113 protein-coding genes, 1 tRNA gene, 3 riboswitches and 2 other annotated features (1 of these 119 running past the window's edge) are annotated in these 115,343 nt (G+C 43.3%); of the genes, 28 read left to right on the top strand and 86 right to left on the bottom strand.

The window, feature by feature from the left end; translation table 11 throughout:
* A protein-coding gene (locus H8S37_RS00565; RefSeq protein ID WP_186874122.1) for a DNA-3-methyladenine glycosylase family protein crosses the window boundary here: on the bottom strand, positions 1–108 show its start. 720 nt of this gene lie to the left of the window's left edge; the window shows 108 of its 828 coding nt (coding positions 1–108); the start codon lies at positions 106–108; the stop codon falls past the left edge of the window.
* 89 nt (positions 109–197) lie between these two features.
* On the opposite strand from H8S37_RS00565, the gene H8S37_RS00560 reads away from it, so the two are divergent.
* The 6 genes from H8S37_RS00560 (at position 198) to H8S37_RS00535 (ending at position 5,677) form a co-directional block, all read left to right on the top strand.
* Positions 198–908 (top strand): LytR/AlgR family response regulator transcription factor, encoded by a 711-nt coding sequence (locus tag H8S37_RS00560; RefSeq protein ID WP_186874121.1) that lies wholly within the window; start codon positions 198–200, stop codon positions 906–908.
* Positions 905–2,191, top strand: a complete 1,287-nt coding sequence (locus H8S37_RS00555; protein WP_186874120.1) for a sensor histidine kinase — start codon at positions 905–907, stop codon at positions 2,189–2,191. The genes H8S37_RS00560 and H8S37_RS00555 overlap by 4 nt, the downstream gene beginning before the upstream one ends.
* Before the next feature lie 22 nt (positions 2,192–2,213).
* Entirely contained in the window at positions 2,214–2,885 is a 672-nt protein-coding gene (locus tag H8S37_RS00550; protein WP_186874119.1) for a response regulator transcription factor, read from the top strand.
* A 70-nt stretch (positions 2,886–2,955) separates the two neighbouring features.
* Positions 2,956–3,867, top strand: a complete 912-nt coding sequence (locus H8S37_RS00545; protein ID WP_186874118.1) for an ABC transporter ATP-binding protein — start codon at positions 2,956–2,958, stop codon at positions 3,865–3,867.
* The gene (locus tag H8S37_RS00540) at positions 3,860–4,684 is read left to right on the top strand and encodes an ABC-2 transporter permease (RefSeq protein WP_186874117.1); all 825 of its coding nucleotides are present in this window, start codon (positions 3,860–3,862) and stop codon (positions 4,682–4,684) included. Before H8S37_RS00545 ends, H8S37_RS00540 begins: the two co-directional genes overlap by 8 nt.
* 12 nt (positions 4,685–4,696) lie before the next feature.
* Positions 4,697–5,677, top strand: a complete 981-nt coding sequence (locus H8S37_RS00535; RefSeq protein WP_186874116.1) for a sensor histidine kinase — start codon at positions 4,697–4,699, stop codon at positions 5,675–5,677.
* On the opposite strand, the gene H8S37_RS00530 is transcribed toward H8S37_RS00535, so the two are convergent.
* The 4 genes from H8S37_RS00530 to H8S37_RS00515 are packed head-to-tail and all read right to left on the bottom strand — an operon-like array spanning position 5,610 to position 8,629.
* Positions 5,610–6,377: an ABC transporter permease gene (locus H8S37_RS00530; protein ID WP_186874115.1), complete on the bottom strand. Its 768-nt coding sequence runs from the start codon at positions 6,375–6,377 to the stop codon at positions 5,610–5,612. The two genes, H8S37_RS00535 and H8S37_RS00530, sit on opposite strands and share 68 nt — an antisense overlap.
* A gap of 25 nt (positions 6,378–6,402) precedes the next feature.
* Complete coding sequence (locus H8S37_RS00525; RefSeq protein WP_186874114.1) at positions 6,403–7,314, bottom strand: ABC transporter ATP-binding protein; 912 nt, start codon at positions 7,312–7,314, stop codon at positions 6,403–6,405.
* Complete coding sequence (locus H8S37_RS00520) at positions 7,311–7,520, bottom strand: PLD nuclease N-terminal domain-containing protein (protein WP_186874113.1); 210 nt, start codon at positions 7,518–7,520, stop codon at positions 7,311–7,313. The genes H8S37_RS00525 and H8S37_RS00520 overlap by 4 nt, the downstream gene beginning before the upstream one ends.
* A gap of 20 nt (positions 7,521–7,540) precedes the next feature.
* Positions 7,541–8,629: a helix-turn-helix domain-containing protein gene (locus H8S37_RS00515; RefSeq protein ID WP_186874112.1), complete on the bottom strand. Its 1,089-nt coding sequence runs from the start codon at positions 8,627–8,629 to the stop codon at positions 7,541–7,543.
* A gap of 497 nt (positions 8,630–9,126) precedes the next feature.
* Here H8S37_RS00515 and H8S37_RS00510 point away from each other — a divergent pair, with 497 nt between their 5' ends.
* Positions 9,127–10,353 carry an argininosuccinate synthase gene (locus H8S37_RS00510; protein WP_186874111.1) on the top strand — a complete coding sequence of 409 codons (1,227 nt, stop codon included), beginning with the start codon at positions 9,127–9,129 and terminating at the stop codon, positions 10,351–10,353.
* 64 nt (positions 10,354–10,417) lie between these two features.
* On the opposite strand, the gene H8S37_RS00505 is transcribed toward H8S37_RS00510, so the two are convergent.
* From H8S37_RS00505 to H8S37_RS00495, 3 genes are all read right to left on the bottom strand, one after another.
* A complete protein-coding gene (locus tag H8S37_RS00505; RefSeq protein ID WP_243207024.1) occupies positions 10,418–11,293 on the bottom strand; it encodes a C39 family peptidase in 876 nt (291 codons plus the stop codon).
* 378 nt (positions 11,294–11,671) lie between these two features.
* Positions 11,672–12,934 (bottom strand): uracil permease, encoded by a 1,263-nt coding sequence (gene uraA, locus H8S37_RS00500; RefSeq protein ID WP_186874110.1) that lies wholly within the window; start codon positions 12,932–12,934, stop codon positions 11,672–11,674.
* Between the two features lie 66 nt (positions 12,935–13,000).
* The gene (locus tag H8S37_RS00495; RefSeq protein ID WP_186874109.1) at positions 13,001–13,972 is read right to left on the bottom strand and encodes a dipeptidase; all 972 of its coding nucleotides are present in this window, start codon (positions 13,970–13,972) and stop codon (positions 13,001–13,003) included.
* Positions 13,973–14,168: 196 nt separating this feature from the next.
* On the opposite strand from H8S37_RS00495, the gene H8S37_RS00490 reads away from it, so the two are divergent.
* From H8S37_RS00490 to H8S37_RS00480, 3 genes are all read left to right on the top strand, one after another.
* Positions 14,169–14,870, top strand: coding sequence for a gamma-glutamyl-gamma-aminobutyrate hydrolase family protein (locus H8S37_RS00490; protein WP_186874108.1), 702 nt, complete (start codon positions 14,169–14,171; stop codon positions 14,868–14,870).
* Positions 14,871–14,975: 105 nt separating this feature from the next.
* Positions 14,976–15,158 carry a hypothetical protein gene (locus H8S37_RS00485; RefSeq protein ID WP_186874107.1) on the top strand — a complete coding sequence of 61 codons (183 nt, stop codon included), beginning with the start codon at positions 14,976–14,978 and terminating at the stop codon, positions 15,156–15,158.
* A 16-nt stretch (positions 15,159–15,174) separates the two neighbouring features.
* Complete coding sequence (locus tag H8S37_RS00480; protein ID WP_186874106.1) at positions 15,175–15,432, top strand: spore coat protein; 258 nt, start codon at positions 15,175–15,177, stop codon at positions 15,430–15,432.
* 82 nt (positions 15,433–15,514) lie between these two features.
* Here the strand turns inward: H8S37_RS00480 and H8S37_RS00475 are convergent, their stop codons facing one another.
* The 14 genes from H8S37_RS00475 to H8S37_RS00410 form a co-directional block, all read right to left on the bottom strand.
* Positions 15,515–16,180, bottom strand: coding sequence for a YoaK family protein (locus H8S37_RS00475; RefSeq protein ID WP_186874105.1), 666 nt, complete (start codon positions 16,178–16,180; stop codon positions 15,515–15,517).
* A gap of 59 nt (positions 16,181–16,239) precedes the next feature.
* On the bottom strand, positions 16,240–17,019 hold the full coding sequence (locus H8S37_RS00470; protein ID WP_186874104.1) for an HAD family hydrolase: 780 nt from the start codon (positions 17,017–17,019) through the stop codon (positions 16,240–16,242).
* 80 nt (positions 17,020–17,099) lie between these two features.
* Positions 17,100–17,459, bottom strand: a complete 360-nt coding sequence (locus H8S37_RS00465) for a YccF domain-containing protein (RefSeq protein ID WP_186874103.1) — start codon at positions 17,457–17,459, stop codon at positions 17,100–17,102.
* Positions 17,460–17,486: 27 nt separating this feature from the next.
* Positions 17,487–17,669 carry a hypothetical protein gene (locus tag H8S37_RS00460; RefSeq protein ID WP_186874102.1) on the bottom strand — a complete coding sequence of 61 codons (183 nt, stop codon included), beginning with the start codon at positions 17,667–17,669 and terminating at the stop codon, positions 17,487–17,489.
* Between the two features lie 150 nt (positions 17,670–17,819).
* Positions 17,820–18,341: a methyltransferase family protein gene (locus H8S37_RS00455; protein WP_186874101.1), complete on the bottom strand. Its 522-nt coding sequence runs from the start codon at positions 18,339–18,341 to the stop codon at positions 17,820–17,822.
* Positions 18,342–18,370: 29 nt separating this feature from the next.
* Positions 18,371–18,970 carry an alpha/beta hydrolase gene (locus H8S37_RS00450; RefSeq protein WP_186874100.1) on the bottom strand — a complete coding sequence of 200 codons (600 nt, stop codon included), beginning with the start codon at positions 18,968–18,970 and terminating at the stop codon, positions 18,371–18,373.
* A gap of 54 nt (positions 18,971–19,024) precedes the next feature.
* Positions 19,025–19,273 (bottom strand): DUF3781 domain-containing protein, encoded by a 249-nt coding sequence (locus H8S37_RS00445; RefSeq protein ID WP_186874099.1) that lies wholly within the window; start codon positions 19,271–19,273, stop codon positions 19,025–19,027.
* Between the two features lie 50 nt (positions 19,274–19,323).
* Positions 19,324–19,863 (bottom strand): DUF1697 domain-containing protein, encoded by a 540-nt coding sequence (locus H8S37_RS00440; protein WP_186874098.1) that lies wholly within the window; start codon positions 19,861–19,863, stop codon positions 19,324–19,326.
* Between the two features lie 57 nt (positions 19,864–19,920).
* Positions 19,921–20,685, bottom strand: coding sequence for an alpha/beta hydrolase (locus tag H8S37_RS00435; RefSeq protein WP_186874097.1), 765 nt, complete (start codon positions 20,683–20,685; stop codon positions 19,921–19,923).
* Positions 20,686–20,857: 172 nt separating this feature from the next.
* Positions 20,858–23,290 (bottom strand): leucine--tRNA ligase, encoded by a 2,433-nt coding sequence (gene leuS / locus H8S37_RS00430; RefSeq protein WP_207723856.1) that lies wholly within the window; start codon positions 23,288–23,290, stop codon positions 20,858–20,860.
* Positions 23,291–23,365: 75 nt separating this feature from the next.
* Positions 23,366–23,625: a binding site (T-box leader), on the bottom strand.
* A gap of 70 nt (positions 23,626–23,695) precedes the next feature.
* Positions 23,696–25,105, bottom strand: a complete 1,410-nt coding sequence (locus tag H8S37_RS00425; RefSeq protein WP_186874096.1) for an alanine/glycine:cation symporter family protein — start codon at positions 25,103–25,105, stop codon at positions 23,696–23,698.
* Between the two features lie 2 nt (positions 25,106–25,107).
* Positions 25,108–25,204, bottom strand: a riboswitch (glycine riboswitch).
* Between the two features lie 179 nt (positions 25,205–25,383).
* Positions 25,384–26,166: a ZIP family metal transporter gene (locus H8S37_RS00420; protein ID WP_186874095.1), complete on the bottom strand. Its 783-nt coding sequence runs from the start codon at positions 26,164–26,166 to the stop codon at positions 25,384–25,386.
* Between the two features lie 106 nt (positions 26,167–26,272).
* Positions 26,273–26,698: a flavodoxin gene (locus tag H8S37_RS00415; protein WP_186874094.1), complete on the bottom strand. Its 426-nt coding sequence runs from the start codon at positions 26,696–26,698 to the stop codon at positions 26,273–26,275.
* Positions 26,699–26,718: 20 nt separating this feature from the next.
* Positions 26,719–27,309, bottom strand: a complete 591-nt coding sequence (locus H8S37_RS00410; protein ID WP_186874093.1) for a DUF3793 family protein — start codon at positions 27,307–27,309, stop codon at positions 26,719–26,721.
* Between the two features lie 405 nt (positions 27,310–27,714).
* Here H8S37_RS00410 and H8S37_RS00405 point away from each other — a divergent pair, with 405 nt between their 5' ends.
* Entirely contained in the window at positions 27,715–28,137 is a 423-nt protein-coding gene (locus H8S37_RS00405) for a hypothetical protein (RefSeq protein WP_186874092.1), read from the top strand.
* A gap of 100 nt (positions 28,138–28,237) precedes the next feature.
* On the opposite strand, the gene H8S37_RS00400 is transcribed toward H8S37_RS00405, so the two are convergent.
* The 4 genes from H8S37_RS00400 to H8S37_RS00385 all read right to left on the bottom strand — a co-directional run bounded on the left by H8S37_RS00400 (position 28,238) and on the right by H8S37_RS00385 (position 35,032).
* On the bottom strand, positions 28,238–29,911 hold the full coding sequence (locus H8S37_RS00400) for a CvpA family protein (RefSeq protein ID WP_186874091.1): 1,674 nt from the start codon (positions 29,909–29,911) through the stop codon (positions 28,238–28,240).
* 61 nt (positions 29,912–29,972) lie between these two features.
* A complete protein-coding gene (locus H8S37_RS00395; RefSeq protein WP_186874090.1) occupies positions 29,973–31,418 on the bottom strand; it encodes a TrkH family potassium uptake protein in 1,446 nt (481 codons plus the stop codon).
* 10 nt (positions 31,419–31,428) lie between these two features.
* A complete protein-coding gene (trkA, locus tag H8S37_RS00390) occupies positions 31,429–32,787 on the bottom strand; it encodes a Trk system potassium transporter TrkA (RefSeq protein ID WP_186874089.1) in 1,359 nt (452 codons plus the stop codon).
* Between the two features lie 169 nt (positions 32,788–32,956).
* Complete coding sequence (locus H8S37_RS00385) at positions 32,957–35,032, bottom strand: elongation factor G (protein ID WP_186874088.1); 2,076 nt, start codon at positions 35,030–35,032, stop codon at positions 32,957–32,959.
* A 452-nt stretch (positions 35,033–35,484) separates the two neighbouring features.
* Here H8S37_RS00385 and H8S37_RS00380 point away from each other — a divergent pair, with 452 nt between their 5' ends.
* Positions 35,485–36,594: a prephenate dehydrogenase gene (locus H8S37_RS00380; protein ID WP_186874087.1), complete on the top strand. Its 1,110-nt coding sequence runs from the start codon at positions 35,485–35,487 to the stop codon at positions 36,592–36,594.
* An 86-nt stretch (positions 36,595–36,680) separates the two neighbouring features.
* Positions 36,681–37,973: a 3-phosphoshikimate 1-carboxyvinyltransferase gene (aroA, locus tag H8S37_RS00375; protein ID WP_186874086.1), complete on the top strand. Its 1,293-nt coding sequence runs from the start codon at positions 36,681–36,683 to the stop codon at positions 37,971–37,973.
* 101 nt (positions 37,974–38,074) lie between these two features.
* Here the strand turns inward: aroA and folK are convergent, their stop codons facing one another.
* From folK to H8S37_RS00350, 5 genes are read right to left on the bottom strand one after another with little or no spacing between them, the layout of a single operon-like run.
* Complete coding sequence (gene folK / locus H8S37_RS00370; protein WP_186874085.1) at positions 38,075–38,896, bottom strand: 2-amino-4-hydroxy-6-hydroxymethyldihydropteridine diphosphokinase; 822 nt, start codon at positions 38,894–38,896, stop codon at positions 38,075–38,077.
* Entirely contained in the window at positions 38,889–39,704 is an 816-nt protein-coding gene (gene folP, locus H8S37_RS00365) for a dihydropteroate synthase (protein ID WP_186874084.1), read from the bottom strand. The genes folK and folP overlap by 8 nt, the downstream gene beginning before the upstream one ends.
* Positions 39,701–40,192, bottom strand: coding sequence for an HD domain-containing protein (locus H8S37_RS00360; protein WP_186874083.1), 492 nt, complete (start codon positions 40,190–40,192; stop codon positions 39,701–39,703). Before H8S37_RS00360 ends, folP begins: the two co-directional genes overlap by 4 nt.
* A 2-nt stretch (positions 40,193–40,194) precedes the next feature.
* Positions 40,195–40,752 carry a GTP cyclohydrolase I FolE gene (gene folE, locus H8S37_RS00355; protein ID WP_186874082.1) on the bottom strand — a complete coding sequence of 186 codons (558 nt, stop codon included), beginning with the start codon at positions 40,750–40,752 and terminating at the stop codon, positions 40,195–40,197.
* Positions 40,753–42,045 carry a bifunctional folylpolyglutamate synthase/dihydrofolate synthase gene (locus tag H8S37_RS00350; protein ID WP_186874081.1) on the bottom strand — a complete coding sequence of 431 codons (1,293 nt, stop codon included), beginning with the start codon at positions 42,043–42,045 and terminating at the stop codon, positions 40,753–40,755.
* A gap of 378 nt (positions 42,046–42,423) precedes the next feature.
* Between H8S37_RS00350 and H8S37_RS00345 the strand changes: the two genes are divergently transcribed.
* Positions 42,424–43,020, top strand: coding sequence for a VanZ family protein (locus H8S37_RS00345; protein ID WP_186874080.1), 597 nt, complete (start codon positions 42,424–42,426; stop codon positions 43,018–43,020).
* Between the two features lie 6 nt (positions 43,021–43,026).
* Here H8S37_RS00345 and H8S37_RS00340 read toward each other — a convergent pair whose 3' ends face one another.
* From H8S37_RS00340 to H8S37_RS00300, 9 genes are all read right to left on the bottom strand, one after another.
* Positions 43,027–44,469 carry an MATE family efflux transporter gene (locus H8S37_RS00340; protein WP_186874079.1) on the bottom strand — a complete coding sequence of 481 codons (1,443 nt, stop codon included), beginning with the start codon at positions 44,467–44,469 and terminating at the stop codon, positions 43,027–43,029.
* Complete coding sequence (locus H8S37_RS00335; RefSeq protein ID WP_186874078.1) at positions 44,459–44,971, bottom strand: MarR family winged helix-turn-helix transcriptional regulator; 513 nt, start codon at positions 44,969–44,971, stop codon at positions 44,459–44,461. Before H8S37_RS00335 ends, H8S37_RS00340 begins: the two co-directional genes overlap by 11 nt.
* Positions 44,972–45,116: 145 nt before the next feature.
* Positions 45,117–46,292, bottom strand: a complete 1,176-nt coding sequence (locus H8S37_RS00330; RefSeq protein WP_186874077.1) for a SpoIIE family protein phosphatase — start codon at positions 46,290–46,292, stop codon at positions 45,117–45,119.
* A 3-nt stretch (positions 46,293–46,295) separates the two neighbouring features.
* A complete protein-coding gene (locus tag H8S37_RS00325) occupies positions 46,296–48,005 on the bottom strand; it encodes a [Fe-Fe] hydrogenase large subunit C-terminal domain-containing protein (RefSeq protein ID WP_186874076.1) in 1,710 nt (569 codons plus the stop codon).
* 110 nt (positions 48,006–48,115) lie between these two features.
* Positions 48,116–49,858: an NADH-dependent [FeFe] hydrogenase, group A6 gene (locus H8S37_RS00320; protein ID WP_186874075.1), complete on the bottom strand. Its 1,743-nt coding sequence runs from the start codon at positions 49,856–49,858 to the stop codon at positions 48,116–48,118.
* A gap of 15 nt (positions 49,859–49,873) precedes the next feature.
* Complete coding sequence (gene nuoF, locus H8S37_RS00315; RefSeq protein ID WP_186874074.1) at positions 49,874–51,661, bottom strand: NADH-quinone oxidoreductase subunit NuoF; 1,788 nt, start codon at positions 51,659–51,661, stop codon at positions 49,874–49,876.
* A 103-nt stretch (positions 51,662–51,764) separates the two neighbouring features.
* Positions 51,765–52,148, bottom strand: coding sequence for a (2Fe-2S) ferredoxin domain-containing protein (locus tag H8S37_RS00310; RefSeq protein ID WP_186874073.1), 384 nt, complete (start codon positions 52,146–52,148; stop codon positions 51,765–51,767).
* Positions 52,149–52,185: 37 nt separating this feature from the next.
* On the bottom strand, positions 52,186–52,746 hold the full coding sequence (locus H8S37_RS00305) for an ATP-binding protein (RefSeq protein ID WP_186874072.1): 561 nt from the start codon (positions 52,744–52,746) through the stop codon (positions 52,186–52,188).
* 3 nt (positions 52,747–52,749) lie between these two features.
* Positions 52,750–53,244: an NADH-quinone oxidoreductase subunit NuoE family protein gene (locus tag H8S37_RS00300; protein ID WP_186874071.1), complete on the bottom strand. Its 495-nt coding sequence runs from the start codon at positions 53,242–53,244 to the stop codon at positions 52,750–52,752.
* Positions 53,245–53,508: 264 nt separating this feature from the next.
* Between H8S37_RS00300 and H8S37_RS00295 the strand changes: the two genes are divergently transcribed.
* Genes H8S37_RS00295 through H8S37_RS00275 form a run of 5 tightly spaced genes read left to right on the top strand, consistent with a single transcriptional unit; the run spans position 53,509 to position 56,749 of the window.
* The gene (locus H8S37_RS00295; RefSeq protein ID WP_186874070.1) at positions 53,509–53,853 is read left to right on the top strand and encodes a DRTGG domain-containing protein; all 345 of its coding nucleotides are present in this window, start codon (positions 53,509–53,511) and stop codon (positions 53,851–53,853) included.
* A gap of 1 nt (position 53,854) precedes the next feature.
* On the top strand, positions 53,855–54,277 hold the full coding sequence (locus H8S37_RS00290; RefSeq protein WP_186874069.1) for an ATP-binding protein: 423 nt from the start codon (positions 53,855–53,857) through the stop codon (positions 54,275–54,277).
* Positions 54,278–54,295: 18 nt separating this feature from the next.
* The gene (locus tag H8S37_RS00285; RefSeq protein WP_186874068.1) at positions 54,296–55,687 is read left to right on the top strand and encodes a [Fe-Fe] hydrogenase large subunit C-terminal domain-containing protein; all 1,392 of its coding nucleotides are present in this window, start codon (positions 54,296–54,298) and stop codon (positions 55,685–55,687) included.
* Position 55,688: 1 nt separating this feature from the next.
* Positions 55,689–56,021: a hypothetical protein gene (locus H8S37_RS00280; RefSeq protein WP_186874067.1), complete on the top strand. Its 333-nt coding sequence runs from the start codon at positions 55,689–55,691 to the stop codon at positions 56,019–56,021.
* Positions 56,018–56,749 (top strand): PHP domain-containing protein, encoded by a 732-nt coding sequence (locus H8S37_RS00275; RefSeq protein WP_186874066.1) that lies wholly within the window; start codon positions 56,018–56,020, stop codon positions 56,747–56,749. Before H8S37_RS00280 ends, H8S37_RS00275 begins: the two co-directional genes overlap by 4 nt.
* A gap of 23 nt (positions 56,750–56,772) precedes the next feature.
* Here H8S37_RS00275 and H8S37_RS00270 read toward each other — a convergent pair whose 3' ends face one another.
* The 14 genes from H8S37_RS00270 to H8S37_RS00205 form a co-directional block, all read right to left on the bottom strand.
* Positions 56,773–57,462, bottom strand: a complete 690-nt coding sequence (locus tag H8S37_RS00270; protein ID WP_186874065.1) for a response regulator — start codon at positions 57,460–57,462, stop codon at positions 56,773–56,775.
* Between the two features lies 1 nt (position 57,463).
* A complete protein-coding gene (locus H8S37_RS00265) occupies positions 57,464–58,930 on the bottom strand; it encodes a sensor histidine kinase (RefSeq protein ID WP_186874064.1) in 1,467 nt (488 codons plus the stop codon).
* Between the two features lie 45 nt (positions 58,931–58,975).
* On the bottom strand, positions 58,976–59,626 hold the full coding sequence (locus tag H8S37_RS00260) for a potassium channel family protein (RefSeq protein ID WP_186874063.1): 651 nt from the start codon (positions 59,624–59,626) through the stop codon (positions 58,976–58,978).
* A 57-nt stretch (positions 59,627–59,683) separates the two neighbouring features.
* On the bottom strand, positions 59,684–61,024 hold the full coding sequence (locus H8S37_RS00255; RefSeq protein ID WP_186874062.1) for a TrkH family potassium uptake protein: 1,341 nt from the start codon (positions 61,022–61,024) through the stop codon (positions 59,684–59,686).
* Positions 61,024–61,542 (bottom strand): hypothetical protein, encoded by a 519-nt coding sequence (locus H8S37_RS00250; protein ID WP_186874061.1) that lies wholly within the window; start codon positions 61,540–61,542, stop codon positions 61,024–61,026. Before H8S37_RS00250 ends, H8S37_RS00255 begins: the two co-directional genes overlap by 1 nt.
* An 861-nt stretch (positions 61,543–62,403) precedes the next feature.
* Positions 62,404–62,904 carry a xanthine dehydrogenase subunit XdhC gene (gene xdhC, locus H8S37_RS00245; RefSeq protein ID WP_186874060.1) on the bottom strand — a complete coding sequence of 167 codons (501 nt, stop codon included), beginning with the start codon at positions 62,902–62,904 and terminating at the stop codon, positions 62,404–62,406.
* A complete protein-coding gene (xdhB, locus tag H8S37_RS00240) occupies positions 62,901–63,845 on the bottom strand; it encodes a xanthine dehydrogenase subunit XdhB (RefSeq protein WP_186874059.1) in 945 nt (314 codons plus the stop codon). Before xdhB ends, xdhC begins: the two co-directional genes overlap by 4 nt.
* A 14-nt stretch (positions 63,846–63,859) precedes the next feature.
* Positions 63,860–66,157 carry a xanthine dehydrogenase subunit XdhA gene (xdhA, locus tag H8S37_RS00235; RefSeq protein ID WP_186875712.1) on the bottom strand — a complete coding sequence of 766 codons (2,298 nt, stop codon included), beginning with the start codon at positions 66,155–66,157 and terminating at the stop codon, positions 63,860–63,862.
* A 65-nt stretch (positions 66,158–66,222) separates the two neighbouring features.
* Positions 66,223–67,503, bottom strand: a complete 1,281-nt coding sequence (locus tag H8S37_RS00230; RefSeq protein ID WP_186874058.1) for an amidohydrolase family protein — start codon at positions 67,501–67,503, stop codon at positions 66,223–66,225.
* Between the two features lie 44 nt (positions 67,504–67,547).
* Positions 67,548–67,643: riboswitch (purine riboswitch) on the bottom strand.
* Positions 67,644–67,657: 14 nt separating this feature from the next.
* Positions 67,658–68,641: an XdhC family protein gene (locus H8S37_RS00225; protein ID WP_186874057.1), complete on the bottom strand. Its 984-nt coding sequence runs from the start codon at positions 68,639–68,641 to the stop codon at positions 67,658–67,660.
* 19 nt (positions 68,642–68,660) lie between these two features.
* Complete coding sequence (locus H8S37_RS00220; RefSeq protein ID WP_186874056.1) at positions 68,661–69,677, bottom strand: molybdopterin-binding protein; 1,017 nt, start codon at positions 69,675–69,677, stop codon at positions 68,661–68,663.
* Between the two features lie 17 nt (positions 69,678–69,694).
* Positions 69,695–71,635: an NAD(+) synthase gene (locus H8S37_RS00215; RefSeq protein WP_186874055.1), complete on the bottom strand. Its 1,941-nt coding sequence runs from the start codon at positions 71,633–71,635 to the stop codon at positions 69,695–69,697.
* A gap of 12 nt (positions 71,636–71,647) precedes the next feature.
* Entirely contained in the window at positions 71,648–72,523 is an 876-nt protein-coding gene (gene hslO / locus H8S37_RS00210; protein ID WP_186874054.1) for an Hsp33 family molecular chaperone HslO, read from the bottom strand.
* Between the two features lie 46 nt (positions 72,524–72,569).
* The gene (locus H8S37_RS00205) at positions 72,570–73,331 is read right to left on the bottom strand and encodes a class I SAM-dependent DNA methyltransferase (protein WP_186874053.1); all 762 of its coding nucleotides are present in this window, start codon (positions 73,329–73,331) and stop codon (positions 72,570–72,572) included.
* Positions 73,332–73,499: 168 nt separating this feature from the next.
* Positions 73,500–73,669: riboswitch (M-box (ykoK) riboswitch) on the top strand.
* A 145-nt stretch (positions 73,670–73,814) separates the two neighbouring features.
* On the opposite strand from H8S37_RS00205, the gene mgtE reads away from it, so the two are divergent.
* Entirely contained in the window at positions 73,815–75,146 is a 1,332-nt protein-coding gene (mgtE, locus tag H8S37_RS00200; protein WP_186874052.1) for a magnesium transporter, read from the top strand.
* A 146-nt stretch (positions 75,147–75,292) separates the two neighbouring features.
* Positions 75,293–75,919 carry a nitroreductase family protein gene (locus H8S37_RS00195; protein ID WP_186874051.1) on the top strand — a complete coding sequence of 209 codons (627 nt, stop codon included), beginning with the start codon at positions 75,293–75,295 and terminating at the stop codon, positions 75,917–75,919.
* Between the two features lie 67 nt (positions 75,920–75,986).
* On the opposite strand, the gene H8S37_RS00190 is transcribed toward H8S37_RS00195, so the two are convergent.
* From H8S37_RS00190 to H8S37_RS00145, 10 genes are all read right to left on the bottom strand, one after another.
* Positions 75,987–77,012: a branched-chain amino acid aminotransferase gene (locus H8S37_RS00190; protein ID WP_186874050.1), complete on the bottom strand. Its 1,026-nt coding sequence runs from the start codon at positions 77,010–77,012 to the stop codon at positions 75,987–75,989.
* Positions 77,013–77,137: 125 nt separating this feature from the next.
* Positions 77,138–77,644 carry an acetolactate synthase small subunit gene (ilvN, locus tag H8S37_RS00185; protein WP_186874049.1) on the bottom strand — a complete coding sequence of 169 codons (507 nt, stop codon included), beginning with the start codon at positions 77,642–77,644 and terminating at the stop codon, positions 77,138–77,140.
* 11 nt (positions 77,645–77,655) lie between these two features.
* Positions 77,656–79,374, bottom strand: a complete 1,719-nt coding sequence (gene ilvB, locus H8S37_RS00180; protein WP_186874048.1) for a biosynthetic-type acetolactate synthase large subunit — start codon at positions 79,372–79,374, stop codon at positions 77,656–77,658.
* A 38-nt stretch (positions 79,375–79,412) separates the two neighbouring features.
* Positions 79,413–79,661: a binding site (T-box leader), on the bottom strand.
* A 100-nt stretch (positions 79,662–79,761) separates the two neighbouring features.
* Positions 79,762–80,589: a metal ABC transporter permease gene (locus H8S37_RS00175; protein WP_186874047.1), complete on the bottom strand. Its 828-nt coding sequence runs from the start codon at positions 80,587–80,589 to the stop codon at positions 79,762–79,764.
* The gene (locus H8S37_RS00170) at positions 80,582–81,292 is read right to left on the bottom strand and encodes a metal ABC transporter ATP-binding protein (RefSeq protein WP_186874046.1); all 711 of its coding nucleotides are present in this window, start codon (positions 81,290–81,292) and stop codon (positions 80,582–80,584) included. The genes H8S37_RS00175 and H8S37_RS00170 overlap by 8 nt, the downstream gene beginning before the upstream one ends.
* 17 nt (positions 81,293–81,309) lie before the next feature.
* Positions 81,310–82,353 (bottom strand): metal ABC transporter substrate-binding protein, encoded by a 1,044-nt coding sequence (locus H8S37_RS00165; RefSeq protein WP_186874045.1) that lies wholly within the window; start codon positions 82,351–82,353, stop codon positions 81,310–81,312.
* Positions 82,337–82,828: a dihydrofolate reductase gene (locus H8S37_RS00160; RefSeq protein ID WP_186874044.1), complete on the bottom strand. Its 492-nt coding sequence runs from the start codon at positions 82,826–82,828 to the stop codon at positions 82,337–82,339. Before H8S37_RS00160 ends, H8S37_RS00165 begins: the two co-directional genes overlap by 17 nt.
* Before the next feature lie 63 nt (positions 82,829–82,891).
* Positions 82,892–83,740 (bottom strand): thymidylate synthase, encoded by an 849-nt coding sequence (thyA, locus tag H8S37_RS00155; protein WP_186874043.1) that lies wholly within the window; start codon positions 83,738–83,740, stop codon positions 82,892–82,894.
* A 42-nt stretch (positions 83,741–83,782) separates the two neighbouring features.
* Entirely contained in the window at positions 83,783–84,217 is a 435-nt protein-coding gene (locus tag H8S37_RS00150; RefSeq protein WP_186874042.1) for a MarR family winged helix-turn-helix transcriptional regulator, read from the bottom strand.
* A gap of 58 nt (positions 84,218–84,275) precedes the next feature.
* The gene (locus H8S37_RS00145) at positions 84,276–85,562 is read right to left on the bottom strand and encodes a homoserine dehydrogenase (protein WP_186874041.1); all 1,287 of its coding nucleotides are present in this window, start codon (positions 85,560–85,562) and stop codon (positions 84,276–84,278) included.
* A gap of 164 nt (positions 85,563–85,726) precedes the next feature.
* Here H8S37_RS00145 and H8S37_RS00140 point away from each other — a divergent pair.
* Positions 85,727–85,799, top strand: a tRNA-Gly gene (locus H8S37_RS00140).
* A gap of 197 nt (positions 85,800–85,996) precedes the next feature.
* Here the strand turns inward: H8S37_RS00140 and aspS are convergent.
* The 12 genes from aspS to H8S37_RS00080 form a co-directional block, all read right to left on the bottom strand.
* Positions 85,997–87,787, bottom strand: a complete 1,791-nt coding sequence (gene aspS, locus H8S37_RS00135) for an aspartate--tRNA ligase (RefSeq protein ID WP_186874040.1) — start codon at positions 87,785–87,787, stop codon at positions 85,997–85,999.
* 59 nt (positions 87,788–87,846) lie between these two features.
* Entirely contained in the window at positions 87,847–89,109 is a 1,263-nt protein-coding gene (gene hisS, locus H8S37_RS00130; RefSeq protein WP_186874039.1) for a histidine--tRNA ligase, read from the bottom strand.
* Entirely contained in the window at positions 89,100–90,524 is a 1,425-nt protein-coding gene (hemZ, locus tag H8S37_RS00125; RefSeq protein WP_186874038.1) for a coproporphyrinogen dehydrogenase HemZ, read from the bottom strand. Before hemZ ends, hisS begins: the two co-directional genes overlap by 10 nt.
* 22 nt (positions 90,525–90,546) lie before the next feature.
* A complete protein-coding gene (locus H8S37_RS00120; protein WP_186875711.1) occupies positions 90,547–91,170 on the bottom strand; it encodes an MBL fold metallo-hydrolase in 624 nt (207 codons plus the stop codon).
* Between the two features lie 13 nt (positions 91,171–91,183).
* Complete coding sequence (locus H8S37_RS00115) at positions 91,184–93,490, bottom strand: RelA/SpoT family protein (protein WP_186874037.1); 2,307 nt, start codon at positions 93,488–93,490, stop codon at positions 91,184–91,186.
* A gap of 103 nt (positions 93,491–93,593) precedes the next feature.
* A complete protein-coding gene (recJ, locus tag H8S37_RS00110; RefSeq protein ID WP_186874036.1) occupies positions 93,594–95,306 on the bottom strand; it encodes a single-stranded-DNA-specific exonuclease RecJ in 1,713 nt (570 codons plus the stop codon).
* Positions 95,307–95,410: 104 nt separating this feature from the next.
* Entirely contained in the window at positions 95,411–97,678 is a 2,268-nt protein-coding gene (secD, locus tag H8S37_RS00105) for a protein translocase subunit SecD (protein ID WP_186874035.1), read from the bottom strand.
* Positions 97,665–99,092: a thioether cross-link-forming SCIFF peptide maturase gene (gene scfB, locus H8S37_RS00100; protein WP_186874034.1), complete on the bottom strand. Its 1,428-nt coding sequence runs from the start codon at positions 99,090–99,092 to the stop codon at positions 97,665–97,667. Before scfB ends, secD begins: the two co-directional genes overlap by 14 nt.
* Positions 99,093–99,196: 104 nt before the next feature.
* Positions 99,197–99,340 (bottom strand): six-cysteine ranthipeptide SCIFF, encoded by a 144-nt coding sequence (scfA, locus tag H8S37_RS00095; protein ID WP_059070209.1) that lies wholly within the window; start codon positions 99,338–99,340, stop codon positions 99,197–99,199.
* Positions 99,341–99,477: 137 nt separating this feature from the next.
* On the bottom strand, positions 99,478–99,864 hold the full coding sequence (locus tag H8S37_RS00090; RefSeq protein ID WP_186874033.1) for a TIGR04086 family membrane protein: 387 nt from the start codon (positions 99,862–99,864) through the stop codon (positions 99,478–99,480).
* An 83-nt stretch (positions 99,865–99,947) separates the two neighbouring features.
* A complete protein-coding gene (spoVT, locus tag H8S37_RS00085; RefSeq protein ID WP_186874032.1) occupies positions 99,948–100,493 on the bottom strand; it encodes a stage V sporulation protein T in 546 nt (181 codons plus the stop codon).
* A 178-nt stretch (positions 100,494–100,671) separates the two neighbouring features.
* Positions 100,672–102,303 (bottom strand): Na/Pi cotransporter family protein, encoded by a 1,632-nt coding sequence (locus H8S37_RS00080; RefSeq protein ID WP_186874031.1) that lies wholly within the window; start codon positions 102,301–102,303, stop codon positions 100,672–100,674.
* Between the two features lie 239 nt (positions 102,304–102,542).
* On the opposite strand from H8S37_RS00080, the gene H8S37_RS00075 reads away from it, so the two are divergent.
* The 6 genes from H8S37_RS00075 to H8S37_RS00050 all read left to right on the top strand — a co-directional run bounded on the left by H8S37_RS00075 (position 102,543) and on the right by H8S37_RS00050 (position 107,404).
* On the top strand, positions 102,543–103,184 hold the full coding sequence (locus H8S37_RS00075; protein WP_186874030.1) for a PduL/EutD family phosphate acyltransferase: 642 nt from the start codon (positions 102,543–102,545) through the stop codon (positions 103,182–103,184).
* 36 nt (positions 103,185–103,220) lie between these two features.
* Positions 103,221–103,667 carry a GatB/YqeY domain-containing protein gene (locus tag H8S37_RS00070; protein WP_186874029.1) on the top strand — a complete coding sequence of 149 codons (447 nt, stop codon included), beginning with the start codon at positions 103,221–103,223 and terminating at the stop codon, positions 103,665–103,667.
* 29 nt (positions 103,668–103,696) lie between these two features.
* The gene (locus H8S37_RS00065) at positions 103,697–104,614 is read left to right on the top strand and encodes an AEC family transporter (protein ID WP_186874028.1); all 918 of its coding nucleotides are present in this window, start codon (positions 103,697–103,699) and stop codon (positions 104,612–104,614) included.
* A gap of 73 nt (positions 104,615–104,687) precedes the next feature.
* Positions 104,688–105,812 (top strand): MGDG synthase family glycosyltransferase, encoded by a 1,125-nt coding sequence (locus H8S37_RS00060; RefSeq protein WP_186874027.1) that lies wholly within the window; start codon positions 104,688–104,690, stop codon positions 105,810–105,812.
* 5 nt (positions 105,813–105,817) lie between these two features.
* Positions 105,818–106,426, top strand: a complete 609-nt coding sequence (locus H8S37_RS00055; RefSeq protein WP_186874026.1) for a glycerol-3-phosphate acyltransferase — start codon at positions 105,818–105,820, stop codon at positions 106,424–106,426.
* 87 nt (positions 106,427–106,513) lie between these two features.
* On the top strand, positions 106,514–107,404 hold the full coding sequence (locus tag H8S37_RS00050) for a YitT family protein (protein WP_243207022.1): 891 nt from the start codon (positions 106,514–106,516) through the stop codon (positions 107,402–107,404).
* A 92-nt stretch (positions 107,405–107,496) separates the two neighbouring features.
* Here the strand turns inward: H8S37_RS00050 and H8S37_RS17455 are convergent, their stop codons facing one another.
* From H8S37_RS17455 to H8S37_RS00005, 10 genes are all read right to left on the bottom strand, one after another.
* Positions 107,497–108,732 (bottom strand): LPXTG cell wall anchor domain-containing protein, encoded by a 1,236-nt coding sequence (locus tag H8S37_RS17455; RefSeq protein WP_207723853.1) that lies wholly within the window; start codon positions 108,730–108,732, stop codon positions 107,497–107,499.
* A gap of 23 nt (positions 108,733–108,755) precedes the next feature.
* Complete coding sequence (locus H8S37_RS00040; protein ID WP_186874024.1) at positions 108,756–108,953, bottom strand: hypothetical protein; 198 nt, start codon at positions 108,951–108,953, stop codon at positions 108,756–108,758.
* Positions 108,954–109,104: 151 nt separating this feature from the next.
* On the bottom strand, positions 109,105–109,728 hold the full coding sequence (locus H8S37_RS17450; protein ID WP_330604779.1) for an ABC transporter permease: 624 nt from the start codon (positions 109,726–109,728) through the stop codon (positions 109,105–109,107).
* Positions 109,729–109,770: 42 nt separating this feature from the next.
* Positions 109,771–111,156 (bottom strand): ABC transporter permease, encoded by a 1,386-nt coding sequence (locus H8S37_RS00035; RefSeq protein WP_330604778.1) that lies wholly within the window; start codon positions 111,154–111,156, stop codon positions 109,771–109,773.
* The gene (locus tag H8S37_RS00030; protein WP_186874023.1) at positions 111,153–111,917 is read right to left on the bottom strand and encodes an ABC transporter ATP-binding protein; all 765 of its coding nucleotides are present in this window, start codon (positions 111,915–111,917) and stop codon (positions 111,153–111,155) included. The genes H8S37_RS00035 and H8S37_RS00030 overlap by 4 nt, the downstream gene beginning before the upstream one ends.
* Positions 111,918–112,173: 256 nt before the next feature.
* Positions 112,174–113,157, bottom strand: coding sequence for a sensor histidine kinase (locus H8S37_RS00025; RefSeq protein ID WP_186874022.1), 984 nt, complete (start codon positions 113,155–113,157; stop codon positions 112,174–112,176).
* 3 nt (positions 113,158–113,160) lie between these two features.
* A complete protein-coding gene (locus H8S37_RS00020; RefSeq protein ID WP_186874021.1) occupies positions 113,161–113,844 on the bottom strand; it encodes a response regulator transcription factor in 684 nt (227 codons plus the stop codon).
* A 13-nt stretch (positions 113,845–113,857) separates the two neighbouring features.
* Positions 113,858–114,277 carry a GNAT family protein gene (locus H8S37_RS00015; RefSeq protein ID WP_186874020.1) on the bottom strand — a complete coding sequence of 140 codons (420 nt, stop codon included), beginning with the start codon at positions 114,275–114,277 and terminating at the stop codon, positions 113,858–113,860.
* 435 nt (positions 114,278–114,712) lie between these two features.
* The gene (locus H8S37_RS00010) at positions 114,713–114,940 is read right to left on the bottom strand and encodes a hypothetical protein (RefSeq protein WP_186874019.1); all 228 of its coding nucleotides are present in this window, start codon (positions 114,938–114,940) and stop codon (positions 114,713–114,715) included.
* Between the two features lie 15 nt (positions 114,941–114,955).
* A partial coding sequence (locus tag H8S37_RS00005) for an LCP family protein (RefSeq protein ID WP_186874018.1) occupies positions 114,956–115,343 on the bottom strand: 388 nt, incomplete at its 5' end.

Below are 115,343 nucleotides of genomic sequence, written 5' to 3'. Positions count from 1 at the left end.
TATGACCTCATAGATGTCCTCCTCTGTTTTATCCAGACGAAAGCACTGTCCTGACTCGCATATTTGTTCAATCCGAAAACAATCATTTGGTAGCTCTATCTTCTGCATATGTATCTGACACTCCTCCTCTGACAGTATACCACAAACGAATCCGATTGTGATATAATAAAACGAATGGATTAAGAAGGAGGAAAATAATGTTTCAAATTGCAGTATGTGAAGACAATCCGGCTGTGCAAAAACAATTCGAAGAATATTTAGAGGAAGCTGCCGCACATCCGCAGTATGATATTTTTTCTTCCGGCGAGGAGCTGTTGAAATACCAGGATAAAAACGTTTCTTCTTACCAGATCTATTTTCTGGATATATCACTTCCTGGTATCAATGGAATTGAGACAGCCTCCCAGATACGCACAAGAAACCCTTATGCACTGCTGATTTTCGTTACAGACTACAAAGAGTATGTATGGCAGGTATTTGAAGTACTTCCTTTTCGTTTTCTTACGAAACCTGTGGAAAAGGCTTCCTTTTTTCAAGTACTTTATGCGGCATACCGCCATTTAGACAGCCAGAATCAACTGTTTACCTTCCATATCAAGCGCGATGTCTGGCAGATACCATTTTCAGATATTTATTACTTTGAGTCTGCACTCAGGCAAATTGTCCTTGTAACCAGTAAGGAAACCTACCGTTTCTATGGAAAAATCAGCGCCCTTGCCGACACACTGGATGAAACCCTCTTTGTTATGCCGCACCATTCTTATCTGGTAAATATGGAATACATCCAGACTGTCACAGATACCTCTATTCTTCTACAGTCCGGACACATGATTCCCATCAGCAGGCGGCTAAAAGCAATGGTGCGTCAAAAACATCTTCACTATCTCAAATGGAGAATTGGAAAATGAATCGTATTCTTATTACATATCCTCTCTACGATTTTTTCACAGATATATTTCTTTGTACAGTGGAGGGGTGTATATTGATCGAACTGATGAATCGTCTCTATGGAAAAATACAAAAATATAGAAAAACAGCCTATACACTGTTTGCCCTGGCTGTCTTGTCCATGCTGGTGTTTACCCACTGGATTTTTCCTTCCTACGGATGTACCTATCTGGTAGTTCCTGCCAGTTTTCTTCTGCTGCCCTTTTATCCCGGCTCCCGACGTAAAAAAGCTTTATTTTCCTTCTGCCTGGCAACAGTGAATCTACTCTACCTTCTTGCTTTAAACGACATCACAAATGTGCTGCCCAAACTATCCCTGGCACTTTTCTACCTCCTGCTCTATCACATAGGATTATGGGCGCTGCTCTTTCTATGTTTAAAGCTTTGCCGGCAAATTTCCACAGACATTCCTCTGCGGCTTCTTTTGCTTCTGTTTGCCATCCCTCTTTGCACTCTTGTTGCCTCCCCTATACTGCTTATCTTCTTAAGCAGCGCCATTGATACTGACAGGACACTCTCAAGCCTGCTGCATTTTGTACTACAACTGCTCTTTCTTTCTATCAATCTACTCACCTTTGAGCTGTACCGCAGATTCAGCCTTTTCACTGTAAAAGAAACAGAGTATGCACTTCTTTCTTCACAGACGCGACTGCAAGAGCAACATTACAGGGAACTAGAGGAAAATTTCAAAGAAATCAGCAGTATACGCCATGATATGAAAAACCATTTCCGCACTGCTGCCCTTCTCTATGAGAACAATCAAAAAGAAGAACTGCTTCAGTATGTATCTGACATTACTGGAAAATTAGAGGAAACAGAAGTCTTGATTCACACTGGAAATTCGCACTTAGATTCCATTCTGAATCTGAAACTAAAAGAATTAAAAAGAGCCGGCATCACCTGTGTATCTGAACTGGCTGTACCTTCCGGACTTATTTTGCCCTTTTCTGACATGGTAGTTATCTTCGGGAACCTTCTGGATAATGCGAAGGCCGCGCTCTTATCTGAGTCCGGTGCAGACAAGCGGCTGACGTTTTCTATTTTGTACCAGAGTACCTCCCTTTTTATCCACATAGAAAATCCTGCCCCTTCCCTGACAGAAGTTCCGCCTCTGGGAACCGGTCTTAAAAATGTAAGCCGAACGGTACAAAAATATAACGGTACAATAGAAATTTCCCTGCATAATGGAAATTATATTGCCAATCTTCTTTTATATGGAGTAGAATCTAACAAAAACCCCTAAGCAGGAAAAGGAGTAAATAAATATGCCAAAAATACTGATTATCGAAGATGACACAGACATCAACAATATGATCTATGAATTTTTAATAGAAAACCAGTTTCAGGCCGTACAAGCCTTTTCTGGCACAGAAGGCCGTCTGGTCTGGAATCTGCAATCTAATTTCAGTCTGATTATTATGGATTTAATGCTCCCTGGTATTTCAGGGGAGGCACTTCTTCAGGAAATTCGAAACACCAGCAAGATTCCCGTCATTGTCTTATCTGCCAGAAGCGCGCTTGGAGATAAAGTAGAGCTGCTCGCAGGAGGGGCAGATGATTATCTGACCAAGCCCTTTGAACTAGAAGAGCTGCTCGCCCGTATCCATGTACAGCTCCGGCACAAGGCAGATACCTTTTCTCCCCGTCTTCTGGAATATAAGCAATGGACAATCGACTTAGATTCCCGCCGACTGCTCGCAGGCGGGCAGCCGGTGGAGCTGACTGCACATGAATTTGATATTCTGGCTCTGCTCATGCAAAGACCTACAAAGGTATTTACCAAACAGGAAATTTACGAATCTGTCTGGGGAGAGATGTATGCGATTGAAGACAAAACCATCAATGTCCATATCAGCAATATACGTTCTAAGCTAAAAGCATGCTGCGCGGAAGACTATATACAGACCGTATGGGGAATCGGCTTTAAACTTTCTTAAACCTTTCTTTGCGATTTCTGTAAACTTATGCCGCATAATAGCCTTAACATGCAAAGGAGGATTACAGAATATGAATGTAGTAGAATTATCGTCTATATCTAAAGTCTATGGCAGAAAAAGAGCCGTAGATCATCTGGATATGACTGTACAAAAAGGAGATATTTACGGTTTTATCGGAAGAAATGGAGCCGGAAAATCCACTACCTTGAAAATGATATGCGGACTTGCCGCGCCTACGGCAGGGGATATCCGTCTGTTCGGCAAGACTGTCAAAAATGACACCGTCCGCAAACGTACCGGAATGCTGATAGAAAATGCCGGACTGTATCCAAGTCTCTCCGCAAGAGAAAATATGCTGCTGAAAGCCAAATGCTTAGGACTTGTCGATGCAGCGCAAAAGACAGAGGAGCTATTGTCCTTTACCGGACTTGCAGACGTTGGAAAGAAAAAGACAAAGCATTTTTCGATGGGAATGAAGCAGCGTCTCGGCATAGCCCTCGCGCTGCTCGGCAATCCAGATCTTCTCATCCTGGATGAACCTATAAACGGACTGGATCCAGAAGGAATACGGGAAATTCGTTCCATGCTGGTAAGCTTAAATGAAGAGCGCGGAATCACCATCATCATCAGTTCCCATATCTTAGGAGAATTAAGCAAGATCGCGTCCCGCTACGGAATCATTAAAGACGGCCAAATGATACAGCAGCTTCCTGCGGAGGATCTCGCAAAAAACTGTCGGGATTATCTTCTTGTAAAAGTCAGCGACACGAAGTCTGCTTCCGTTCTCTTAGAGGAACAGCTTTCACTTACTGACTATAAAATATATCCGGACGGAGAAATCCATATTTATGCTCCCTGCGATCCGCAGCTTGTCAGCCAGACTTTCTTAGAAGGTGGTATTTCTATACAGGAATTATACCGTCATCAGCAGGATTTAGAGTCCTATTTCTTGAATCTGATGGGAGGTGAGGAGCATGTTTGATATGATGCGCATGGATTTCAGAAGAATATTAAAAAGTAAATCTATTTATATCTGCCTTCTGATTTTACTTGTCACTATCGCCGGTTTCCTTTTTATATTCAAGCTTTCCATCGACGAACAAATGCGTTCTTCTATAGAAGCAGGCGGAGCCGTTTTTATGATGAACGGAGAAGAAATGACCGGGGAGCAGCTTGCCGCTGCATACGCTAAAATCCCCGCCATTGACATTCTCTCTACTACAATATTCCGAGGAGGATTCTTTTTCATCATCATTGCAGTCCTGACCTCTCTGTTTATCTGCTCCGATTTTGACAGTGGATTCGCGAAAAATATTTTTTCTCTCAGGAACAGACGATTTACCTATGTACTCAGCAAATGGATTGCTATGCAGAGCGTTTCTCTCGTTTTTATTTTATTTTTAATCGGAGAATTTATACTATTCTGCCATATGTTCGGTCTGCCATTTAGGGAGACTCCTTTAGAAGAATACGCCAAATTCACCTTGATTTTCTGGCTGACAGGAGGCGGCTTTTCTGCCATGCTGACCTTTGTGTCTGTCCTGTTCCGGAATAAGGCTGTCTCTGTCGGCGCTGCGCTGCTCCTTGCCAGCGGTACTGTCCTGACGATTATCGACAGCATCACAACGGCTCTGAAGCTTGATTTTATCCCATATGATTTTACACTCTATGGATGCATACAGGACATTTCCTTCCCTGTCACAGCAGAGAAGTTTTCCCTTTGCGTTGGCACCGGCTTAGTCTGGACTTTTGTATGGCTGGTTTTGTCCATCTTCATCCTACAGAAAAAAGATATTTAGGAGGTTTTATTTATGCTGCCGGTTCTCATTTTATCGTTACTTTTATTATTGCTCTTTTCTTATCTGGTACGGATCCATCTGCAAATCCGAAAATGGACAGAAGAATTAGAAGAAACCGAAACCGGCAGCAACTTACGCCTCACGCTGAGCGTGCGCACACCAGGCTTCAAACGGCTGTGTCGTGCCTTCAATACACGCCTTACAAAAGAACAGAAGGCATATGTAAAGCAACAGGCAGCGGGGAAGGAGTTAAAATATACAATTTCCTGTATTTCCCATGATATCCGCACCCCCTTAACCGGCGCTTGCGGATATGTAGAATTGCTAAAGCGTTCCCTGGGATACACTACAACGCATGCCCTTCAGGATAGTGAGTCTCAACTAATAAGGCATGCAAACGATCCGCAGAAAGCAGAATATTATCTGAACATTATACAGAACCGTTTAAAAGATCTGGAAACACTTTTAGATGAACTATTTCTATATACGAAAGTGACACAGGAGGAATATGAACTTAATTTAACCCCCATTGCTCCCTATCCTGTCTTATGCGATCTTCTCGCCTCCTTCTATGACCGTATTGCATGCGCGGGACTTCTTCTGGATCTGCAATATCCGCAGGAGTCTCTGCTTGTATATGGAAATGAGGAGGGGATACGCAGAGTCTTTTCTAACTTATTGAAAAATGCACTCACCTATGGTGAGCAGACCCTCTCTATTATCCAGGAGGGGGCTTCCCTTACTTTTGCCAATTTCGTCCCCACAGGTATACAAATCGATACAGAACGCCTTTTTGAACGTTTCTATAAGGCGGATACTGCCCGGCACAGCACAGGTTCCGGGCTTGGATTGTCGATTGTAGAGCATCTGATGCAAAAAATGGGCGGAAATGTGTCCGCCCACCTTTCAGAAAATATATTAAAAATCACAGTTTCTTTCTGTCAAACACCAGCACAGATGCTACCAGAAGAAGAAGCGCCGCCAAAACGGTAATGCCCATCTGCCATGCAATCGTCCCCGTCTGTATATGTCCGTTTAGGATTTCCGTACTGTCTGTTATCAGTCCCACCGGCAAAAATTTTGTCGCTTTTGGAATCATGCCTGCAATCATCTGTATCACAACGGCTCCTCCTGTAAAAAGCAGGCAGCCATAAGAGGAATGGAATAAAACACTTCCTAACATAACCATGGATAAAAGCAGCACAGAAAACAGCCACATTCCCAAAAGGGCGGCAAACACCCCTTCGATATACACTGCCTCTCCCCAGAAAAACCATGTATATGCGGCGCAGATTCCGGCACAGATTAGATAGAGAGCTGTGACAGACAAGCATGCACAGGTAAATTTTGCCAATATCACATATTTTCTCGGCAGCCCTTTTGCCAAAACAGGAATCAGTGTTCCCCTGGTATATTCATTTGACATCACTGTGCTGTACAGTATAACCGTCACAAAGAACCCGATCTGGGAAAAATTCTTAAAAAACTGAAGCCAGGCATCCGCCGCCACTGGATCGGCAAGTTTCATCTCCATTCCAGATGGCATAAATGCATGGATGATTTCGGGCATATATCTGGCGCTGATTGGGCTAAGACAGGCCAGCAGGAGAAAGACCATTCCTAAAATTAGAAAACGGTATGTCCGGATTGATTCTATCCACTCTTTTTTAACAAATGCAGTATATCCTTTCATCGTTCTGCCTCCTTGCTGTTTTTCTTCATTGTATTGCCTCCATAAATACCTTCTCCAGAGACGGCTGTATCATTTCCAACCGGATCGGACAGATTTCTTCCTCCTGCATCACTTCCATCCACCGCATGATTTCTCTCTCTGGATGCTCCTCGTATATTGTAATCTGCCTCTCTGTGATCTCTGCTTTGTTCTTTTCAAGCCCTGCTTTCTTAAGAAATCTTACCAGATTTTCTTCCTCCAAAAATTCTGCCAGAAGCCCTCTTGTCCCATGTGTTTCTCTTACCTGCTCCAACTCCCCTTCTATAATAATCCTCCCTTCATTTAATATTGCAACCCTGTCGCATATCCTCTCTACATCCGAGAGAACATGGGTAGAAAAAATCACCGTCGTCCTTTCTCTGACAGCCGCCATGATGTCTAAAATTTCCTTTCTTCCCACCGGATCCAACGCCGAAGTTGGTTCGTCGCAGATCAATAGCTTTGGATCGTTTAACAGTGCCTGTGCAATTCCCAATCTTTGCTTCATTCCGCGTGAAAACTGTCCTGTTCTCTTTTTTACCCCTGCAAGTCCTGTCATCTCCAGCAGTTCTTTTATTTTCTTTTTTAACTGTCCGCCGGACATACCGCTGATTCTCCCGCAGAACTGCAAATATTCCTCTGCATTCATATAACTGTAAAACTCCGGCACATCCGGCAGATATCCGATATAGCGGTTCGTTTTCGTCTCGCCGTATTCTACTGTTTCCTGCATCACACGGATACTGCCCTCATCTGGTTTAAGAAGCCCTAGTATCATCTTCATAGTGGTTGTCTTGCCTGCCCCGTTTTTTCCAAGGAATCCGTATATACAGTGTTCTGGGACATACATAGATACATCCTCCAGCACCTTATGGCTGCCAAACTGTTTTTTCAGTCCTTCTGCCTCAAGAATATTCATTCTTCCTCTCCCCTTCCAAATGCAAAATACACAACTGGCCCGATAATCTGTATAAACAGTACAATCAATATCCAGACAACTTTATTTCCAAAACGGTAATGGGGGTGTCTGACCACATGTACCAATGCTGTAATCGCCAGTATCCATTCTATTATAATAATCGGAAGAAGCACCGGAAGGTACTCTAAAATCATTTCTAAATTCATTGTATCTGCCTCCTTGTCTCTCATAAATGTGTTTTCAGTTTTTCTTTTAGGTTTTCAAATTTTTTCTCCCCCTTTAGGCAGTCAAACGCAGGGTTGGAAAGCTCATGGTTCAGGGATTCTTTTATCATCTGTTCACTTCTGGGAGCATCTTCGCCAAGTGTCAGTTCTTCTATCCATCTGTCGATACAGTCAAAATACGTATCTCCATGCAGTCTAAGCGGATATTCCTGGCGTACCGCACAGGCAACATACTTATCCAGCATATGCAGCGCCTCTTCTTTTTTTCCGCAGACACAGTAATATACTGCTGCCGTCAGATAAAACTTCTCTGTCTCATTAAACTGCAGCTTTTGCATAGAAAATAATTCAATCAGCTTATCGTTTCGCTCTATCATTTCTTCCGCCTGCCTGGAATATGCCTTTTCCAGCCTAATCAGTCCGGTTGTATACGCCAGTAAAAGAATCAAGTGCTGATAGGCGCACACCTGCATGATCTCTTTTGCTTTTCCTGTATTGCCCTTCATCTCCCATGCCGCTGCGATACAAAAATATTCCTGGCTCAACGGACGAATGGTTTCGTCTGTCATCTCCAGCACCTCCTGCGCATCTCCCATCTGCAGATAGCAAATCAGCTTCATCTCTCTGGCATCCCTTGCAAGATACACGTCCCCGGACTCTTTCTCCACCTTATCTGCCAGGCTGATAATATATGCCATTGTCTCCTGCGGATTTTTTGACAAAGTATAATAATTTAAAAGCAGAGCTGCCATCTGGTATAGAAACGGAAAGCAGGCAGCATATTTTTTCATATAGTCCTGTAAATCCTCCATTACCGCCTCAAATGGTTCCTTTGAAAATCTTGCAGACATTTTCCTGTATACAGCGCGTATTTCCTCTTTGGTAAGCTGTGGTTCATAGCCAAGTAAATCATCTACACTCATATTAAAAAGAGCTGCCAGACAGGGAAGAAATGTAATGTCCGGGAAACTAAGTCCCTTCTCCCATTTATTGACTGCCGGCGTGGATATACCCAGATAGGATGCCAGCTCCTCCTGCGTCATGCCTTTTTCCTTTCGCTTTTTCCTGATATTTTCATGTATCTTCATCATTGACCCGCCTCCTTTGTATATAAAAAGAATAGCAGAGGAAAACAGATTTTTATATAGATTCTTTGTTAATTTGCATAATTTTATTTAACCAATAGTTAATTTTTATTTTTGTTGTATTCATAACATTTCCTGAATAAATGTTATTTTTATGCATTTTAATATGCATATTATACATTTTTGTAACAGTTCAGCCACACAGTGTGCGGGAAGCATAAAACATGCCTGCATGTTTTTGCGAGCGTACATCTGTATAAGCTTAAGCGCTTATCAATGAGTAAAACGGTGGCGGCAGCCACGATAAGCACGCAGTGCGGTTTTACGAATGGCGCGGGCTGAACTGTTACACATTTTTTCGTAATTTTATATTTTCTATTGCATAATTATAAAATTTAGTGTATAGTATGTGTTAGTTCATTAAGACAAAACAGCAATCCGGTCATTACCGGAATTTTGAAAAACTGTTTCGTTTAATAAAGATAGATTAGGAGGCAAATGAAATGAGTAAAGAAAAAGTTGTTTTAGCGTATTCCGGTGGTCTTGACACTACTGCCATCATCCCTTGGTTAAAGGAGAATTTTGATTATGAAGTAATCTGCTGCTGTATCGACTGCGGACAGGGAGAAGAATTAGACGGGCTGGAGGAAAGAGCAAAATTATCAGGTGCTTCTAAATTATATATTGAAAATATTGTCGATGAATTCTGTGATGACTATATTATGCCCTGTGTAAAAGCCGGAGCTGTCTATGAAAACAAATATCTGCTCGGCACCTCTATGGCGCGACCGGTCATTGCAAAAAAATTAGTTGAAATTGCAAGAAAAGAAGGCGCTGTTGCTATCTGCCACGGCGCGACCGGAAAAGGAAATGACCAGATTCGTTTCGAACTTGGAATCAAAGCGCTGGCACCTGACATCAAAATCATTGCCCCTTGGCGTATGACAGATGTATGGACTATGCAGTCACGTGAGGAAGAGATCGCATACTGCAAACAGCATGGAATTGACCTTCCCTTCGACGCAAAACACAGCTACAGTCGTGACCGCAACCTATGGCATATCAGCCATGAAGGGCTGGAACTGGAAGATCCGGCAAATGAGCCCAATTATGACGATCTGCTCGTTCTTGGCGTAACACCGGAAAAAGCGCCGGAAGAAGGCGAATATGTAACTATGACCTTTGAGGCAGGTGTTCCAAAGACTTTGAATGGCAAAGAAATGAAAGTTTCTGAAATTATTACAGAACTCAATGCCCTCGGCGGCAAGCATGGAATCGGAATCATTGACATTGTAGAGAACCGTGTCGTAGGAATGAAATCCCGTGGAGTGTACGAGACACCAGGAGGTACAATCCTCATGGCAGCCCATGAACAGTTGGAAGAACTGGTACTCGACCGCGCTACATACGAAGTAAAGAAAGATCTGGGAAATAAATTTGCACAGATTGTATATGAAGGAAAGTGGTTCACTCCGCTGCGCGAAGCAATTCAGGCATTTGTGGACGTGACACAGCAGTATGTGACCGGGGAAGTAAAATTCAAGCTGTATAAAGGCAATATTATCAAAGCAGGAGAGACTTCTCCTTACTCTTTGTACAGTGAATCTCTGGCAAGCTTCACAACCGGAGAACTTTACGACCACCATGACGCGGAAGGCTTTATCAATCTGTTCGGACTTCCATTGAAGGTGCGCGCCATGAAAATGCAGGAAAGTAAAAATCAGCAATAAACACAGGCGGGGAAATACCCCGCCTGCTTTTTTAACATTTTTAGCATAGCTGTTACGAAACTTTTCAAACCGCAGTAAACGCCCACAGATTCTGAATCTGATATTTTATTTCATCATACTCCCACAGTTTGCTGCTGCGCTTTTCACTGTTAGAATCATTCACTTTGATTTTTCCGTCTTCTATGCCTGTGAGCACAATAAAATGTCCTGTTGTCGTAAAGTCTCCTGGCCGCATACTGCATATAATCGGATGTCCGTTCTCAAGCTCTGTAAAAATCGTTTCTTCATCGGCTCCAATCTCTTCTCCTGCAACGCCGAATGCATATCCACCTTCTGTCATAAGCTGCCAGCTCGTACCACTCTCTCCTGCATAATACCCGTTATTCTGTGCATACTGTGCCACCTCGCAGGGTGTAATGCTGCTATTTCCTGTCAACCCAGCGGCGACCATAGCAAGCGCCGTAGGGCCGCAGCCACTGACCGCCAGGACAGTGTCTCCATATCCAGTATATCCCCAACGCTCATCCCACTGTAAAAGCAGAGGGATTTCTCCTTTTGTAATCTCCCCGACATCCTCCGCCGGCTCTGTATCTTTTTTCTCTGGATAGTGCAGTACAAAATCGGCTGTCTCTTCATTGCCTGCCAACATATCAAGAAGTTCTTCTGGATATTGTTCAGTATGCTTTAATATTTCCTGTATTCTCTCGTCAGACTTAGCCATTTCTTTTAATTCTTCCAGAGTATCACGATTACTGATTTTGCTTCCTGCTCCTATATTGGACGCAGTCTCTATCGAATTTCCCTGCAGCCATTTGTCATAGACGACGAGCTTTCCCCATCCGGCAAAAGCAAGCAGAAGTATACATACAAGCAGTATTCTGCCTGTACGCTTTAATCTTCGCTTCCTTCTCTTTTTTCTGTAATATGTTCTTTTGTCCATTTTTTGCCTCCTTTGGTTTGATTATATTCCCCCTTTTTTATATTTTTTATAACCTATTCTTAAGAAATTATGAGGATTTTACAAGTCTGCTCGCAGAACAAAGTGGGCAAGCCCACTTCAACTCCCCTGCCCCTCACTCTTGAAGGGCTTGTCCACTTTGCGTGCCGCCGCAATACCGCAAAGCGGTAAAATTTCCTTATTGCGGCGTGCGCAGTCTCCGCTGCCGCTTCGGTCGGTGCTAAACGCGTGCCACTGGCATGCAGCACCCCGCCCGGAGGGCTTTTTGTATAATAGGAAATTTATCGAAATTTCTATTATACAAAAAAATAAGGATGTTTCAAAAGCCATCTGACAGCTTCTAAAACATCCTTATACTGTTTATACCTCTTCTCTGTCGTTCGTCAACTTTGCCTTATCCAGGAGGAAGAACAGAAGTCCCATAAGCATACCTACTACACAGGCAAGCACCATACCAGTAAGCTGAATACTTCCAAACTGTACTTTAATACCTGACAGTCCAGTTACGAATATCACAGAAGTCATCGCCATATTTCTAGATTTTCCGTAGTCTACCTTTGATTCTACCAGAATCCGGATACCAGAAGTTCCAATCATTCCATACAGCAGAAAAGAAATCCCTCCGATAACAGGTCCCGGGATGGTATTAATCAGCGTCGTCATCTTTCCAATAAAAGAACAGATAATCGACAACACCGCTGCTCCGGCTATCACATAGACGCTGTACACTCTCGTCATTGCCATCACTCCGATATTCTCTCCATAAGTCGTCGTTGGAACTGATCCGATAAAACCAGAGATCATCGTCGAAAAATTATCCGCAAACAAAGAACGATGAAGTCCTGGATTTTTCAGAAGGTCTCTGCCTACAATCTTGCTGGTCACAATCTGGTGTCCTATGTGTTCAGACGCGATAACCAGCAGAACCGGAAGAATAATTACAATTGCTTCCCACTTAAATTTCGGAAGAGAAAAATTAGGAACAGCGAATACAGAAGCCGTAGCTACTTCACTAAAATCTACGATTCCGCAGAAAATTGCCGCTGCATATCCTACAATAATTGCGATCAAAATAGGGATAACTGCAAAGAATTTTCTAAACAGAACAGAACCAAGCACAGCTGTCAAAAGCGTCGCAAGAAAAACCACCACATTTTTCATATCTATACTGCTATCTGTCAGCCCTGCATTGGAAGCAGCCGTCCCTGCCAATTCCAGTCCTATTAAAGCGACTACCGGCCCCATCGCGGCTGGCGGCAGCACAACATCAATCCACTTGGAACCGAATTTATAAATAATCAGAGCCAGAATACATCCACAGAATCCGACGGCAACAAAGCCTCCCAGTGCATAGTCATATCCCCATTTTTCGATTACAATACCTGCAGGCGCCAAGAATGCAAAGCTGGAGCCTAAATATGCGGGTGCTTTTCCCTTCGTGATAAAAATAAAGAGCAGTGTTCCGATTCCATTCATAAACAATACCACTGCCGGATTGATTCCAAATACGAATGGAACGAGAACAGATGCCCCGAACATTGCAAACATATGCTGAATACTTAAAGGTACGAGCATTTTAAATGGTACCTTTTCTTCCACCTGGATGATTCTTTTGTTTTCCACTATTTAAGTCCTCCTCTTATCTCATTGTGCCTTAAAACACTTTATCTTTTCTATTTTATCATAATGTCACTTTGATTTCCATACATCATGCAAGATTCTCCTCACATTTTTATACCATATTTTATCCAACTGCCTTTCTGAAACCCCCTTGTTTTTCATAACCTCCCATACATATCCCATATCCTGGATTCCCGCGATCCCTTCCGGCAGTTCTGTTCTTTCAAATCCGTCAAAGTCCGTTCCAAAAGCGACTGCTTCCTCCCCTGCATGTTGCAGCATATACAGAACATGCTGTGCAATATGTTCAACACTGGCATTTCCTCTTTCTGTCAAAAAAGGAGAATAAAAATTCACTCCTGCCACACCACCACTATCTCCCAGCCTCTTTAACATTTCATCTGACAGATTTCTTGGATGCGGACACAGTGCTCGTGCATTGGAATGAGATGCCACTATAGGAGCGCGGCTGTATTTAATGCAGTCCCAAAAACCACCGTCAGATAAATGAGACACATCCACTATGATTCCCTTCTGATTCAGTCTCTCTACCACGCTTTTTCCAAATGGTTTTAGTCCTCTTTCCATCGCGTTTTTCTTCTTACTGTTCGGATACCCTATACAGTTTTCATAATTCCAGGTCAGTGTGATAAGGCGCACACCTTTTTCATACAGGCAATCCACCCTTTCTATTTTTCCGTTTAAAATCCCTCCCTCTTCCACAGTGATAATTCCAGAAATACATTCATTCTTTCTGTTTTTCTCCAGTTCCTTTTCATAACGGATACAACGTAAATTTTCTCTCTCTTCTTCATGTATCCGTTCTATCATAGACAGTACCTCTTTGAATCCTTTCTCCCATCTGCCCTTCTTGCCGTCTGGTTTTCCAACATTTACAAAACACGCTAAAAACTGCGCCTGGCTTTCTGCCTTCTGTAACTTTTCTATATCCACACACAAATGGTTGCACATAAAGGATTCACATCTGCCTTTTTTATACAATTCACTGATAGTATCACAATGCATATCGATCAATTTCATTTTCATATACTCCTTTCAGAACGGCGGGCTTCGCCCGATAAGGTATACCCTAAAGGGCATACCGTATTTTATTCCCTTCGGGACGGCAGGCTTCGCCTGACAAGGTATACCCTTTAAGGTATAAATTTCCTTTTTCTTACATACTCTATCATACAACTATGTTTTGAATTTTAAAAATATGTTTTAAGGAGGATTTATGGAACCTAAAATCGGCATTGTTATCTGTGGATTTCAAAATAACCGACAGTTTGTAACCAACTCTTATATTCAGTCTATCCGGTATTCAAAAGGTCTGCCGCTTCTTCTTCCCCTTGTCCGTTCCGATCGCCTTCTTGCAGAATACATTCAGCTCTGCGATGGATTTCTCTTTTGCGGAGGCGGAGATATTACACCGCTTCTTTTCGGACAAGAGCCAAGAAATGGCATTGGACAGACAGATATTACTCTGGATTTATTTCAAATCCGCTTAATGAAAAAAATATTAAAAACAAAGAAGCCCCTTTTTGCTATCTGCCGCGGTATGCAAGTGTTCAATGTTGCCTGCGGAGGAACCATCTGCCAGGATACAGCATTGAAGTCTGGTACCGTCTTCAATCACATGCAGCATTCCGATTTAAGAAGCGACGTCAGCCATCGCATTACTACCAGATCGGGAAGCCGTTTAAAGCATTGTATCGGTTCCAGCCTCTATGTAAACAGTTTTCATCATCAAATCATAGAAACAGTAGGACAAGGACTTACCGCATGCGCTCATGCTCCCGATAAAACTATAGAAGCAGTAGAACTTTCAGAGCATCCTTTTGCAATCGGTGTACAATGGCATCCGGAGTGTATGTACCGCACTTCACCTCAGATGCGGGAACTCTTTGGGGAATTTATCTTCCGCGCCGCTTCCTGAAAATTTTCCTTATATGACAAATAGATTCTTTTTTATTCCTCTTATAATATGACAGTATCTGGACATACTAGTTTACGAAAATAAAGATTTAAAAGGAGGGTGCTTATGTCTGATATTTCTATCCTTGATTTGCAGAATCTCCGTCATCTCATAGGCGGATACTCTACAACCCATTGCAAAATGACAGAATATGCGAAAGATGCGCAGGATCCAGAGGCAAAAAAACTATTTCAGGATGCCGCTGATTCCGCTATGAAAAACAAACAAGAGCTGATGAAATTTTTATAAGTGAGGTGAACGTAAAATGGATGATAAAACAATGGTATCCGATGCACTGGTCGGAGTAAATGGAGAACTGAAAATGTTTGGAGACATGATTCCTCAAACAGAAAATAAAGAATTAAAGCAATGCTTAAAGCAGATTCGAAACCAGTGCGAAATGTCGCAGGAGAAGCTTTATCAATATGCCCGGGAGAAAAGCTACTATGTTCCTGCTGAAAAAGCTACACAGCAGGAAATAGAACATGTAAAATCTATCCTGACACAGCCTAAAATGCAGTAAATATATCTACACAGTATAAGGACAAAAGACGGATTCCATTCTCTTATCAATGGAGTCCGTCTTTTAAAGTCCCATTTCTACTCTACCGCCTGTCTTCAAACAGCATAAGCAGCGAAGCCAAAAGAAGCGCAGCGCAGCACATCCATATACTCTGTATTCCAAGCCATCTGACAAATCCGGTTCCTGCTGCCGCACCTATGATAAATAACAGAATAATCCCAAAATAGTGCAGAAAGCTCCTTCCTGCCTCTGTATTTCTTTCTACAATAAATAAAAACAGCTTTTCTGTGCCGGAACGTAAGTTTCCTGTGCACATTGTAGAAGCATAGGGTACTTCTCTTACTTTTCTGAACGTATTCACCTGCAATGAACATATAAAAGAGATTGTCACATTGATAATTCCGTCTGGACATTCTTTCGGCAAAAAGCCAATGAAAAATAAAAGACCTGCTTCGAAAAGCAAAATGCAGTGTTCAAACTTTAAGAAGCCATTCTTTTTCAGTTGCTCTCTCAAAAGATTTGTCATAAATACCCCTGCCGCAAAAGCTACAATCGGAATCAGGTAATATCCTGCCTTTGTCCACTGCTTTTGTGCCATATTCACTGCAAGCAGCACTATATTTCCCGTCTGGGCATTCGCAAATACACCTCCCCGTAAAAGATATGTATAGGCGTCCAAAAATCCCCCTACAAGCGCAAGCAGAGCCGCTATTCTAAACGTCTCATGGGATGGAATCCTCTGTTCCATACTCTGTCCTCCTTCAATATCGGATTCGTATAGTACTGTTTGATCTACAGAACAAGCCTCTATATCACCTCATAATATTGAAGCGCCTTCTTGATGCCATCCTGCTCTACACAGTCCGTTACATAATCCGCATACTGTTTTACTCTGCCGTTTGCATTTCCCATTGCCACTCCAACTCCTGCGAACTTTAGCATATCAATATCATTTTCCCCGTCTCCAAATGCCATAATTTCTTCGTTGGAAATGCCATATTTCTTCAATACTTCTTCTATCCCTTTTTGCTTTCCTGCACCTTCCGCAATAATGTCATACGCCGCGTCATTCCACTGTGTCGCCCGGCAGAATTTCAACTCTTTTTCTATTTCTCTCATCTCTTCTTCATTCACATATATGCCAAACTGATAGATATTCCCTCCCTTATAGGTGTCCACATTGGGAACCGGACTAGAAATCTCTTTTTGTCTTTTCCTAAGAAGATCATTGACAAAGTTGACATAAATTCTATCCTTTTCTACAACTGCCACAGGTATTTCCATACGTTCAAACACCGTCAGCATAGTATCTGCACCTTCTCGGCAGATTGGTTCATCATAAATAACATTTTCTTCTGCATCCAGACAAAGCTGCCCGTTTAAAATAACATATCCATCAAACTTTAAATCGTTTAGTGGCAGTTGTTTTAATTCCAGCATATGCCTGCCTGTTGCGGCAATCACTTTTATTTTCTGCTTCCTGAGCTGTTCCAACGCATTTTTTGTACTCTGCGGCACCTCTCCTTCTTTATGGGAAATCAGTGTTCCATCTATATCAAAAAATACTGCCTTTATCTGTTTTTTCATCGGCGGCTCCTTTCCATTGGTTCTTACCTCTCTTTAGCGTCGGTGTACACCGACGCTATCTTCGCTTTTTTATGTTCCCATTAATGTACTTCTGCCCCGAATGGCATTAGGGCAAGCTTCGCCAGCTTAAACTGCTGTAAACCAAATGGAATTCCAACAATTGTTATACAAAGTACTACGCCAAAAATTGCATGTTCTGCTGCCAGAAAAATTCCTGATACAAGCAGCCAGATAATATTCAGCAGCAGTGAACCCACTCCGCCTCCATATACAACCTCTTTTCCAAAAGGGAAAAAGCTAAGCGAAGCAATTTTAAAGCACTGCATTCCAACTGGTATTCCCACTATCGTAATGCACCAGAGGCACCCTGCAAAACACCAGCTCAAACCACTGATAGCGCCTCCAAACACAAACCACAATATATTTCCCAAACATCCCATAGCGATTCCCCTTTTCTATGTATGTATTCATTCATCATCTGCCATGCTTTCTATTTCTTCTTTTATATCCTCTTTCATAGATTCTACAGCCTCTTGTATTTCGGATTTATTCATCTCATTTCCTTCTTTATCATAATTATGTGAATAAACACAGCCGCTTAAAAGACAGAATACAAGCAGTAACACAAAACATATTTTTACTTTCTTCATTCACATTCACTCCTTTATATCATAAAGCATATTACCTATTTATTCTAACATAGTTACACTGCAAAATCACCTTTAATCAAAATAGCTTAGGGGTCCTTCTGTAACTAAAAAGCCCCCTGTTCATTGTTTACCAGCCAAACTGTGGTTTGTCTAAATATATCGACGCACTTTTTTCATATACTCTTTGTAATTCTTACCGAATTTTTCTATACACCATCTTTCTTCTGAAAGAATAATCCAATGAGCTGAAATTTGAAATATTATTACTATTCCAAACAATATCAAAGACTGTATTAGTAAAGACATACCGATAAAACAAATAAAATAACTCACATACATTGGATTTCGTGAGAACTGATAAATCCCATTGATATTTAACCCCTCAACATTAGGAGAAGCAAAACATACTATGGAAACAGCACATAAAATAATACCTAAAAAATAACAAGCAAGTCCCAAATAAAAGTATAATGAAAAGTCCATTTTTACTGTCGTTACAAGCAGATATAAAAATAAACCTATATTTGCCGCCTGATAAATATAGTATGCTATTTTTTCCCGTTCTTGTATTGGTGCGAAATATCCCGCACGCTGTATGGCTCTCTTGTTTATAATTGATAATAGTCCGAATCTTACTGCAAAAAAAGGAAACAATAAGCAAAAACCATTCACTTTATTTCATCTCCTCAACTTCCAATCTATCAAATATTATGTCTTATCCAGTTATCTAAAAACTCAATTTGCTCATTTGTATGAAACCAATGCTCTCCATTCTCCATTATAGTAAGGGCTGCACCAATTTTATCTGCAAACGTAGATATCGTACTATAAGAAATTAAATTATCTTTTGCTCCAAACAAAATATTAGTCGGTATCTTCCAATCAATGGGATTTTCCCTCACATAGCAAAGATACTCCCAAGACAACGTTTCCCCAAATTGTGTCGGTATTTCTTTTCTGTCACAAAGTTCAGCCTCTGTTATATTTGCCCATACCATCATATCGCCAATCAGTTTTTCCATATTTACGATCGGAGATATGAACAATGCTTTTTCTATATTCTTATTCTGTAAAGCGTTCATTGCCAAAAATGCGCCAATGCTATTTGCAGCAAGAATCACCGAGTCACATTTTCCGCATAATTTATCAAAAAGAATAGGAAACTCCTCTTTCGCTTTCCACGGCGTTTTAGAACAATAGTCCATACCAAATACAGCGTATCCTCTGCAAATTACTTTGTAATGCTCTGCTTCGTCAGCATTTCCATCTTTTCCGTGTATATATAAAATTGCCTTTTTCAAAATATCACCTCTATAGCTTAAATCCGCTTTATTATCCGCTATACAAACTTAGATTTACTTAACAATATGTGCTGTGATAATTGTATAGCTATATGAATTGATAGTAATTTTGATATTTTCTGCCTCACAATACCAATTTTTACCTTGTTTGTATATATTGCAATTTTTATCTAAAATCTTATTGATACAATACTCTGCAACATCTTCTGTATCTATTTTTAGGTTTCTTTTAATTCTATCAACTCCCATTTCAGTTGTATGAATTTTGTCAATATTATCAAATAATATCTTCTTATCTTCCATTTTTTCCTCACAATTTTTTTCAGTTCTATAAACCAGGATATGAAAAACAATTACATACTAACTATTTTTCTAACTGTATTCGCCGTTCTTATCGTCAATTTACTACTGATATTTGCGCTTGCCGTTTTAGGCCACCAATTTGTTTTTTGATAATCTTTCCGACTGAAAGACCAGAATACAGCTTTTTTGTATTCCTCTATCCTTTCTAATCCCTCTTTAGGCTCTCCGATTTCATTATATACATCTTTGAATGTAGCAGGCGGCATAATAAAAATTAGATTGTCATAAATCTTCTTACTTTCATCTCCCCACCATTCAGGTGCATGATATAAAATATCTTCAAGTTCTTCCTTTGATATGACAAAGACAGGAATATCTATACTAAACTGATTTTTAATCATTTCCTCAATCCGGCTTGTAGTCTTGATTATGTCGGTTTCACCACTTGAAAAAATTACATTACCGCTGTTCAAATAGGTTTTGACCTCTGTATAATCAAGTCTTTCAAAGCCCTGCTTTAATTCTGCCATTGACACTTTGTTTTTGCCGCTTATATTGATGCCGCGCAAAAACGCAATATATCTTTTCATCTATGCTAATACCTCCATACAAATTCTAATCCTATCAATCGTTATACAAACTAAGAGTTATATAATATCTTGAAGAATATCATAAAATTTTTCTTTTGCATATTTCTCCATGAATGGACTATGACCGCACTTTTCTAAAATATAAGTTTTGCATGGAATACCGTTTTCTTCTAACGGTTTCATTACTCCTTCTATAGGGTGAGGGTCACAAACTCCTTGTATTAAAAATAGGTTGCTCTGCATATTTTTAAATGCTGTCAATAACTCTCCATTGGTTCTCAGTTTCGCAGCCTCATTCCAAATTCTGTTATACATTTCATTATCTGCTTTGTCTGCTATGAGTTTTTCACTACTTTCGAGGTAATAATTATCTGATTTTTCTAAAATACTGGGTATCTTTTTCATATCTTCATCAGTAGCCACATTATCTGTCATTCTCTGAAAGATTTTACTTTCTTCGTCCGAAAGATTTTGCGATCTTCGTAAAGATATTTCTCTGACATATTTATCTGCAAGTGGCGGGCAGCCAACTAAGATAATGTTTTTACACATCTTTGGATATTTTCCAGCAAATAAAGCAGCTAACCATGCACCCCATGAGTGACCAATTAACGTCGGTTTTTCTTGACAATATTCTATAATCTGTAAATATAATTCTTCGATCAATTCGGCTATGGAATACTGGGATTGCAATGCTTCAACAATCCCTCTTTCGGTCAGTCTGCTTAATTCTTCTGCACAGTTTTTTAAAGAACCTATTGCGCCAGGCCCGCCATGAATTAAAACGGTCTTATACGGTGCTTTTCCATGTAATGTAACCATTTTTATCTTTACCTCAATTTTAATTTATTTACTTTCTCATAATAGCACGCTTTACGATTATTTACACCACTCGTCATAAAAATAACGCAGACAATATCTCTACTATCTGCGTCATTTCTCTCATACTTTCTTGAAATATTTACTCCATTTTCTTTCAGCTTTTGCTCTAAATTTACTTCATAACAATATTCACAATCTTCTTTGGAACGTAAATTTCTTTTACTACGTTTCCTGTCAGTTTATCGGCTACCGCCTCTCTTCCTGCTGCAATTGCCTCTTCCTTAGATGCCTCCGCCGAAATGAGAATAACCGCTTTTGTCTTTCCATTGATCTGCACCGGAATTTCTATTTCATCATCCTTCATTGCAGATTCATCATACGCAGGCCACCCTGCTTTGAATACCGTTGTCTTATGTCCCAGCTTTTCCCACATTTCCTCGGCAAAATGAGGCGCAAACGGGGAAAGAAGCACTGCGATCGTCTCTAATGTCTCTTTGTCGATACCGCCTTCTTTTTTCGCCATCTCTATAAACTTGTTGTTGTATTCCATAAATCCAGAAATAACTGTATTCAGGCTGAAATTCTCCAGTCGGCCTGTAATGTCCGCCACCATCCTGTGACGCTGCTTGATCATCTCTTTCGTTGCCTGCACATCATTCTCCAGGCTGTCCATCAACAGATTCCAGAGACGTTTTAGGAAACGGTTTACCCCGTCTATTCCTCTGTCGTCCCACTCTGCATCCAGTTCCGGCGGCCCTACAAACAACTCATACATACGCAGGGAATCACACCCATAGTCATTTACCAGATCGTCTGGGGAAACTACATTTCCCTTTGACTTACTCATCTTGATTCCATTCTTGCCTGTTATCATGCCTTGATTAAACAGCTTCTGGAACGGCTCGTCAAAATCAATCACACCGATATCGCACAAAAATTTCGTATAGAATCTGGAGTACAGAAGGTGAAGAACGGCATGCTCTACACCGCCGATATACATGTCTACCGGAAGCATTTCGTCAGCCTTTTCTCTCGAAACTAGTTCTTTGTCATTGTGATTGTCCACATAGCGCAGGAAATACCAGGAGGAACCTGCCCACTGCGGCATGGTATTCGTCTCTCTTTTCGCAGGCTTGCCGCACACCGGGCACTTACAGTTGACCCATTCCTCGATTCCGGCAAGCGGAGATTCCCCTGTCCCTGTCGGCTCATAAGATTCTACATCCGGCAGGCGAAGCGGCAACTCTTCCTCTGGTACCGGAACCGCCCCACAGTCAGGGCAGTGTACAATCGGAATCGGCTCTCCCCAGTAGCGCTGGCGTGAAAATACCCAATCACGCAGCTTATAGTTCACTGTCGCCTTTCCGATCCCCTTTTCTTCAATTATGTGAGGCGCTTCTTTTTTCAGCACAGAAGACTCCATGCCATTCCACTCTCCGGAATGAATCATCGTACCTGAAGCCTCTGTATAAGCCTCCGTCATGTTCTCAATTTCATTTCCGTCCTTTGCGATAACCTGGATAATAGGAATATCAAATTTCTTTGCAAATTCAAAGTCACGATCATCATGTGCAGGAACACACATAATCGCCCCTGTTCCATAATCTGCAAGTACATAGTCAGAGAGCCAGATTGGCGTCTTTGCCCCGTTTAGCGGATTTATCGCATAGCTTCCTGTAAACACTCCCGTCTTTTCCTTATCCTGCATACGGTCTACATTGGATTTCATGGAAGCATCATAAATATATTTATCCACTGCTTCTTTCGTCTCAGGCGTAGCAAGAGACGCTGCCAGTTCATGTTCCGGCGCAAGAACCATAAAGGTAGCACCGTAGAGTGTATCCGGTCTTGTAGTGTATACTGTAATCTTTTCTTCTCTGCCTTCTATCGGAAAGTCTACCTCTGCACCGTAGGATTTTCCAATCCAGTCCGTCTGCATTTTCTTTACCTTCTCCGGCCAGTCCAGCTTGTCCAGATCATTTAAGAGGCGTTCTGCGTATTTCGTAATACGAAGCATCCACTGGCGCAGGTTTTTCTTCGTCACTTCCGCACCGCACCGTTCACATTTGCCGTTGACAACCTCCTCGTTTGCCAGGCCCGTCTTGCAGGAAGGACACCAGTTAATTGGGAACTCTTTCTCATAAGCAAGCCCTTCCTTGAACATTTTTACAAAAATCCACTGTGTCCACTTATAAAATGCAGGATCTGTCGTATTGACTTCCATATCCCAGTCATAGAGCGCCGCAATCTGGTTAATCTGCTCTTTGATATGGCTTACATTGTCCGCTGTGGATTTCGCCGGATGCACGCCCATTTTAATCGCATAGTTTTCGGCCGGGAGCCCAAACGCATCCCATCCCATTGGATGTACAATATAATATCCCTGCTGCAGCTTATAGCGGCTCCACACGTCGGAAATCACATACCCTCTCCAATGTCCTACATGAAGTCCGTTTCCTGACGGATAGGGAAACATGTCCAGACAATAATATTTTTCTTTCTTATTTCCGTTCTCATCTGTTTTCGGATTGACTGGATTTTCCTGCCATTTCTCACGCCATTTTTTCTCAACAGCCTTGTGATTATAGACTATTTTCTGTGCCATATGTCTTTCTACCTCCAATTTGATTTCCACTTGCTTTTTGTTCTGACTCAAACTATAAAAAGCCTTCCATCCCTCTTAAGAGACGAAAAGGCTTTTTTCCGTGGTACCACTCTTATTCATTTATCACAGGTTCCATGATAAATGCACTCATTTCTTCTGTAACGGGAAGCTCCGCCCCTGCCTATTTCTCATACGCCATTGACAATACCAATTACATATCGCATTCAGCAGGAGAACTCCAAGGTGAGTTGGGAGTGCCTGTCTCCTGCCTCACACCTGCCGGCAGGTCTCTGATAAAACAGTACGCTCTTACTATTCCTCTTCACTGTTTTTACAATATTCTTTCTCATTATAAGTAGTATGTTAAAATAAGTCAAGTAATTTTCTACGGTTACTTCTTTTCTATTATTTTTCCTTTAATCTAGAAAAATAATCTCTCGATTCTTTCACTACAACACCGCTTAACGCAAGCAGAGCAATTAAGTTCGGGAATGCCATCAGTGCATTGAAAATATCCGCGATATTCCAGACAGCCGCCACTGTCATATATGGTCCGATAAATACTGCAAGAATATACAACCAGCGGTACGTCTTGACTGCTTTTTTATTTCTATTAAACATATACTCAATACAGCGTTCCCCATAATAGTTCCACCCTAAAATTGTAGTAAATGCAAAAAATACAAGGCACAGCATCAGGCAGAAGGAGGCAACTGCAGGCGGGAACGGCAGTCCTTTTTCAAATGCCGCCATTGTAATCGCCACTCCTTCTAACTCTGGGTTCATCCAGGTACCGGCAATTACAATGGAAAGTCCTGTCATTGTACAGATGATAATCGTATCAATAAATGTTCCTGTCATAGAAACCAGCCCCTGGCGCGCCGGCTCTTTTGTCATAGCCGCTGCCGCCGCAATCGGAGCGCTTCCAAGACCAGATTCATTAGAAAAAATACCTCTGGCAATTCCCTTCTGCATTGCTACAATCATACTTCCCATTGCCCCACCTGCCAGCGCACTTCCTGTAAATGCAGATTTTACAATAGACACAATTGCTCCCGGCACAAGTGAAATATTTGTAATAATGATCAATAGCGCCAGAACTACATAGAGTACTGCCATAAACGGAACCACTATCTCTGATACTTTTGCAATTCTCTTAATTCCACCGATTACGACTAAGCCCACACATACTGTGAGTATGATACAGGTAATTACAGTCGCCCAGGAATATTCCTTTCCGAACAACTCGATCGCATAAACCGTCTGTGGGTCAAAAAAGTCCTTTACAGCAGATGCAATACTGTTGACCTGTGTAAAAGTACCAATTCCAAAAAGACCTACACCGGCGCCAAAAAAAGCAAAAATCATGGCAAGCCACTTCCACTTTTTCCCCATACCATTTTCAATATAATAAAACGGGCCGCCAAGTACATGACCGTCTTTGTCAATCGTCCTGTATTTAATCGCCAAAAGCCCTTCCGCATATTTCGTCGCCATTCCGAAAAATGCTGCCACGACCATCCAGAACAGCGCTCCCGGCCCTCCCGCTGCAATCGCAGTTGCAACTCCTGTAATATTTCCGGTTCCGATCGTTGCGGACAATGCTGTACAAAGCGCTCCAAAACTGGTCACTTCTCCATGTCCGTCTTCTTCATTTTTTACCATGAATTTCAGGGCCTTTTTAAGATGTCTGATCTGCAGAAGCCCTAATCGAACTGTAAGATAGAATCCTGTTGTCAGAATTAGAATGATTAACGGCAACCCCCATATTCTGTCGTCAATCCACGTGATTACTGCGTCAATTTGTGCAAACATTTCTTTCTTCCTCCATCCTTTTGCCTGAGAGATTAACAGTCTGTTCAGACTGCGTACACCTTCGGCGCTCTTTTTAAGAGACTCTCCTGAGTTTATTCTTTTGTGCTTTAACACACCATAGTAAAGAATAGCACTCTGTCAAAAGGATTGCAAGTATTTTTTGTCGCTGTACGTTTTTGCCTGGCAAATCACTTTCCAAATGTCCACAAAAAATGAGTCTAACCGTTTTCACTGTCAGACTCATTTTATCCTTTTTGTTCAGTACATGTTTTCTTATACTAACCAAGAGCCACATCTAATACCATCATCAGCGCAAAGCCAAGAGCCACTCCGATTGTACTAATATTCGAATGTTTGCCTGTCTGCGCCTCCGGAATTAATTCTTCCACAACGACATAGATCATGGCCCCTGCCGCAAAGGAAAGTAAGTATGGCAGAAGCGGCACAACCAGACCTGTCAAGAGAATGGTAATCCCTGCTGCTATTGGCTCTACAATTCCTGAAAGCGCCCCATATATAAAGGCTCTTCTTTTAGAAATTCCTTGGCTTTTTAATGGCATAGAGATAATCGCCCCTTCCGGGAAATTTTGGATAGCGATCCCGACAGACAATGCAAATGCTCCTGCCATCGTCATCACGCTATTTTCTGTCAAAACCCCTGCAAAAGTAACGCCTACTGCCATTCCCTCCGGTATATTATGCAGAGTCACTGCCAGGACAAGCATCGTTGTTTTTTTTAAATGGGCCGGAACGCCCTCTGGTTTTTCATCTGTAAAATGAAGATGTGGAGTAAGTGTATCCAACACCAGCAAAAATCCCATTCCTAAAAGAAAGCCTCCTGCCGCCGGTACCCAGGCAATCCCTCCCTCTTGTTCTGCCATCTCTATCGATGGAATCAGAAGAGACCATACAGATGCTGCAATCATAACCCCTGATGCAAATCCCAGCAAGAGTTTTTGCAGCATCTCATTCATTTCTTTTCTCATAAAAAATACCATTGCCGCGCCAAGAGTGGTCCCGGCAAACGGTATTAAAATCCCAGTCAGAGTATTTATATTCATATTCCTTCTCTCCCCTTTATTCATCTGTTGAAAAATTTTATCGATATCTTATCATATGCGAAGGGGAAAGATTTTGTCAATGATGAATTTTCGTTTTCTCTTTGTATTATTTCACCAATTCTTTGCCAGCATTCTCACACTCTGCCAGTGCCTCATCATCTGGCGCCTCATTCGCGATAATGCCTTCTCCCCTTACAAGAACTGCTCCTGCATTTTTCATTCTGGAAGCCCAGTCTCGCATCCATTCTCCGTCTCCCCATCCATAGGAGCCAAACAGCAGAATTGTTTTTCCGGATACCAATGGCTCCAAAGCTTCAACAAATGGTTCCATTTCACTTTCTTCCAACTGTTCTGCCCCCATTGACGGGCAGCCCAGGGCAAATGCGTTCTCCTGTGCAATGGCAGTGGCATCCGCAGTTCCCACTTCTATAAGATTTGCCTGTCCGCCTGCTTCTTCAATCCCCTTAGCCACCGCCTCAGCCATTGTCTGTGTATTGCCTGTTCCACTCCAATATACTACTGATACGCTCATGTTATAATACCTCCGTTATTCTAATACTGAGCAATTTCCCGGATGCTCTTTCCGGTCAGAAATTCATTTACCGCACAGTTCTTTGCACGGTCATATTCATTGAAAATCATTTTTGCCCGTGCCAGGTTCTTATATACCTTCCAATAGCCAATCATCAGATATTTCTGTCCTTCATTTTCAATAAAACCTCTGACATCTTCTACCGGATAACCCAAAAATATTCCTATTTCATGTGGAAATCCCATTCCATTCTCGGAAAATGTGCATACTCTTTCGGACAATCTTAACAGGAAATCTTCCATATTCTGGTTTTGATATCCGTATTCTTCCAACAGCAATTTTATATCTGGACGCATCATATATGCTTCCAGCTCCTTAGAACGGTAAAAAAGTACAAGGCATTTTCCGTCCATGCTGCATAGTTTCCGATACGAAATATCCATCTCCTGGAATATTTCCTCCAATCCATCATAGAGCGCATCTTCTACAGAAATCACGCAAGAAATTTTCAATCCCTTTAGAAAAGGAGCACACTGAAGTACAATCTGAAATTTCAGACGCAATTTCTGGTTGCTGTTTTTCAGGAAATAGGATAACACTTCCGCAGGCATAAATTCCCTCCCCTATATTGAGAATGATTTTCAATTTATTTCATGTTATCACGTATCAGATTCCTTTTCAACATATGTTTTTGAGAACTTTTCTCATTACATTTCTCCTCTTATTTTCTGTAACAGTTCAGCCATACAGTGTGCGGGAAGCATAAAACATGCCTGCATGTTTTTGCGAGCGTACATCTGTATGAGCTTAAGCGCCCATCAATGAGTAAAACGGTAGCGGCAGCCAAGATAAGCACGCAGTGCGGTTTTACGAATGGCGCGGGCTGAACTGTTACTATTTTTTGTTTATTTTATCCTTTTTTTAGTTGTTCCATGTACTGCTTTAGTGTATAATAAACATAAGATATTTGAGAGGTGAAAAGTCTCAAAAATACATACATAAAGGAGAGATTCGCCATGGTAAATTTAATAACAGGCCCAAGAGGCAGCGGAAAAACACAACAAATGATAGACCTTGCTAATGAAAAGGTAAAAACATCCAATGGAAACGTAGTTTTAATTAAAAAAAGCCATAAAGATACTTACACCGTAGATTTTAATATACGTGCAATCCGTATGGCAGATTATAAAGACATTCTAACTCTGGAAGAGTTTGTAGGGTTCCTGTACGGTATGGTAGCCGGCAACCACGATATCGAAGCAATTTTCATTGACAGTGTTCTTAAACAGGCAAATATTACATTAGAAAGTCTGCCTGCTTTTCTTCAGAAGCTGCATAAAATCTCCAACGAAAATAATATCGAATTTTATCTGAGTATCAGTGCAGATAAGAATGAGATTCCAGAAATAAATTCTCCTGATTACAATGTATTAAATTAATAACATCTTTATTTTCACAAATTAAGGAGCTGCGCACCAATCAAAATCAGCGCACAGCTCCTTTTTGTTTTCCTTTTCTCTGTTCTTTTTATTCTTCCTTTTATTCTTCTACAGGCTCTCCATTCGCGTCTTCTTCTGTCTCTTTTTTCTTAGAATCCTGTATATTTGCCTCTTTGCCGTTCAGGGAAAGCACAGTATTGCTTGTCTCTCCTTCTTTGTATTCCACTGTCACCTCATCGCCGACATTAAATTTAATAATATCAATAAAGTCTACTACCGGTATGTCGAAAATCTCGTCTGAGCCTTCCAGCATAATGTAATAATGAGAGTTTCCATCTATGACACTCTGTGCAATCTTGGTAATCTTCCCAGATAGAGTCAGTATATCTCTTGTATCCTCTTCCACCTGTTTGATACCGTTCTCATACATAAGTGTCGTATAATTTTCCTCGCACTCACTCACTGTATCTCCAATCGCCACTATCTGATATTTCTGTACATTGACCATCGCATATTTTTTTACCAGTCCTGCATCATCTTTGAGAGCAATAAAATACGTCGGTTCACCAGAGATATTTAAAAGCAATGGAAAAGCTGCTTTATATTTCAGGTTCTGTACCTGTCCTTCCGCCGACGACATCGCTGAAGCCTCCGTCGCACCTTCCACTTCATAGAACTTTGTCTCCATTGTACGCTGATTCATCAGCACAAATCCTACATTAGACTGATCCCCTGTAATAGACGTCACTCCTGTATATACCCAGACATCATCATCAATTGCAAGATAATTATACCCGTCCGTTGTATGCAGACAATCCTTTTGCCCAAGCACGCTGTTGAAAAATCCATGTTTCAACGTTCCATAGTAATCATACAGCTCTACAAGCAAATCTGCGGAATACGCACGGTCAATCCACTCTGGTGCATTATCTATGCTGTAATCCTTTGTTTCACCTGTAATCGCATTGCACAAAACGACTCTTCCGATCGTCTCTCCTCCGAACAATCCGATATTGAACTTCTTAACCGGACATATCCAGTATGGTACACCGTTATCATCAATCTCAAAACTTAGGTCATTAAAAATGTACGTCGGATATTTAAAGCGCAAATGCCGGTATATATTCCGATTGAAGTGATCGCTCTCTGTATATTTCATTCCATCATCCAGTTTTACCAGCTCCGTATTCTGCGTTGCCATATCAATTTTAATATATGCAGGAATTCCTTCACTTTGGTTTGTCAGCCATTTAATAATATTCGCATATTTCAGAGGAGATACACGCACCGGCTGATCCTTATAGTTGATTTGACTGTATAAGTCATCCACTTCAAACTGGGACACCATATCTACCATGCTCCCCATCTTTCTGTTTCCCAGAATCGCCGCGGAATCTCTGTCCAGAAGCGGGATCTGATCGAAGGAGAGTTCTTCAATATCTTTCGAAAATTCTCCATTTTCCACCGTCATTAATTTCTGATATTTTTTTGCATTCACTATAGGAGAGGACAGAAGCGTTCCTACGAGATATACAATCACAACTGCCGCAAGCACGCCCAGAATCGCCTTCAAGCCTTTGGAAGTTTTTAACTCATATCTGCTAAACCCTTTCCTTTTTACATAATATGCTGCCACAAGTACAATCAAAATGATAAGAAATATCCAAAACTCTGTCGAGTGAATATTAATTGCAGGCAACGCCACATAATAATAAACTCCCAGTAAAAGCACTACTGCAATCACTGCCATAATCTTTGTTTTTACATTCTTCATTTTTCCTCCTAAATGAAACGCGAAAATTGATACTTTTCGCTCTTTCATTTCCTTAAATACATTAAAATTTTCTTCTCCACAAATCCGGGGAGAAAATAAGCAGGTATGGAATTACCTCCAGGCGTCCTACCAGCATATCTATACAGAATACAATCTTAGACACTGGAGAAAACGAATAAAAGTTTTCTATCGGTCCTACCTGGGATATTCCCGGCCCTACATTGTTGATAGTTGTCAGCACTCCGCTGAATGATGTAGCAAAATCAAAATTATCAATGGATACAATCAGTACCGATACTATTAGGATCAGTATATAAGAGATAAAATAAATATATACGCCCTGCATCGTATCCCGTCCAATTTTTTTCCCATTCACCCGCACTACAGTCACAGACTTTGGATGTAGAATCCGCCTTATTTCCTGCCGTACTGTCTTGACGAGTATCAAAAGTCTTGAAACCTTGATTCCACCTCCTGTACTACCCGCACACGCTCCAATTACCATCAGTGCCAGCAGCAGCGTCTTCGACAGCTCCGGCCACACATCATAATTTGCAGTACAAAATCCTGTGGTCGTAATAATAGAGGCGACCTGGAACGACGCGTAACGAAATGCCTGAGCCACATTTCCATAAATGTGAAGAATATTTACCGTAATTATCACAATGGAAACCCCAATGATTCCCAGATACGCCTTAAGCTCCTCATTTTTCAGAGCACTCTTCCATTTTTTCAGGCGAATTAGGAAATACAAATTGAAATTCACTCCAAATAAAATCATAAATATCGTGATAACCCCATCGATATAGGCACTATCATAATACGCTACACTTGCATTTCTGTTTGAAAAGCCTCCTGTACCTGCGGTACTAAAAGCATGCAGCAGAGCATCATAAAAACTCATGCCTCCAAACATAAGCAAAATCACCTCTGCCGCGGTTAAGACAAAATACATTTCGTATAATATTTTCGCCGAATGCCGCGCCCTGGGCACCAGCTTGTCCGCTTCTGGTCCTGGGACTTCTGCACGCATCAAATGCATAGAATGATCATCTTCCAGAGATGTCAGCATCATTACAAACACGAGCACGCCCATACCACCTATCCAGTGAGTTAGACTCCGCCAAAAAGAAATTCCTTTCGGCAGTATTTCAATGTCTGTGAGTATCGTCGAGCCCGTTGTTGTAAACCCCGAAACTGTTTCGAAAAATGCGTCCAGATAATTTGGAATACTTCCGGACAGAAAAAACGGCAAAGCACCGAACAAAGACCAGAGTATCCAGGCAATTCCTACGATCACAAATCCTTCTTTACCATATATCGTCTTTCCTTCCGGTGGTTTTTTCCCAAAAATAAGAAATAAAATTCCTAAGATCACACTGACAATCAAAAAAGACAGACCGCTTTCCTCTCCATATAGGAAAGAAACCAGTGCAGGAAGTAAGAGTACAACGCCCTCCACTCCCAGCATTTTCCCTAAAATATATAGTATCATCCTTCTGTTCATGTGCTCGCACCTACATCAAAATATCCCGAATATCCTGAATCTGTTTTTCCATTGTAACCACAATCACGCTGTCTCCTGCCTGGATACAGTCGTCTCCATTCGGAATGATAATCCTGCGCTTTCGTGCAATACATGCAATCAGATTATTGGATTTCAGTGATAGTTCTTTCAGCGGCACACCCGTATACTCCGTCTTTGATTTTACAATAAACTCCAGTGCTTCCACCTTGCCGTCTACTAGCTGATAGAGTGTTTCTACATTTGTACTTCCTTGAGAGTTTTTCCGCGCCCTTACATAACTTAATATCGCATCTGCTGTCACTGTCTTAGCAGACACAACACTGTCCAGCCCGAAATCCTCTATCATTTTCGCTCTCCGGTCCTCATTCACCTTAACGATAATTTTATCTACCTTCTGCCCTTTTGCAAAAAGAGACATAATAATATTTTCTTCGTCCATTCCGGTTAATGCGATAAAGGCATCTGCTTCCTCGATCCCCTCTTCAATCAGTAAGTCGTGATCCGAAGCATCTCCGTTGATTATCGTTGCCTTTGGAAGCATTTCGCTTAAGGTTTCGCACTTCTCCTCTATCTTCTCAATAATCTTCACTTGCATCCCGATCGCGAGCAGCTGTGTAGCGAGATAATAACTTACCCTTCCGCCGCCGCAGATAATGACTTTATTGATCTTTTCCTTATGGCAGCCTGCAAGCTTAAAGAAGTGTTCTATCTCTTTGTGCGATGCAGCGATATGAATCCGATCTCCTTCCTCCAATATGTAATCACCTGACGGAATAAGAACTTCCCCTGCTCTTTCTACTGCGCATACAAGCACCTTGATTTGAAGCTTCGTGTACATACCGGACAATGCCATACCCACCAGCGGACTTCTCTTCGTCAGTACATACTCTATAAGCTCTACCCTCCCTTTTACAAACGTCTCTATTTTACTTGCATCTGGGAAAAGCAGAAGCCTGGAAATCTCTCCTGCCATAATCAATTCTGGGTTAACCACCATGCTCAAATGTAAGTCTTCTTTCAGAATATCAATCTGCTGGTAATACATCGGGTTTCTGACTCGCGCAATCGTATGCTTCGCCCCAAGGCGCCGCGCAATCAGACAGCTTAACATGTTACATTCGTCCGTAGAAGTACATGCAATGACTAAATCAGCATGCGGAACATCTGCCTCCTTCTGGATAGCAACACTTCCTCCATCACCAGTCACACAGAAAATGTCAAGACGATCAATTGCCGCCTTGAGTTTCTTTTCATTGCTGTCAATCATAACAATGTCGTACTGTTCGGCGTAAAGTGCACGTGCAAGCTTATACCCCACCTTGCCATCTCCGATAATCACAATTTTCATTTGTTTTTCCTCAATTTTCCTTCTCGTTTTGCCTTTTTGTCAACGGCAGAAAAATTATAGCACTTTTATGCATAAACTACAATGCTTTTAGCACTTTCTTTGCACACCTCCCGGCAGAAAAAACAGGAGACCGGCAATGTCCGGCCTCCCGCACTCTTTTTCCTTTCTTCTACTCCTCTGCTGCCCGCGCTGCTATTTCTTTTTCCTGTACATCTGACGGTGCCTGCTCGTATCTCGCAAAGGCATATTCATATGTTCCTCTTCCTCCAGTCATAGAGCGAAGTGTTGTACAGTATCCAAACAGTCCTGTCATTGGAATATCTGCCTCAATCACCTGCTTTCCTCCCGCAACTGGATTCATGCCCAGCACACGTCCGCGGCGCTTATTCAAATCCCCCATTACATCTCCTGTGTAATCATCTGGCACCGTAACCTTCAAGGATGCGATTGGTTCCATCAGCACCGGCCCCGCTTCCATAAATCCCTTCTTAAATGCCTGGCTTGTCGCTGTCTTAAATGCCATTTCCGAAGAATCCACCGGATGATAAGAACCATCGTACAAAATTGCCTTTACTCCCACTACTGGATATCCGGCGAGGGGGCCTTTTTGTACAGAATCTTGAAGTCCCTTTTCCACCGCCGGGAAATAGTTCTTCGGAACTGCTCCTCCAACTACACATTCTTCAAATACAAACGGTTTTTCCAAATCTCCAGAGGGCTCAAATTTCATCTTTACATGTCCATACTGTCCATGTCCGCCAGTCTGTTTTTTATATTTCATATCTACATCAGATTTTTTCCGTATTGTTTCTCTAAATGCTACCTTAGGCGTCTCCAGGGTAATTTCTACTTTATATCTGGCAGCTAACTTACTTGCGGCGATCTCCAGATGCTGATCCCCCATTCCATAGAGCAGCGTCTGTCTATTTTCACTGTCATTGACTGCTCTTAGTGTCACATCCTCTGCCGTCATTTTGGCAAGCGCCTGCGAAACTTTGTCCTCATCCCCTTTATTCTTTACGCGGTATCTCATATATGTATACGGCACAGAAAAGTCTGTCTTAGCATAGGATACCGGCGTCCCCTTTGCAGATAGCGTATCTCCTGTACGAGTATTGGTAAGTTTTGCAATCGCTCCGATATCGCCCGCAAACAGCTCCGATACCTCCGATGGCTTATTGCCGCACATTGTATAGAGTTTTCCCGGCTTTTCTTCCGAGTCCGTATCTGCGTTGTATAAGTTGTCATCCCCTTTGAGTACTCCGGAGCACACCTTCACAAAGGAATACTTTCCGATAAATGGATCCACCATCGTTTTAAACACATATGCTGTCTTCGCCTTCGAGAACTCGTAATTTGCTTCAAAAATATCATTTGTCGTGCGGTTGATGCCTGCACAGGTACGCTTATCCGGACTCGGGAAAAACCTTACAATATCGGACAGCAGGTTTGCCACTCCCTGTGCCTGAATGTTGGAACCCATGGCTACCGGAACAATATCCCCGTCCATTACCTCCGTACGCATTGCAGAGCGAATCTCTTCAACAGAAAATTCCTCCCCGTTAAAATATCTCTCCATAAATTCTTCACTTGTCTCTGCCACAGATTCCATAAGTGCATCTCTCAATATCTGAAGATTCGGCAGGCAGTAATCTGGAATCTCGCACTCCTCACGCTGCCCTACGCCTGTATAACGACGTCCCGCATTCTTGATGACATTGATATAGCCAACCAGCTTCTCATTCTCACGAATTGGCTGGAAATGCGGCGCAATCTTCTTTCCGTACCGTGCAGTCAGATCTTCGACAACCTGACGAAAGCTCGCGTCATCTACATCCATCTCTGTCACGTAAATCATCCGTGGAAGATTATATTTGTCACACAGTTCCCAAGCTTTCTCCGTTCCCACCTGCACGCCTGCTTTTCCTGATACAACGATGACTGCTGCGTCCGCCGCGCTGACCGCTTCTTCTACTTCGCCAACGAAATCAAAATATCCTGGTGTATCAAGAATATTAATCTTTGCCTTTTCCCATTCAATTGGGATCAGGCTGGTGCTGATTGAGAAACCGCGCTTCTGTTCTTCTTTGTCAAAATCACTGGTCGTATTGGAATCTGCTATCTTTCCCATACGGCTGGATGCTCCCGATACATACAACATCGCTTCTACAAGACTCGTCTTGCCACTCCCGCCATGTCCGAGCAATACTACGTTTCTAATCTCGTCTGTTCTGTAAACCTTCATGCTGCTGCCTCCTTGTGTGTAGTTTTCTATATGTACAGGATATTCCGTTCCTCCTGCACACATATGCTATATGTGTATATTGTACTAAAACCTTGCAATAATTACAACTATTTTATTAAGTTTTAACAAGTATTTGTCCGGTTGTAACAGTTCAGCCATACAGAGTGCGGGAAGCATAAAACATGCCTGCATGTTTTTGCGAGCGTACATCTGTATGAGCTTAAGCGCCCATCAATGAGTAAAACGGCGGCGGCAGCCACGATAAGCACGCAATGCGGTTTTACGAATGGCGCAGGCTGAACTGTTACGTCCGGTTTTTCTGATAATCATGTTCTGTTTTACATTTGCAGTGTGAAATGATAAAATGTTTTTATATTTGTCCGGGTATGTTGATACCTCTCGACGAGTTATTGTATATGCAATTATAAATATAACCGGAAAGGATTTTTCGTATGAAACCATCTTTAACACCTAAAAAAATCGGATTTATCGGACTTGGGCTTATCGGGGGATCTATTGCCAAAGCAATACGGCAATACTATCCTGACTGCACCCTGATTGCCTTTGACAAAAATAGAGAGACACTTGCCTTTGCCGTCTCACAGGGGACTATCCATATCTCCTGTTCTTCCATAGACGACAATTTTAAACACTGTGACTATATCTTTTTGTGTGCTCCGATTGCCTATAATACCGCCTACCTCTCTCAATTAAAAAAATATGTGGATGCTGCTTGTATTCTCACCGATGTCGGCAGTGTGAAAACCTCGATTCACCAGGAGATTATTTCTCTTGGGATGGAAGAATTTTTTATCGGAGGGCATCCTATGGCAGGTTCGGAAAAAAGCGGGTTTGTCAACTCCAGAGCACATCTGATTGAAAATGCCTACTATATTCTCACTCCATCTGAAAAAGTGGCAGCGGAAAAGATCCTGTCATATCAGACCTTCGTAGAATCTTTAAAAGCGCTTCCTGTTTTGTTAGACTACAAAAAGCATGACTGGATTACCGGAACTATCAGCCATCTTCCGCATATCATTGCTTCTAGTCTTGTAAATTTCGTAAAAAACACGGATACAAAAGAAGAGCTGATGAAAATGCTCGCTGCCGGCGGTTTTAAGGACATCACAAGAATCGCTTCTTCTTCCCCTGTAATGTGGCAGCAAATCTGTCTGAAAAACGGGAAAAATATAGCGGATATACTTAAGCAGTATATCGACGTATTACAGCAGGCAAAAGAATGGATAGAAGCAGGATCTGAACAAAACTTATATTCCTTGTTCGAAACTTCCAGAGACTACCGCGATTCCATGCCGAATACATCCGCAGGACCGATCAAAAAACAGTTCGCCCTGTACTGTGATATTATCGATGAGGCGGGAGGAATCGCGACCATTGCAACTATACTGGCAAGCAATCATATCAGCATCAAAAATATTGGCATCATACATAACAGGGAATTTGAAGAAGGGGTGCTGCGCATTGAATTTTATGACGAGGATTCTGCAAAAAATGCATACAAGCTCCTCCAGAAATACCGGTATATTGTATATGAGGTCTAACCCAGCTTTCTTTTTCAAAGCCGGCAGAGCACTCTTCTAAGGTATACGCTTACCAACAAAGTACATTTTGAAAGGATATTAAAAAAATGGAATTATGTAGTATAAACGGACTAAAAGGAACGATTACTGTACCGGGGGACAAATCCATCTCTCACCGCAGTATCATGTTTGGTTCCATTGCAAAAGGAATTACAGAGGTCGAAAATTTTTTAAAGGGTGCGGACTGCCGCGCCACCATTCAGTGTTTCCGTACACTAGGTATTGAAATCGAAGAAAGCAAGTCCTCTGTTCTCATTCATGGAAAAGGACTACACGGGCTTATGCCCCCTACTCATATTCTGGATGTAGGAAACAGCGGTACAACAACACGCCTTCTGTCTGGTATTCTTGCCGGACAGCCATTTGACTCAAAGCTTTCTGGGGATGCTTCTCTGAACGCCCGCCCCATGAAGCGTATAATAGAGCCCCTCACACAGATGGGCGCAAATATCTCCAGTATTCTCAGGAATGACTGTGCTCCACTTTATATTACACCGGGGAACCTGCATGGGATCCATTACAATTCTCCAGTAGCCTCCGCCCAGGTGAAGTCCTGCATCCTTCTCGCAGGGTTGTACGCCGACAGTGAAACTTCTGTCACAGAGCCAAGTCTTTCCAGAAACCACACAGAGCTCATGCTCAAAGAGTTTGGCGCAGATATTCGCTCCACACATGCTTTAAGCAGTACACAGGCAACTGCCTCTATTTTGCCTTGTACAGAGCTCTATGGACAGCATATCCTGGTTCCCGGTGACATCTCTTCCGCTGCCTATTTCATCGCTGCCGGACTTTTGGTTCCAGATTCGGAAATTCTGATACAGAATGTAGGAATCAATCCGACAAGAGCCGGACTTTTGAAAGTCTGTGAAGATATGGGCGGAGATATCACCCTGTTAAACGAACGGACACAGGCAGGAGAACCCATTGCGGATATACTGGTGCGTACAAGCACACTGCACAGCACTACCATTGAAGGGGACATTATCCCCGCGCTGATCGACGAAATTCCTGTTATTGCAGTTATGGCCGCCGCCGCCGAAGGCACCACCATTATCCGAGATGCCGCTGAGTTAAAGGTCAAGGAGAGTGACCGCATTGAAACAGTGACAGACAATCTGCTCTCTATGGGGTGCAATGTCACTGCCACAGAAGATGGAATGATCATTCGCGGAGGCTGCCCCTTAAAAGGTGCGGTTATCCACACGCTTTTCGATCACAGAATCGCAATGGCATTCAGCATTGCTGCCCTTATCGCCGACGGGAATACCAAAATTCTGGACAGTAAGTGTATAGATATATCCTATCCGGAATTCTATGATACATTTGAAAAGCTTTTATAAAACATCAGCTTCATCTGCTAAAAAATAGAGAGCGGTTACCACACCGCTCTCTATCTCTTTCCTCAATTATAGTTTTAGAGTGCCCTTTCTATGTCTTTTAACTATCGTTTTATCTCTAATGTTTCCAACATCTCTCTGACTGTCTGTCCATATACAGGGTGCCTTTTATACGGTGCGATTTCATGCAGAGGTTTCAGGACGAATGTTCTCTTATGCATCTCTACATGTGGAATACATAAGTCCTCCTCCTGGCAGACAAGATCATCATAAAAAATAATATCCAAATCCAGTGTTCTCGGCCCCCAGTGTATCTTTCTTTCCCTTCCGGCTTCCTTCTCAATCTCATGTAATCTTGCAAGGAGCTCTCTGGGAGAAAGCAAGGTGGAAAGCTTCAGACACGCGTTTAAAAACATATCCTGATCTATCACTCCGTAAGGTGGAGTTTCAATATAAGAGGAAATCCTTTCCACTCTACAGCCTCTTGTCTCATTTAATGCTTCTACCGCTTTGTCCAAATACCTTTTTTTCTCTCCTATGTTAGATCCAAGTGCGATATATGCCGCATGCCAGCTTCTGTCTATCTCAACAGATACCGTCTTAAGCGGCAGTCCAACAGGCGCCCATGGTTTTTTTATCTCTAGCTCTATCCGCTTTAAAAGCGGCGTGTGAAGAAGCAGTTCTTCCGCCAGCCTCTCTGCTGCGCGCTCCAGCAGACAAAATGTATGTTCCTTCATAAAACGGTCTATGAACTGGCTGATCTCTCCATAGTGAATCGAGGCTGTTAAATCATCCGTCTGCCCCGCTTTTCTTGTGTCCGTATACAGCACAGCAGAAACTAAAAACTTTTGTCCAAGCACATTTTCTTCTGGAAATACGCCATGTTTTGCGAACACTTCCAGCTCCTCTATCTTAATTTTATCCATTGTATCCTCCTAAAATAGCTTCTGTCATCTGTACTGCCCGTTTATTTTTTTTCACATCATGTACTCGGATAAAGGCACAGCGTTTCTGTACAGCAAATACGGTTGTCACAAGAGTCCCTTCCTCCCGTTCATGGGCTGGAAGGTTTAACGTCAGTCCAATGACCGACTTTCTGGAGGTTCCAAGCAATATCGGATAGCCCAGCTTATGCAGGATTTCCAAATGGTGAATGATTTCCAGGTTTCTCTCACAGGTCTTTGCAAATCCTACCCCTGGATCCACGATAATTTTATCTTCTTGAATCCCTGCCTCTTTTGCAAGCCGTATACTTTCTTTTAAATCTTCTGTAATATCCTCCAGGAAATTTTTATATTCCATGTTTTTCCGGTTATGCATAATACAGCATGGAACCTTGTATTTGGCAAGCAAAGGCGCCATCTTTGCATCTGCCTTCAGCCCCCATATATCATTTACTAAGTCCGCCCCTGCCTCCAGTGCCTCCTTCGCCACTTGGCTCTTATACGTGTCTACTGAAACCGGAATGTCGTATTCCTTCTTAATCCTCTCGATGACCGGCACAATACGGCTGATTTCTTCTTCATCTGTAATCCGCGTATGCCCGGGCCGCGTGGATTCTCCTCCTATGTCCAGAATATCGGCCCCGTCAGCTATCATCTCTCCTGCATGCAGCAGTGCCTGATCCATCTGATTATACTTCCCTCCATCTGAAAAGGAGTCCGGTGTAACATTTAGAATTCCCATAATGTATGTTTTGTTCTCTGTGTCAAATATTTTATTTCCGATTTTCATCGATCTATCTCCTTGTTTTTCTTTGTCTCCGGCCAGTTACACTCTTTCTCTGCCAGGCAGGCATAACACAGTCTGGATTTTTTGTCACTTTCATATAACAGCTTCTCGAGAGGCTCCATATTACTGTGTGCTTTTCTATGTCCCCGGACTGCCGTCAGAATCTGACGGATCTCTTCTTCTGTGAAAGTACATCCTTCCGGCAGACTATGCAAAATTTTCTCCGCAATCTCCGCCGACGCCAGCTCGTGTGGGATCTGCTTTTCATATTGAAGGGATTTCCCTATGTCGTGAAGAAGCGCCGCTGTATAGATCAGCTCTTTTTCTATCCCTAATTGTTCTTCCAGATTACGTATATATGCAATTCGCGCCGTATCCAGAAGATGCTCCATCTGATGTCTGCAAAACCTTCTGTCCGTTTCCAGTTCCAAAAGCCTCTCATAGTATTCCTGAAACAAAGGGTGTTCTCTAACTGCATTTACTCTTCTCATAATCAACGCTCCATCATATGAAAGAAACGGTTTTCCAGCACCGGACTGTCAAGGAATACCCCTCTTCTTGCGATCGTGACAGTCTGGCTTCCCGGCTTTTTGATCCCCCGCATCGTCATACACATATGCTCTGCTTCAAGCATAACCAGCACGCCCTTCGGATTCATATACTGCATCAGCGCATCTGCAATCTGTCCGGTAAGCTGTTCCTGTAATTGCAGCCTTCTGGCAAATACCTCTACTGTGCGCGCCAGTTTGCTCAGTCCTACCACTTTTCCATCGGGAATATAGGCAATATGCGCTTTCCCATAAAAGGGAAGCAAGTGGTGCTCACAGGTCGAATAGAAGGTAATATCCTTCTCAAGTACCATCTCATTGCTGTCTACATGGAAAGTCTTTAAAAGATGATCCTTCGCACTTTCTTCCATGCCCGCATAGAGCTCCCTATACATACGCGCAATTCGATCCGGCGTCTCTAAAAGCCCTTCTCTGTCTGCATCTTCTCCAATTCCTTCCAGCAAAAACCGGATGCCCTGCTTTATCTTCTCTTCGTCTATCATCTATTTTTCTCTCCTTTTCCTTACGATTTCCAGTACCTCCCCCAGATAGGACAGGGAACCAAACACCAAAATCACATCCTCTTCTTCTGCCTTCGCAAGTGCAGCGTCCACTGCCGCTTCTACACTTTTTTCTGCTCTGACAGATACACAGTATTTCTTTACTGCCTCTGCTAAACACTCTGCTGGAAGCGTTCTCTGCGTGTCCGGCAAATCTACTGTATATACCGAGCAGGCAAAGGGGCACATAATCTGCGCTATCTTTTCATATTCTTTATCCCTAAACACGCCCATAATATAAATCAGACGTCGATTTTTAAAATACCTTTGTATATTTTCGCATAAGCGCTGTGCTGCTTCCTCATTGTGCGCGCCATCCACGATCACCAAAGGATGTTCCAATATGCAGGAAAACCTTCCTATCCAGACTGTTTTTTCCATTCCTCGATATACACAGTCCATAGGAATTACATATCCTTTCCTCTTTAGGCTCTCTATAACCTCCAGCACAGTCACCGCATTTTCTATCTGGTGTCTGCCCGCCAGAGAAATACGCAGCTCTTTATATCCTTTATAGGAAAAGCAGCTTCCTCGGTAGTTTTCCTCTAAAATTTCCACTGCATTTCTGTCTGCTTCTATAAACGGGCATCCTTTCTTTTCTGCTTCTTTTTGAAGGATAGCTTTCACTTCTTTTTTCTGCCCTGTCGTCACTACTATACATCCTTTTTTTATAATTCCCGCCTTATTCTGGGCGATCTCCTCTAACGTATCTCCCAGTATTCCCATATGGTCTCGGCTGATAGAAGAAAATACTGCACATACAGGAGCACCTATTACATTGGTCGCGTCCAATAGTCCGCCAAATCCGGTTTCTAAAACGACGAAATCACATTTTCTTTCCCGAAAATACAAAAAAGCCATCGCCGTCTCTATCTCAAAAACTGTAGGATGAGGTTCTCCTACGGCCTTCATTCGGGCAATCGCTTCTTTTATTCTCTGTATAAGTCCCGCAAAGGACTCCTCTGTTATCATTTTTCCATCTATCTGAATCCGTTCCAGATAGGAAACCACCGTCGGTGAAACATAGCGCCCGATTCTGTAACCTGCCTCACTTAAAATGGTTGAAGTGTATGCAAGCACAGAACCTTTTCCATTCGTTCCTGCAATATGTATGAACTCTAAATCATCCTGGGGATTGCCAAGTTCACGCAACAGACCGCGGATTGTATCCAAGCCAAGTACACTTCCGTATTTCGACACTTCGTCCAAATATACCCTTGCTTCTTTATAGGTCACGTTATTTTGTTCCTTTCTCTATTTAATCACTGATGTCCATCATACCACTAAATGAAACACCCGGCAAGTATTTCCTTACACTCCTGCAAAAATCCTGTATCAGTTCAGCCCGCGCCATTCGTAAAACCGCACTGCGTGCTTATCATGGCTACCGCCACCGTTTTACTCATTGATGGGCGCTTAAGCTCATACAGATGTACGCTCGCAAAAACATGCAGGCATGTTTTATGCTTCCCGCACACTGTATGGCTGAACTGTCTGTTACAAAATTCTTAAGAATTTCTTTTCTAAATCTTAACCTCTGTTTTCTATACTCATATATAGCCAGTGTCGATGTACACCAGCACTATTTATATCTAAAGGAAAAGGAGACCACCCATGCGATTTTTTATCTACTCACTTCTGTGTATTTTTGTTCCTTGTTTATGCTGTCAGTTTATACTGTGCGTTATAAAAAAGAGACGTCCGCCTCATCTTGCCCTACATCTGATATGGACCTATATTTTTCTCTTTTATCTGTTCATGGTACTGGAGGTAACAGGAATCGGAACAATCTGGGACATCGGAAAATTCGGCGACATCATCCGTCCTGAAGAAATCAACATGATCCCCTTTTCGGACACTTCCTTTATCACCTGTTTTCTGAATGCTTTTATGTTTATGCCATTTGGATTTTTGCTTCCTCTCATTTGGAAGAACTACCATACTCTTACCAATGTGGTACTTGCTGCTTCCACCTATTCACTTGCCATCGAGCTGTGCCAGCTCTTTAACAGAAGACGGACGGATATTGATGATCTGCTTATGAATACACTGGGTGCGGCGGTTGGCTTCTTCTGCTGGAGACTCTTTGATCTCTGCTTTAAAAAGCGTAGAAAAAAAGCCGTCTCCTTATCCAGATGGGAAGCGGCTTTTTATCTTTCCCTCTCTATAGGAGGCCAGTTTTTCTTTCTAAACTGGTACTGGCTCCTTTAAACAGCGTTATAACGATACGCCTGCCTGTTCTCCTTCCTCCTTGAGTTCTGGCTTCTGCCGGATATGCTGGTTTAATTTTTTCATCTCCGGCACGATAAAAAATGCTACAATCACTGCCGAAGCAACATCCGCTATAGGCGCGGAATACAAGATTCCATTTAGCCCCATAAACAATGGAAGTATCAGTATCAGCGGTATCAAAAGCAAAAGCTGTCTCAGCATAGACAAAATGGATGCCTTAAGAGGCTGTCCTGTCGCCTGAAAATAGTTCGTAGACACAATTTGAAAGCCTGCGCAGAAAATGCCAAACAGATAAATCCGCAGACATTTCACAGCAAAATCTGTAAAATCTGCATTCTCATTCCCGAAGATCCCAATAATTGTCTCCGGCATTGCCTGACAGAAAATCCAACATACAAAAATCAAGAGTGTCGCAAAGGATACCGCTATCTTATATGTCTTTTTGATCCTTTCATACTGCCCTGCCCCTCGATTATATCCCAAAATCGGCTGTGCGCCGATTCCAACTCCAACTCCAAAAGCTCCCATGATCATCGCTATCTTCATCACAATTCCCATTGCACTAAGAGCCACGTCTCCGCCGATCTGTGTCTGATCTCCATAGTAAACAAGTGAATTATTCATTACCACCTGCATAATGCATGCAACCGACTGCGTAATTCCAGAGGAAACGCCAAGAGCCAGGAAACTGGTAATTCGCTTTCTCTTAAGCTTCATATAATTCCGGTGCAGACGCATATGTATCGGCTTTTTTACCTTCATCACAAAATACGCTGTCAACACGACCGCCGATATAATCTGTGATGTAATGGTCGCAATCGCTGCCCCCTTCACACCCCAATGAAAAATAAAAATATAGACTGGATCCAGAATCGTGTTTAACACAGCTCCTATCATCATGCCGTACATAGAAAGCCGCGGGTGTCCGTCTGTCCGAGCCAGATTTGACAGCACAATACCAATCAAGTTAAACGGAGTTCCTATCAGAATAATGGAGGTATAATCCACCGCATAGGGCATAATTTTCTCTGTGGCGCCAAATACAGATAAAATCGGTTTTAAGAAAATCAGCCCGACAGCCATGATCAAAAGCCCTGTAATAATCGTGAACAAAAATGCATTGCTCAATGTCCTCTCCGCCTCTTCTTCTCGTTTTTCTCCCAGACGGATCGCCGCATACGCACTGCTTCCAGAACCAATCAATGTCCCAAAGGCAAGGATAATTGTCATAACCGGAAATGCCACTGTTGTAGCTGCGTTTCCAAGATAGCCGACTCCCTGCCCGATGAAAATCTGGTCTACAATATTATAAATAGAGTTAATCAGACAGGATATAATCGCAGGTACAGAAAAGGAAACTAACAGGCTTCCAATTGGTTTATATCCCAGGGGATTTTTCTCTTTTGTCTGTATTGCCTCATTCGCCATATTCTTTTCCTCCTTTTCTCTGCATTTCTTCTTTTCCTTTTTCTTTTGTCCCTTTCTGTCGTGCTTTTTCTTTCAACACCTGACAGGAGGTATGCGCCATCTGTTCCAGTTGGCGGACAAAGCGGTCTTCTTCTCCAGGCGCAAAATCAGAAAGCAGTGCTTCTTTCCATTCATTTCGCGTCTGATATATCAACTCAACTACCGGCAGTGCCTTCCTTGTCACGTGCAAATGTTTTACCCGCCTGTCCATTTCATCTGTTTTGATCACCACATATTCCATATCCACAAGCTTCTGCACTGCTTTTGTGACCGTCCCTTTATCAAAATTGCCTGCCTTTGCCAAATCATACATGGTGATTCCATCATTTTCCGCAATATATGCCAGAAAATATTGCTGTCCGCACCCTATCGATTCGCCGAGACATATATCCAGATATTTCTGGCTGTTCCTCTGGATTGTTGAAATATGCCGTAAAAAAATTTTCTTATTTTCTTCTATCATTTTATTTTCTCCTGCACTCCCTGGCAAACCAGGCGAAACTGCCTCTCTTAAAATCCCGTTCAAAACTTTCCTAATCACAACAAAAAGGTTGACTACTCAACCTTTATAAGAATATATTACTCTCTTTTAGTTGCATAGTCAACCTTTAATAATATTTTACCGTTACTTTTTTCCCCATCTGCTCTGTCACATGAATCAACTGCTCTACCAGATTCATTCTCATACTCAAATCAAAACTCAAATCTGAATTTTTGTGCGCGTCATTGACTGCCATTCCTACAAACAGATGCAGTTCTGTACATTCCTCTATCAATATTTTAGCAAGTCTGGAGGCTCCATTGTTTGCGTCCAGCTCGTCAAAAAACTCTACATCAAATTCGTCTTTTACATACCGCTTTAATAATTTTATCACTTTGCCAAGTGTCAGGACACCTTCTGTCACCAAATCCAATCCCTCTATGACGGCCATCGGCGGCACATCCGGATCATTATAGTCCACCCTGGTAATAATCTCTTTGTGCAGAATTCGTGCACAGATGTTGGCGCTTGTTCCCCCGCAGACGATCTTTTTCCCTTCCATATGCATAAAATCATACATCAGCTTCTCGTCGTCTGCCTTTTCCTTGGGCGGTCCGGTAAAGATATTCACCACTCTTCTCTCGATCACCCTTGCCACCGCCACCGTCGTATCGTCCCCCGGTCTTTCGACGTACAGTTCATCACACGCCTGGCTTAAAAGTGCCGCAAGGCGGGAGGCAGACAACGTCTTTTTCGTGCAGCGCAGTGTATACTCTGCCATGCTTTCCCATGTCCAGCCCTGCAAGTTTAATATCTCCCCTGCCCCTGCATAGATGACTCCATCGCTCATCAATACAAAGCAGTCATTTTTCTTTACCTGAAACCGATATTCGTGAATTTTCTTTCCCTCTATCATCCGTTCTTTGTATGGATATTTCACAATTTTTCCATCTCGGATAAATACACAGCCCGGATTATCAAACTCTACCAGATACGCTTCCCCACTGTGAAAAATCTGTAGAATAGAAAACGTAGCATACGCAACTTTTCTTACTTTGCAGATAGGAAGCGTCTTTGCGATCGTCTCTACACAGGAATCCAAAGCGGCTCCTTCATAAAGCATGGTTCCTAATATTTTGGAAGTCAGGGTGGCAAGTATATTTGCCTTTACTCCGCTTCCCATCCCATCTGCCAGAATCATAATATCTGAATCCGCTGTTTTTAAAACCTCTACCTTATCTCCGCACAGCTCTTCCTGATATTTATTCAGACTTTTCCATGCCACGTCGATACTCACGCTCATATGTCAGTCCTCCTCTTCCAAAATGGAATCCCGAAGCTTTGTAAGCGTCACTTTTGTCTCTGCTGTAGTCTCTCCTAAAAGCCCTGCAATTTCCTGCGCCACCATCATCTGCTTTTCGATCACCTTCTGCGCCATTTCCACCGTTTCTACTTTCAGATTATAATGCTGCTCCTTCATTTTTTCTTCCCGCGTCACGTCCTGGAAGGTCACCAGCACAGAATCCAGATTTTCAATATATACGATCGTTTCCTCCGCCGTCATCTTTCCATGTTCTAAACGAATTTTCTTATGGATCACCGGTTCTTTCGTCCGCAGTGTCTCTTCAATGTCCTGTGTCTCTATAAATTCAAATATATACCTCTGCACAGCCTCTTCTCTTCCTACTCCTAAGAGCTCCTGTGCCTTTTTATTACAGTCCAGTATTTTCAAATCACTGCCAATGACAAAAATCATGTTCGGCGTCACATCCATCACCACATTTGACATAGATTCTGCCTGATTCAGTGCATATGGCATGCACATAGAAAGCTCTGCCTTCCCCTGGAATACTGCAGTTGCCTTATCTCTGCATGTCGGATATCCGCATGCGCCGCAGTTCAGCTCATCCTCCGGTGTATATTTACCTGTAGATTTTAAAATCTCTCGTATGTCTGCCTCTGTCGGCATCCTGTCTGTCAATCTATTATCCTGGAATTTCTTTTTCAGTTCTTCTGTGCTCATATCCGGCAGCTCTTTCGCGGCTTTATGAGAAACTTCATTTTCAATCTTTACCTTCGCTTTTACATAAGAAGTATTCCATCTGGCTGACGCCGGCCCTTTTGCACATCCTCCCTCGCAGACATTTGCTTCGATAAAGCAGTGGGTCAGTTCCCCCTGCTTTAAACACTCCAGCATTTCCATGCAGTTCTCCAGCCCGTCTACATAGACCTTGTGGTATTCGTCCGCTTCTTCCTCTGTCACAACCGACTGCACAATGCCCCCGCTGACTGGATACAGGCGGTTGATCTTCGGATCTGGATTTCCCATTGGCTTCTCTTCACACTGATGGATGTCAATTCCTGCTTCCTCCAGCCAGATGGCCAACTCCTCAAAAGTAAGAATCGCATCGATTGCTCCGAACACTCTCTCGTCTCCGATCGCCTCCTGCTTCTTTGCAATACATGGCCCTAAAAACACTACTTTCACATCATTTCCGTATAACTTTTTGATATATCTGCCATGCGCGATCATCGGCGATACTACAGGCGCCATAAGAGGTACACATTCAGGATAATATTTTTCGATCAGATCATTTACACTCGGACAGCAGGTCGTAATAATATTCGGCATTTTATTCTCCCGAATGATTTTCTTATATTCATTTGTCACCATAGCCGCGCCCTCTGCAGTCTCTCTGACCTCTGCAAAGCCCAGCTTTAAAAGGGCATCCACCACTTGTCCGGGCCTGTCGAATTCCAATACTCCCGCATAGGAGGGGGCGATGGAAATAATCGTCTTGAATCCCTGGCGCAGATACCCTTTCACCCGATCCATATCACTTGCAAATGTCTTTGCATTCTGTGGACAGACTTCTAAACAGCGCCCGCAGTTAATGCAGTGATCGATCATAATATGCGCCTGTTCGTCCTTGACTGAAATTGCCTTCACCGCGCAATGGCGGACACATTTGTAGCAATGCCGGCATTTCGCATCCCTGAAGTCTATAACTCTCATATTTTTACCTCTTTTCCTTTTTCTGCCTGATATACACAGGGCGCCGGTTATATAAGCCGGCGCCTGCCAAATGGATCTTTTATATACCCGCACTTTTTCGCGGGTGTTTCTTAATTGATGCTTCTTTTTACATAAGTAGTGTGCAAAATGTGGTGCGCCTTCTGGCTTCCAGGTTCTCCCAGATATTCCTCATATACTCTCTGAATAGAAGGATTTTCATGGGACTTGCGCAGTGTCTTTGCTGCATCATTATCATACAACACTTTCGCACGGATTGCACGTACATCTGTAAAATTACGTACATCCGCATGTACTTGCGGCTGACCGCCGCCATTTACACATCCGCCCGGACAACACATGATTTCCACAAAATGGTAATCCGCTTTTCCAGCACGAATTTTATCCATAATAATTTTTGCATTGCTTAAACCTGAAGCTACGGCAACTTTCACGTCCATTCCTGCCACATGGTACACCGCCTCTTTGATCCCTTCTGCTCCACGCACTTCCATAAACTCTACTTTTTCAAGCTCTTCCCCTGTCAGTTCTTCCACCGCTGTGCGCAGTGCTGCTTCCATTACACCGCCGGTCGCACCAAAGATAACGCCTGCTCCTGTAGATTCCCCGAGTGGATCGTCAAATCCTTCTTCTGGAAGACTTCTAAAATCAATCCCTACTTTTCGGATGAGGCGTGCCAATTCCCTGGTCGTAATGGAAATATCTACATCCGGAACACCTGCTGCATTCTGATCCTCTCTTCCGATTTCAAATTTTTTCGCTGTACATGGCATAACGCTGACGCAAACAATATCTTCCGGTGCGATTCCCATTTTCTCCGCATAGTACGTCTTTGTGAGCGCTCCAAACATCTGCTGCGGTGATTTACAACTAGAAAGATGTTCTAACTGATCCGGATAATAGTGCTCACAGTATTTGATCCAACCTGGTGAACAGGAGGTCATCATCGGAAGTACACCTCCATTTTTCACCCTGTCTAAAAATTCATGTGCCTCCTCCATAATTGTAAGATCTGCACTGAAATCTGTATCAAATACTTTGTCAAATCCGATTCTCCTGAGAGCCGCCGCCATTTTTCCTTCTACGTCTGTCCCCATTGGATAGCCGAATTCTTCCCCTAACGCTGCACGGACAGAAGGCGCCGGCTGAACCACTACATGCTTTGTCTCATCTGCAATCGCATCTAAGACTGCTTCTATAGAATCCTTTTCATACAGGGCGCCAGTCGGACAGGCAGCAATACACTGCCCGCAGGATACACAGCTTGTTTCTCCCAGCCCCATATCGAACGGAGAACCGATGAAGGTAGCAAACCCACGATTATTTGGCCCAATCACACCTACTGTCTGTACCTTCTCGCAGACTGCCGAACATCTTCTGCACAGAATACATTTATTATTATCCCGAATCATGTGTACCGCACTGTCATCTAATTCATAGTGGGTCATCTCTCCTGCAAAATGCTCTTCGTCTGTTACCCCTAATTCCTGACACAGCTCTTGCAACTCACATTGACCGCTTCTGACGCAGGACAGACATTTCTTATCGTGATTAGAAAGAAGAAGCTCCAGCGTCCTTTTTCTTGATTCTCTAAGAAGAGGCGTATTGGTCTGCACTTCCATTCCTTCATTTACCGGATGCACACACGCCGCAACGAGATTCCGCGCTCCTTTTACTTCTACCACACACATACGGCATGCACCGATCTCATTGATGTCTTTCAAAAAGCAAAGCGTCGGTATTTTAATTCCTGCCCCGCGTGCCGCCTCCAGAATTGTAGAGCCTGCGGGTGCAGTTACATCTAAGCCATTAATTTTCAAATTCACATTTTCCATCTTCTCATGCCTCCATTACTCTTTGTAAATTGCACCGAAACGGCATTTTTCCATACAAGCTCCACATTTCAGACACTTCTCTGGATTGATCATATGCGGTTCTTTTACTTTGCCGATAATCGCATCTGCTGGACAGGTACGCGCGCATAAAGTACATCCTTTACATTTATCCGCGTCTATCTTGTACTGCAGAAGATCCTTACATACGCCTGCCGGACATTTCTTATCCACGATATGTGCAATATATTCATCCCTAAAGTAACGCAAGGTAGAAAGTACAGGATTCGGCGCTGTCTGCCCCAGCGCACACAGTGAATTCGTCTTTAAGTGCTCACAAAGTTCTTCTAGTTTATCCAAATCCTCCATTGTCGCCTGACCTTTTGTAATTTTATCCAGAATTTCCAACATACGTCTTGTACCGATCCGGCATGGCGTACATTTTCCACACGACTCATCTACAGTAAATTCCAGGAAGAATTTTGCAATGTCCACCATACACGTATCTTCATCCATTACAATCAGACCGCCGGAACCCATCATTGACCCAATCGCAATCAGATTGTCATAATCTATAGGTACATCAAAATGTTCTGCCGGGATACATCCTCCTGACGGCCCTCCCGTCTGCGCCGCCTTGAATTTTTTCCCATTTGGAACACCGCCGCCGATTTCTTCTACGATCTCTCGGAGGGTTGTGCCCATCGGAATTTCCACTAATCCGGTATTATTGATTTTACCGCCCAGGGCAAATACCTTTGTTCCTTTGGACTTCTCGGTTCCCATAGACGCAAACCATTCTGGTCCCTTTACGATAATCTGCGGAATATTTGCATAGGTTTCTACGTTATTTAATATGGTCGGCCTCTGGAACAGACCTTTTAAGGCAGGAAACGGCGGACGGGGACGCGGCTCTCCTCTGTTGCCTTCTATAGAAGTCATAAGAGCCGTCTCCTCTCCGCAGACAAAAGCACCTGCACCAAGTCTCAATTCTATATCAAAATCAAAGCCGCTTCCGAAAATGTCTTTTCCAAGCAGGCCGTATTCTCGCGCCTGTCCGATCGCAATCTCCAGGCGTTTTACTGCAATCGGATATTCCGCGCGCACATAAATGTATCCCTGTGACGCTCCAATTGCATACCCGGCAATTGCCATCGCCTCAAGCACCGCATGGGGATCTCCCTCTAAAATAGAACGATCCATAAATGCTCCTGGATCTCCTTCGTCCGCGTTACAACAGACATATTTTTGTTCCGCGTCATTTGCCGCCGCGAATTTCCATTTTAGTCCGGTCGGAAATCCTGCTCCTCCTCTTCCTCTTAATCCACTGTCTAAAAGGATCTGGATGACATCCTCTGGCTTTTTCTCTGTCAGCACAATTCCCAAAGCCTCATATCCGCCAGTGCCGATATACTCTTCAATATTCTCCGGATTGATGACACCACAGTTTCGAAGCGCTACTCTGTGCTGTTTCTTATAGAAATTCGTCTCATTCAGTGGAAGGATTTTATCTGTCTTTGTCGTCTCATCATAGAGCAGACGTGTCACTACTCTTCCTTTCAAAAGATGTTCCGCTACAATTTCCGGTATGTCCTCTTCCTTTACCATTGCATAGAAGGACCCTTCCGGATATACAATCATAATCGGTCCTAAGGCACACAATCCAAAGCACCCTGTCTGCACAACACCGACTTCTTCAGAAAGGCCCTGTGCCGCAATTTCTTTTTCCAGTTTTTCTATGATTCTGTGGCTTCCGGAAGAAGTACATCCGGTTCCGCCGCAGACCAGTACGTGTGAACGATACATATGTAATCTGCCTCCTTTTTCCTTACGCTTTCTTTCATTTTATACCTATTCCAGCCGGCTTTGCCCGATAAGGTATACCCTCCGGGCATCCCGTATTTTATGCCTATTTTGGCTGGCGGGCTTCGCCCGATAAGGTATATTTTGTCACTACCTGGCCGCCTACTAAATGAAGTTTAAATACTTCCATTGCTTTTTCAGGATTCATTTTCACATATGTTACCTTTTCTTTTCCAGGCTCCATTACTTCTACAATCGGTTCATACTGACACAATCCAATACACCCTGTCTGTGTTACACTGATTTTCTTTGACAGCCCCTCCTGTTGAACTGCGTCAGAAAGTGTGCTAAGAACTGGTCTTGCACCACTCGCAATCCCGCATGTTGCCATGCCGACTACTACTCTTGTCTGATTTTCATTCTCCGCGCGCACTCCTACTTTTCCCTGCATCTTCTCTCTGATTGCGCGTAATTCTTCCAGGCTTTTCATATTTTTCCTCTCTTTCTTTTTCTGTAATCTTTACATCTCAGATATTGGCTCCACCGTCTGTCTCTTCTTTATTTACCGCAAGAAATTCTTTTATAAACTCTGAAATCTCTTTCTCCGCAAAGGAAACTCCGTCTCCTATAATCTCGCGCATTTCTCTTGTATCCAGCCTAAACTGTTTGTCTTCATATTGATAAGTATAGACAAACTCTACAGCTTCATTAAAAACAATTAATGTATGTATGGTGGAGGTGATATCTCCAAGCGGCATCCTGTCAATATGAGACAGAGTAAATACCGCCTCTACTGTTGTCCCTTTTCCCTTTTCTGAATCTATTCTGAATATTCCGCCCGTGCTCTCTGCTGCCTGCTTAAGAAACGGTACCCCAAGTCCTACCTTCCTGGTCTTCCTAGTCGTAAAAAACGGATCCTGCACCTGCTGTACTTGTTCTTTGTCCATTCCACAGCCATTGTCTCTTATCACTACCGCCAGTTTATCCTCTTTTGGCCTGACAGATACTGTTATCTCAATCAGCCCCGCTTTCGCGCGGACTGAATTTTCCGCCACGTCCAGAATATGCATTGCGATCTCCGGCATCATAGCTTATTCATACTTTGCCAGAATGTCATCTATGTCATCCACTGTCAGACGCCCATAGACCTCCCCGTTGATCATCATAACTGGAGCGAGTCCGCATGCGCCTACACATCTGCATGCATCCAGAGAGAATTTTCCATCCGGCGTACATTCTCCGCCTACAATTCCGAGTTTTTCCATCAGGGCATTATAAATATCTCCGGAACCTTTGACATAACATGCTGTACCAAGACAGACAGAAATCTGATACTTACCTTTGGGATTTAAAGTGAACTGCGAATAGAACGTTGCAACTCCATAAATTTTTTCCATCGGAATTCCTGTCTCATCCGAAATCATCTTTTGAACCTCTATGGGAAGATAGCCATATATATCCTGTGCTTTTTGTAAAATCGGCATCAGGGCGCCTTTCTCGCCTTTGAGTTCAGCTATCACTTTCATCAATGATTCTTCTTGTTCTTTTGTTCCTGAAAACGGAACAGTCTCCTTTTTTTCAAGCATTCTTCAACCTCCATTTCTGCATCTAGAGCTACATTGATTATATATTAACACAATGTATAACAAAGTTCCACCAAAATATTATCATTTTTTTATATAATTTTACCAATAATTTTGAGATTTATTTTCAATTTTCTTGACGTATTTTTCCAATACAAAAGTTTACCAGAGACTACTTTACATGCATTTTACACAACACATTTCATTGCTTATTCTTTTTTTCAATGGTATACTGAAAGTATTCTATATTCTTAGGGAGGACAGTCTATGACGATCAAAGAAATGCAGGACGCCTTAAATGCCAGACTGCTTTTTGGCGAAGAATTTTTAGACCAGGACGTGCAGTTTATATTTTCTGCCGATATGATGAGCGATGTACTCGCCTTCTGTGGCAAATGTTCTGTACTGCTTACCGGATTATGCAATCCACAGGTTGTACGGACAGCAGAGATGCTTGATATTGTCTGTATTATTTTTGTTCGTGGCAAAATGCCCGATGAAAATATACTTTCTCTTGCCAGAAATAAAAAAATTGTGCTTCTTACCACGGAACATTTTATGTTTACCGCCTGTGGGATTCTCTATGAACACGGGCTGCGGGGAGGTGCCTGACATGAGTGAAAAGCTGACTTTTCAATATGTTATTTCCGGTGATGACTTCACACGTGCCGGTGAAGCCAGCAGCTCCGTTAAAAACAAGTTAAAACAGCTCGGCGTGGATGACGCAGCAATCCGAAAAACCGCGATTGCTATGTATGAAGGAGAAATCAATATGGTGATTCATGCCAATGGCGGTATGATTACCGTCACTATCTCTGATACGGTAATTGAAATGATTCTTGCAGATCAGGGCCCTGGAATTAAGGACATTTCCAAAGCGATGCAGGCAGGCTATTCCACAGCCCCCGAAGAGGTCCGTTCCTTAGGGTTCGGCGCCGGCATGGGGCTTCCCAATATGAAAAAATTCTCAGACGAATTTCAGATAGAGAGTACCCCCGGCGTAGGAACTACCGTCACCATGAAAGTATTTCTATAAAGAAAGGGAGGGTGACACATGAACAAATTCATCCGTTCTGTGCGCCTTGACGAGGATGCCTGCCAGGGCTGTATCAACTGTATTAAATACTGTCCTACCCAGGCAATCCGAGTGCACAACGGCAAAGCACATATCATAGATAAATTCTGCATTGACTGCGGCAGATGTATCCGTTATTGTCCGCACCATGCTAAAATTCCTGCCTACGATCCTCTCGCCGTTATGAACGACTATAAATACACTGTGGCTCTGCCGGCGCCTTCGCTGTATGCCCAGTATAATAATTTGTCCAATGTAGACATTGTATTAAATGCTTTAATCCGATTAGGCTTCGATGACGTATATGAAGTCAGTGCGGCGGCAGAACTTGTGTCAGAAGCATCCCGGACATACATACAGGCGCATGCTGATGAAGCGCCCTTTATCAGTTCTGCCTGTCCTTCTGTCGTTCGGCTGATACGGGTAAAATTCCCTTCTTTGATTTCCCGTCTCCTTCCTATTAAACCACCCGTGGAGATTGCCGCAGAAATCGCTCGCAAAAGGGCAATACAAAAAACAGGGCTTCCTTCAGAGGATATTGGAATTATCTTTATTTCTCCTTGTCCTTCTAAAGTCTCCTATGCAAAAGCACCTCTTGGAATTGACAAAAGTAACATCGATAAAGTCGTTGCAATCAAGGATGTCTATCCGCTTTTACTTCCCCTTATGAGCCGGGACGAAAGTCAGTTAAAGCCACTGGCTGCTTCCGGAAGAATCGGTATCGGGTGGAGCAATGCCGGAGGAGAAGTGGGCGGACTCTTAGTAGACAATTATCTTGCCGCCGACGGCATCGTCAACATCTTAAGAGTATTGGAAGAACTGGAGGATGAGAAAATTCATGGTCTGAAATTCGTTGAATTGAATGCCTGTAATGGTGGCTGCGTAGGCGGAACCCTTACGGTTGAAAATGCATATGTTGCTACCACCAAAACCAAACGTATCCTTAAATACCAGCCGGTATCCCGTAGTCATCTTATTACAACACCGGAAGCAGAGAATCTTTACTGGGATGACAATGTAGAATATGAGCCGGTGTTCCGTCTCGGCAATACTTTCAAGGAAAGTCTGGAAATGATGAGTACTGTAGAGGCACTCACTAAAAAATTTCCTGGATTGGACTGCGGTTCCTGTGGAGCGCCCACCTGCCAGACTCTGGCAGAGGATATCGTACGCGGCGCCGCTACGAGCAATGACTGTATCTATGTGCTAAGAGAACATATTTCCAGCCTGTCAAAAGAAATTGAACACCTGTCAAAAGCGATGCATTTATCGGGAGGCTGTCAGGATGAAAACACACGACTGCTCTCCGATTATATTCAAAAACTAACCGCCGAGCTTTCTGAATTCGGCGTACCGAAAAAGGAGGAATAATATGGAATTGAAATCCATTCTCACTCTGCCGGAATGTACCCTTCTTGCACAGGGTAATCCTGACCGAACAGTTTCCAAAGTATTCTGCTGTGATCTCTTAAGCATTGCCATGAGCAAAGCACCCGCTGACAGTGTCTGGGTCACAGTCATGGGCAATAAAAATACTCTCGCCGTAGCTTCTCTTGCTGATGTTGCCTGTATTGTCCTGGCAGAGGGCGTTTCTCTGGACGAAGGAACCCTCGCCAAAGCAGAAGAGGAAGGAATTGCCGTATTGTCTACAACACTTCCCGTGTTTGACATCGCACTGGAAATCTATGAGGCGGGGCTTTCGTGAGCGGTCTTTACTACGATCTTCATCTCCACTCTTGTCTCTCTCCCTGCGGGGATGATGATATGACACCTGCCAATATTGTAGGAATGGCAGCCGTAAAAGGACTTGATGTCATTGCGCTTACAGATCATAATAGCTGTAAGAACTGTCCTGCTGCCATACATCACGGACAACAGTATGGTGTTATTGTGATTCCCGGCATGGAATTGTGTACGATTGAGGAAGTGCATATCATCTGCCTCTTTCCCGAACCAGACGCAGCACTTGCCTTTGATCAGTATGTATACAGCCGTCTTCAGGCAGTAGAAAATGACGAATGTATCTTTGGTAAACAGCAGGTTATGGACGAACATGATACGGTAGTCGAAACAGTTAAAAATCTACTAATCAATGCTACGACTATTACTTTTGACGAGGCTTTTTTACTTGCAGCTTCCTACGGTGGTATTGCTTATCCAGCTCACATCGACAAGCCTTCCACCAGCCTGCTTTCAAATCTTGGCTTTGTTCCGCCTGACAGTACATTTACTTGTGCGGAAATCCATGATTTCAAGAATCTACATACAATCCAAAAACAGCATCCTTATTTTTTAAACTGCCATATGATCAGCAGTTCAGATGCTCATTATCTGGAAGATATCAATGAACCTAACTACCAGATTTTTCCCGCTTCCTCCAAAATTCCAGATATTCTATATACCTTATCAGGAGAAACCCGCCAGCCGAAATAGGCATGAAATATGGGATACCGGGATTATGCTTGAAACCGGTATCCTACTCCCACTTCCGTGACAATATATTTTGGCTCCGACGGGTTGTCCTCAATCTTTCGTCTAAGAGTCGCCATGAACACTCTTAAGGTTCCGGCTTCTACCCCTTGCGTATATCCCCATATCTCTTTTAGAATATAATTCTGCGTCAGTACCTTTCCACGGTTCTCAATTAAAAGAATAAGGATCTTATACTCAATCGGTGTCAGGTGTACTTCTGTACCGTTTACCTCCACTGTTCTCTTTGTATAATCCACTACCAGGGCATCCTTGCAATAAACTGTATCTTCTTCCTTTCCTCTCTTTTCTTTTCTGCGCATTGCAGCACGGATCCGTGCGAGCAGCTCTCCCATATAGAAAGGTTTTGTAACATAATCGTCCGCCCCTTCATCTAATGCCTGTATTTTTTCTTGTTCTTCCTGCCTTGCCGACACTACAATTACCGGTACATCCGCGATCTCCCGAACATTTCTAAGTACCTCCATCCCATCTCCGTCCGGCAGCCCCAGATCTAAAATCACCAAATCCGGACGATTTGCATAGAAAAGACGAATCGCCTCTTTCACAGTCCCTGCAGTGTAATATCCATATCCTTCTTCCTTTAAAGACATAGATAAAAAATTTATAATATATTTATCATCCTCCACAATTAAAATATTTTTCTTCTCTTCCATCCTATTCCACCTGCTCTGCCTTCAGCCAGAAGGTGAACCTCGCTCCCCCTTCTGTTCTATTCTCCGCCCAGATCTTTCCTCCGTGCGCTTCTACAACTTCCTTACAAATCGTAAGTCCAAGCCCGATTCCTCTTTTTTGATCTGTACTGCCTTTTATTCCTGCACTGTTCTCCGAAATAGATACAAATTCTCCAAAAATTTTTTCCTCCATCCCCTGCACAATTCCTTTTCCGTCATCTTCCACGACAAAATAAACCTTTCCCTTTCTAGGAAATACATTCAAGCTGATTTTTCCCCCTTCTTCTGTATGCTTCATAGCATTGTCCAGGAGATTCACCAATACCTGTACAATCATTTTTCCATCTGCCTGTACAACAATCACTTCTTTCGGAAGAGAAATGCGAAAATCCCTATGCTCCTTTAGTCCAATAATGTGCTTCTTTGCTTCATAGACAAGATCATCTACGACTTCCTGGTTTTTCTCAATGAACTGTACTCCGCTTTCTATCTTCGTCATGCTTAAAATATTTTCCATCATCTTATTAAGCCAAATTGCCTGCTCCATCACATCTCTTACCAATTCCTTTTGTCCTGTTTCATCCTGATCATGTCCGTTTAATATAAGTCCACAGTCTCCAATAATTCCTGTAAGCGGTGTCCTGAAATCATGGGAAATACTACGCAGCATACTACTTTTCATATGCTCCCGTTCCACCTCCAGCCGAGTCTGTTCCTGCTGTGCATAAATCATTTCTCTGTCAAGGGCAATCCCGATTTGGTTTGCTGCCGCTTTTATCAGCATTTCCTGTTCTGGATGTATCCCCTGTCTGTGATTATACACTTTTAGTATCCCCTGCTGCCGTAACATTCCACCAATAGGAAACAGCAGATAATCACCGGCATCTTCTTCCTTTTCTGCGCCTTTTTTCCCTTCTGTCTTCGCACTTTCTTCTTTCCCTTCCACTATACATTCATATCCAGTATACTCACGGATATATCTCTGTCCCAGTCGGATAATATTTTCCTTTCCCGTAACATTGATAAATTTTTCTGACATTTCCAGAAGACGCAACGCTGTCTGTTCATTTTTCTGGGAAATAAGAAACTGTTTCTGAACACGTACGGCGAGACTGGAAGAAATACAAGCGGCAATCAAAAAAAATACGAGCAGAGCCACATCGTTTGGATTCATAATAGCAAACGTATGCACCGGAACTGTAAAAAAATAATTGAACATCATTACACTAACCGCTGCTCCAATAATCCCATATTCATATCCTTCGGTAAAAACACTGATTAGCAGCACTCCTACCAGAAATACCATCAATCCATTTTCCTTCTCTATTCCGAACTGGTTCAGCAATAGACACACAAGACTGGCGGACAGTACAATCAGCACGCTCCGCAGTATATAGACAAGCCTTTTATAGCCTTTTGTCCTTTGCAGCAATTTTTCTGTCCTTTTCACCTCTGCCTCCTATCCTGCCTCTGACGGATTCCTACATACATTTACTTAAATATTTGCCAGTATCCTGTCAATATCCTTTTTCAGCCCTACCACCATCAAATGATCGCCCGCCTCCAGTATTCTGTCTGACTGAGGCAGAAGATTCAAGTGACCGTCCACCTTGATACCAAGAACACTGACATGATAGGTGGAACGAATCGCAATCTGGCGAATACTCTTCCCTATCCAGCTTTTCATGGGTGGAATCTCAAATATCGAATAACCTTCTGTCAGCTCAATATAATCAAATACATGGTTCGCACTATGCTTTACTGCCAGTCGCTCTGCTACATCCCTGTCCGGATAAATGACCTCGTCCGCGCCGTTACGCAGCAAAAATTTAGCCTGAATATCGCGGTTTGCTTTGCTTACAACATACTTTGCGCCCATCTCTTTTAACAAACTTGTAATTTCCAAGCTGCTCTGAAAATTTGATCCAATGCATACAAAGCAAATGTCAAAATTTCCAACTCCCAAGCTTTTTAACACATCTTCTTTTGTACAGTCCCCCACTTTTGCCATCACAGCATAGGGAAGGAGATCCTGCATGCTTTCCTCATCTTCATCTACAATCATCACTTCATTTCCTAGACGGGACATATTAACACAGAGATGATGTCCAAGTCTTCCCAATCCAATAATTAAAACCGATTTCATTTTTCCTCCTTATCCCCTCTCACTTTCGCTGCATATCTCTTATAAAGAAAGGGGAACTCACCCTATCATAATTTGCTCTGCCGGCTCTCTTACAGGGGCTTCTACCTTGTGCCCGCGTAGAGAGAGCGCAAATGTCATGCTTCCCACTCTTCCACAGTACATTAGGAAAATCAATGTGAACTTTGCTACATTTCCCAGTTCCCTTGTAATTCCCGTAGACATTCCTACCGTTCCCATTGCAGATACTACCTCAAAAGCCACATCTGTTGCATCGATTGTGTGTATCGTAACTATAATAAGCACTGCCATAACAGATAAGAACAAATTGATACTCATTACTGCACTTGCTTTTCGAATCGCTCCATTGTCCAGTCTTCTGTGGAAAATATCACAGTCATGTTTCTGTCTGAGATTCGCGTGTACATATACAAGCAGCACCGCAAATGTCGTTGTCTTAATACCTCCCGCAGTAGAGCCTGGACTTCCGCCGATAAACATCAATATAATAGTAAGTATTTTGCTGCTGTCTGTCAATGCCCCTGTGTCTACCGTATTAAATCCAGCAGTCCGGGCTGTTACAGAGCCAAACAAAGAGCATAGTATCTGTTCGTCAACAGGCCTCCCTTCTATGGTATTCCCCTGTTCAAACACGAATAGAAGCGCCGCTCCTCCAAAAATCAATACGGCTGTCACAAAAAGTGTAATCTTCGTATGTAGTCTATATTTTCGGAAATGAAATTTATGGATGGAAATATCGTTCCAGACAAAAAAACCGATTCCTCCGATGATAATAAGCAACATTAGAACTACATTCACAACCCAATCCCCAGAGTAAGAAGTAAAAGAGGAATATGCCGCTTCCTCTCCCATTAAGTCAAACCCAGCGTTGCAGAATGCAGAGATAGAATGGAAAATCCCAAAATATACCGCCTTCCCTAATTCCATCGTCTGGCTGAATCGCCAGGATAAAATCAAAGCACCAGTTCCTTCAAAAAACAGAGTCCCTATAATAATCTTTTTAACAAGTCTGACAATCCCACCTACCTGCATAATATTGACGCTTTCCTGCAACGTTCCCCTTGTCCAAAGCCCAATTTTTCTGCGCAGGATAATCGCGAAAAAAACGCCGATTGTCATAAACCCCAAACCGCCAATCTGAATTAGGGACAATATTACTGTTTGCCCAAACACAGACCAGTGTTGAAAAGTATCTGCAATAACGAGCCCTGTCACACAGGATGCTGATGTTGCGGTAAATAAAGCATCCACCGGAGAAGTAAATATCCCCTCTCTGGTGGATACCGGAAGTATAAGAAGAAACGTTCCTGCCGCAATAATTAGTACATAGCCTATAACAATCATCTGTGTCTGTGTCAGTCTCTTTCCTGCTCTGCCCATTACGCCACACCTGCCTCATGTTCCATAAGCAGCAACTCCAACCTCTGTAACAATTCCTCACGGTGCCAGAACAGATACACCCCTGCCTGTTTGTAGAGTTTTCTGTTTGCTCTTTCGTTACAGACCCCAAATGTCTCTGCTTTTGGATACATATTTCGAAACAGATTCAGCACAGAAAGATTGTCAATATCTGAATCTCCGGCCGCAATTACATAACGCACCTGTTCTAATCCCTGCTCTATATACATCCCTTCCATCCAGACAGTCTCCACACCGATTTTTTCAAACCAGCCTGTCAGTGCTTTGTTTTCCTCCATGCCAAACACAACAGCCGTCCTGTGCTTTGCCTCTTCTTCTTTCTTAAGCTCTCGTTCTTCCATTCTCCAATCATCTAATTTATTCATCAGACGTAGTCCATAGAGAATTCCACCCGTCACAATCACTCCAAGTAAAAGGTTTGTCATCATATATATCACCCTCTCAAAATAAATACTTCTTACTTTTTCTATATTTATCATAGTCTCTTTTCTATTAAGACGGTGATAATATTATTAAAATACATGTTAAGATTATGTTTAGATAGAAATTTATAAATTTAACGAAGCAACAAGCAGTGTGAAAAGAACAGGCAAACTCTGTGTCATGCTTGCATATAAACAGAAATTTGTCTGCTTCTTTTCATTCGGCGACTGCCGATAGCGAAATGAAGCACATGCGGAATTGAGCTGGCACTGCGGAAGCTGGTAAAAAATGGTACGCAAAAAGAGAAGGCAGTGCAACGCAGGTCAGGGCTACACTGTGGTAAATCCGATTGAATGTTTGTAACAGTGTAGAAGCATATCGTCCATTGGAGCTCCATGCTTCTCACTTAACAAACAGAACAATCTGTATCTACCACGTTCCGCTTAAAATTCCCTGCTTATGCACTGCCTTCTCTTTCTGCTTACGTTCTTCCCCAATTAAATTCACAATTTCAGACAGAACAGAACCGACTTCACGCTGCTACACATTTCCAATCGGAAGCATACAAATTTTTCTGGTTGGAAACTCGTGACAGCGTGAAGTTGATTTCTTTTTAATAAAATTTGACTAACAAGGCTGCCTTCCGAATGGCGGGGTAAAACTTCTGACTGGAAGTGACAGCAAAAAACACTGTGTCAGATAAGCAGGGCATTGACAAGGAGCGTTCCGAATACAGTTCGCCTGGTTCTAAGCACAAAGCATCTGCGTGTTCCGATAGACACACAGATATTTTGTGCTTAGAACCACTCGAACGGATGAGGTAAAGCGGGTCCTGCCCGGTGTTCTGATACAGTGTTTTTGCGTACCTTCTGTTAAAGCTTTTCTTCAAGACGAGGAAGGTATTTTTGTTAGTTAATTTATAATTTTCCTAATCTCTTCTTCATTGTTTTTTCTACTGCGTTTAGTATATTTTCATATCCAGTACATCTGCACAGATGACCAGAGAGGAGTTTTCTTAATTCTTCTCTGGTGTATTCTTTTCCAGATTCCAATATTTCTACCGCACTCATAATAATCCCTGGTGTGCAGAAACCGCACTGTACTGCTGTTTCGTCGATAAATGCCTGCTGAATATCTGAAAGTTCCCCATTCTCTCCTAAAAGCCCTTCCAGTGTACGGATTTCTTTACCATCTGCCCAGACCGCAAGATAAATGCAGGAATTATAACACTCTCCGTCTATTAATACATTGCATGCTCCACATTCTCCTACTTCACACCCCTTCTTTACACTGCTTAAACGGTAATCTCCCCGCAGCATATCCGTGAGTGACGCTCGTACATCTACCATTGTCTCTCGTTCTACACCATTGATCTTACAGCGGACTAGTTTATATTGTATATTTTGTTCTCTGCTCATCCCTGTTCACCTCCCCTATATGCCGTCCCGACATGCAGAGAGTCTGTATGTTCTGTTTTTAGTTCTGTATATCCGGCCCTTAAGATTGCTTCTTTTAATGCGCGCTTACACAGTACTTTTGATATATGTTCACGAAACGCCTTGCTTGCTCTCCAGCTGTCACGCGGCATTATATCTTCCAGTACAGCCTCGGAGACACGCTCTATGCTGTCCTCTGTGATTTTCTTCCCTCTGCCGGCCTCTTCTGCATGTACGGCACGCATTGGGACAGGCCCTGCTACCCCATAGGCAATCCGCACATCTTCTATACTCTTTTTGTCGGCTGTCAGTTTTACATTTACGGAGCATCCCAGAGCAGCAATATCCATCGCATTTCTCATCGCATATTTAATGTAATGTCCTGCATAGCCTTCATAAGATTTTTTCTGAATTAAGATGCCCGTCTGTATCTCTGCCGGACGCAAATCCACCTTGCCTGCGCGAATATAGAACTCCTGTATCGGGATCCTGCGACTCCCTTCCGGTCCAGTTAATTCGATCACTGCGTCCCATGCAAAAAGCGTAGAGGCAGAATCCGCTGATGTCACCCCGTTGCATGTATTCCCTCCGATGGTTCCAATATTGCGAATCTGCGGCCCTCCTACCATATCTACCGCTTCTCCCAGAACCGGAATGATTCTCTGGATCAAAGGATCCCTTGTAATATGAGAAAAGCTAGTTAAAGAGCCTATACGAAGTGTGTCGTCTTGCTCCAGACAGACACCCCTAAGTTCTTCCAGCCCATATATACTAACCAGCTCTGCTCCTGCACGCTTCCCCTCTCTTATCTGTACCAGTACATCACTTCCACCGGCGATAATCTGCGCTGCCGGATGCTTCTCAAGTAACTGGATTGCATGCGATATATTTTCCGCCTCATATAATGCTTTTATATCATACATCTGGCATCTCCTCCTTAAATCAGACCTTCTTCTTTGAACCGTTTAAATAAGATATGTGGTGTCAGAGGAATCTCATTTACCGCCACATTTGTCGCATTTAAAACCGCATTTCGAATTGCCGGAGCAATGGAGCAAGTAGGAGGTTCTCCTAACGCCTTTGTCCCATAAGCGCTGGTAGGCTCATAATTTTCTATAAATTCCGCTTGCAGTCCGGGGTGGTCTAAAAATGTTGACAGCTTATAGTCCAACAGATTATTGTTCAGCGGTTTTCCCGTCTTTTCATCGTAAATCAAATGTTCGGTAAGTCCATATCCAATCCCCATGCTCATTCCTCCATGCACCTGTGCCTTCGCAAGCGCCGGATTAATCAACTTTCCACAGTCATGGACATTAAGAATATCAATGACTTCTGCTCTGCATGCAGGTATGTCTACTTCTACTTCTGCAAAGGTACAGCCAAAGGAATACGCATTATTTTTTATCTGTAAACTGCTCTCCGCTGTTAAATGTCCATTGTTTGTCAGACTGTACATCTTTTCCATTGCCAGTTCTTCCATTGTCATAAGTATGCTTCCGTCTGTTGTCCGAACAATTTTCCCGTTTACAATGTCCATGTTCTCTTTTATCTGACGAGTCAGCTCACACGCAGCATCCAAAATCTTTTCCTTTAGAAGCGTGGCCGTCTTATGGATAGAAAATCCTGCCATATATGTCTGCCTGGAGGCATATGCCCCCAAGCCAAACGGAGTAATGTCTGTATCCTGTACTGTCATAACATGTACATTTTCAAAGGGAATTCCTAGTGTCTCCGCCGCCATCTGCGCAAACGCAGTATCTGCTCCCTGTCCGATTTCCGTCTCTCCTACTTGTACCTGAACAGAACCATCCTGATTTAAAACCATCCTGCATGCAGACGTTTCCAGAGAAATCGGCCACACGCCTGTATTATACCAAAATACCGCCATTCCCACGCCGCGCCGTATCTCTCCGGTCTGATTTTTAAATTCCTTTAATTTCTCTTCATATCGGAATACCTTCTTTCCTTTCTCCATACATTCGCGGAATGTATCATAATAGTTGACATTTTTTGAAAAGCTGTCCTTGAACCCTTTCGGCATAATATTCTGAAAACGGAGCTGATAAGAAGGAAGCCCCATAGCCTTCGCCACATCTTCCATATGGCTTTCCATAGCAAACATTGCCTGCGGAATCCCGTATCCCCTCATAGCGCCTGCCACAGATTTATTTGTAAACACTGTATAGGAATCTCCTTCGATATTCGGACATGGATAAAGCTGCGGGAAACAGTTCATACATTTTGCCCCGATACTGTGTCCATGAGATGCATATGCCCCTTGATCAGAAAAACATTCTATTTTACGGGCTGCAAATGTTCCGTCCTTTCTCACATAGGAAATAATATGTATGCGGATCGCATGCCTTACTCTGTTGCATACAAATGTTTCCTCCCTGGAGACATCCAGCTTCACCATTCTCCCGCCTACTGCCGTACTAAGATATGCGCAGAGTGGCTCATAGAGAATATCCTGCTTGTTTCCAAATCCTCCGCCTATGTAAGGCTTTATTACCCGTACTTTTCCCCAGGGAATCCCGAGCGCCTGCCCTACCACACGACGGCATATGTGGGGAATCTGTGTAGAAGAGACAAGCACAATACGTCCCTGCTCCATATAGGCATAACAGATAAAATTTTCAATATGGCAATGCTGTACCGTAGGAGTCTGATACCATCCTTCTACTTTTGTAAGTCCTGGTTCTTTTCGAGCCTTTTCATACTCTCCATTTCGTATAGTCGTATGCTTCAAAATATTATTGGGGTATGTATCATGTATCTGCGGGGCGTCTTCTTCCATTGCCTTTTGTACATCCAACACAAACGGAAGCTCTTCATATTCCACCTTAAGCGCCCTGACCGCCTGCACTGCGGCCACTTCATTTTCTGCGACTACCGCCGCTATATCATCCCCATAAAACCGGACATGTTCCGTCAAGAGCAGACGATCCGCCACATCTTGATGTGCCGGATCCGTAGACCAGGGATGCCCGGCTGTAGGAAAATAAATTTTTGGCACATCAAAGCAGGTCACAATTTTCACCACGCCTGGTATTTTTTCTGCCTCTTTCGTATCAATAGATTTTACTATTCCATGTGCAACTGTCGCGTGCAGAATCTTTGCCACATACGCTTCTTTGCCGCACAAATCATCTGTATATTTCGCACGCCCCGTCACTTTTTCAAAGGCATCTACTCTTTTTACACTTTTTCCTATTACGTGCTCCTGTCTTTCCATACCGTCACCTCCGCAGGACATTTCCTCTGGCATCTGCCTGTCTTTTACACTCATCTTTCGTTCTTTTATAATACTTTTCTTCCGCCTACATATTTTGCCTCAACCTCACGGTCATCTGCAAAATAAATCATACGCTCCAGTCTTTTCTGGATGTCCAGATATTGTGGGTGTTTTAGTCTGCTGTCATTGAGAACTACAACATCAAACTCATACCCTGGTTCAAAGCTTCCGACCTTTCCAAAGAATTCTCCGCCTCCCTTTGTCGCCATATAAAATACTTCCTCCGCTCTAAGCGGCTTTAGGCTCTCATCTTGTATCCTCCACCTTAATTTAGACGCCTGAACGGCATGTGCCATTGCAGTGAACAGGTTCTCTGTAGTGCCTCCTGCCACATCACTTCCAATTCCTACGTGCAGTCCTTCCTCTAAGAATCTTCTCACCGGAGCGATTCCAGAGGACACATTCATATTAGATTCTGGACAATGGGCAATGAATACCTTATTTTCCTTCATCCTCTCTATTTCCCTCTCATCACTATGTACACAATGCGCCATCACTGTCGGCGCATCTGCTCCGAACAAGCCAAAACGATCGTAGGCGTCGCCATAGAATTCAGCCTGCGGGCACAGCTCTTTCACCCACGCAATCTCACTGATATTTTCTGACAGATGAGACTGTACTGGCAGACTGTACCTTAACTGAATTTTTTTCAGATTTTCCATCAGCTCATCTGTACAACTCGGGATAAAACGCGGGGTTAAGATTGGTCTTGTGTATTTATACTTCTTATGCTCCACATCCTGGATCCATTCCACTGTTTCAGCAGCCGAGTTTTTGGCACTGCCTTCGCTTAGATAATCTGGACAATTCCTGTCCATGTTGACTTTTCCCACCATCGTGCCAAGCCCTGCCTCTTCCAGCAGATCCATCAGAAGAAGTGTCGCCTCTCTGTGAACCGTTGCAAAAATACACGCTCTTGTAGTCGCACTCTTCTTTAAATTTTCTGTAAAAATCTCATAGGCTTTTCGTGCATAATCTAACTCTCTATATTTGGCTTCTTCCGGAAATGTATTGACATTCAGCCATTCCAGAAGCTCCATATCCATCCCCAGTCCCCGGAAAGAATACTGCGGCGCGTGAATATGCAGATCTGCCAGTCCTGGAATCAGAAGTTTTCCTTTATAGTCTCTGACAGGTATTCCGCCAAGTGTAAATGGGAGCGTGCGATATACCCCTTTTACCTTTCCTTGTTCACACACAAGATATCCGTTTTCACAAATTTCAAATTTGCCGGCTTCTTTTGTATAAATAATATCTCCCTGTAAAATAAAAATAGATTCATTCATCTGTCAAACTCTCCTTTACTAATATTCTATAAGACAGCGGGCAAACATACCCTGCTTTTACTTATAGTCAGCTGTTACGGCAGCTGGTAGAGACGTTCAACCGATTATGAACCTATATAAGTATCTATTCTTTTTTCTTATCCTATCATTTTTTTCAAATATCGTCAACTATTTCTAACATGACCTCTATCACGCCGCCGCACACCATACCGGCATCTTCCGCCTCCTCTGCCGTCATATCCACAAGGCAGATTTGAAACTTTGGTTCGTTTATACGCAGCATCTTAAGCGCTCTTTGCATTATTTCACTTTCTGCACATCCTCCTCCAATGGTTCCAATCGCTGTTCCATCCTCGAAAACCAGCATTTTCGTTCCCACGCTTCTAGGCGCTGAACCTTTGCGTGAAATAATCGTCGCAAGTGCTTTTTTCTGTTGTATCTTTTCTTCTCCTTGTCCTGTCAAAGCGCATAGTATCTCTTTTGGATACCCGCCGCCTTTCTTTTCTTTATTTTTCACCTGTATGATTTCTGCCAGAATGGATACCGCAATTTCCTCCGGTGTCTCCGCGCCTATTTTCAACCCGATCGGTGTATGAACATTTTCTAAATCTATACGTGGTATTCCTTTTTCTTCCAGCTGATTTTTCACAATTTCTGTGCGCCTTTTACTCCCCATCATTCCCACATAGGCTCTTGGCTTATGTAAAATTGCCTCCAGACAGAGCGCATCATACCGGTGCCCCCTGGTGACAATGATAAACCATGTATCCAAATTACCTGGGATTTTAGAAAGTCCTTCCTCAAAAGGCTCACAGAATACTCTGTCCGCCCCTGCCTGCCTTGCATGATCGGCGAATTTAGGGCGATCCTCCAATACAGTAACAGTAAATCCCAACATCCTTCCCATCTGAATCACCGGAATAGAGACATGTCCCCCGCCACAGATGACCAGCTCTGGCGTACGTCCTGCCCGTTCAAGGAAAATACGCACATCCTTTCTTAGCATCTTTTCGTTCTTTTCCTTTTCTGCAAGCAGATACTTTTTTCCCATATCCGGCCCTTCCAATACTGTCTCTATCCAGATGTCACCTTCCTGTTCTGTCATCGCCTCTCTTAATTGTTCGTAAAAGCCCGTCATATGTGAGCTCCTTTCTCTCCTATTTTCCAAATCCACAGTTCGGAAACGTACACGTAGGACAGTTCAGGCAAAGCCCTCCTTCTCCTAAGCTATAGAAATCCTCCGCACAGAGACGCTCTCCTGCCGCAATCCTGGGCAACACCAGGTCAAAAATCGTGCGCCTTGCATACATCACACATCCCGGCAGCCCCACAACCGGAACCTCTCCAGCATAGGCAAGCATAAACATTGCACCGGGCAGCACCGGCGCCCCGTAGGTAATCACTTCATCTGACGCATTTCGGATAGCCAACGGGGTCCTGTCATCCGGATCCACGCTCATTCCGCCGGTACAGACAACCAGTTCTGCCCCTGCTTCTATCCATTCTTGTATCGCATCCGTCACCATGCCTGCGTCATCATTACACAGTGTATTTCCCATGATTTCCATGCCGGCCTCTTCTAATTTTTTCTTTACAACAGGCGTAAACTGATCCTGGATGCGTCCATAATACACTTCACTTCCCGTCGTCACAATACCCGCTTTCATTTTTCTGAAAGGAAGCAGATGAAAGATCGGTTCTCCCGCACAGATCTCCTCTACATGATGCATTTTTTCTTCTTTGATCACAAGAGGCACAACTCTCATCCCTACAATTTTGTCTCCTCTTTTGACCGGAAAATCCCCATGTCGTGAGGCCAGCACTATCTCTCCTATGCTGTTTACCTTATTTAACTTCTGCCTGTCAATCTTTAAAAGCCCGTCGCACTGTGCTGTCAGTTCAATTTTTCCTTCTTTTACTTCAGAAGGCTCCATATACTCTCCCTGACATACCTTACGCAGAATTTCCGCCGCCTCATTTTCATGCAGCATCCCCTCTTCCTTTTCCCATACATAGAGATTTTCCTTCCCTACAGAAAGCAGTACGGGTATATCTTCCTCCGTCACAACATGTCCCTTACGAAATACCGCATCTTTTACTACTCCAGGGATAATCTGCGTAATATCATGGCAGAGCACACAGCCCACAGCCTCTTTCGTTTTGATTAATTTCATAGCTTTATTTCTCCCTTTTATCTGGATTCTGTATTTTCCATTCTGCCAAATATTTCTTTTATTTCCTGTAACCAGACAGCCGCGCTGGCATCACTGGGCATTCTCAAATCCCCTCTTGGAGAAAGTGCAACCGTTCCAATCTTTGGCCCGTCAGGGAGACAGGAACGCTTAAACTGCTGAGAGAAAAACCGTTTCACAAAAATTTCCAGCCATTTCAAAATCGTCTCTGTATCATACTCCTGTTCAAATGTATCCTTTGCCAGGCGGAAGATTTTTGCCGGACTGTATCCAAAGCGGAGCATATAATATAAAAAGAAATCATGCAATTCGTAGGGCCCGACTAAATCCTCCGTACACTGTGCGATATCGCCGTCTTTAGGCGGCAGAAGCTCCGGACTGACCGGAGTATCCAGCACATCATACAGCACTTCCTTTAATCTTTCATCTGTTGTCTCATCTGCGGCATACTTTACCAGATAACGCACCAGTGTCTTTGGCACAGAGGCGTTCACGCCATACATAGACATATGATCTCCATTGTAGGTCGCCCACCCAAGCGCCAGCTCTGACATATCTCCTGTTCCGATCACCATGCCTCCTGTCCGGTTGGCAATGTCCATCAAGACTTGGGTTCTCTCCCTCGCCTGCGCATTTTCATATGTAACACTGTGATCGCTTTCTTTTTGTCCAATGTCTCTAAAATGCACGCGCACTGCCTCTGCAATAGGTACCTCTTTCAAGGCAGCCCCCACCTGTTCTGCCATTTTGCAGGCATTCTGATAAGTCCGATCTGTCGTTCCAAAACATGGCATTGTCACAGCCAGAATTTCTTTTTTATCCTTTTTCAACATCTCAAATGCACGTGCTGTCACAAGCAGGGCAAGTGTAGAATCCAGTCCTCCGGAAAGCCCTACTACTGCAGTCTTTGCTCCTGTATGTGCCAAACGCTTCTTTAATCCCATCGCCTGGATCTCCAAAATCTCTTCGCACCGCTTGGAACGAATCTGCTCGTCGGCAGGAACAAACGGCTTTTTCGGAAATTTTCGTGTCAATTCTGCTGACTCTTTCTTAATAGAAAACGGAATCCGCATAAGCCTTCTTTCTTCGGCAGCTTGAAATGTCGTATTTCTTCTGCGCTCTCCGATTAATCTTTGTATATCAATCTCCGTATAAATCACTTCATTTTTAAAACGCTTTGCCTCCGCAAGCACTGTACCATTTTCCGCAATGATATTGTGCCCGCCGAACACCACATCCGTAGTCGATTCGCCCTCTCCTGCATTTGCGTATACGTAGCCCGCAATCAGCCGCGCAGACTGCCCCTGAATCAGTTCTCTTCTATAAGTATCCTTTCCAATAGTCTCATCGCTGGCAGAACAGTTCACTAATATGACAGCGCCTTCTGTCGCCGCCTGGATACTTGGAGGAACCACAGACCAGACATCCTCACAGATTTCCGCAGATACGATCAAGTTTTCTATAGAGTCTGCCTGAAATAAAAGCTGCGGCCCAAACGGAATTTTCTTCCCTTCAAATAAAATTTCCCTTGCGGTTTTGGGTCCTGGGGTAAACTGACGCATCTCATAAAACTCCCCGTAATTTGGAAGAAACGTTTTCGTCGTCAATCCCAGCAATTCTCCATGGTTTAACGCCGCCGCCACATTATAGATCTTCTCCTCTATTCCCAGTGGAACGCCGACAAATACCAGACAATCCTTGTCCTTTGTAAAAGCTGCGATTTTAAATAACGCCTCTTTCGCTTTTTTCAGCAGCACATCCTGGGCAAACAAATCGCTGCAAGTATATCCTGTGACACACAGCTCTGGAAATACTATGATTTTTGCATGTTCTTCTACTGCCGCTTCGATCGACTCGCATATTTTTTTCGTATTATACTCTACATCTGCCACCTTGATGTCCGGCGTTGCTGCCGCTACTTTTATAAATCCGTCTCTCATCTTCTTACCTGCCTATCTGCTTTTCTTCAATAATTCCTTTAGTTCCTCTACTGTGTAGTTGTACGCAGTATTACAGAAATGACACTTTACCTCAATTTCTTTTCCGTCGTCAATCATGGACTGTATCTCTTTTTTACCAATACTGATAATTGCCTTCTCAATCCGCTGTTTTGAACAATTACAGTAAAATTCCGCCGGAAGGGTGTCCGTCACCTCCACATGCAGCCCCTCCAGTACCTTCTCCAGCATTTCTTCCGGCGTATGTCCATTATCCAGCATAGCGGTCACAGACTGAATATTCTGTATATTCTTTTCCAGCTTTTCTAACACAGCCTCTTCTACAAACGGCATCACCTGTACAATAAAGCCTCCGGCACACCGCACTGTATTGTCCTTTTCCATCAAAACTCCAAGTCCTACAGAAGACGGAACCTGCTCAGAGGTAGCAAAATAATAGGTCAAATCCTCCGCAATCTCTCCTGTCTGCAAAACCGTCTGTCCACAATAGGGTTCCTTTAATCCCATATCCTTGATGACATTTAAAAATCCTGCTCCCAGTGCTCCGCCTACATCCAGCTTTCCGTTTTTGGGCGGCAGCATTACCTCTGGGTTTACCACATACCCTTTTGCCCTTCCCTGGCTGTCTGCTGTGACTGTCATTCCTCCGATCGGCCCTGCGCACTGTATCTGTAATGTCAATATATCTGTTGGATTTTTCATCATACTTCCCATCATTACGCCGCCTGTCAGCAGACGTCCCAGAGCTGCCGTCGCCACCGGGCTTGTATGGTGCTTTTCGCGCGCTTCTTCTACCATATGAGTCGTAGATGCCGCAAACGCGCGGATCTGTGTGTCTGCCGCGGCTGCTCTTACAATATAATCGTTCATCTATCTTTATCCTCTCTTTCTCTCTATTTATATGTACTGCTTATTCTCATGTTTTCTTCCCGTACTCCCTGGCTATTACATAAATCCGCTCACTCTGAAGAGTCGGGGAATTCTTTGTAAATGCGTCATAGGCTGTGATAAATTTCATCCCTGCTTTTTCGATATATTCTCGCATCTCTTCCAAAGTATATGCTCTCTGGTAATGGATTTCCTGATATTTCTTATATATATTTTCTTTTCCTTCCCGAATAAACAGACTTAAATCATATTCATTGATTTTTTCTTTTTCATAATAGTAATTATCCCAGATAAAACTACAGTCCTCGCGATTTTCCGCAATGGTTCTCTCTCCTAAGATTTCTCTGTATTTATACTCCGTATTGAAGTCAAAAATAAAAATGCCTTCTGGGTCTAAATAATTATTTACCCAGTAAAACATACGTTCCAAATCTGCCGGTTCTGTAATATAATTCAGAGAATCACAAACACTTACAGCTGCACGCACCGTCCCATAGAGCTCAAACGTCCGCATGTCCTGCTGCAAGTACAGAATATTGTGCCCGGATTCTAGTTTCTTTTCCATTGCTGCTTCCAGCATATCTTCCGAATTGTCTATGCCAATCATGTCATATCCATATTCTGCTAAAATCTCTGTCATGGTTCCAGTGCCACAGCCGAGATCTGCCACAAGCCCTTCCACAACACCATATTCCTGTAAAAGTCCATGCAGATATTCTCCCCACTCCCGGTAAGGAACATTATCCATAAACCTATCGTAAACTGACGCAAAACTTGTATACGCTTCCACTTACACGCCTCTCCAACTTCCGACAGACACTCCCTTCTGCTGTATCTGCCTTATAATAGCCTATATAGTATAACATATCCTCTTGGCACAGTACAATGTCCATGCCTCAAAACTTTTTCTTGACACCTCCTGTCTTCTGCACTACAATGAGTAGGTAGAAATTTCATAATATTATTTCGGTAGGTGAGGTTACCACAGGGATTGGGTTGATTCCTTAAGATTGCTGCCGCGAGATTGTGGAGACACAACGAGTTGGTTAGCAGGCTATGTCGTGAAGGCATAACCTAATGCAATTATTACGCCCTGTGATACTAAAGCTTGAACGGTATAAGTAAGATTGAGGCAGAAGACTTTGCATAGTTCAGGCGATGCATGGTCTTTTTTTCTTTACATTTACAAAAGGAGGTGAGGTTATGGATTCTGGTGCCAGTTATCACTCGTGCAGCTTATTTACAACATATATAGAAAAAAGAGGTATATATTATGGACAAAGATATTTTTGTAAAGCTTCTCCAGCAGCGTCAGTTCAAAGCTGTGAGAAGTATTTTGGATGTCATGAACGAAGTCGACATAGCCTCCCTTCTTTCCGATTTGGATGACAAGGAACTCGCACTTGCCTTCCGTCTGATTCCAAAGGACAAAGCAGCAGAAGTTTTTTCTAACATGGACAGTACCATGCAGACTTATCTGGTGGAAATGTTCACAGAAAAAGAGTTAAAAGAACTGCTGGATGATCTATACATGGATGACACCGTTGATATGCTGGAAGAGCTTCCCGCAAATCTGGTAAGCCGGATTCTTGATACAGTAAGCTCATCTGACAGGCTTATGATCAACGAGCTTTTAAATTATCCAGATGACAGTGCTGGGAGCATTATGACTACGGAATACGTAGATATACGCAAATCTATGACGGTAGCGCAGGCGATGGCACATATCAAAGAAACGGGTATCCACAAAGAAACCATTTATACTTGTTATGTCACCGAACGCAGACAGCTTATCGGTACCGTATCGGCAAAAGAACTGATGACAGAGGATGACAACACACTGATAGCAGAACTGATGGAAACCGAAATTATTTCCGTTCACACACATACGGATCAGGAAGAGGTAGCACAACTGTTAAGAAAATATGATCTGCTCGCCCTTCCTGTGCTCGACGCGGAAAATTATATGGTAGGAATTGTCACATTTGACGACGCAATGGATGTCATGGTAGAAGAGACAACGGAAGACATTACGAAAATGGCAGCGATGAGTCCCAGTGAAAAGCCGTATTTTGCAACTTCTGTATTTGCACATGCGCGACACCGCATTCCCTGGCTCCTCGTCCTGATGTTTTCTGCCACTGTGACAGGTACCATCATCACCCGTTATGAAAATGCTTTCAACGCAATTCCATTGCTTGTCTCCTTTATTCCAATGCTGATGGACACAGGTGGAAATTGCGGTTCCCAAAGCTCAACTTTAGTTATACGCGGAATCGCACTGGATGAGATTCACTTTAAGGATTTGTTTAAAGTAATGTTTAAAGAATTCCGTATCTCTGTAATCGTAGGACTCGTCCTTGCCCTCGCTAACGGGGTACGAATTTTTATCATGTACCAAAATGCAACACTGGCATTCGTAATTGCATGTTCGCTTGCAGCTACCATTGTAGTTGCCAAGCTTATCGGCTGCCTTCTACCCTTGTGTGCTAAACAGATCCATTTGGACCCTGCAATCATGGCTTCTCCGCTTATCACTACACTGGTAGATACATTTTCTATTTTGATTTATTTTAATATTGCAACTGTGTTCTTTCATTTATAAAATCACGAATCCTCGTATAAACGCATACTTCACATAATATAAGCTAATACACACCTTTTCAAACGTAGGAAATATAAATAAACCGAGATAGTTGTAAATTATTTTACCATGAGGAAATCATAAAATAAGAGTGGGAGGCTTTAAAATTGGATTTTTATGAAGCAGTAGAAAAAAGAAGAACAGTAAGAGAATTTTTGGATAAAGAAGTTGATTTTGAAGTTATTAAAAAAATTTTAGAAGCTGGTAATAAAGCCCCGACATGGAACCATAATCGTAATTGGAGTTTTATTATTTTAAAAACAGATGAGGAAAAAGAATATGCTTTTGAGTATGCAAAAAAAATAGCTGATAAATTTGACGCTGAAAAATATTTGAATATTCCAAGACCTTATCCAGTTACACTCGGTCAGAAAATGTATGCATATGCAATGCCAAGACAATTTACAATGTTAAAAAATGCTCCCTATGTAATAATTCCTGTGTTTAAATCAAAAGACTTAAACGGCGAATATGTATCTGAATTAAATCCATTTTCCACGATTTGGTGTGTCATAGAAAACATATTTTTAGCGGTGGCCGCTGAAGGGCTGGCATGTTCTATGAGAATACCTTTAAATGAAGAACATGATATTGTGAAAGAAAAATTAAAGGTACCGAGAACATATATGATACCTGCGTTTATTGGAATTGGTTATGCTGACCCAAACGAAAAAGAATTAAAGCAGCATTACCCTGAAATCGAGAAACAATTACACTTTGGCAGATGGAAGTGAAAAATGCTGTAATTATAGGGGAAATCGGTATAAGCCGATTTCCCCTGCGCTTCTATTTTGTCTACGGTTATTCAATCACTTTAATCCAGCCTTCCGGTGCTTCGATATGTCCCATCTGAATCCCAGTCAATGTGTCATACAGCTTCTGAATCGTCGGTCCCATCTTCTCCATACCGCTTGGGAAACAAATTTCTTTTCCATGGTCAACGACCTTGCCTACCGGAGAGATAACTGCTGCGGTTCCACACAGGCCGCACTCTGCAAATTCTTTCACTTCTTCTAAATATACATCCCTTTCTTCTACTTCCAATCCCAGATAATGCTCTGCTACATATAACAGAGAACGCCTTGTAATAGAAGGAAGAATTGTATCAGAATGAGGAGTTACAACCTTATTGTCTTTTGTAATAAAAATAAAGTTTGCGCCGCCAGTCTCTTCTACTTTCGTCCTTGTCGCAGAATCCAGATACATATTCTCATCAAATCCATTCGCATGCGCCGTCACGATTGCATGCAGACTCATTGCATAGTTCAGACCTGCCTTAATGTGTCCCGTTCCATGCGGCGCGGCGCGGTCAAAATCAGACACACAGATTGTCAGCGGCTTTACGCCTCCTTTGAAATATGGCCCGACTGGGGTTGTAAAAATACGGAACTGATACTCATCTGCCGGCTTTACACCGATAACCGGATTGATTCCAAACATATACGGCCGGATGTACAGTGTCGCTCCGGAGCCATATGGCGGCACATAAGCCGCATTTGCCTTTACTACCTGCACGACTGCGTCCACAAAACGTTCCGCCGGAAATGGAGGCATTTCTAAGCGTTTTGCAGAATTGACCAGACGTTCTGCATTCAAGTCCGGACGGAATGCCACAATATGTCCATCCTCTGTTGTATACGCCTTCAACCCTTCAAATATCGTCTGTGCGTACTGCAAAACTCCTGCACATTCGTTCATTACAATATTGGCATCTGTTATCAGCGCTCCATCATCCCATTTACCGTCTTTAAAATTTGCAACATACCGTTTATCAGTAGGTATATAACTAAATCCCAGGTTTTCCCAGTCAATCTTTTTTTTCTCCATATAGACTCCTCCATTCCTCTGCACCATGCAGACCTTTCTCCAGCCATCTGGTTCTTTCGTCTGCTCATTGTTTTCGCCTAGATTATAATACTTCCGGCAAAAAAAATCAAGAGTGCACTCTGTTTTTATCTCTCCATCATACTGATAGATTCAATACCTACACTTCCACCCCGTACCACTTCAATACTTTTGAATTCTTCTTTCATCAATTTGACAACTGCGTCATTTTTCGTCGCTGTCTGTACAAATTCTACAAGCAGACTGTCTTTTCCATAGTCGATCACCTTTGCCTTGAATGTCTCCGCAATCTGGAATATTTCAATTTTATCCTGGGGAGTACATTTCAGTACTTTGATATAAAGAATTTCTTTCATTCTCACAAAAATATCTGTAAAGTCAATGACTTTGATTACTTCTATCATTCGGTTTAACTGCTTTTTTATCTGCTCAAATGTCTCATCGTCACTGACTGTAGCGATCGTCATTCTAGATACCGTGGGATCCTCTGTCGTACCGACCGTCAGGCTGTCCAAATTATAGGATTTTCCGGAAAACAGTCCGGAAATTTTGGAAAGTACGCCCACCTGATTTTCTACATACAGAGAAATCCATCTTTTTTTCATTCCATCCATCTTTTTTCCTCCTAACAGTCCATAATCATATCCTTAAGCGTTCCGCCCGGCTGAATCATTGGATACACCATCTCTTCTGGATCGATGATAAATTCAATCAAGGTCGGCAGCTTTGTGTTCTTTTTCGCTTCCTCAAACGCCGCTTTGATTTCTTCCCTCTTTGTCACTCGTATTCCCTTTGCCCCGTAGCTTTCTGCCAGTTTTACAAAATCCGGCGTATACGCTGGCATCTCCTGCCCTTCTGTTCTTCTGAAAAGTGCTCCGGAACGTAAATTTGTCATGCCGTAGCGTTTGCCGTAGAAGAGCTTCTGCCACTGCCGTACCATTCCCAAATATTCGTTGTTAAACACGCAGAGAATCAGAGGCAGCTCTTCCAGTACAGCAGTCGCAAACTCCTGGATATTCATCTGCATACCCCCGTCCCCGGAAATTGCGATAACCGGGGTCTTTGGATTTCCTATCTGAGCGCCGATAGCGCCGGGGAAACCGTATCCCATTGTCCCAAGTCCTCCGGACATGATGATCTGTTTTTTCTTCGTAATCTCTACATACTGGCTGGCAAACATCTGATGCTGCCCTACATCCGTTACAATAATCGCTTCTTTAAACTGCCGGTTTATTTCTTCAATAATATCCTGCGGCCCCATCACTGCACGTTTTTTCATTTTCAGCGGATGCTCTTCCTTCCAGGAGGCAATCTGTTTTAACCATGCTTCTCTTTTGCACCCTTCTACATATTCCTTCATTTTCAAAACCGCTTCCTTCGCATCTGCCACAATTGGAACATCCACATGAATATTTCTGGATATGGACGCTGTATCAATATCGATATGCACAATCTGCGCTTTCGGAGCAAACGCATGCAGCTTCCCCGTAATTCGGTCATTAAAGCGTGCGCCGATAGAGAAGAGAAGGTCACACTCATTCACTGCCATGTTCGCCGCATAAGTGCCATGCATCCCTAAATTTCCTACAAAAAGCGGATGATTTGTAGGAATGGCGCCTCGACCCATAATCGTCGTGACAACCGGAACCTCTGTCTTCTCCACTACTTCTCTGAAGCTCTCATTTGCATGGGCGATATTCACACCGCCGCCTGCCAAAAACAACGGGCGTTTTGCCTTATGCAGCATTTTAATAGCACGTTTCAGCTGTCCAACATGCACATTCGTATTCGGCTTATATCCGCGGATGTTTACCTCCGACGGATACTCTGCGCTTCCTAATTCTCCCATTACATCTTTCGGCAAATCGATCAGCACTGGTCCCGGACGTCCTGTGCGCGCAATGTAAAATGCTTCCTTTATAATTCTTCCTAAATCTTCCCTATTGCGCACCGTCACGCCATACTTTGTGATACTCCTCGTAATTCCTACGATATCAACTTCCTGGAAGGCGTCGTTTCCAATCAGATGTTTCGCTACTTGTCCTGTAAAACAAACCAGCGGCACACTGTCATAGTTCGCCGTTGCAAGTCCGGTCACTAAATTCGTCGCCCCCGGTCCGCTTGTCACCAGGCAGACACCGACTTTTCCTGTCGTCCGCGCATAGGCATCTGCTTCATGGACTAATGCCTGTTCATGCCGCGGCAGAATCACCCGAATATCCTTCTGCTTATACAGTTCATCACTGATGTCAATCGTACAGGCGCCAGGATACCCAAATATTGTATCTACGCCTTCTTCCTTCAATGCTTTCACCAATAATTTGTTTCCTGTTATCTGTCTCATATTTCCCTCCTAACTGAAAAAAACACCCTAAGCTTACAGCTTAGGGCGAATCCATCATCCGTGTTACCACCTAAATTCAGAGAAATCTCTGCACTCTGCCAGTACGGGAATCTCTTCCGATACTGTTTCCCTGTAACGTGGGAATAACGTTGAAGTCTACTTGGGAGTCCTCCCGTTCAATCCACTGCTCAAAGGCTACTTCCATAATCCTTTCACGAAGATTTCCACCGCCCATCTTCTCTCTTTGCTTCCGGAGATTATGTACTCCTCCTTATCTCTGCATTTTTCTAAACCTTTTCTGTGATAAGATATTTTCATTATAATTTGTATCTTTTCCTTTGTCAACGCTCACTTCTTGATACATTTTAGCAGACTCCTTGATGTATCTTATCCTCTCCTTGCATTTCTGGCAATTCCAAGAACCGAATACACAAGAAATGCCGTCAGATTTACAAGGACTACGCTGGCTCCTGCCGGCGCTGCACAAAAGTAAGACAGTATAAGCCCGACAACAAGACAAATTACAGAAAGAACACCTGCACTTATAATCACGCTCTTAAAGGTCTTGCATAACCGCATAGAAGTAAGTGCTGGAAATATAATCAGGCTGGATACAAGAAGCGCTCCCATCATCCGCATACCAAGTACAATCGTAACCGCGGTCAGAACCGCTATCATTGTATTATATAGATTCGCCCGCACTCCTGTAGCAAGCGCAAAAGTTTCGTCAAAGGTCACCGCGAATATTTTTTGATAGAAAAATACATACAAAATCAATACCACAGCACACAAAATCAGACTCAGTTTTACATCCTGGGCGCTCATGGCAAGGATACTTCCAAACATATAATTATAGACGTCTGTGTTCATCCCTGTCGTCATAGAAATCACCATAACGCCGACTGCAAGTGCCCCTGTGGAAATCATGGCAGTCGCCGCGTCTCCTTTAATTCTGGTGTTGGAACGAATACGAAGCAGCAATATCGCAGCCAATACAACAATGGGAATTGCTACAGAAAGAGGCGCTGCGTTTACCGCTGTCGCCACCGCCAGAGCTCCGAATCCTACATGGGATAACCCGTCTCCTATCATAGAATACCGTTTTAAGACAAGGCTGACTCCCAAAAGAGCAGAACACAGCGCCACCAGAGAACCAACAAGAAACGCCCTCACCATAAACGGATATGAAAGCATCTGTGCTACCGTCTCAAACATAAGCTTCACCTCCCAGGAATGTCTTTCCTGCCCGGCTTTTCTGGTATGCCGCGGCAGTCCCGAAAAACTGTGTGTCTTCGCTTAAATGCAGAATATGACTCGCATACTCTACAGCACTCTCTACATCATGCGAAACCATCACAACTGCAATCTTTTGTTCTCTGTTGATTTTACATAACAACTGATAAAATTCACCTGTCACGATCGGATCCAGTCCCGTCACCGGTTCGTCTAGCAAAAGCAGCTTTTTTGTCGCGCACAGAGCACGTGCAAGCAGTACCCTTTGTTTCTGTCCTCCTGACAAATCTCGGAAGCACTGGCGGGATAATGCATGAATTCCAAGCATTTCCATCTTTTCATATACTGTACGTCTGTCCTGTGCTGTATAAAAGGGACGAAGTCCCCGACTGTTCAGCCTCCCGGACAGCACCACTTCATAAACACTCGCCGGAAAATCTTTCTGCACTTCTGTCTGCTGTGGAAGATACCCAATTTCTGTCTGCCGCAGCCCGTCTCCAAAAACAATCCGCCCTTTTTCCACTGCTTTCAGCCCCAAAATACTTTTTACCAGTGTACTTTTACCGGAACCATTTTCTCCCACAATGCACAGATAATCCCCGTTAGCTATCTGAAAATTCAAATCCTTTATTACTGTCTGCCCCTCGTAACCGACGGACACATTTTCACACTTTATCAGCGCCATCTGATTTTCTGCCTCCTTTAGTTCAAAGCCTCTTTCAGCGTCTCTACGTTTTTTTCCATCATGCTGTAATAGGTTTCTCCATTTTCAAAATCCTCTGCCGAAATATTATGGCAGCTGTAGAACGTCTCGACCCTTGTGTCTGTCGCCTCTGCAATTGCATTGGAAATATCTGCATTGCTCAATTCCATTTTCAGTATAACAGGAATCCTTTCTTCCTTTACCTTATCAATCAAAAATGCCATCGTCGCAGCACTTGGCTCTGTGTCCGAAGCACAGCCCGGAAATGCCGCGTAATAAGAAAGTCCATATTCCTCCGCAAAATACCGGAACGGAAAGCGATCCCCGAATAAAAGAAGCCTGCGTTTAGATGTCTGTACTACCTGTTGAAACTGTGCATCCAGCTCCCAGAGTTTTTCTTCATAGTCAGATGCATTCTCTTCATAGACAGACGCATTTCTCTCATCTACTTTGACAAGCAGATCCTTGACAGCCTCTACAATTTGAATGGCATTACGCGGCGACGTCCAGACATGCTCGTCTATCTCATGGACGGAATGTGTCTTTATTTCTTCTGACTGTGTACTTTCTTTTTCCTCCTCGTGGGAATGCTTATGTTCTTCTTTCATTCCCTCCACATGATCTTCTTCATATGTGTCCACACAGTCTGTCAGCTTTAATGTCTCTCTGTTTTCATCCGGCATGGAGGCAAGAATTTCTTCCACCCATTCATCGTTTTCGCCGCCCACATAGATAAATATATCACTGTTCTGCACAGCAATAATATCCTGCGGAGTCGGCTCATAAGAATGGGTCTCTTCTCCTGGCTTCATCAGCATCTTAAGCTCTACTCTCTCTCCCGCAATCTCACGTACAAAATCATACTGTGGAAAGATCGTCGTCACGACACGTATCTTCTCCTCTCCCTTTGTTTCTTCTTTTTCCTTTGCTCCGGTATTATCCGCCTGCCATGTACAGCCCTGGCAGAGAATCCCTGCTGCCATGCACCCCAAAAGAAGAAGGGAAGAAAGACGCGCTCCCTTCCTTTTATTTCTGCCGCTCATATTTTGTAAACCTGAATTCCAGATCAAAACAGGTCTGTTCCTCACCTTCCTCTGTCATTCTCCATTCTTTCTTCTTATCTAAATTGGGGAAGAATGTATCTGCTTCAAATTCCTGTTCTATCTTTGTAACATAAACTATATTACAAAGCGGCAGCAGCAGCTTGTAAACGCTCTCTCCTCCAATGACAAATATTTCTTCTTCCTTATATTTTTTTAATTCTTCTTTTAATTCTTCTTCCGAATGTACAATGACCGCGTCCTTCACCGCATAGTCCTTGTTTCCTGTCAATACAATATTTGTCCTGTTTTTCAGCGGTCTGCCGTTTGGGAAGCTCTCCAGTGTCTTTCTCCCCATCACGACCACCTTTCCTGTCGTTTTTTCCCGAAAAAATTTCATATCAGAAGGAATACTTACAAGAAGCCTGTTTTTCTTCCCAATTCCCCAGTTTTTATCTGCTGCAACAATCGCCTGCATCTTTTTCTCCTCTCCTTACTGTCTTCTATTCTCTGCACTGCACCGCTTAAGTACAGCTTCTTCCTACACTGCAACCGGTATATTCTTGATCTGCGGATGAGTCTGGTAATCGTCCAGCCGCACATCTTCACAGGTAAACGCATAGAAATCTTTAATTTCTGGATTCAGCCAGAACTTCGGCGCTGGAAGCGGTTCTCTGGCAATCAGTTCTTCGATCATCGGAATATGCCTGTCATAAATATGTGCATCTGCAATCACGTGTATGAACTCTCCTACTTTCATGTCGCATACCTGCGCCAGCATATGAAGCAACACGGCATACTGGCACACATTCCAATTATTTGCCGTCAGCACGTCCTGGGAGCGCTGATTCAATATCCCGTTCAGCGTCAGTCTGTCGCTGTCTTTTTCTTTTGTCACATTAAATGTCATACTGTAAGCGCACGGATATAGGTTCATCTCATGCAAATCCTGATGCACATAGAGGTTTGTCATAATACGACGGCTATATGGATTATTCTTTAAGTCATAAATAACCCGATCTACCTGATCCATCATTCCTTCCTTATACCTGTGCTTTACTCCCATCTGATAGCCATATGCTTTCCCAATAGAGCCGGTCTCATCCGCCCAGCTATCCCAAATATGGCTGTTCAGCTCATGGATATTGTTCGATTTTTTCTGCCATATCCATAGAAGCTCATCCGTACAGCTTTTTATCCCCGTCCTTCGAAGCGTAAGCGCGGGAAATTCTTTTGAGAGATCATACCGGTTTACCACTCCGAATTTCTTTATCGTGTATGCCGGGGTACCGTCCTCCCATACCGGTCTTACCTTCTCCCCTTCCGTACTAGTTCCGTTGTCTATGATGTCCCTGCACATCTGTATAAATACTTTGTCAGCGTAACTCATTTTTCTCCTCCTGTCCTGCCTGGATACTTTTTATAGTTCTGTTTATGGTTCTGCAATATTATATAACATTTTTTCCAGTCCCCTTGTCAAAGCCGCGATTTCCTTTTTTGTCATACCTCTTGTCAGATTCTTATCCATCTTCTTTCTGTCCGCTTCCATTCTCCTCTGGATGTCATATGCCTTTTCTGTAAGATAGATATTTTTCTTTCTTTTGTCTGTCGTATTGGGAACACATAAGATAAACCCCTTTTCATCCAGCCTTTTTAGTATCCCTGTCACAGTGGGATTTTTTAGGCTTAAATGCCTCTCTACATCCCTCTGATTTACTTCATCCTTGCTTGTGTGAAACAGATAATCCAAAACTGCGCACTGTGAAGAAGTAATACCGATTGTACGCAGTCTCTCATTTAAATCTTTTTCAAACACATTGTTAATCTGTTTTACCATAAACCCGATTGGCTGGTTTCTTCTCTCCATCCGGCGCCCCTTTCTGCCTGAAAGCATTATGGAAAAGCAAGTTTCCTTCTGACACACTCTACAGATATGCCCGGATAACACTGCTTACTTCGTAAATATCCTCCAGATCTTCCAATTCTTTTAAAGCATTTTTCATATAGCCTTCTTTCACTTTGTCCGTTACGATTACCAGCTCCGCCTGGGTCTCCTCTACATATTTTTGTACTACCCGCACGATACTGACCTTATGATTTCCAAAAATCTGTGCGATACATGCAAGCACACCCGGCTGGTTTTTCACCTGCATACGCAGGAAAAATTTGTTTTTCACCTCTTCAAATTTTTTGATCGGTGTATCTTTATAACAGGTACAACTGATTCTTCCTGTACATTCATACTGTATATCCCGTGCCACGTCAATGACATCCCCCACAACCGCGCTTGCTGTAGGAAATTCTCCTGCACCTCTTCCGTAAAACATAGCGTCGTCCACCGCATCTCCATGCACAAACACCGCGTTAAATGAATCCCGGACAGAGGCAAGCGGATGTTCTTTTTTTAATATCATCGGGTACACACCTACTTCAATTCCCTCTTTTGTATCATGTGCCACTCCCAGAAGTTTAATCACGCAGTCCAAATCTTTTGCATAGGCAACGTCCTTTTCCGTAATTTTTGTGATTCCTTCCGTATGCACATCTTCAAATACCACCCGCGTATGAAATGCGATAGACGCCATAATCGCCACTTTTCTTCCGGCGTCCAATCCTTCTATATCTGCCGTCGGATCTGCCTCCGCATATCCCAGCTCCTTTGCTTTTACAAGCGCACTCTCAAAGCTTACATTTTCTTCGAACATTTTCGTCAAAATGTAATTAGTTGTCCCATTTACAATCCCTACCACATCTGTAAGCTCATTCGCCGCAAGGCATTGCTTTAATGGGCGGATAATCGGGATTCCGCCTGCCACTGATGCCTCAAATAGGAAATCTGCTCCACTTTCTTCCGCAGCGTTTAACAGCTCTCTTCCCTGCTGTGCGATCAGATCCTTATTCGCTGTAACCACATGCTTTCCTGCATGCAGCGCTTCTAAGATCATTGTCTTAGCCGGCTCTATACCTCCGATCACTTCAATAATAATCTCTATCTCTTCATCCTCTATAATCTCCTGCCAGTTGTCTGTCAGAAGGGAAAGGGCAATACCTTCTCTTTTTTTGTCCAGATTGTGCACCATGATTTTGACAATTTCAAGCTGTGTTCCAATTATCTGCTCCATCTCATCTTTTCTTCTCTGTATCAGCTTATATACTCCGCCGCCGACGGTTCCCAAGCCAAGAAGCGCGGCTTTTATCTTTTTTTGTTCCATATCTTTCAAGTCCTTTCCCAAGTGTTTATTGGCACATATTATAGCATAAAAAATACATTCCCGAAAGCCCTCTTGCTTTTACCGCAAATTTTTTTCAAAAAGTTGTTGACATTCTAAAAACCATATAGTATAGTATTTATTGTTCCGGTTGACGGAGAGTAAATGCGACAGTGGCTCAGTTGGTAGAGTACGACCTTGCCAAGGTCGGGGTCGCGGGTTCGAACCCCGTCTGTCGCTCTTATAAAAAACTGCTGATTAAAAATCAGCAGTTTTTTTTGTTCTATTTATCTTCCGTTTATAAGGAATTGCCTTATAGCTAAATACTCGCAAAGGGAATCTGGCTTTCCCGCATCTTTCCCTTACAAAAGACAGTATAATTGATGTCTGCGGCGAAAGCCAGATTCTATTTCTTTTTCCTCTTTTACTACTTCCTTTTATTCTTTTTCCTTCGCCCTTTCCAGCCCCAGTTCTTCCAGCTGTTTTTCATCTACAACACTCGGAGCTTCTGTCATCAGACAGGAGGCATCTTTTACCTTCGGGAACGCGATCACATCACGGATACTGTCTTCCTTCGCCATCAACATGACAAGGCGATCCAGCCCATAAGCGAGTCCTGCGTGTGGCGGAACACCGTATTTAAAGGCATCTAAGAGGAAGCCAAACTGACTGTACGCCTGCTCCTTTGTAAAGCCCAGCACTTCAAACATTTTTTCCTGCACATTGTCCTGGAAAATACGGACACTTCCCCCGCCGATTTCATTTCCGTTGAGTACAATGTCATATGCCTTCGCGCGCACTTTTCCAGGTTCCTTATCAAGCAAGTCTAAATCCTCTTCCATCGGCATAGTAAACGGGTGATGCATTGCTGTGTAGCGGTTTTGCTCCTCACTCCACTCCAGAAGCGGGAATTCGGTAATCCAAAGGAATTTATATTCGTTCTTGTCAAGCAGCTCCAACTGCTTTGCCAGTTCCAGACGCAGAGCGCCTAGGCTGTCCCATACTACTTTATTCTTGTCTGCTGCGAACAAGAGCAGATCTCCTGGCTCCCCGTTCATCGCCTGGATAAGACCGTTCATCTCTGCTTCACTTAAGAATTTAGCAAAAGAAGACTTGACAGAGCCATCCTCTTGAATTGCCACATAGGCAAGTCCCTTTGCGCCGTAATCTTTCACAAAGGACGTCAGCTTATCGATTTTCTTCCGCGGCATTGCCCCCTGTCCTTTTGCATTGATTCCCCGCACGCTTCCTCCGTTTTCAATGGCTCCTGTGAACACACCGAATCCGCATTCTCTTACTACTTCGGTTACATCTGTCAGCTCCATTCCAAACCGGATATCCGGCTTGTCAGAGCCAAACCGATCCATTGCCTCCTGCCAGGTCATCCGCGGAATCGGAAGTGGGACATCCACATTTAATGTTTCTTTGAATAACTTCGCAAGCATACGTTCATTTACATCAATGACATCCTCTACATCTACAAACGACAGCTCCATGTCAATCTGCGTAAACTCTGGTTGTCTGTCTGCACGTAAATCCTCATCTCGGAAGCATTTTGCTATCTGGAAATAACGGTCATATCCGGAACACATCAAAAGCTGCTTATAGAGCTGCGGTGACTGCGGCAGCCCATAAAAGCTGCCTGGATGAATCCGGCTCGGAACCAGATAATCCCGCGCCCCTTCCGGTGTACTTTTTCCCAGCATAGGCGTCTCAATCTCCAAAAATCCCTCTTCAGAAAGGAACTGGCGCACCAGGGTTGCCACCTTACTCCTAAGCATCAGGTTTCTCTGCAAATCTGGTCTTCTTAAATCCAGATACCTGTATTTTAAGCGTACCTCTTCTCTCGTCTTTGCATTCTCTTCAATCGGAAACGGCGGCGTCTCCGATTCTGACAAAATCCTAAGTTCCAAAGGAACCACCTCGATCTCCCCTGTTGAGAGATTCTCATTTACCGCGCCGGAACGTCTTTCTACTGTTCCGACAACCGCCACAACATACTCTGCCTTTAGGCCTGCCGCCTTCTCAAGCAATGCCTTATCCGTCCTTCCCTCTTCAAATACAACCTGTATAATCCCAGAACGATCTCTGACATCTACAAAGACCAATCCTCCTTTATTTCTATTCTTCTGTACCCATCCCATGATGGTGACTGTCTCCTGTACGTTTGCCGCGGAAAGCTCTCCGCAGCGGTGACTTCTTTTCAGCCCCTGCATTGATTCTGCCATAATTTTCTTTTCCTTTCTGTACTCTTTTCCTATATTTGCTGTCCAAAGCTCGCCTGCATCTAGTCGAAATTGGAATCTGCGTATACCTCTATGATGTCTGTATATCCCTGCTCTTTTAGCTGTTCCTTCTGGAACTTTTTATTTTTCTTCTGCTTCACAAGCATCACTTGTTTTCCATCTTCACGCTCTTTTTTCGCCATTTCCAGTACTTTTAGCACAGATTCCTTCGGAAGGCTTTTCTCCAGCAGGAATGCTTTCTTCTCTCTTTTAGAAGGCACCTCGTATCCTCGTTCTGACAGGAGCATAACAATCCGTTCAAATCCGATAGAAAATCCAACTGCAGGTGTATCCTGTCCTGTAAATTTACCTATCATCTTATCATAGCGGCCCCCTCCTCCTACAGAACCACCGAACTCATCCATCGCAATCTCAAAAATCGTTCCGGTATAGTAGGACATACCACGCACCAGCGTGGGATCAAAACGAATGGTAAACTCTGCCTCTTTGGCATGCTCCACACTTGTGATGATCATTTCCAGTGAATCCGCCGCTTCATCCTCAAGAAAGCCCTGTAATTTTTCTTTACACCAGCGAACGCCTTCCACATCATTTTTAATCTCTTTAAACAGCTGTAAATACTTCTCCACTGATTCCTTTGCATACCCACATTCCTCTAGTTCTGACGCCACACCGTCCAATCCAATCTTGTCCATTTTATCCAGAATAATAAAGACCTTCTCATAATCCTTCTCTTGAAATCCGCTGTATGCCGCCATTGCCTTTAAAAATCTCCGATCGTTAATACGAATGGTAAAATTCTTAAAATCCAGCTTTCCAAGCAGGCAGGTCGTAGCCAGAATCAGTTCGATCTCTGCTAAGTTTGATGGCTCTCCTAAAATATCAATATCACACTGCATAAACTGGCGGAATCTGCCTCTCTGCGGATTGTCCGCCCTCCATACATTTCCCATCTGCAACGCCTTAAAGGGTGAGGGTAGTTCATTTGCGTGATTTGCATAATATCTGGAAAGCGGCACTGTCAAATCATACCGAAGACCACCATCCGTCAAATCCCCTTCCTCTTTCGCCTCGTCTATCTTTAGTTTTTCTCCGCGTTTTAAAATTTTAAAAATAAGCTTTTCATTGTCTCCTCCCTGCTTGCTGAGCAGATTTTCCAGATGTTCCACACAGGGCGTCTCAATGGAGGAAAATCCGAACGATTTATATGTCTCCTTGATAAGCCCGATTACATAGTCTCTGATTTCCATCTCTTCAGGCAGTCTGTCATTCATGCCCTTAACCGGTTTCTTTTTTAATGCCATAGCCATTCTCCTTTTCGTTCTATCATTTCATCAATACGTTCTATATATTCTGTAATACTTTTCACATTTTCGATGCGGATAAGATTGGTTTCTTTGCCGTTTTTTAGTTTCTTTTTTCGGGGCAGTACAAGCTTTGTAGAGGCGCCTGCTCCCGCCGCGAGAATCGTCTGCTTTTCTTCCATAATAAGTATATTGTATATTCCGGCTTTGTCAACCTTTGCATACCCTACATTTTCAAAATTGCCCGCAATATTTTTCTGGCGGTACAAATAATATGGCTCCATGCCCATCTCTCCGGCTGCTCTTGCCGACTTCTCCACCATGCTTTCTATTTCCTGTCCGTTCTTTTGTTTCCTTTTTTCCTGTCCAAACTTTGCCGCTCTCTTGATAGCAAGAGCATGTACCGTCAGACTGTCCGGCGAAAGCTCTTTTATCTGTTCCAGTGTATCTTTCATATCTGCCTGCGTTTCTCCCGGAAGACCTGCGATCAAATCCATATTGATATTATGAAATCCGATCTCACGCGCCATGTAAAAGCTCTTTTTTATCTCCTCTACCGTGTGCCTTCTTCCGACCAGATTCAGTGTTTTCTGCTGCATGGTCTGCGGATTAACCGAAATACGGGTAACCGGATATTGATAGATCGTCTTTAATTTTTCTTCTGTTATACTGTCCGGACGCCCTGCCTCCACCGTATATTCCACCAGATATTTCTCGGAAAAACAACACTGGATTGTAGATAACAGCCTGTCGAGCTGCAAGGCAGACAAGGTCGTAGGCGTACCGCCGCCGATATAGACGGTATTTAATCTTTTCGCTCCTGCCATCTTCCCAATCGCCTGTATCTCTTTACACAGGGCGTCTACATAATCGTCTGTACGCTCCTTCCAAAGAGAAACCGGAGAAGAACTAAAGGAACAGTACGAGCAGATACTTGGACAAAATGGGATTCCCACATATAAACTAAATCCGTCCTCATAGTCCAGCTTTTTCAGAAGCGCTTTCTCTCTTCTGGCAATTTTCGCACCGAGACTTGCTTTTTGTTCGCTGATACAATAGGTTTCTGTCAGATATTTTACTATCTCTTCCTCTGAAAGACCTTTCTCCATTGCCTGCATTGCCAATTTGGTAGGGCGCACGCCTGTAAGCATCCCCCATGCCAGATTCCTTCCTGTCATTTCAGACAAACGAAGGTAAAAATTACGAGTCACACTTCTTTTTCTCTCCTGTATATCCGTTCCGTTTATTTCCTCTTTTCGGATGCAAAAAGAAGAGCCTCCATCCACATTTAGTTTCACAAGAGGCTCTTGTTTCTCATCTACCTTCTGCGCAATCTCTTCCTCTGGAAAAAATGCCTTTGCCAGATGATACACATTATACGTATACTTGTTTTCTTTACTGCTTATCTCTATCATAGGTTTCCTCTGACACCGTTTATTATCCCAAAAACGGATTGTATTGCTTTTCATGTCCGATCGTCGTATCTCTCATATGTCCTGGAAATACAACTGTATCCTCCGGCAGTCCCAATAGTTTTTCCTTCACAGAACGAATAAGCTCGCCGGCGCTTCCGGTTGGAAGATCGGTTCTCCCAACGGATTCATAAAACAGGGTATCTCCGCTGAACAGCACCTTTTCGTCGGGCAGATAATAACAGCAGCCCCCTGCGGTATGCCCCGGCGTATACAAAACGCGCAAATTTATCCCCGCAGCATTTAACTCCTCCCCATCCTTTACATACTGCGCCTTTGTGTAGGTATAGGCACTTCCATAGGCAGTGGAGGCATTGAAATCGGCATTTTCCAACAGCTCTTTTTCCTTCTCATGTGCATAGACCGGAACCGAAAAATGCTGCAAAAACCAGTCAATTCCCATAATATGGTCAAAATGCCCATGCGTCAGAAGCAGCGCCTTCATCTTGAGTCCTTCCTCAGCGATATATTCCAAAAATCTCTCTGACGCTCCTGCCATATCGACCACAAATGCCTCTTTTGTCACAGAATGACTCACAACATAGCAATTTGTCCCTACCAATCCTATCACAAAATTTTTTACCTGTATCTTTTCCATTCTCCTACCCCGCTGTTCGCTCAATATCAATTACACCATCCAATTGTCTTAGCTTCTCTGTAACGCGGTTCATCTCTTCGCGTCCATGTACGGTAAAGCCCATATCCAGTGTTGCCGTTCCTTTTTTGCTGGTACGGATATTCATAGACTTTACATCGATCTTTGCCTCTGTAAAAATCCGTGAAATGTCCATAAGCAGCCCCTGCCGGTCAGCGGCATACATCTTCAGCTCGGCGAGATACTGCCCGCCGCTTTCCTCTGCGGCATTTTCTTCCCATTCAGCGTCAATCAGGCGCTCCCTCTCTGTATCCGTCAAATGCAGCATGTTGATGCAGTCTGTCCGGTGAATAGACATCCCGCGCCCCCTGGTGACAAAGCCGACAATCTCATCTCCCGGCACTGGATTGCAACATTTAGAGAAACGCACTGCCATATCGTCAATCCCTTTGACGACAATCCCACTTTTAGACTTCGCAATATGCACCTTCTGGTGATTTGCCTCCGATATTTTTTCCAGAATCGTCTCATCTGTAATTTCTTTTTTGTGATCTTTTTCATATTCTTCTAAAAGACGGTTCACAACCTGTCCTTCTTTTAGACCTCCATGCCCGATCGCCGCCAGAACAGAATCCCAGTCCTTAAAGCCGTACTTTTTCTGGACAATCTGCTGGTATTTCGGCTTGATTATGTCAGAGCTTACGAGCCCCTTCGCCTTGCAGTAAGAAACAAGCAGCTCTTTTCCCCTGATAATATTTTCTTCCTTAAATTCCCTCTTAAACCACTGGTTAATTTTGTTCTTTGCCTGGGTACTCTTGACAATATTCAGCCAGTCCCGGCTCGGCCCTTTGGAATTCTGTGAAGTCAGAATCTCAATCCGATCCCCGTTTTGTATTTTATAATCTATATTTACCAGCTTGCCGTTGACGCGCGCTCCCACCATCTTGTTTCCGACGGCGCTGTGAATCGAATAGGCGAAATCAACCGGCGTGGAGCCGTTTGGAAGATTCTTCACATCTCCATTGGGCGTAAAGCAATAGACATCCTCTGCAAATAAATCCAGATCGCCCTTCAAAAGACTTAAAAACTCCCGATTATCGGACATGTCCCTCTGCCATTCCAATATCTGGCGCAGCCAGCTTAATTTTTCTTCTTCCTGCGCCTTCATACTCTTTGTCGCATCTCCGCCTTCTTTATATTTCCAGTGCGCGGCGATACCGTACTCAGCAGTCTTATGCATCTCTTCTGTACGGATCTGAATCTCAAAAGGCTGTCCGGAAGGTCCCATCAGCGTCGTATGAAGTGACTGATACATATTTGCCTTCGGCATAGCGATATAATCTTTAAAACGCCCCGGTATCGGCGTATACATTTCATGGATCACACCGAGCGCCGCGTAGCAGTCTTTGACAGAATCTACAATGATACGCACCGCAAACAGATCATATACCTGATCCAGTGTTTTGTTCTGGTTTACCATTTTCTTATAAATACTGAAAAAATGCTTTACCCTGCCGTATACCTTTGCTTTGATGTGCGCATTTTTCATATGCTTGGACACTTCCGCGACAATCTGCTGGACAAATTCTTCGCGCTCTGTCTTGCGTTCATTCAGCTCTTTTACCAAATTGTAATATACTTCGGGCTGCGAATATTTTAAAGACAAATCATCCAATTCCGTCTTAATCTTAGAAATCCCAAGACGCTGTGCGATCGGCGCGTAAATATCCATCGTCTCTCTTGCTTTTTCTTTCTGCTTCTGCGGCGTCATAAACTCCAATGTGCGCATATTATGCAGACGGTCTGCCAGCTTAATGATGATAACACGAATATCCTTCGCCATAGCCAGGAACATTTTACGTAAGTTTTCTGCCTGCACCTCCAGTTTATCTTTTGCGTAGGACAACTGACCCAGCTTTGTCACTCCGTCCACAAGAAGTGCTACCTCTTCTCCGAATTCCCTGGCCACATCCTCCAAAGTCATCTCCGTATCTTCTACCGCATCGTGCAGCATTCCCGCTACGATCGTCTCTTTATCCATCTCCAGTTCTGCAAGAATAATTCCTACCCACAGCGGATGAATAATATAGGGTTCTCCTGATTTGCGTGCCTGGCCTTTATGTGCCGCCTTTCCGGCCTGGTATGCCTTTTCTATCATGGTAATATCTGCCGAAGGGTGGTATTTACGTACTCTTGAAACTAATGCCTGATATAGCTGTTCAGGGTCTTGATAATCTTCAGGTGCTTTCACTGCATGTCCGTCTACCATCTCCAGATTTCTGTTCAACAACTCGTACTCCAGCGTTCCTGCCATATCAATTCCCCCTTTCTCTGGTAATCCTTTTGTAAACGCAGCGCCGATTACACAGGCACTGCTAGCTTTTAGTATATCATTATTCTAATATTTTTCAAACATTTTATTGGTAATTCACGATCGTTATCTGTTTCGTCTTTTTTCCCCGAAATTCATTTATCGAAGGATAGTATGTAACGGACAGCCTGGCCTTTTCCTGCATCCTCCTAAGACATGCCTTTACCTCGCCAAAATATACGGCGTCTATTCTGTTTCCCTGCATATCTTCTAAAACACACTTGAGCACATTCTGATTTTTCCCAAGAATCCTTGGATGTATGACTCTTAATTCCTTCTCCGCAAACAGAGGCTTTGTATTGCCTTTCCCGAACGGTTCTAAGAGCTTAAGCTCTTCTATCAGTGATTCTGTGACATAGGGAAACGGAAGCCGCATGTCAATCGATACCTTCATCAGCAAATCCTCTTCACTCAAATCTGCCAATTCATTGATCGTCTTTCTAAACGTTTCTACATCTTCTTCTTTCAAAGACACCCCCGCCGCCAGCTTATGTCCCCCGAATTTGGTAAATAAAGAGCGACACTTGCACATCTCTTCAAACATATTGTAACTCTCGATCGAACGCCCGGAACCTTTTACTCCCTCTTCTGCCTTCGTCAGCACGAAGGTCGGACGATAGTACCTCTCTTTAATACGCCCCGCGATAATCCCTGCAATACTCTCATGGCAGTCCGGCAGATAGACAACCAAAACTTTATCATTCTTAAGCTCGCTCTCTTCAATCTGGGCAACCGCCTGTTCCACGCCTCTTTCTGTCATCTCCTTGCGGCTGTCATTTAACGCCTTTAAGTCCTCCGCCAGTATCACTGCCTCCCTGTGGGTCTTCGCCTCCAGCAAAGCCAACGCCCTTTTGGCTGTATCCAGCCTGCCGCTGGCATTGATACAGGGCCCTAGAATAAAACCAATATGATAGGCGCTTAAATGCTCCACCGGCACCCCTGTACAGGCAATCAATGCTTTCAGCCCTTCATTTTTCGTTCTCTTTAACATTTCCAAGCCCTGTTTAACAAAAATCCTATTCTCCCCGATCAAATCCATTACATCTCCGACCGTGGAGATCGCAACGTTTTCCATCAAGTAATCCACATCCTCTGCGTCCCGCGCCATTACATTATACAACGCTTCGATCAGTTTATAGGCGACCGCTGCACCGCACAGTCCTTTAAATGGATATGGGCAGTCCGGTCTGTGTGGATCGACTACGGCATCTGCAGGAGGAAGCAGATACTCCCTTTCCCCGCCAAGCTCTACATATGGAACCTCATGGTGATCTGTCACAAGAATCGTAAGTCCCCGCTTCTTCCCATACTCAATTTCTTCCTTCGCTGCAATCCCGTTATCACAGGTTATAATGGTATCTATCCCTTCCTCTAGTGCGCGGTCGAGCAACATACGGTTTAAGCCGTATCCATCCTTCACGCGGTCTGGAATATCTGTATCTACATCTGCTCCAAGTCCTGTCAAGCCTTCTTTCAGTATATATGTGGCATTTACTCCATCAATGTCATAATCCCCGATCACACGGATTGCTTCTTTTGCTTTGATTTTCTCAGAGAGGATCTCCACCGCTTTATCCATATCCTTCATCAACATTCCGTCATATAAATCTGCAATCGTCCCATTTAAATAAAAGTCAATCTCTTTTTCTGACACAATCTCTCTGTTTCGTATCAATCTTGCCACAATCGGAGATATATGATACCTTTCTGAAATCTTCTGGAAATCTGCCTTTTTCATGGTGACAAACCATTTTTCCATAAACTGCCTCCTTCAACAAATGCCGAGGTACAAAGAATTGAACTCCTTCATACCCCGGCATCCTGTATTTCCTCCGGCCATCTTTTCGAATGCTGCTTTCCTGCCTATTTCTTTTTGCCGGCTTTCTTTGACACAACATCTGCTTTCTTTCCGATGCGCGTTTTCATTACATACCACAGAGAGCCGGTCAGGCACACAGAAGTATAGGCGCCGCAGCCAATCCCCACCATCAATGGAAGCGCAAATTCTTTGATGGAGCTTACGCCCATCACATACAGGATAGCCACCATGACAAAGGTCGTAAACGTTGTATAGATACTGCGCGTCAACGTAGCAGTGATACACCGGTTTACAAGCAATGCGAGATCGTCTTTCCTCTGTGTCTTAAGCTCCTCACGAATCCGGTCAAAAATAACGATTGTTGCATTGATGGAATATCCTACGATTGTCAGCATACATGCGATAAAGGTATTGCCGACAGAAACTCTTCCGATTGCATATACGGCAAGTACTACAAGCACATCATGTATCAGTGCAAGCACTGCACTGGTCGCAAACCGAATGTCCTTAAATCTGAACCAGATATACAACAGCATACAGATTGTCGCAATAACCACCGCGATAACCGCGTCTGTACGCATCTCGGAGCTTACGGTGGAGCTGATGTTTTCCGAGGTAATCCCTTCTGCTTCATTGACACCGAACTCCTCTGTCATCACCTGGTTAAATGCCTCCCGCTTGTCCAGGGACAACGTCTGTGTCTTAAAGATAACCTGATTTGTCCCCTCTACCTTCTGTACCTGGACATTCTTATCTCCCGTCACGTCCTCCAGCTTCGGAACTATCTGGCTGTCAATCTCATTCAGCGTATATTCTTTATCAAAGGTTACGGTTGTCGCCGTTCCGCCTTTAAATTCCATGCTGTAATTGAGCGCGCCGTCTCCCTTCCCCGCATGAATCCCCATAAATACAAGCCCTGACAGGCACATAATAATAGAAACAATGAAAAATACCTTTCTCTTTCCGATAAAGTCAATCGGTTTTCTAGCCGGTTTGGGACGCCCATACACTTTCGCATTCCGAATCCCCGCCGCATACAGAGAATAGATAATCAGCCGCGTAATTACAAGCGCAGTAAACATGGACACCACAACGCCAAGCGCCAGTGTCTGTGCAAATCCTCTTACTGTTCCGCTTCCTTTGAGCCACAGTACCGCCGCCGCAATCAACGTTGTAATATTCCCGTCTAAAATCGCGGACATTGCCTTGTGAAAGCCTGCGTGAAGCGCGGATTTCACTGTCTTTCCGGCTGTCAATTCCTCTTTGACACGCGCGAAAATAATCACGTTTGCGTCCACCGCCATACCGATTCCAAGAATAATACCTGCAATTCCCGGCAAAGTCAATGTAATGTCAAAGGCATTTAAAAGTACCAGAATCAGCTCTGTGTAAATCAACAGAGCCAGACTGGAAGCAAGTCCCGGGATTAGATATACCGCAATCATAAAGATAAATACCACCGCAAGCCCGATCGCCCCTGCCTTTAAGCTGGTACTTACGGCTTCCTCTCCCAACTGTGCGCCTACTACATTCGACCGCAGTTCCTGAAGCTCCACATTCAGCCCGCCGATTCGGATGGTAGATGCCAGATTGTCTGCCTCCTCATAGGTCATGCTTCCCTCAATTACTGCCTGTCCATCCTCAATTACAGCATTGACCCGCGGTACACTGATGAGTTCGCCGTCATAATAGATGGCAATCGTCTCTCCCGCTTCTTTGGCTGCCTTCGTCGCTTCGGCAAATTTTTCTGTTCCTTCTTTATTAAAAGAAAGCTGCACTACATTTGAAGTTGCTGATGTAGTACTGTCCTGCTGTGTTCCGGCAGAAGCACTTTTCACATCGGAGCCTGTCAGCAAAATAGAACCATCCGCCTCTATTTCCTCGATAGACTTATTCAGCACATATTTCCCTGTGGAGTCCACCGTATAATTTGCCGCGCCCTCTGTGTCTTTCTCACGGATAAAGTACAAAGAGCCCGGCTGTCCCAGCTCATCCAAAATTGTATTGGCATCTGTAACTCCCGGAATCTCAATACTGATCCGGTCGTCCCCTTCCTGGTAGACCTGCGCCTCTGTACTGTATTGTTCTACACGTCTTTGCAATTTGTAAATCGTATCAGACATATCTTCATCAGAAGGCTTATCTCCTTTTACCTGGTAAGTAATGCTTACCCCGCCTTCCAAATCCAATCCAAGATTGATATTCTTCGCCGCGCCGCCAAATTTTCCCAGCCCAAATATCGTCGTATAGCCCAGGAGAATCATAAACGCCGCGATGACGATCAGGGTTATAATCCCTTTACTTTTCTTCATGCTTTTCCATCTTCCTTTCTTCATAGTCAGCCAGTGCCGCTTTTATCATAATTGCACATTCCACTCTCTTTCTCTCCATCTCACAGCTTACCTCATAGGTATCCTGAATGGTATGATGAAATTTATAGGAATTTGCCATGCACCCCCCACTACAATAAAATCTGGCAAAGCAGCTCCTGCATTTTTCCTTTGAATATACGCTGCAGCCTCTGAATTCTTCTGCAATTTCCGGACGGGTAATTCCGTCCTCCACGTTTCCCATCAGGAATTCTTCATTGCCAACAAATTGATGGCACGGATATAAATCCCCCCAGGGCGTCACCGCGAGATATTCGGTGCCGGAGCCACAACCCGACAACCTCTTTGCGACGCAGGGCCCTCCTTCTAAATCCAGCATAAAATGGAAAAACGTAAACCCCTTTCCCGCTTTTTCTCTCTCCACCATAATCCGGGCAAGTCTGTCATACTCTGCAAATATCTGCGGCAAATCCTCTTTTTGAATCGCATACGGATCCGTGTCCTCGCCTACTACAGGCTCAATGGAAATCTGCTCGAATCCCAATTTTGAAAAATGCAGCACATCCTTTGAAAAGTCCAGATTTTCCCTTGTAAATGTCCCGCGGATATAGTACTTCTCCTGGTTTCTGCTGTCGGCAAGCCTCTGAAATTTAGGCACAATCAGATCATAGCTGCCTTTCCCATTCCTAAACGGGCGCATTTTGTCATTGACTTCTTTTCTTCCGTCAAGGCTTAACACCACATTGTCCATCTCACGGTTCAAAAACTCCTGCACTTCTTCGTTTAACAGCACACCGTTTGTCGTCAGAGTAAACCGAAAATGCTTGTCATGGCTTTTTTCCAGCTCCCGCCCATATGCCACTAACTGCTTTACGACCTCCCAATTCATCAGAGGCTCTCCTCCGAAGAAATCTACTTCCAGATTCCTTCGGTTTCCTGAATTTTCCACCAGAAAATCCAGCGCTTTTTTCCCCACTTCATAGGACATCAGCGCCTTTCTCCCATGATATTCTCCTTCCTCTGCAAAACAATACCTGCACGCGAGATTACAGTCATGGGCGATATGCAGACAGAGAGCTTTTACAACGGTCTTTCTCTTTTTTACTTCCCCAATATACTCTTCATATATATCTTTGGTAAAAAGCTGTCCTGCCTTTGTCAGCTCTGCCACTGCTCCTAGTATTTCTTTTATCTCCTCTTCCGGGTATCTTTCTTGCAGACATTTCTTTAACCTGTACAATGTATCTGGATTTCTCAAAGTCTGTTCCGTATGGTGCGGATTTTCCTTTTCCAGAATCTCTATTATCTCATATGCCGGCTTGTCCACCACGTGGACGGAACCGCTGTTGACGTCTAGTACAATATAATATCCATTATTCTGATACTGATGAATCACGATATGTATCTCTCTTTCATTCTGTAATAACAAACGCTAAGGCAGCGGTAAACGCCGCTGCCTCTTTTCTTCACTTTTATTCAGCCAAAATTTGCTGATACAGCCTATTTCTTATGCTCACATGTCTGGTTTCCCACTGTGCAGGATGTCTTACATGCTGACTGACAGGATGTCTGGCACTCGCCGCATCCGCCTTTTTTCACTGTATGATTTAATGTCTGCGTATTCAGTGTCTTAATGTGTTTCATCTTCTCTCCTCCTACTTTGCGTGTATCCATATACACCTGTTACTTCGTAACATTATACCATACTGTTTTCCGTTTTTAAACCCCTTTTTTTCTGTTCCAGACGATATAGAAATCGCCGTTTTGCTCCCTTTGCGCTATTATGAGAACATGCCGCCCAGCATACCGCCTCCCGCACACAAAAGGCATGTTGTAATCAGACTTTGCCATTCTGACTGTAAGGTATGATAGACTCCGAGGGAAATTAGCAGCAGTAGAACAAAATACAATACTCCTAATATAAGCCCCCATGCAAATTTCCGTACCCCTGCAAGCTTTCCTATCAAAAATCCTCCCGCAAATGTAGACAGTATATAGATCACCACAATCCCGGCTGTCACCTTTCCTTCATCGAGATTCAGCTTATATAAAAGCATCGTCAAAATGAACAGTAGTATTCCGGTCACAATATACGCGCATAACAGGGATTTCAGCAGCCAGAGTAATTTCTTCTCTATTCCCCGGCCATTCTTCATCTTTTTTTCCATCTCTCTCCTCCTCGTTTCGCATAAGCTTCTGCTGCCTGCTTCGTTTTGCTACTACATCCTATGCTTGTTCGAGAAGTTTTATGCTACTGCCCCATCTGCTTTCCTAAGAATTCTGCCGCGCTTTGTGCCACTTTACATTCTACGTCCCCAAATTTTCTTTTCTCGTCTTTTCCAAGAAATACAACGGAACCTATCACATCCCCGTTACACAGAATCGGACAGATCACTTCTTCTGCATATTCTTTTGCTCCGGCTGATATTTCCACATACTTAGCGCTCCCTGCCTTTTCTGCAACCTGCGAACGCTGTAAAATAACGTGTTCTAATTCTTTACTGATATAGGCATCCTGCAATTCCTTTTTTCCGCTTCCGGAAACTGCCACTATCTGATCCATATCTGTAATGCAGACCGTACATCCCATTGTCTGCGAAAGGCTTTCTGAATATAGCTTTGCAAGCGTCCCCAGTTCCCCGATCGGAGAATATTTTTTTAGTATAATCTCTCCTTCCCGGTCTGTAAAAATTTCTAAGGGATCTCCCTCCCGTATTCTCAAAGTTCTTCTTATCTCTTTCGGAATCACTACTCTTCCGAGATCGTCAATCCGTCTTACGATTCCTGTTGCCTTCATAAAAAATTCCTCCATTTTACATTCTTGCATTTATCCTGATTGCGGTGTATACACTATCAGACGAATACATCTTTGTCTGAAGCTGGTAACTTTTGCAGATAAATGTAGTATCTGTAAAATGGAGGAAAAATATTCGTATGTTTTTTAATCCCGGATAAAATATCCGGAATCTATATTGTCAGTCTTCCATTTCTTCATATTGCTGTGCAATATTTTTTACATGGTCACCCATTCTTTCAAAATCTGTTAAAATTTCAGTAAAAATAATTCCTGTCTGCGGCTTGCATTTCCCTTTCTTTAATCGCTGCATCTGCTTTTTGAAATATTTGTCTCGTGTATCATCAATTTTCTGCTCAATCGCAGACGCTTTATTGAGCACAAACCCTACCTGCTCTGCCTGCACATCTTTTATAATATCCAGGGCTTCCAGACATTGCTTCTTCATTATTTCCAGTTCTTCTAATACATTTTCTGAAAATTTTAAATCCCACTTTTTCAGGTCGTCCGCATACCCTGCAAGGTTCACAGCATGGTCCCCGATTCTCTCCAGATTACTGATGACTACGTAGAAGCCATTCAACTGTTTTGAATCCGAAAACGATTTTTCATTTCCCATCAAAGAGACAATATATTCTGAAATCCCTCTATTCAGATAATCAATATATTCTTCTCGTTCGGCCACCTTTTTTCTCGCCTTATCATCATAATGAATCAGTACCTCGTACGCATCATTGATATTTTTCGCAACCATATCACGCATTCTTCCCACTTCGTCACGCACCTGCGAGATAGACACCGCAGCCTGTCCGATTGCATAAGTAGAATCAAACGGGCGAATATATTTCAGCCTATACTCTTCTTCCTCCTCCTTCTTGTTGTCCGGCAGGACTTTCACCGCGACTCTTGCCATATAGGTTCCAAATGGAAGTAAAATCAACGTAGTCACGATATTAAAGGTCGTATGTACGTTTGCTATCTGCGATACAGGATTCCCTGGTGTCAGCGCCTCCATCCAGGACACAAATGGAGTCACCAGGCAGATAACCGTAAACAGCACAGAGCCAAAAATATTAAACATCAAATGAATGACTGTCGTTCTTCTGGCATTGACCTTCGTGCCGATAGATGCAAGCACTGCAGTAATACAGGTTCCAATATTCTGTCCGAACAGAACATATACCGCGCTGGAAAGTGGAATCATTCCCGTACCGGCAAGCGCCTGGAGAATCCCCACAGATGCAGAGGAGGACTGGATAATCGCTGTAAAGACAGCTCCAATCAGAATACCTACAACTGGATTCTGGAATGTTGTCATAAACTGCAGAAACGTCTCTGAATTCTGAAGCGGTTCCATAGCGTTTCCCATCATATCCATTCCCATAAACAAAATACCAAGCCCCGCAAAAATCCCACTGATATGGTGTACCTTTTCACTTTTTACAAACATAATGGCTGCCACGCCGCCGATTGCGAAAACCGGAGCGATCGCGCCCATGTCCAGGGCGATAAGCTGGCCCGTAATCGTTGTACCGATATTCGCCCCCATAATCACCCAGACTGCCTGATTCAATGTCATCAGTCCGGAGTTTACAAATCCTACGACCATCACTGTCGTCGCCGAAGAAGACTGAATCACCGCAGTAATAGCGGCTCCTACAAGCACTCCTTTTATTCTGTTGGAGGTCAGTCTTTCCAATATGGATTTCATTTTATTTCCTGCCGCGGACTCCAAGCCGCTGCTCATCATCTGCATTCCATACAGAAATAACGCAAGCCCTCCTAACAGGGACAGTATATCTTTTATTCCCATCTCATTTTCTCCTTTGTTTATCGTATTGATACGCATACTTAGTTCAAGATAACATACGAAAACCAGTCGGACAATCCGACTTTTTATTTTCTTAACAGAATTTTAACATACTTTTTTCTTCTTTACCACTATACGGCAAAATCTCTTCCCGTTGTTCTCTTACTTGAAAACCTTGCTTTATTCTGCTAGAATTGAGAGAGTGTGAAAGGAACAGAAGGTTTCATGTATCAGGAGGGAATATGAGTTTAAAAATTCCGATAGAGACATCAGCAAGACATATTCATCTGTCACAGCAGGATTTTGAAATCTTATTCGGTTCTGGCGCCCGCCCTACATTTGTAAAAGAATTGAGCCAGCCAGGACAATATGCTTGTAAAGAACGTCTCACCGTTGCTGGTCCGAAAGGTCGCTTTGAGAAGGTCATTGTATTAGGCCCCTGCCGTTCCTGTACGCAGGTTGAACTCTCTGTGACAGATACACGTCGCTTAGGAATCCCCAGTGTCATACGCCAGTCCGGAGATCTGGAGGGGACACCGGGTTGTCTTTTAGTCGGGCCGAAAGGGAAAGTACAACTGGAAAAAGGCGTCATTGTAGCAAAACGTCACATCCATATGAATCCTGTAGATGCTATGCGTGCACATGTAAAGGACAATGATATTGTATTTGTTATCACAACCAGTTATGAACGCTCTCTTATCTTCTCCGACGTAGTTGTCAGGGTCAGTCCTTCTTTTTCTCTTGCTATGCATGTAGATACTGATGAGGCAAATGCATTTGCAAATGAAGATAACCCTGCCGGAGTTATCTTAAAGCTTTTTAATGGACACACTTACAGCCTGCAGACATGGGCAGATGAACTTCAGGCTGGTATCAACCGTTGAAAGGGCGGTTTATCACAGAATCAGGAGGTTAATAAAATGAGTAAAATTGATGAAGTCAGAAGCGCTATGGTTGCCGCTATGAAGGCTGGAGACAAAGAGCGAAAAGCGGCACTTTCTTTTCTTCTCTCTGCTTTAAAGAATAAAGCAATCGATAAGCGTGCAGAGCTCTCTGCTGAGGAGGAGGCACAGGTTATATTAAAGGAAATTAAGCAGACAAAGGAAACCCTGGATATGACTCCGGCTGACCGCACAGACATCATTGAGGAATGTAAAAAACGTCTCTCAGTTCTTGAAGAATATGCACCGAAAATGATGGGCGAGGAGGAAATCCGCGCACTCGTGCAGGAAGTAATTACACAGCTTGGAATCTCAAAGCCTGCTGGAAAAGACAAAGGAAAAATTATGAAAGAGCTTATGCCGAAGGTAAAAGGGAAGGCAGATGGAAAACAGGTAAATGAAATCGTAGCTTCCTTCTTGGTTTAAGTATCTTAGAGGGGAGAACCTATCATCTTATGTTTATACTGATATTCAGTCAACTTCTAAAAATGTTTTTTATCATGCTGCTTGCCTTTGTCTGCTACCGGATCCGTCTGGTTGGGCAGGAGGGGAACCGCACTGTATCTGATCTGCTCTTGTTAGTTGTCAATCCTTGTGTCATTTTGACCGCACTTCAGACTGATTATGATACAGAGCTGGTGCATGGGCTTCTTCTCGCCTTTGTCGCCGCAGCCGTTTCAAATATAATCGCCATATTCGCTGCGAATCTCTTCATTCCTGTAAAGAAGAACCCAGATTACTGTATTGAACGTTTCAGCGTAGTTTATTCGAATTGCGGATTTATTGGAATCCCATTAATTCACAGTGTACTCGGAAACAAAGGTGTATTTTTTCTCACCGCGTATATCACTCTTTTTAACCTCTTTTCCTGGACGCATGGCTTAAGCCTGATGAAAAAGGAATTCAGCTTAAAAGAGCTTAAGGAAGGACTGCTTTCCCCTGTCGTTATTGCAACAGGGGTTGCTTTGATTTTGTTTTTTTCTCAAATCGTGCTTCCAGACATTCTTCTAGATTCTATGACTTATATTGCCGACATGAATACACCTCTTGCCATGATGGTCGCAGGCTTCTCTGTGGCTCAGGCAGACTTAAAAAAGCTGTTTACCACTTTAAAAATATACAGGGCTTCCATCTTAAAATTACTGATAGTCCCTCTTCTTACTTTAGCAGCACTTGCCCTATGCAGATTCCCGCATGATGTTGCATATACAATTTTGATTGCCGCGGCATGTCCGACTGCTACAACAGGAACTATGATGGCAATTCGTTTTCGCCAGAATTATACGTACGCATCGGAAATTTTTGCATTTTCTACCATACTTTCTATCTTCACCATCCCTGTTGTTATCTTTCTTGCAGGATTTATGATATAACCCCGCAAAAAGCGGTTATACTGATATGGATTGACACAAATGAACCGACTTATAGAAATGAGACAAATGTATTATGAATATATTAATTTTATCCTGTAATACAGGAGAAGGACACAATTATGCCGGCAAGGCGCTCAAAGAATGTATTGTGTCACATGGGGACACAGCTGAACTCGTAGATATTATGCTCCTGGCCGGAAAACGAATTTCCCGTCTGGTTGGCGGCAGCTACGTTGGAATTGTGACACATGCCCCTGGATTCTTTCAGCTTCTCTACAAAGCTGGGACACTGGTAAGCTCAAAGAAAAGGAAATCTCCTGTCTATTATGCAAATACACTACTTGCAGAACCTCTGAAAAAATATCTCAACGCTCATTCTTATGACGCCATTGTTACAGTCCATCTCTTTGCTGCAGAAACACTTACCTATATGAAACAAAAAGGGATACTCCGCCCAAAAGTGATTGCTGTAGAAACGGATTATACCTGTATTCCATTTTGGGAAGAGACAAACTGCGATGCATACATCATTCCTCACCCTTCGCTTGCACAAGAATTCGAAGAAAAAGGACTCCCTGCATCTAAGTTAAAGCCTTATGGGATCCCCGTCAGAAAGTCATTCTCTGAAAAAGGGAAAAAAAGTTATGCTCGCCAAATCTGCCGGATTCCAGAAGCTGCACACGTATATCTGATTATGAGTGGTAGTATGGGATTCGGTAAAATCCCATTTTTCGTAGCGGAACTTCTTAAAACGCTCTCACCCGATGAATATATTATTGTGATCTGCGGAAATAATAAAAGACTCCGTAAAATATTGCAGAAATCTTTTCACAATTACGATAATATACGGATATTAGGCTATACAGAACACATTTCTGCCTATATGGATGCCAGCGATGTTCTTTTTACAAAGCCTGGCGGACTTACAAGCACGGAAGCAGCGGTAAAAGAAATTCCTATTGTGCACACTCGCCCGATTCCAGGCTGTGAAACTAAAAATCTCGATTTTTTTACTACCCACGGTCTTTCCCTTACTTCTCGGAAATTCTATGGACAGATTCGTGCAGGGCAAAATTTGATCCGAGATGAGGAACTAAAAAAATCTATGTGTGCAGCCCAGAAAAGAGTCATCCCAAAGGATGCCGCAGAAAAAACATATCAGCTTTTACGAAGCTTTACAGAGGCAGCAGGAGAATAAATACTATGGCAGGTTATATCTTTTTTATTATCGTCGGTTATCTTTCAGGAAGTATTCTGTATGCATATCTCGTACCAAAATTTTTCTGTAATATGGATATTCGAAGGTTAAGTGAAGATCAGAATCCAGGTACATTTAATGCATTTGCCTGTGCCGGTGCAGGCATTGGCACACTTGTTATTTTTTTAGAGCTTGCCAAAGGATTTTTTCCTGTCTTTTTCGCCGCCCGCTTTCTTCGCCCTCAAGCGCCTCTTTTCTGTTTTGTACTTTCTGCACCAGTTATAGGACATGCCTTTCCTTTTCTCCAGTTCAAAAAAGGGGGAAAGGCCATCGCCGTTTCCTTTGGCTGTCTGCTGGGATTATATCCCTTTCTAACTCCACTTCTTTATCTGATTGTATTCTATCTTTTATTTTCTGCCGTTGTCATCATTCGTCCACATCTGTTCCGCAGTATCATTACTTTCTTTTGTTTTACATTGGCCTGCGCCTGGACAATACCTGTAAGGTCATTTGTCTACGGAACGTTCTGTATCTCTGCGACTGTCATTTTAAAACATTTGATGAAGTATAAAAAAGAACCTTTTAGTATTCATTTTTTACAGTGGAATCGTTAATTTTGATATTGTACCGCAGTCTAGAACCTGTTATAATATGTAAAGGATTTTATAGGAATTCTTTCAAAAAAGGAGAGTTATTGTACTATGTCACCAAAATTTTCATCCACTATGCAGCGCATTGGTTTAAACGGTATGGGATATGCCGTGCTTGGTTCTGTCTTGTTTGCCTTTGGGCTAAATGTGTTTATCACTCCACTTTCCCTTTATAACGGTGGATTCATGGGGATTTCCCAGTTAATCCGTACCTTTCTTTTGCAGGTGTTCCATCTGTCCTTCGGGCAGACCGACATCGCCGGTATTATCTATCTGCTGATTAACCTCCCTCTAATTTACCTGGCATGGACAATGGGCAAAAATTTTTTTGTGCGCTCTATCATAACCATCCTGATACAGACCGCTGCCTTGACCTTGATTCCCATTCCTATCCACCCAGTCATCGAGGACTATCTGACTGCCTGCATTATCGGAGGCATAATCGCGGGAACGGGTTCTGGACTTATCTTACGCGGCGGAAGCTCTGGCGGCGGACAGGACATACTTGGACTCTATTTTACAAAAAAATTCCACAGTTTTAGCGTAGGAAAGATGTCCCTTATTATCAATATTCTTGTATATGGGATCTGTCTTGCCATGTTCAACATAGAAATCGTCATCTATTCGCTCATTTATGGTGTTGTATATTCTATTGCCTGCGACAGAGTACATATACAGAATATCAACATGAGTGTCATCATTTTTACAAAAAAAGAGGGAATCCCACAGGCAATCATGCAGCAGACCGGACGGGGCGTCACAAACTGGGACGGAGCAGGGGCCTATACAAACGAACATTCCTCTGTTCTCTTTGTTGTCATCTCCAAGCATGAAGTAGCCACCATCAAGAGAATTGTAAAAGAAATAGACCCCAATGCTTTTATGGTATTTAATGAGGGATGTTCTGTCTCTGGAAATTTTATCAAACGGTTGGATCCGTAACCGGTATCTCCTGTAAAAAGAGAACCGAAACGAACTTTTTATATCTTAAGTCCGTTCCGGTTCTCTTTTTCTATTTACATCATCTTCTTCGCTTATCTGCTACCTTTTCTTTTGTATACGCAGACACCTACTGCTCCGGCGGACAGTATGCACAGCATCCCCGCTAAAAATATCCGGTTATTCTCCTCTCCCGTCTTCGGAGATAACGAAGCTTCCTCAGTACTGTCGGAACCACCTTTTTCAGGCTTTTTCTGTCCTTCCCCGCCTGTATTTGCATCTCCTTTTTCCTTCTCGTCATCCGGTGTTTCCGACGAGCCGCCCTCGTCTGCTCCCATAACGGAAAAGGCCGTCTTTGCCGTCACCGTTTCGGTGGTTTCCCAGCCCCCAGCACTTGCCTTATAGGTCTGGCAAGCAAATTGTACTGTAAGCATATAGTCTCCTGCCCCTAGTTCCTTCGCACTTTCCTCGATTGTAAAAGGGCCTTCCTCCTGCCAGGAACCGTTTCTTATTTCCACCTCCCCTTTCTCTATCATCCATGATACAGGAAGGTAACGCAGATCGTTTTCCTTCGGTGTTGTATTATTCATACCTGAACCTTTTACTTCTATGGAGATCACATCCTCATTTTCAAAAGACTGTCCGTCAGAAATCCCTCCCACTTCATACCATACGCCGTCCAGAGTGATGGGGGAAGCCGTCTGTAAAATAACAGGATTGGACAAAGAGACCTTTCCATTTTCAGCAGCCTCCTGCGTTGACTCTGCTTCTATCAGCTTAACTTCCTCTGTTTTTCCTTCCGACTCTGCTTTATTAGCAAGGAAATCAATTATCTGCGGTATATATTGTGCTGTCAGTGTCTGAGCTATAGTATCGTACGGCTGTGGAAGCTTCACTGCGTTCTTATCACCCAAAATTGTGTAGCTTCCTGTCTGTCTGACACTGAAATCAAAAGAAAGCGGCTCCCTGAACAAAGACGGATCTTCCTGAAATTCCACTTTTATATAAGGCCGCATTTGTTCTTCTACGTCGCTCCATGCTGGAAAAGAAATCTCTTCCACCTGTTCCGCCCCGCTTTGTATCTGAAATGTAATCTCTCTGCTCTTTCCTGCCTCACTATCTCCGCCGCTTATGCTTTCCGCCATCGCCTGGATGCATATATCCGCTAAATTTATGCCCTGCCATAGTGTGGATTCCTCACTTCCGTCAGCATCTCCCAACAATTCAATCATAGAGAGATAATATGTGCCGCCCGGACGATACCCTCCCACAGTTTCCACAAATGATGCGGTTTTCTCGTCAAACTGGTACAGTTTCACTGTTTCCGCCACCTGTAGTAATGTTTCCTCCTCGCTTAAAGTAAATTCCACATCATAGTTTTGCCCCCCCCGATTTCGGAAGAAGGTTTTACCCAGATCCCCGAGCCGTCTGCGAGTTCAACTTTTATTTCCTGCACTGCGCCTTCTGTATCCGCCGCCGAAACCGGTACGGCAAGCATTCCCGCCATACCTGCTGCCACAGCGAAAGCCAGAACCGCTTTTCCTTTTTCCATACTGTTATCTCCCTTTTGCTTCTCTTTTATACGCCTCTGCAAATCCATCCTTTACACTTTGCATACAACTGATTACAGTATACGCAAGAATCCCACAAAAAGCAAGCCAAATCCTGAAGGTACCTCCTTCCTCATTCCTGTACTTCTGCTTTTAATACTGTTCCTTCTTTCCGCTTACAATTCCATAATATCCTCTGGAGGTCACTATATAGATTAAGATATAGAACCCTGCAAAGGCAAGATAACAGATTCCTGTTATGCACAGAAGAAGCTTCTTGTCTGTAATTGCAAATAACACAAGTAATTTGGAAATCAACGGGAAAGCAAACGCTACATGAATCCCCGCCATGATAAGCGGAAGGAAAAATACGGTCAGCACCTGCGAATTAATGCTCTGCCGGATTTCCTTTTGTCTCATTCCCACTTTTCTCAATATCGCAAATCTTCCCTGATCCTCATACCCTTCTGATATTTGCTTATAATACATAATCAGGACGGTGCCAAATATAAAAATGATTCCAAGCAGAATTCCTAAAAAGAACAATCCGCCATATAATCCGTAGAAGCCAGAACGCTCCTGTTCGACGCCTTCTACTATCACTCCCGGAAATGCCTCGTCCTGCTCCATATAAGTATATATCTGCTTTTTGATTTCCTCTGTAATCTCAATCTGCTTCTCCTTGCCGCAGTTTAAATCAAATCCATAGTATGTGTGCAGATAGGATTTATTTTTTCCATATACTGCCGCCTGCCCGTTATAGAACTGTTTTATCACGTTTTCGTCTTTGACAAATATAAACAGGGAAGACATGACCTGCTACGCGTCGATTCCATTATTTACAAACTCCGGCACTGTCTTTTTCACCTGCCAGGTGCCCAGGCCCTCTAATGTAAGCGTATCATATTCATATCCGTATGACTCCCCACTCTGAGGGGATTTTGTCATATAAATCATCACCTCGTTTTCTTCCAGTGTCTCTGATTTTCCCATTAGACGGTTATAATCTGACAGAGGAATGATAAACAGCTGTCGTATATCTTCAAACAAATCTACTCCTATACCTATATTTTCAGGATTCAGGTATATGGTATCTCCTGCCTGGTACCCTGCTATATCGAGCATCGTATATTGCAGGATATTTTCTGGCTTCTCCTGCTGTTTTTTTAGGATATCCTCTATTGTCTTCTGTACTTTCTTTTCATACTTCTCTTCCTGGCTATAGGTATCTACCACAATATTTCTCGGGTATCTGCCCCGTAAACTGTCCTCCGCCCCAAGATACAGACATGCTGTGGAGGAAAGCATAACCAGTACCATAGTAGAAAGGATACAGATAGAAGCAAGCCCCGCCCCGTTTCGTTTCATACGATATACCATTGAGGAGAGGGAAACAAAGTGGCGCGTCTTATAGTAGTAGCTTTTATTTTTCTGCAGTAATCTGCAAAATGCTACAGACCCCGTAATAAATAAGAGATACGTTGCAAAAATGACCATCACGACCGCCACAAAGAACCACACCATTGCCGTAACCGGTTCTTCAATATGCAATGCAAGATAATACGCCCCGACAAGCAGTGTCAGTCCAAAGAGCGCGATCACCCAGTTTGCCTTCGGCGGCTTCTCTCCCACACTTTCGCTTTGCAGCAGTTCTACCGGACGCGAACGGTAAATATGCAGCAGCATCCTGAGCATAATCAAAAAGAACACAACCGCAAATAAAATCACTGTCATCCCTATCGCTTTCGGTTCTATATGCATGGAGAAGCCTGCTTCGGCGTCCATAATCCGTACACACAGAAGATCGGCTGCCTTAGATAATAAAAATCCGATCAGAAGTCCCATCACCAGTGATACAAGCGCTGTCAGAATGTTTTCCCATATGAGAATTTTGACCAGATTGCGTTTTCCCATTCCTAGTATGTGGTAAAGTCCAAATTCCTTTTTCCTTCGCCGTATGAGAAAAGAATTCGTATAATACAAGAAAATAAGAGAAAAAATTCCGATTACGCCACACCCGAAGGAAAGGACGGACTGCATTGCATCCCCTCCGGGTATTTTTCTAAATTCTCCACTCTGATTGAGAAAACAGATAATATAAAACATCATCACCATACAAATACATGTCAGAATATATGGGTAATATAGTTTTTTATTTTTTGTAATGCCTGTTACTGCAAGTCTGCAATAGAATCCTTTCTTCATTGTACTTCACCGCCTGTCGCCAGTATTGTAAGGGTATCCGAAATCTTCTGATAGAACTGCTCATCTGTCATTTTCCCTTTATACAGTTGATGGAATACCTCTCCATCCTTTATGAAAAGTACACGTCCCGCCCTGCTTGCGGCTTTCACAGAATGCGTAACCATTAAAATGGTCTGTCCCCTCTGATTGATCTTTGCGAACAGCCCTAACAGCTCATCTGTAGATTTAGAATCCAGTGCTCCGGTAGGTTCATCGGCAAGAATCAATCTCGGTTCTGCAATCAGTGCACGCGCGACTGCTGCCCTTTGTTTCTGTCCGCCGGACACTTCGTACGGATATTTATTGAGAAGCTCTGCTATCCCCAACTCCTCTGCAATAGGATCCAGTTTCTTTTTCATCTCTTTGTAATGTTTTCCCTCTAATACAAGAGGCAGAAAAATGTTATCCTGAATCGTAAATGTATCGAGCAGATTAAAATCTTGAAACACAAATCCTAATTTTTCTCTCCTAAATTCACAAATTTTCTGATCTTTAATAGAAGAAAGAGGAATCCCTTCTAAAAAAACCTCTCCTCCCGTCGGCTTATCCAGCGCTGCAAGAATGTTTAAAAGCGTCGTCTTACCTGAACCACTCTCTCCCATAATCGCGACATATTCTCCTTTTTCCACAGAGAAAGAGACGTTTGAGAGCGCCTGTACCTGATTTCCTCCAAAACGCGGTTTATATATTTTCTTTAGATTTCTAACTTCCAAAATTGCCATTTTTATGTCCTCCTTGTTTGTTGTCAAAGCCAGTATAACAAAACGGCTATAATGTCCGACATCGAATCCTGTGACATTATAGCTGTTTCATGTGACAATTTTGTAATATATACCTTATCGGGCGAAGCCCGCCCTCCCGAAGGGAATGTATTACGGTGTGCCCTTTAGGATATACCTTGTCGGGCAAAGCCTGCCAGCCAAAATAGGCACAAAATGCGGGATGCCCGAAGGTATACTTTTTATGATTTTACCTATTTTATTCTGCCTGAAACGGATAAGAATTCAAATCAATCGTAAATCGGCTTCCTTTTCCCGGTACTGAGGAAACACTAAGAGAATGTCCCAATTTTTCTGACGCCTTTTTTACAAGATATAGTCCGATTCCAGTAGACTTCTTATCCATGCGTCCATTATAGCCCGTATATCCCTTCTCAAAAATCCGCGGAACATCCTCCGGCGCAATCCCGATTCCGGTATCTTCAACCGTCAGATGCTTTCTGTCATCCACTGTGATACGCACCTCTCCTTTTGCGGTATACTTTACCGCATTGGATAAAAGCTGTTCCAAAATAAATGACAGCCATTTTTCATCTGTCAGGGCACGTTCGTCTGTCCCACTGTACACAAGCCGTATTTTCTTGCGTATAAACTGTCCGGCATATTTGCGGATGGCTTTTCTTATAATTGTATCCAGCTCATATTCCTGCAGCACAAGATCGGAGGCGTCTTTTCCAAGCCTAGCATAACAAAGTGCCATATCCACATACTGCTCAATGCGGAATAATTCCGAACGCATTTCCTGGTTTTCTTTTGTATCCTCTCTCTGCGTGAGAACGCGGAGCACCGCTATCGGCGCCTTTATCTGATGTACCCAAGTGGCATAATAATCCTGCATATCCTTCTGCGCTTCCACCTGATTTTCTTCGCTCGCGCGCCGGTTCTTTTCCATACGCCCTGCAAGCGCCTGATATTCTCTTTCCAGCGGGCTTTGCACGTCTGGGAGCTGCTCTGTCACATCCTCCTCTTCCCATGCCAACATTTTCAGTATTTCCCGCTTTCTTTTATAACGGAGATAACCTGGTATTAAAAATAAAAGGCTTACTGCCCCGCTAAGCATTCCCGGATATACGACTGCCCGTATGTCAATCCTATATAGCACAAATACTGCCGCAAAACATAAGAAACAGCCCAATGCCCATACGACAGTATACCGGTGCTCATACAGATAATCAAAAAACATCTCTTATCTCCCTGTCACTTCTATAATATACCCTTCCCCAACTCTGGTTGCAATAAAGTCATTTAGTCCTGCTGCTTCCAGCTTACGACGCAGACGGGCAATATTGACTGTCAGCGTGTTCTCCTCAATATAGTCATCCGTCTCCCATAATTTCGTCATCAGCGTGTCTCGGCTTACCAGCCTTCCTTTTTGTTCCAGCAATGTTTGAAGAATCTTAAATTCATTTTTCGTCAGATTGATTTTCTTTCCATTGTACACAAAGGTCGTGTCATACAGATTCAGCATAGCGCCTCTATGCTCTAAAACCGGTACTTTTCCAGACAAATCATATGTCCGTCGGAGCACCGCCTGTACTTTCGCTACGAGCACGTTCAAATCAAACGGCTTTGCAATAAAATCATCACCGCCCATGTTCATTGCCATGACAATATTCATATTATCTGCCGCGGACGAAATAAAAATAACCGGCACGTTGGAAATTTTCCTGATTTCACCGCACCAGTAATACCCATTATAAAATGGCAATGTAATATCCAAAAGAATCAAATGTGGATCAAACTCTGCAAAATGTGCCGGCACATTCTGGAAATCCTCCACATATTCCGCCTCATTTCCCCACACTGTCATTTCCCTTTGAATGGCCTGCGCCATCGCCAGGTCATCCTCTATAATCAGAATTCTATACATCCGTTATCCTGCCTTAATTTAATATCTGTATTGCTATATCTAGATCGCCGCCAATCGAGAAACCTGTCTTTTCATAAAAGCCGCTCAAAAGCGCCTCATACTGTTCTCTGCTGGCATACCCGTCCGGAAGCTTTGCATATCCAAGGGGAGCCTTCACCATAGTCACACGCTTTTTGTTAAGCTGCTCTAAAATCTCATTCATACAGACTGTCCCATAGCCTTTTCCTCTTAAGTTTTTGTCAATCAAGTAAAAATCCAGAATCTCCGCTTTAAATTTACTCTCCAAATGATAATGCAGGCAGAAAATCAGCGTACTTTCCTCATATACACTGATCGTCTCCCCTTTATACTTAAACTCCAATATATGCGCACTTTTGTCCGCCAGCATAACCCCTCTAAAATATTCATTTCTAATATACAACGGTACTGCCATCCTACCCGCCCCTTATCTTTCCTGTAGTTTCCGCTGCCTCACGCCTGCATGCAAGCATTGCAGCCTGCTGTTCCTTTTTTAAGTTTACCACGTAAAGGTAAGAAACACAATCCAATTCAAGGAAACCTATAATTCAAAGGTATCAGTTCAGCCATACAGTGTGCGGGAAGCATAAAACATGCCTGCATGTTTTTGCGAGCGTACATCTGTATGAGATGAGCGCCCATCAATGAGTAAAACAGTGGCGGAAGCCACGATAAGCACGCAGTGCGGTTTTACGAATAGCGCGGGCTGAACTGTTACATTCAAAGAAACCTTTCGGCACATAACTGCCTTAAAAACCTCAAATGTGAAATTCGCCTCTTTGCAGCCGGATGAAAAGCAATGAAAAAAACTATCAGCACAACCTTCTTTCTGTCATGCTGATAGTTTTTATCAAAAAAGTTCTTTTAGGCTGTCTAGAAAAGGAAGATCGCTTTCTTTCACTTCAATAGTCAGTGTATTTCTCTCTGTGTCCGCCTCTGTTACCTCCACATTTATCTTTGTTCCTCTTTTTACCTCTCCTCCAAAGCTTTCCTTTAGGAACTTAAAAAGCTCCGGATGATTCTCTAGAAATGCCTTTCTCTCACTTAATACTTTCATCACCGTCACCGGATTTATCATCTGTGTTTCTCCTCTCTATTCCTGCGCTTTGCTTCCCATCGTCTCACTTACCAGCCGTTTCGCTTCTTCTATCGCCGCCTGATCCGGCTCAATTACATACAGGTCTTGTCCCGGCATAGAATAGGTCTGCGCATACATACTTGTCCCGCTCACTGTATAAGAGGTAATATTCCACTGTGCCATATCGGAAAGCTGCATCCTTACAAGCGCGGCAATCTGATCCTGCGGCATATTTGTCTCAAAACTTCCTGCCACTGCATCCATGACAGAGCTGTAATTTGCAAGCAAAGACGAGGACGCACATTTCTGTATCACTGCACGTATGACCTCCATTTGATTTTTTGCCCTCTGGTAATCTCCGTCCTCAAAGCTGTACCTTTCCCTTGCAAATGCCAGCGCCTCG

Source organism: Mediterraneibacter hominis (assembly GCF_014287475.1).
Lineage (GTDB): Bacteria > Bacillota > Clostridia > Lachnospirales > Lachnospiraceae > Mediterraneibacter > Mediterraneibacter hominis.
The sequence above is the reverse complement of the archived record's forward strand: the minus strand, read 5'-3'. Positions and strand labels throughout refer to the sequence as shown.

Bases quoted from the DNA above. Each gene is read 5' to 3' on its own strand.
- H8S37_RS00320 (WP_186874075.1), bottom strand. From the start codon at position 49,858: ATGGAAAATGTGAATTTGAAAATTAATGGCTTAGATGTAACTGCACCC.
- H8S37_RS00015 (WP_186874020.1), bottom strand. From the start codon at position 114,277: ATGGCAGTACCGTTGTATATTAGAAATGAATATTTTAGAGGGGTTATG.
- H8S37_RS00070 (WP_186874029.1), top strand. From the start codon at position 103,221: ATGAGTAAAATTGATGAAGTCAGAAGCGCTATGGTTGCCGCTATGAAG.
- H8S37_RS00555 (WP_186874120.1), top strand. From the start codon at position 905: ATGAATCGTATTCTTATTACATATCCTCTCTACGATTTTTTCACAGAT.
- folK (WP_186874085.1), bottom strand. From the start codon at position 38,896: ATGGATAAAATTAAGATAGAGGAGCTGGAAGTGTTCGCAAAACATGGC.
- H8S37_RS00440 (WP_186874098.1), bottom strand. From the start codon at position 19,863: ATGAAAAGATATATTGCGTTTTTGCGCGGCATCAATATAAGCGGCAAA.
- H8S37_RS00385 (WP_186874088.1), bottom strand. From the start codon at position 35,032: ATGAAGGTTTACAGAACAGACGAGATTAGAAACGTAGTATTGCTCGGA.
- H8S37_RS00050 (WP_243207022.1), top strand. From the start codon at position 106,514: ATGTCACCAAAATTTTCATCCACTATGCAGCGCATTGGTTTAAACGGT.
- H8S37_RS00040 (WP_186874024.1), bottom strand. From the start codon at position 108,953: ATGGAAAAAGGAAAAGCGGTTCTGGCTTTCGCTGTGGCAGCAGGTATG.
- H8S37_RS00425 (WP_186874096.1), bottom strand. From the start codon at position 25,105: ATGTTTGCACAAATTGACGCAGTAATCACGTGGATTGACGACAGAATA.
- folE (WP_186874082.1), bottom strand. From the start codon at position 40,752: ATGATAGACGAAGAGAAGATAAAGCAGGGCATCCGGTTTTTGCTGGAA.
- thyA (WP_186874043.1), bottom strand. From the start codon at position 83,740: ATGAGTTACGCTGACAAAGTATTTATACAGATGTGCAGGGACATCATA.
- hisS (WP_186874039.1), bottom strand. From the start codon at position 89,109: ATGGCATTAAAAAAGAAACCGGTTAAGGGCATGAATGACAGACTGCCT.
- H8S37_RS00300 (WP_186874071.1), bottom strand. From the start codon at position 53,244: ATGCTTGAAAAAAAGGAGACTGTTCCGTTTTCAGGAACAAAAGAACAA.
- H8S37_RS00525 (WP_186874114.1), bottom strand. From the start codon at position 7,314: ATGAATATTCTTGAGGCAGAAGGACTGAAAAAACAGTTTGGCAGCCAT.
- H8S37_RS00290 (WP_186874069.1), top strand. From the start codon at position 53,855: ATGAGTGAAAAGCTGACTTTTCAATATGTTATTTCCGGTGATGACTTC.
- H8S37_RS00145 (WP_186874041.1), bottom strand. From the start codon at position 85,562: ATGGAACAAAAAAAGATAAAAGCCGCGCTTCTTGGCTTGGGAACCGTC.
- H8S37_RS00080 (WP_186874031.1), bottom strand. From the start codon at position 102,303: ATGGGAATAAAAGATATACTGTCCCTGTTAGGAGGGCTTGCGTTATTT.
- H8S37_RS00330 (WP_186874077.1), bottom strand. From the start codon at position 46,292: ATGAGCGTGAGTATCGACGTGGCATGGAAAAGTCTGAATAAATATCAG.
- mgtE (WP_186874052.1), top strand. From the start codon at position 73,815: ATGGACAAAGATATTTTTGTAAAGCTTCTCCAGCAGCGTCAGTTCAAA.
- H8S37_RS00345 (WP_186874080.1), top strand. From the start codon at position 42,424: ATGCGATTTTTTATCTACTCACTTCTGTGTATTTTTGTTCCTTGTTTA.
- ilvN (WP_186874049.1), bottom strand. From the start codon at position 77,644: ATGGATGGAATGAAAAAAAGATGGATTTCTCTGTATGTAGAAAATCAG.
- H8S37_RS00060 (WP_186874027.1), top strand. From the start codon at position 104,688: ATGAATATATTAATTTTATCCTGTAATACAGGAGAAGGACACAATTAT.
- H8S37_RS00540 (WP_186874117.1), top strand. From the start codon at position 3,860: ATGTTTGATATGATGCGCATGGATTTCAGAAGAATATTAAAAAGTAAA.
- H8S37_RS00230 (WP_186874058.1), bottom strand. From the start codon at position 67,503: ATGAATGAATCTATTTTTATTTTACAGGGAGATATTATTTATACAAAA.
- H8S37_RS00055 (WP_186874026.1), top strand. From the start codon at position 105,818: ATGGCAGGTTATATCTTTTTTATTATCGTCGGTTATCTTTCAGGAAGT.
- H8S37_RS00190 (WP_186874050.1), bottom strand. From the start codon at position 77,012: ATGGAGAAAAAAAAGATTGACTGGGAAAACCTGGGATTTAGTTATATA.
- nuoF (WP_186874074.1), bottom strand. From the start codon at position 51,661: ATGTATCGTTCACACGTACTGGTCTGCGGCGGAACCGGATGTACTTCT.
- H8S37_RS00545 (WP_186874118.1), top strand. From the start codon at position 2,956: ATGAATGTAGTAGAATTATCGTCTATATCTAAAGTCTATGGCAGAAAA.
- aspS (WP_186874040.1), bottom strand. From the start codon at position 87,787: ATGGCAGAATCAATGCAGGGGCTGAAAAGAAGTCACCGCTGCGGAGAG.
- H8S37_RS00550 (WP_186874119.1), top strand. From the start codon at position 2,214: ATGCCAAAAATACTGATTATCGAAGATGACACAGACATCAACAATATG.
- H8S37_RS00495 (WP_186874109.1), bottom strand. From the start codon at position 13,972: ATGAAATTGATCGATATGCATTGTGATACTATCAGTGAATTGTATAAA.
- H8S37_RS00335 (WP_186874078.1), bottom strand. From the start codon at position 44,971: ATGATAGAAGAAAATAAGAAAATTTTTTTACGGCATATTTCAACAATC.
- H8S37_RS00020 (WP_186874021.1), bottom strand. From the start codon at position 113,844: ATGTATAGAATTCTGATTATAGAGGATGACCTGGCGATGGCGCAGGCC.
- H8S37_RS00295 (WP_186874070.1), top strand. From the start codon at position 53,509: ATGACGATCAAAGAAATGCAGGACGCCTTAAATGCCAGACTGCTTTTT.
- H8S37_RS00560 (WP_186874121.1), top strand. From the start codon at position 198: ATGTTTCAAATTGCAGTATGTGAAGACAATCCGGCTGTGCAAAAACAA.
- H8S37_RS00415 (WP_186874094.1), bottom strand. From the start codon at position 26,698: ATGAGCGTATCAGTAGTATATTGGAGTGGAACAGGCAATACACAGACA.
- H8S37_RS00405 (WP_186874092.1), top strand. From the start codon at position 27,715: ATGGTAAATTTAATAACAGGCCCAAGAGGCAGCGGAAAAACACAACAA.
- H8S37_RS00460 (WP_186874102.1), bottom strand. From the start codon at position 17,669: ATGAAGAAAGTAAAAATATGTTTTGTGTTACTGCTTGTATTCTGTCTT.
- H8S37_RS00160 (WP_186874044.1), bottom strand. From the start codon at position 82,828: ATGCAGGCGATTGTTGCAGCAGATAAAAACTGGGGAATTGGGAAGAAA.
- H8S37_RS00285 (WP_186874068.1), top strand. From the start codon at position 54,296: ATGAACAAATTCATCCGTTCTGTGCGCCTTGACGAGGATGCCTGCCAG.
- H8S37_RS00250 (WP_186874061.1), bottom strand. From the start codon at position 61,542: ATGATAAATATAGAAAAAGTAAGAAGTATTTATTTTGAGAGGGTGATA.
- xdhB (WP_186874059.1), bottom strand. From the start codon at position 63,845: ATGTATGATATAAAAGCATTATATGAGGCGGAAAATATATCGCATGCA.
- ilvB (WP_186874048.1), bottom strand. From the start codon at position 79,374: ATGAGACAGATAACAGGAAACAAATTATTGGTGAAAGCATTGAAGGAA.
- H8S37_RS00470 (WP_186874104.1), bottom strand. From the start codon at position 17,019: ATGAAAAAACAGATAAAGGCAGTATTTTTTGATATAGATGGAACACTG.
- H8S37_RS00010 (WP_186874019.1), bottom strand. From the start codon at position 114,940: ATGATAAATCCGGTGACGGTGATGAAAGTATTAAGTGAGAGAAAGGCA.
- H8S37_RS00030 (WP_186874023.1), bottom strand. From the start codon at position 111,917: ATGGCAATTTTGGAAGTTAGAAATCTAAAGAAAATATATAAACCGCGT.
- H8S37_RS00310 (WP_186874073.1), bottom strand. From the start codon at position 52,148: ATGAAAAGCCTGGAAGAATTACGCGCAATCAGAGAGAAGATGCAGGGA.
- H8S37_RS00535 (WP_186874116.1), top strand. From the start codon at position 4,697: ATGCTGCCGGTTCTCATTTTATCGTTACTTTTATTATTGCTCTTTTCT.
- H8S37_RS00175 (WP_186874047.1), bottom strand. From the start codon at position 80,589: ATGTTTGAGACGGTAGCACAGATGCTTTCATATCCGTTTATGGTGAGG.
- H8S37_RS00150 (WP_186874042.1), bottom strand. From the start codon at position 84,217: ATGGAGAGAAGAAACCAGCCAATCGGGTTTATGGTAAAACAGATTAAC.
- secD (WP_186874035.1), bottom strand. From the start codon at position 97,678: ATGAAGAAAAGTAAAGGGATTATAACCCTGATCGTCATCGCGGCGTTT.
- folP (WP_186874084.1), bottom strand. From the start codon at position 39,704: ATGAAAATCGGAAATAAAATATTTGACACAGAGAACAAAACATACATT.
- H8S37_RS00530 (WP_186874115.1), bottom strand. From the start codon at position 6,377: ATGAAAGGATATACTGCATTTGTTAAAAAAGAGTGGATAGAATCAATC.
- scfA (WP_059070209.1), bottom strand. From the start codon at position 99,340: ATGAAACACATTAAGACACTGAATACGCAGACATTAAATCATACAGTG.
- H8S37_RS00270 (WP_186874065.1), bottom strand. From the start codon at position 57,462: ATGGAAGAGAAGAAAAATATTTTAATTGTGGAGGATGATAAATATATT.
- trkA (WP_186874089.1), bottom strand. From the start codon at position 32,787: ATGAAAATTGTGATTATCGGAGATGGCAAGGTGGGGTATAAGCTTGCA.
- H8S37_RS00035 (WP_330604778.1), bottom strand. From the start codon at position 111,156: ATGAAGAAAGGATTCTATTGCAGACTTGCAGTAACAGGCATTACAAAA.
- H8S37_RS00395 (WP_186874090.1), bottom strand. From the start codon at position 31,418: ATGAACAGAAGGATGATACTATATATTTTAGGGAAAATGCTGGGAGTG.
- H8S37_RS00215 (WP_186874055.1), bottom strand. From the start codon at position 71,635: ATGAGAGACGGATTTATAAAAGTAGCGGCAGCAACGCCGGACATCAAG.
- xdhA (WP_186875712.1), bottom strand. From the start codon at position 66,157: ATGGAAAGACAGGAGCACGTAATAGGAAAAAGTGTAAAAAGAGTAGAT.
- H8S37_RS00280 (WP_186874067.1), top strand. From the start codon at position 55,689: ATGGAATTGAAATCCATTCTCACTCTGCCGGAATGTACCCTTCTTGCA.
- hslO (WP_186874054.1), bottom strand. From the start codon at position 72,523: ATGAACGATTATATTGTAAGAGCAGCCGCGGCAGACACACAGATCCGC.
- H8S37_RS00170 (WP_186874046.1), bottom strand. From the start codon at position 81,292: ATGGCGCTGATAAAGTGTGAAAATGTGTCCGTCGGTTACGAGGGGCAG.
- H8S37_RS00090 (WP_186874033.1), bottom strand. From the start codon at position 99,864: ATGGAAAAAAAGATGAAGAATGGCCGGGGAATAGAGAAGAAATTACTC.
- H8S37_RS00360 (WP_186874083.1), bottom strand. From the start codon at position 40,192: ATGAGAAGAGTAAATGCAGTTAGAGAACACCCTTTGTTTCAGGAATAC.
- H8S37_RS00520 (WP_186874113.1), bottom strand. From the start codon at position 7,520: ATGAATTTAGAAATGATTTTAGAGTACCTTCCGGTGCTTCTTCCGATT.
- recJ (WP_186874036.1), bottom strand. From the start codon at position 95,306: ATGGAAAAATGGTTTGTCACCATGAAAAAGGCAGATTTCCAGAAGATT.
- H8S37_RS00515 (WP_186874112.1), bottom strand. From the start codon at position 8,629: ATGATGAAGATACATGAAAATATCAGGAAAAAGCGAAAGGAAAAAGGC.
- aroA (WP_186874086.1), top strand. From the start codon at position 36,681: ATGGAATTATGTAGTATAAACGGACTAAAAGGAACGATTACTGTACCG.
- H8S37_RS00225 (WP_186874057.1), bottom strand. From the start codon at position 68,641: ATGACGGGCTTTTACGAACAATTAAGAGAGGCGATGACAGAACAGGAA.
- hemZ (WP_186874038.1), bottom strand. From the start codon at position 90,524: ATGATAGAGATAAGCAGTAAAGAAAACAAGTATACGTATAATGTGTAT.
- H8S37_RS00340 (WP_186874079.1), bottom strand. From the start codon at position 44,469: ATGGCGAATGAGGCAATACAGACAAAAGAGAAAAATCCCCTGGGATAT.
- H8S37_RS00165 (WP_186874045.1), bottom strand. From the start codon at position 82,353: ATGAGCGGCAGAAATAAAAGGAAGGGAGCGCGTCTTTCTTCCCTTCTT.
- H8S37_RS00505 (WP_243207024.1), bottom strand. From the start codon at position 11,293: ATGGACAAAAGAACATATTACAGAAAAAAGAGAAGGAAGCGAAGATTA.
- H8S37_RS00445 (WP_186874099.1), bottom strand. From the start codon at position 19,273: ATGGAAGATAAGAAGATATTATTTGATAATATTGACAAAATTCATACA.
- H8S37_RS00410 (WP_186874093.1), bottom strand. From the start codon at position 27,309: ATGCCTGCGGAAGTGTTATCCTATTTCCTGAAAAACAGCAACCAGAAA.
- H8S37_RS00305 (WP_186874072.1), bottom strand. From the start codon at position 52,746: ATGATGCCGGAGATCGCAATGCATATTCTGGACGTGGCGGAAAATTCA.
- xdhC (WP_186874060.1), bottom strand. From the start codon at position 62,904: ATGAGCAGAGAACAAAATATACAATATAAACTAGTCCGCTGTAAGATC.
- leuS (WP_207723856.1), bottom strand. From the start codon at position 23,290: ATGGCACAGAAAATAGTCTATAATCACAAGGCTGTTGAGAAAAAATGG.
- H8S37_RS00380 (WP_186874087.1), top strand. From the start codon at position 35,485: ATGAAACCATCTTTAACACCTAAAAAAATCGGATTTATCGGACTTGGG.
- H8S37_RS00255 (WP_186874062.1), bottom strand. From the start codon at position 61,024: ATGGGCAGAGCAGGAAAGAGACTGACACAGACACAGATGATTGTTATA.
- H8S37_RS00400 (WP_186874091.1), bottom strand. From the start codon at position 29,911: ATGAAGAATGTAAAAACAAAGATTATGGCAGTGATTGCAGTAGTGCTT.
- H8S37_RS00480 (WP_186874106.1), top strand. From the start codon at position 15,175: ATGGATGATAAAACAATGGTATCCGATGCACTGGTCGGAGTAAATGGA.
- H8S37_RS00475 (WP_186874105.1), bottom strand. From the start codon at position 16,180: ATGGAACAGAGGATTCCATCCCATGAGACGTTTAGAATAGCGGCTCTG.
- H8S37_RS00325 (WP_186874076.1), bottom strand. From the start codon at position 48,005: ATGAGAGTTATAGACTTCAGGGATGCGAAATGCCGGCATTGCTACAAA.
- H8S37_RS00420 (WP_186874095.1), bottom strand. From the start codon at position 26,166: ATGAATATAAATACTCTGACTGGGATTTTAATACCGTTTGCCGGGACC.
- H8S37_RS00510 (WP_186874111.1), top strand. From the start codon at position 9,127: ATGAGTAAAGAAAAAGTTGTTTTAGCGTATTCCGGTGGTCTTGACACT.
- H8S37_RS00075 (WP_186874030.1), top strand. From the start codon at position 102,543: ATGAGTTTAAAAATTCCGATAGAGACATCAGCAAGACATATTCATCTG.
- H8S37_RS00065 (WP_186874028.1), top strand. From the start codon at position 103,697: ATGTTTATACTGATATTCAGTCAACTTCTAAAAATGTTTTTTATCATG.
- H8S37_RS00220 (WP_186874056.1), bottom strand. From the start codon at position 69,677: ATGAAATTAATCAAAACGAAAGAGGCTGTGGGCTGTGTGCTCTGCCAT.
- H8S37_RS00025 (WP_186874022.1), bottom strand. From the start codon at position 113,157: ATGTTTTTTGATTATCTGTATGAGCACCGGTATACTGTCGTATGGGCA.
- H8S37_RS00485 (WP_186874107.1), top strand. From the start codon at position 14,976: ATGTCTGATATTTCTATCCTTGATTTGCAGAATCTCCGTCATCTCATA.
- H8S37_RS00490 (WP_186874108.1), top strand. From the start codon at position 14,169: ATGGAACCTAAAATCGGCATTGTTATCTGTGGATTTCAAAATAACCGA.
- H8S37_RS00115 (WP_186874037.1), bottom strand. From the start codon at position 93,490: ATGGCAGGAACGCTGGAGTACGAGTTGTTGAACAGAAATCTGGAGATG.
- spoVT (WP_186874032.1), bottom strand. From the start codon at position 100,493: ATGAAGGCAACAGGAATCGTAAGACGGATTGACGATCTCGGAAGAGTA.
- H8S37_RS00260 (WP_186874063.1), bottom strand. From the start codon at position 59,626: ATGAAATCGGTTTTAATTATTGGATTGGGAAGACTTGGACATCATCTC.
- H8S37_RS00465 (WP_186874103.1), bottom strand. From the start codon at position 17,459: ATGGGATGTTTGGGAAATATATTGTGGTTTGTGTTTGGAGGCGCTATC.
- H8S37_RS00435 (WP_186874097.1), bottom strand. From the start codon at position 20,685: ATGGTTACATTACATGGAAAAGCACCGTATAAGACCGTTTTAATTCAT.